The organism is Streptomyces sp. BR1, from assembly GCF_052373795.1.
Lineage (GTDB): Bacteria > Actinomycetota > Actinomycetes > Streptomycetales > Streptomycetaceae > Streptomyces.
In genome coordinates this window covers 7,349,307-7,430,162 of the sequence record NZ_CM126252.1, presented here as the reverse complement: position 1 = coordinate 7,430,162, position 80,856 = coordinate 7,349,307, and the positions used below count along the sequence as shown (strand labels likewise).

The window sequence follows — 80,856 nt, the reverse complement described above, 5'->3', positions numbered from 1 at the left end:
CAGCGACGGCGACACCGTGACCGTCGTCAAGGCACTCAAGGTGAAGGGCAGCCCGTCGGGGATCAAGGCCGGTACGAAGGTCCGCAACATCCGGCTGATCGACGGCGCCGACGGCCACGACATCGACTGCAAGATCGACGGCTTCGGCGCCATGCAGCTCAAGTCCAGCGTGGTCAAAAAGGCTTGATCCGAGTCGGCGCGAGGAGAGCTCCCGCGCCGCCCTTCAGGCTGCCAAGGCCCCACCCGTGCAGGCGGCGCGCCAACCTCGCACCGCCCGGACAGCGCCATTCCAGAGCGGGGTAGTCCAAGTCTCCGATGCCCCAGCAGGCGGGGGGCTGTGTTCTGCGCGAAGGCCCTGCCGCCCCGATTCATTGCCGAGCTCCGGGCGCCGCCGAGCTGCGCGGGGGAGACACGGCCCGCTACCCCTGGTCAAGACGTCACCCGAGCGGTCACCCGCGGACGTGAACTGGAGTTCACGGAACCAGACTCCGTCGGGGCCGGGTTAGTCCGCCTTCCCAACCCGTATAAGGGAGTTGGAGCAGAAGGCAGGCTGACGTCCGAGGGGGGGGACAGCGATGGGATCGGGAGCCGACAACGCCGGGGACGACATGGTCGTGGGGCGGACCAACGAGAGCGAGGAGCGCACCATCCTGGTTGCCAAGGGAGGGGACGGAGCGCTCGACGGCTATGGCGAGGACTTCGTGCTGCGGGTGGCGATCGAGAACGACAAGGTGCTGCGGGGCGTTTCCGAGGGGGTGGACGCCATCAATGCCAAGGGGACCATTGCCTTCCCCGGCCAGACTGCCGGCAACGGAATGGTCGCCACCGGGGCGAACGGTGTCGTCGGCTACGTACACGGCGCACTCCGCGACAGGGCGCAGGAACAGCAGGTGCAGGCGGGCGTGCTGGGCGCGGGCGGCACTACCCTGCCCGGCGTCTTCGGGCGCGGCACACCCGGCGTGCTCGGCTATGCACAGGGCGCGGCCAGGGACACCGCCTGGGAGGCTGCGGATCCATCGGCCGTGCTCGGCAGGGCCGACGGCATCGGTGTCCGGGGCAAGGGCGACGACGGCGGGGTACGCGGCGAGAGCGAGAACAGCTTCGGTGTGGAAGGCAAGAGCACCCTCGCCCCTGGCGTCCGCGGACAGAGCACGCTGGGCATCGGCGTCCACGGAGAAGGGTCTCCTGGCGTGTCCGGCGTCGGCCCGGGAAGCGCGAACGGCGGCCAGTTCGAGTCGGAGACAGGTGCTCAGCTCCGGTTGCTTCCCCGCCGCTCGGACGCGCTGAACCCTCCGCTGCCCATGACCCCCAGCGCGATCCCCGTCGAACGCGGCCGAGGTCCCGAACTCCCCAGGAACGGCCGGGCCGGCGAACTCACCACGCTCCAGGACCCGTCCGGCACCTGCACCCTCTGGTTCTGCGTCAGCGATCCCGGCGAGGGACCGGCTCGCTGGGCCCAGGTCCTGCTCGGGCCGACGTTCGACGGCCGCGCCTGAAGTTCGGCTAGCGCGACGCGCCGTGCTAGCGGCAAGGCTCGCCATCCGCAGGCACCCAGCATTGATACGCCCTGGCATCACATCTGACACTGAGTCAGAAAAGTCGGCATTGAGTCAGCATCCGGATTGCCGGACCCTGCCACAGAAGATCAAACCCTCGACGGCGGACCCCCTCCACCGAGTCGGTTGAGGGGGTCTTCCTTCGCCTCGGATCAGCCGCCTTCGGTGTCACGTTCCATGACTGCGGCCGTTTCGCGCTGGTCGGATATCAGGCCAGGTCAGCGCACTCGTCCCCGCGGTTTCAGCGGCACCGGCGGGAGTTCGGGGGCCGCGAGCGCCGTCGTACACCCTGACCACCCCGAAGCGGCTGCCGCTCATCCACTCCGAACGCGCCTGTGCGATATCCTCGGTTGACCGGCCGATGAAGGTCCACCACGTCCTCATCGAAACCAACACCCACCGGCTCACCCTGCTCTTCTCCGACCTGCGGGTCACCGAAGTTCCCGTCGGCTACGCCCCGTTCATCACGGACTGACTCAATGCTCCTGAGCGATCCCGAAAGCAGTGTCGACCTCCGTCCGGTGCGCTATCAGTTCGCCACGGTCCGGGGCGACTCGTACGACGACAACTGGCTCGTCGTCGATGGCACGGTGACGACTCCCGAGGGCTGCTGGTCCTTCACCGAGCCGTGTCTGCTCACCGACGAGGCTCGCCAGGTGGCCGCGTGGCTGCGCGCGGTGGCCGCGGGGACCGTGACCGTGACAGCACCTGATACCGACGGTGAGCTGTCCCCGGACACGTCGTTCATCGAGCCGCTCGTGGCCTTCAGCCTCGCCGACCGAAGCGAGGAGGGGACGGCGGTGATTCGCATCCATCTGTCCCTGGAGGCAGCACCCCCATGGCAACAGGAAGATGACCGGGATGACATCTACCAGTACGTCGTGGAGGTGAGGATGGACACCGCCGCGCTGCTCCACGCGGCTGACGAGTGGGATCTCGCCCTGAATCCCTTCCCGCCCCGCTGACCGCCCGCGTTGGTGCGCACCACGAGGCCCACGCGGCCTCCGCCAACTTGATCGTCCGCCTTCGCCAAACCACCGCTTCTGGCGCTGCCTGTTGTCGAGTTCCCTGCACACACCGCCGGTCACTACGACAAGTTCCCCTCCATCGCTGAGTTCGTCGGGGACCGTGCTTCCGCCTGGGCCGACGCACGGCCAGCTGGCCAGCTGGCCAGAAGAGGCGAGCGCGCATGTGCGGCGTGAGGTTGTCGAGGATCTCGCGCAGCCACGGGCTACGGACGGCCGACAGCCGGACCAAGGTGTGCTGGAACACCTCCGGGTCGACCCGGAACAGGTAGCGGGGGCGCGGCGCGGGTGGGTCGTCGCGCAGGACGTCCTCGGGCATCCTTCCCGATGCGGGGACGGGCAGATATGGCTCGGGGAAGGCCAGCCACAGCCACACGCCGAACGGCAGCGGCACCCGGTATGCCGAGGCGGACGGGTCGGCCGGGGTCCAGGCTTCGCCCGTCTGTGGATGAGTCGGTACGAGGAGGATGTCGGCGTCCGCGCCAGGGGCGGACAGTCCCGGTCCGGCCAGGACGGCATGCCGCGGCGGCGCACCCTTGGGCAACAGGGCGTCGAGCGCGCGTTGGAACACCTCCTCGGTCAGGCCGTCCGGGACGGTCACCGGCCGTCCTTGCGAGGCCGCCAGCAGGTGGGCGAGCGCCCGGCCGGCTACCGCCTCCCACTGCGGACTCCATGACCAGAAGTGGCTCGACCCCAACCGCCCTCCCCACGTGGCGATCGGCTCGAACGGGGGTGTGCCCTTCCCTTCCGCCGTCAGCTCCGCCCAGGAGAGCGGTGCGGAGTCGACGTTGCCTGCGGGGCTGCGGCGCACGGCGTTGGGGGCGAGCCATACCGCCTGCCAGAGCGAGCAGTCGTCGATCCGGCTCGCCGCGGGCAGGCCGCACGCCTCGCAGGCCATGTTGGGGCCGTCGGCCCCGGTAAGGCCGCAACAAGCGCCGCCGCGCATATCCGGGATGAGTACGGTGCCGCGCGTGTCTCCGGGTGCGATGACGACGGCACCGGGCGCACCGTCCGACACCGCACGGACCGGTGCGTAAACACCCCGCACCGCCACCTCATCCGGATCGATCTCCTCCCACCTCCGCCACGGTGGCCCCCAGGGCTCCGGATTCACGGCGTACGTGCCCGGATCCATGAGCACCGGGAGCCGAATCCCGTTCCCGTACTTCTGATGGGCGTGGGTTGGCAGGGCAACCTGCGACAACGGGGCGGTCAACTCGGCGCCGCACCCCACGCACACAAAAACGAACAAACGTCCTCCGCTTGGGCAACAGGGGCATCATCGCAGCTCAGTGGCGACCGGCCAAAGACTTTTCCGTCCCCCACGGCGGCTGCGACACCGTCAGCACGCCACTCCCCCGCAACACGGTCCGGTGACACCCAACCATCGAGGCCCTCACCAACCCCCGTCAGCACAGCGGCAGTCGGACCGGTGACAATGCCCGGGTGAAGGATCTCGGACAACCCGAGCCAGGGTTGAGGTCATACTCCCGGAGCGCTCACCACTCACGGGGACAGACTTCGGCCGACCGCGTCGACGGCGGGCGCGCCCCGTGCGACCACGACCGGGATGCCTCCGGTCGCCTTCTCCAGGGTGCGCCGGAACGCCGCCGAACCAGCCCCGGCGGCATTGGTGGTCACGCGGATGCCCGAGGCGTCCGTCGTCGCGCTGGCGGAGTAGAGGGGGAAGTCGAACTTCCGGCCGAAGACCTTGTCGACGGCCTTCTCCAGTACCCGGTGCGCGTACCGGCTCGTATACAGGTCCACGAGTTTCGGGTCCGCTCCCGGATCGGCCTTCGCCGCCGCGTTCACCAGGTCACGGCCGCGCGCGAGGTCGGTGACGCACAGCGCGACCCGGCCCACCGGGAAGTCGTTGGCGTGCGTCCCGTACACATCCCCATACGCCCCGTACCCCTGGTCGCCCACGGCCTGCGAGATACGGGTCGCCGCAGGCGTGTTCTCGCCCACCCCGTCGATGACCGTCGGCGGCGCCGACGGCTGTTTCAGCGCGTCATCCGTCATCGGACACGGCTTGGCCCCCTGATGAGAAGGGGTGCCCGATGCGTTGAGAGACGCGGGGGGAGCGGCACCCTCCGTCTCGGTGTGTCCGCAGCCGGACACACCGAGCAAAGCGGCCACGCCGCTGACACATACGAAGAACGGCACGACGATCTTCCGTCTCACAACACCCCCTGATTCCCTGCGCCGTCAGTCTGGTGCCACGATGGCGATACGACGGCCGCCCGGCAACGACGGTTCCCGCCGCCGACACGGCGGCATCCCGAATCCGCCACATCACGCAGCAGCAGTGGCCCCCCGGACCGGCCCAGGCCTCACTTTCGGTGCCCGTCGTGTCCTGGGCGGACGGCTCACGCCCAGGACACGCGGTGCCGGTCACCGAGTCCAGCAGCCGCCGGATTGTTCGGCACCCCGCTCCCGCCAGGCCGAACAACCCCTCCCCCGGCACGGATACGGCGTGCGGCAGGTGGCCGGGGGGTGCCTTGTCGGCCCGGGGCGGCCATCACCTAGCGTGGGTGCCCTTGATCACCCACGGGAACCGCTCAGTTGCACAGGGGGATGCGATGGCACGGCCCGAAAAGCCGCTGGACCCGGACGCGGGGCCGGTTGCGCGGTTCGCCGTTGCTCTGCGCGGGCTGCGTCACGGCGCGGGTTCGTCCTACCGGGCGATGGCGCAACAGAGCGGATACTCGCCCTCCGTGCTCTCCCAGGCAGCCGCAGGGCAGAAGCTGCCCTCCCTGGCCGTCGCTCTCGCCTACGTCGAGGCCTGCGGCGGGGGCGCGGACCGCGACGCGTGGGAGCAGCGCTGGCACCAGGCGGAACAGGCGGTCCGGCGCGAGACAGCAGCCGCCCGTGCCGAACAGGAGGCGGACGGTCCTGCTCCGTACCGGGGACTGGCCCGCTACGAACCGGCGGACAGTGCCCTGTTCTTCGGCCGCGACGCGATCACCGACCAGCTCGTCGACCTCGTCGCCCGCCAGCGGGTGAGCGTGGTCGTCGGCCCGTCCGGCAGCGGCAAGTCCTCCCTGCTGCGCGCCGGCCTCATCCCACGCCTCCAACACCCGGATCCCACCGGCGGGTTGCGCATCGTGGCCCTGCGGATCTGCACACCAGGTCCCCACCCCGCCGACGAGCACGAAAAACTCTTCACACCCCGCAACACCGAGCCAACCAGGGAGGGCGGAGAGGACACCTTCCTGATCATCGACCAGTTCGAGGAGGTATTCGCCCTCTGCACCGATGCAGACGAACGCGAGGCGTTCATCGATCTGGTCCTGGCCGCCCGGCATCCGGACAGCCGCCTACGTGTGGTGCTCGGGGTGCGCGCCGACTTCTACACCCACTGCCTCCAACACCCCGGCCTTGCCGAGGTCCTGCGCGAAGCGGGCCTGCCCGTCGGGCCGATGAGCCCGGACGAGCTGCGCGAAGCGATCGTCAAACCCGCCGCCGCCCACGGCCTGTTCGTCGAACGCACCCTGACTGCCCGCCTGATCGACGACGTCTCGGCCGAGCCGGGCGCCCTGCCCCTGATGTCGCACGCCCTGTTGGAGACCTGGCACCACCGCACCGCCCGCACCCTCACCCTCGACGCCTACGAAGCAGCGGGCGCGCTCGACCGCGCCGTCGCCCACACCGCCGAAACCCTCTACACCCGCCTCGACGACCACCAGGCCGTGTGCGCGCAGCGGATCCTGCTGCGCCTGATCACCCCCGGCGACAACACCCCCGACACCCGCCGCCCCGTCGCCCGCGCCGAACTTGACTTCGGCCACCCCGACGACACCACCACCGTCCTGGAACAGCTGGCCCGCGCCCGCATGATCACCCTCGACGACGACCAGGTCGACCTCGCCCACGAGGCCGTGATCACCGCCTGGCCTCGCCTGCGCGGCTGGATCGACGAGGACCGCGAACGGCTGCGTCTGCACCGCCGGCTCACCGACGCCGCCCAGGCATGGCGGGAACAGGACCGCGACCGCGGGGCGCTGCTGCGGGGCGGGCGGCTGGAAACGGCGTGGAAAGCGTTCGGCGCGGACGGCGGTGCATCGGAGCTGACCTTGCCGGAGCGGGAGTTCCTTACGGCGAGCCGGGCGGCGACGGCCCGGGAACACCGACTCCGGCAGGCGGCCGCGGCGGTACTGGCGGTGCTCGTCGTGCTGGCGCTGGTGGCGGCCGGGCTCGCCTGGGGGCAGCGCAAGGACGCCGTCGCCGCGAACCACCGTGCCCAGTCCCGGCAGTTGGCGGCTCAGTCGCAGACGCTGCTGGCGACCGACCCCGACCTGGCCTCCCTGCTGGCCGTCGCCGCCTACCGTACGAACCCCACCGCGGAGGCGTCGGCCAGTCTGTACGCGGCCGCCGCCCTCCCGCTCCAGCGCCGCCTCGCCTTCGGCGCCGCGGAGGGCAAGGCGAGCGTGGTGGCCTTCGCCCCCGACGGCCGAACCCTGGCGGCGGGCAGCAGCAACGGGGCAGTGCGGCTGTGGGACACCGCGACGGGCCGCTCCCGCACCCTGGCCAAGGTGAGCGCCCCGGCCAAGAGCGGTGGCGGGACGACGGTGTACGCCCTGGCGTACAGTCCCGACGGCCGCTCCCTCGCCGTCGGCACCGCGAACAACACGGTGCGCGTATGGGACACGGCCTCCGGTCGTACGTCGGCCCGGATCGCTTTCAAGGACCTGCCCTACGCGCCGGAGATCCTGGCGTTCGACCGTGACGGCCGGACCCTGACGGCCTCTCTCGGCCACGGCACCCTACGCCAGTGGGAGCCGTCGACCGGCCACGCGCGCACCCTGATCGTCGGGGCGGACGATGTGCCGACCATGACCGGGAACGAGCATGCCACCGCCCCGGACGACTACGACGCGACGGTACGGCTGAAGGATCCGGCCGACGGGCAGGTGCGCACCCTTCCGGTAGCCACCCACATCGGCTTCCCGCCGGCACTGAGCCCCGACGGGCGCACGGTCGCCCTGGGCCATTTCGACGGGACGGTGCGAGTGCGGGACACCACCACCGGCCGTACGACCGCGACACTGAAGGGGAACTCCGGCGTGATCGGGGTGCTGCGGTTCAGTCCGGACGGGCGCACGGTCGCGGCGGGATACGGCGGGACCGTGCGGCTGTGGAACCCCGCCGACGGCGACGTACGTACGCTGAGGGACGGCAAGGGGGGTTACGACCTGGCGTTCAGCGCCGACGGCCGCACCCTCGCCGCCGCCGGATCTTCCGGCCGCTTCGAAGACCAAGGGGCTTCCTCCGTCTGGGACGTGGCCACCGGACGGAGCGTGGCCGCCCTCAGCGGATACACCGACCGCCCGGGGGCGCTGGCGGTCGCTCCCGACGGACACGCCGTCGCCACCGTCAGCGGCGACGGCACGGTCCGCCTCAACGACCTCACCCGCAGCCGCCGCACCCGCACCCTGTTCACCAGCAACACCAAGGAGCTCAACGCCGTCGCCCTCAGCCCCGACGGCCACACCCTGGCCACCGGCGATGCCACCGCGCGTCTGTGGGACACCGCGACCGGAGATCTGCGCGCCACCCTGCCCGACCGCACCCGCATGGAAGCGGTCCAGGATCTGGCCTTCACACCGGACGGCCGCGCCCTCGCCCTCGCGGGCGGACTGGACACACGGCTGTGGGACCCCGCCTCGGGCCATGTCAGCACCGGCCGTACGGACGACCACACCGGAGTAGTGAACGCGGTGCTCAGCCCCGACGGACGCACCAGAGCCACCGTCTCCGCGCGCGACAGAACGCTGAACCTGTGGGACATCGCGACCGGACACCTCCGCGTCACCCTGCCCGGCAGCAAGGAATGGGACCAAACCGTGGCGTTCAGCGCCGACAGCCGCACCGTGGCCACCGGCAATGGCACAGCGCTACGTCTGTGGGATACGGCGACCGGACGCCTGCGCACCACACTCACCCCCGACCCCGGCCGGGCGAGCACGTCGCCATCCCCCAGGAGTCCAGTCGGGGACAGCCTGTGCGAGGAGATGCGGCAGATCGTGTTCAGCCCGGACAGCCGCACCCTGGCGGCCCGTGACGGTCAACGGGTGACGCTCTGGGATGTGGCCACGGGCCGTCTCCGCACCGCCTTCACCACCCCGTGCGACGGCAGCGGGACCAAGTCCTCCCTCACACCCCTCGTGTTCACCCCCGACGGCCGCACCCTGGCCATCGCGGAAGGCAAACAGGTACGGCTGTGGGACGTGGCCACGGGCCGTCGCCGCGCGGTCCTCACCGGCCACGCCGAAACGGTCCGGGACATCGCCTTCAGCCCCGACAGCCGCACCATGGCCACGGCGGGGACCGACCTCACCGTACGTCTGTGGGACGTGACGGAGCACCACAACTACGCGACGCTCGCCATACTCAGCGGGCACACCGGCCCCGTGACCAGGGTCCTCTTCGGCCACGACGGCCGCAGCCTCTTCACCACCGGCGAGGACAGCACCCTGCGTCAGTGGAGCGTGTCCCCCAGCGACCCGGCAGCGGCCATCCGCAAAATCTGCACCGCCTCCGGCCGCGACCTGACCTCGCCGGAGCGGAACACCTACTTCCCCGGACAGCACCCCCGATCTCCCTGTCCCACGGTGTCCGCAGCTGACTGACCTCGCGCCGGTCTCAAGCGTCAGGGACACATTCGCGATCTCCTGTTTCCCTCAAGTTTCCGTCCGACCCCCTGTACATACGGCTACCAATCAGTAGTGTTTGCGCCGCGCGTCGACGTCGTCCGCGTCTCAACGACCAGTACCACCAGGGGGATAGCCATGCGCGGAATGAGCCGCCGTCAGTTCGTGTCCAGAATGTCCGCTGCGGCCGCGGGTGCGGCCCTGTGGTCGACGGTGGCGCAGGACCGGGCCCTCGCGGCCACCGCCGCGCGGGCCGTACGCATCGGCGGAACCACGCTGGAACAGGCCGCGATGCCCGTCGGCAGCGGCCCGTACAAACGCCTCGTGGCAGGCCCCGGTTGGCCGCTCGTGGTGCGCGGGGAGCTGGCCGGCGCCGGTGCGGGCCGCGACGACCGCCGCACCGGGCTCGCCTCCTTCGTGCAGTTCACCGACCTGCACGTGGCGGACACCGAGTCGCCGGTACGGTTCGAGTACCTGGCCCAGTACAACGACAGCGCCTACCGCCCGCAGGAGGCGCTGACCGTGCGCGGCGCCTCCGCCCTGGTCGAGCGGGTCAACTCGGTGCGCCAAGGCCCTTACACCGGGCTGCCGTTCGGCATGGTGATGGCCACCGGCGACAACACCGACAACCACGAGCTCATCGAGCTCGACTGGTACCTGTCCCTCATGAGCGGTGGCCGGATCACCCCGAGCAGCGGCGACCCTTCGCGCTACGAGGGCGTGCAGAACTCCGGCAGCGCGTCCTACTGGAACCCGGAGTCCTCCTTCCAGGACTCCTACAAGGCCAAGGGGCTTCCGCAGATCCCCGGCTTCCTGGCGGGCGCGGGCCGTCCCTTCGACGCCCCGGGCCTGAGCGTCCCGTGGTACACGACCGTGGGCAACCACGACGACAGCATCGAGGGCAGCCTGCCGGACCTCGGCCTCCTCAACGACCTCTACACCGGTGACCGCAAGATCGAGGGCTGCGACGACGCCACCGCGGCGAAGCTCGCCTACGCGCTGAAGCACGACCCGGCCCAGGCGGTGCTCCTGCTGGGGCAGTTGCTCGGCGACGGCGGCGCGATCCGCAAGGTCACCCCGGACGAACGCCGGCGCCCCTTCACCCCGAAGGAGTTCGCCAAGGCGCACCTCGACCCCGCCTACACCGGCGCCGGCCCGGTCGGCCACGGCTTCACCTCGGACGCGGCGAGCAGCGGGCACCTGTACTACACCTTCCCGCTGGCGAGCGGTGTCCTCGGCATCAGCCTGGACACCACCAACCGGGCCGGATTCGCGGACGGTTCACTCGGCACCGCGCAGCTCAAGTGGCTGGAGTCGGTCCTCAAGTCGCACAGCAGCCGCTGGTACGACACCGACGGACACGTGGTGCGCGGTGGATCCTCCGACTCGCTCATCGTCCTGTTCAGCCACCACACCAGCACCACCATGGGCAACCTGCTGCCCGACCCGTACCACCCCTTCGAGGGGCGGCACGACGGCAACGCCCTGGTGTCGATGCTGCAGCGCTATCCGAACGTGGTGGCGTGGGTGAACGGGCACACCCACGAGAACCGGATCACCCCGCACGGCCACGCCGTGCCCGAGCGCGCCTTCTGGGAGATCAACACCGCGTCCCACATCGACTATCCGCAGCACGCCCGGATCATCGAGATCGCGGACAACGGCGACGGCTCCCTGTCGCTCTTCACCACCCTCATCGAGTCCTCGGCGCCCTACGCGACGGACTTCGCCGACACCTCCGACCGGGGGCTCGCGGCGCTCTACCGCGAGCTGTCGTACAACGACCCGTACGCCACCCCTGCCGTCAAGCTCGGCTCCTCCGCCGACCACAACACCGAGCTGCTGCTGGCCCACCCCGGCAGGTGACGCGGCCGGACGACCTGCACACCTGCTCGCTATAGTTCCATTAGTTGCGCAACCTCTAAAGTGTTGCGAGGGGAAGCGGCAGCCCGGCACCGCACCGGGCGCCAGGGACAGCGATGGGCCGAGGAGTAGCAGGGTGTTCACCGATGTGGGTCCGATGGAGCTCGTCACGATCGCGATCCTCGCGGTCCTCCTGTTCGGCCCGGACAAGCTGCCGGAGGTCATCCGGAACGTCACGGGCTTCCTGCGCAAGATCCGGGAGTTCTCCGACAACGCGAAGCAGGAGATCCGCTCCGAACTGGGCCCGGAGTTCAAGGACTTCGACTTCGAGGACCTGCACCCCAAGACGTTCGTACGCAAGCACGTCCTGAACGGCGAGGGCGACGTACTGGGTCTGGACGAGATCCGCAGCGCGCTCGATCCGCGTCCGGAGCTCACGGAGGTCGCCGACGCGGTGCGTGGCGCGGCCGACGGCGCCGCGGGGCGCACCTCCTCGGCAGGCCCTGATCAGGCCGGGTCGGCGCCGGCCCCCGTTCGGCTGACGAAGGACGGGGAGGCGGCGCCGCCCGCGCACCCCGCCTTCGACCCCGACGCGACCTAGCCGCCGGACCTGTCGGATGTCGTGCCTGCTCACCGCACCCCCGCGTGACGGACCTCACGACACTTTAACTATTGCGCAACCTTTAAAGTGTGGCCATGAACGCTAATGGCATGGCGGGTTGCGAGGATGCGGTGCTCGACGGCGGCCCGGCGCACGGCTTGCGGATGCGGGTCGCCGACCGGCCGGGGGTGATCCAGGTCACTTACCCCTGCGCGGTCGACGGCCCGACCGGGGGTGCCCAGGTGGAGGCGCTGTACGTCTACCGGCGCGACTCCCGCGTAATCCAGGAGCCCCTGCGCTACGGATTCGATGTGGCCAGCCCCTGACACGCGGTCGCCGGATCAGCGGGCGGTGCCGGGGTTCTCCGCGACCGGGCGGGCCGAGGCGCTGTCGCCAGGGGCCGCCCGGATGGTGCGCGGCGCCGCCTGCTCGGCCGGGGCGGGTTCCGGCGCGGCGGCCGGAGTGCCGTCCCGCTTCATCGCCTTGGCTTCACTCTTCAGGATGCGTAGCGACTTGCCCAACGCGCGGGCGGTGTCGGGGAGTTTCTTCGAGCCGAACAGCAGAATGATCACGATCGCCACGACCAGCAGATGCCAGGGCTCCAGTCCGTTGCGCAGCACGCGGTCCACCTTCCCTCACCGATAGGGGTGCCACCTCGGCGAGGCGGCACCCTCAAAAACACTTGCTATATTGCGCAACTGTACAACTATTGGGTGGGGCCGACCGTCTCTCCTCATGGGTTCAGTCACACGGACGAGGGGGCGCGCACATGGCAGGCAGGCGCGGGGGGTCGAACCGCCTTCAGGGCCAGGGCACCGGGACCGGGCGGCGCAAGAAGGTCAGCAAGGTGAAGATCGGTATCGCGATAGCGGTCGCGATGCTGGTCCTGCTCACCGCGGGCGCGGGCTGGATCTACGTCAAGCTCGACGGGAACATCGACACCTTCAGCGCGGACGGCGTCTCCGGCGACCGGCCTCCTGCCTCCACGCACGGCTCGAACGTGCTGGTCATCGGGACGGACGCGCGCACGGACGGCAACAGCGACCTGGGCGGCGGCGACAAGGACGACATCGGCCGCTCGGATACGGCGTTCCTGCTGCACACCTACGCCGACCAGAAGCACGCGGTCGCGGTCTCCATCCCCCGCGACACCCTGGTCGACATCCCGCCGTGCAGGCTGCCCGACGGAAGCTGGACCAAGGGACAGCACAACACCATGTTCAACGAGGCCTATTCGGTGGGCCAGAGCGCCAAGGGCAACCCCGCCTGCACGCAGAACACGGTGGAGAAGCTGACCGGGCTGCGCGTCGACCACACCGTGGTCGTCGACTTCAAGGGCTTCGCACAGATGACCAAGGCCGTCGGCGGTGTCCCGGTCTGCCTGCCCCAGGACGTCTACCAGAAGGACCTCAACCCCAACCGGGCCACCCGGGGGGACCAGATCTTCGCCAAGGGTCCGCAGACGGTGGCCGGCCAGAAGGCCCTGGACTACGTACGGATCCGGCACGGCATCGGCGACGGCTCCGACATAGGGCGGATCAAGCGCCAACAGGCGTTCGTCGCAGCCCTGTTGAAGAAGGTGAAGAGCGACGGTCTGAACCCCACCCGGCTGCTGCCGCTCGCGGATGCGGCGACGAAGTCGCTGACGGTGGATCCGGGGCTGGGCTCCGCGCGGAAGATGCTCTCGTTCGCGATGTCGCTGAAGAGCATCGACCTGCACAACACCAAGTTCGTCACCCTTCCCTGGCGTTACCAGGGCGCCCGGGTCGCGATCGTGCACCCGGACGCCGAGGCTTTGTGGGCCGTCCTGAAGGCCGACCGCACCCTGGACGGGAAGGACGCCAGCGGCCGCCCCGACAAGCAGGCCGCGGGCTCCCCTTCCCCTGGCGCCACCGAGCAGGTCTCCGGCAAGGGCATCTCGGTCGCCGTCTACAACGGGACCACCGAGACGGGTCTGGCCTCGCGCGCCGCCGACACCCTCACCGAGCACGGTTTCACCGTCACCGGCACCGCGACGGCCGCCAGCCAGAGCCACGAGAGCACGGTGATCAAGTACGAGTCCGGCCACAGGGACCAGGCCGACACCGTTGCCCGCCTCTTCCCCGGCGCGGACGTGCAGCAGTCCGCGACCGCCACCGGCATCAGCGTGATCCTCGGCACGGCATACGCCGCGAATCCCGCCGCCTCGCCCACACCGACCACGGTGCCCTCCGACGTGGCGAACGGCGCCCGCTCCGCCGACGACGACCCCTGCTCCAACCTCTCGTACGGATGATACGAACGTCCTGGACGAAGCAGTCCCGGGGAGGTGCGGGTGCCGGGGTCCGGGTCACCCGTCCTCGATGTCCGAGATGAGCTTGGTGCTCAGGTCGCTCTGCACCGCCAGCCGGGTGTGACCGGCGTCCGGGCCGGTACCCCAGGTGAGCGTGACGGTGGTGAACAGGTGCCCCGCACCGGAGTCGTGGTAGCGCACTTCCCAGTGGGTGGGCACGTCCTGGGCGCGCAGGACGCCGTCGGCGTGATTGGCCTCCTCCCAGGCGGCCAGACGCTGGCGGAGGTCCTCGGTGAGGAAGTGAGCGCGAAGCTCCGCGCCCAGGTCATCGGTTCCGTCGTCGACCGCATCGATGTAGGCGCCGTAGAAGTCGGCCACCCGATCGACTGCCGAGTCCGGGCTCCCCCCGCGCACTGCGGCGCCCGACTGATCTTCCGTCATGGATTCCCCCCTTTGGGAAACTGTTGCTTACCCACCCGCTTGGCCACACACTGCCCAAGTCCTTCCGGAATCAGTCCATTTAGTGGATATAAGGCTGAACGTGATGTTCTGGCCATTACCCGCGCACGCACGGGCCCCGGTATCCCGGGAAGAGGGGCCGAGTTATGGACTGGTCAACCCCACGCACTTTGGCCCTGTCCGCGGGACCATGGCCACGGCAGGGTGAGAGGACCTTGAACCTTTCGGAGGCCCCCTTGAGCAGTGCGTTCCTGCTGACCACCCTGGCGGTGGTCGCCACTCCCGGCACCGGTGTGCTGTACACCCTGTCCGCCGGTCTGTCCCACGGCCGCCGGGCGAGCGTCGTCGCCGCTCTGGCCTGCACCCTCGGGGTCCTACCGCATCTCCTGGCGACCGTCACGGGTCTCGCCGCTCTGCTGCGCACCAGCCCGGTCGCGTACGACGTGGTCAAGTACGCCGGTGTCGGCTACCTGTTGTACATGGCGTGGGCGACCCTGCGCGACAAGGACGCGCTCGCGGTGGAGACCGGGGACGAGCCCCGTCCGACGAGCCAAGTGATCGCCTCCGGGATCCTCGTCAACCTCCTCAACCCCAAGCTCACCATGTTCTTCGTCGCGTTCCTGCCGCAGTTCGTCCCCGCCGACGAGCCCGGCTCCCTCCAGGCGATGCTGCGGCTCAGCGCGGTGTTCATGGCGCTGACCTTCGCGGTCTTCGCCGCGTACGGCATGTGCGCGGCCTCCGTACGCGACCACGTGCTCGCCCGGCCGAAGGTGATGACCGGTCTGCGCCGGGTGTTCGCCGTCGGTTTCCTGGGCCTGGGCGCACGGCTGGCGGTGGCGTGAGCATGCGCTTCCGACACTCGGACGCGATCCGGTCCGACTATCCCGAACTCACGGCCGCGGTGCTCCACACCACCGGCATCCACCCCGCAGTCGACACCGGCCCCGCAGTCGCGGCGTACACGTCCCGGGCCACGGCCCGGCTGGCCGGATCCGCCGAGGGCGCGTTCCCCGAAGTCCTGGCCTGGCGGCGCACGTTCACGCGGATGGGGCTCAGGCCCACGCAGTACCGCTGCGCCTCGGAGTCGCTGCTGCGGCGGCTGCGCAAGGAGGGGGCACTGCCGCATATCCATCCGGTGGTCGACCTGTGCAACGCGATCTCGGTGGCGTACGCCGTGCCGATCGCGGTCCTCGACGCCGATCGCATCACCGGCCCGCTCCTGGAGGTGCGTTACGCCCGTGGCGACGAGCAGTACACGACCTTCGGCGGTGACATCGAGCATCCTGCCCCCGGCGAGGTGACCTTCGTCGACTCCGCCGGACACGCGCACGCCCGCCGCTGGACCAACCGGCAGAGCGGGCACTCCGCGGTCGGCCGGCACACCAGCCGGATCCTGGTGGTGGCAGAGGCCATGCACGACAGCGGCGCGCAGGTCGTGCCGGAGCTGTTGCGGGCGATCACCCGGGAGCTCGCCGCGCACTGGTCCGTCGAGCCCACGGCGGCGCTTCTCACCGCCTCCGCACCGGAGTTCGGCTTCGACGACCAGGCGTGCGCGCCGACGGACGGCCCGATACTCCCGTCGTACAGCAGGCCCGGCGGCGCATGACACCATGAGCCGGTGAACGAGGGGGAACGGGCGATGGGTGCGACGGCCGCCGCAGCCACTTCGGCGGCGCCGGACGGCGCATCACCCGCGTACGGCTCCGACTTCCTGCAACTCGACGCGGGCACCGCCCCCGTGGGCGGCAAGGCGGACTGGCTCGCCGGGCGGTTGCGGCAGGCGATAGCCGACGGGCGACTGGCAGTGGGCAGCAGGCTGCCGCCCACCCGTGTGCTCGCCGCCGAACTGCGTGTCTCCCGGGGCGTGGTCACCGAGGCGTACCGGCGGCTGACCGAGGACGGCCAGGTCGAGGGACGGCGGCGCGGCGGCACGGTGGTGGTCGCCGCACCGCAGGAGCCACCGCCGGTTCGCCCCGCGACCGCGCCCGCCCCGGCCGCCGCGTCGGGCGCGCTCTTCGCGGACGCGCCCGGCGCCGACGTCTTCGACGCGCTGCGCGCCGCTCCCGCCCGTATCGACTTCACGCCCGGCCGGCCCGACCTCGCCGCGTTCCCCCGGACCGCCTGGCTGCGCGCCGAACGGGCCGTGCTCGCCGAGCTCTCCGCCGACCAGCTCGGCTACGGCGACCCGCGCGGGGACCTGCGGCTGCGCCGGGCCGTCGCGGACTGGCTGGCGCGCGGCCGCGGGATCCGGGCCGAGCCCGACGAGGTGCTGATCGTGGCCGGGACCGCGCAGGCCCTCACCCTGCTCCATCCCGTACTGCGGGCCGACGGCATCGACAGCGTCGCGGTGGAGGACCCGGGTGCGCTCGGCGCCCGGCAGCACCTGAGCAACGGGGGTCTGGCCACGCCTGCGGTGCCGGTCGACGACGACGGCGTACGCGTCGACGCCCTGCGCGCGACCGGCGCCCGCGCGGTCCTGCTCACCCCCGCGCACCAGTTCCCCATGGGTGTGGTGACCAGCGGCGAGCGCCGCCGCGAGCTGCTGCGCTGGGCGGAGGACGGCGGGCTGATCATCGAGGACGACTACGACGCGGAGCACCGCTACGACCGGCCGCCGGTGCCCGCGCTGCGGTCCCTTCTGGCCGACCGGGTGTGCTACTCGGGCAGCGTCTCCAAGCTGCTCGCGCCCGCCCTGCGCATCGGCTGGGTGGTGCCTCCTCCCCGCTACCGCGACGCACTGACGGATGCCAAGCGCTTCGTCGACCTGGGCAACCCCGTGCTGCCTCAGCTGGTACTCGCCCAGCTGATGGAGTCCGGCGATCTCGAACGGCATCTGCGCCTGCTGCGCGGGCGCCACCGGCGCCGCCGCGACGCGATGATCGATGCCATCGCCGCGCACCTGCCGGGCGCGACCGTGCACGGCGCCGCCGCGGGCCTGCATCTGACGCTCACCTACACACCCGAGGTGCCCGACACCGTTCTCGCCGCCGTAGCACTTGCCCGGGGCGTCAAGTGCCAGCCGCTGTCGTGGCACACCCAACTCCCCGGCCGCCCCGGCCTCGTACTCGGTTACGCCGCGACCTCGCCGGGCGCGATCACCGAGGGGGTGGCGACGCTGGGCGAGGTGCTGCGCGAGCTGGGATGACGTCTGTTTGAGGCGCCGGGCGCCGCGTCGGCTACCTCGGGGTCTCCGACACCGGTACCGGCAGGTCCCGCAGGGTGCGCAGGGGTCCCTTCAACAGCAGCAGCGCGCACAGGGCGTTGCCCGCGTACAGGATCCACAGGGCGTCGCGGTCGCCGACGGCCATGCCGAGGGCGCCGCCCAGCAGGCTGCCGATCGGCACTGTTCCGTACATCACGAAGCGGATGCCGGAGCTGACGCGGCCGAGCATCTCGGGCGGGCAGTACGCCTGGCGGAAGCTGACGATGACGACGTTTCCGGCGACGATCCCGGCCATCAGGCAGAACTCGCCCACCAGGAAGGCCAGCAGCCCCGCGCCGCCCCCGGTCAGGGGGATCAACAGGCCGAACGGACCGGCGCCGAAGGCGCACAGCAGGACCGCGCGGGCCGTGCCGACCCGGCGGGCCAGGCGCGGCGCGAGCACCGCGCCCAGCACACCGCCGAGCCCGGCCAGGGCGATCAGCACACCGACGACGGTGCCGTCGGCGCCGACCGTACGACGCAGGAACACGATCGCCAGGGACTGGGCACCGGCGAGGAAGAGGTTCATCGCCGCGTCGCAGACGAGGATCGTCCGCAGGAACGGATCACCGGCGAGGAAGCCGACGCCGTCGCGGATCTCCCGCACCAACCCCTTCTCCCCGGGCGCGCGCTCCTCGCCGCCCGGCGGGCTCTCCGGGGTGCGGATCCTGGCCAGCAGTACGGCCGAGACCAGGAAGCTCAGCCCGTCGGCGAGGAAACCGACGGCCGCGCTCCCGGCCTGGGCCAGAGCGCCGCCCACGCCCGGGGCGACGACTTCGGCGGCGGACTCGCTGGTCTGCAACCGGGCGTTGCCGTCCGCGAGTTGCTCGGCGGGCAGCAGAGCCGGCAGATACGCGCTGTAAGCCGCCCGGAAGAACACATCGGCCGTGCCCAACAGCAGTGACACCAAGAGCAGCTGAGTGGTCGTCAGGGCGTCCAGCCAGGCCGCGACGGTCAGGGAGAGCATCAGGGCCGCCGAGACGGTGTTGCACACGATCATCACCGGCCGCCGGCGCATCCGGTCCGTCCAAGCGCCCACCGGCAGGCCGATGAGCAGCCAGGGCAGCCATGCGACGGCATTGAGCAGGCCCATGGTGAACGAGTCGGCGCCGAGCGCGTCCACCGCGATCAGCGGCAGCAGGACGCGGGTCGCCGCGCTGCCGAACTGGCTCACCGACTCCCCCGTCCACAGCAGCCGGAAGTCCCGGTGGCGCAGGGGGCCCGACGCCTTCTCCTGCCGGGCCGTCGTCGCCGCGCTCATCGGCCCACCAGCGCTTCGCCGACCAGTGCCTGACCGCCCAGCGCCTGGCGCAGCAGCGCCCCGATCTGAGAGGCCCGCTTCGGCGTCATCATCTCGCCGTGGGTGCAGGGCGCCTGATGGTGCGTGATCCGGCCGGTCAGGTAGGGCCGCCAGGTCTGCGGATCCGGTGCGTCGGACTCGTGCGCGGCCGATACAAGGGTGAGGTCCCCGTCGAACACGCCGGGGCGGTGGGCCACCGCGAGCGTGTCGTGGTGGACGAACGTCTCGCCCAGCGCGGCGACCGTCCGCTCGTCGAGCGCCGCCAGCGGGCCGTCCGCCGTACGGGCCGTGCGCAGGAAGTCCGGCGGGGACAGCGGCCCGGTGCCGGGGAGTGATCCGGTCATGTACCCGAGCGAGTCGAGCAGTTCCCGCAGCGGGTCCGCCATGGGCCCCGCCTCCGCGCCCGGGTAGCCGTCGAGCAGCACCGGCGGCGCCACCTCCTCCCCTGCCTCGCGCAGCCGCACCGCGACCGCGTGTGCGACCAGCGCACCGAAGGACCAGCCGAGGAGGTGGTACGGGCCGGTCGGCTGGACCGTGCGGATGAGGGCCGCGTAGTCGTCGGCCATCTCCGCCACGCTCGCGGGCCGCGCCCCCGGCTCGCTCAGCGTGCGGGCCTGCAGGGCGTGTACGGGCCGGTCGGGTCCGACGTGGTCCAGGAGTTCCCGGTAGACCCAGCCGATGCCGGCGCCCGGGTGGACGCAGAACAGCGGGGGCTCCGAGTCGGTGCCGGGCTGAAGGGTGATCAGCGGCGCCGACGGCTCGTCGTCGGTGCGGCCGCTCCCCGTGCGGGCGGCGAGGCCCGCGACGGTCGGGGCGGCGAACAGGTCCTGCACGCCCAGCTCTTCGCCCAGCGTCTCCCGGACGCGGGACATGAGCCGGGCCGCCAGCAGGGAGTGGCCGCCGAGCGCGAAGAAGCCGTCCTGTGCGCCGACGCCGCCCTCCGGCAGGCCAAGGACCTCGGCGAACAGGGCCGCGATGGCCTTCTCCCGAGGGGTCCGGGGAGCCACGCCCGCCGTCCGGGCGCCCTGCGGTGCGGGCAGCGCCGCCCGGTCGAGCTTGTCGTTGGGCGTACGCGGGAACGCGTCGAGGACGACGAACGCCGACGGCACCATGTGGTCGGGCAGCACGGCCGCCAAGTGGGCCCGCAGCGCGTCCGGTTCAGGAGCCGCGGATCCCTGTGCCGGGACGGCGTATCCGACCAGGCGGTCGTCGCCCGGCCCGTCACCTCGCACGGCGACCGCCGCCTGCGCGACGCCCGGGGCGCCGGCGAGAGCGGCCTCGATCTCACCGAGTTCGATACGGAAGCCGCGGATCTTGACCTGGTCGTCGGCCCGGCCGAGGTAGTCGAGGCGGCCCTGGCGGTCCCAGCGGACCAGGTCGCCGGTGCGGTACATCCGCGCGCCCGGCTCGAACGGGCAGGCCACGAACCGCTCCGCGGTCAGCCCCGGCCGGCCGAGGTAGCCGCGCGCGAGCCCGGCCCCGGCGAGATAGAGCTCGCCGCGCACACCCGGCGCCACCGGGCGCAGGGCGTGGTCCAGCACGTAGGCGCGCGTGTTGGAGACCGGCTCGCCGATCAGCGGGCGTTCGCTGCCGGAGGTCTGCCACCACAGGGCGTCGACGGTGCACTCGGTGGGCCCGTACAGGTTGAAGCCGATCAGTCCGTCGGTGCGGCGCAGTCGGCTCCACAGCTGCTCGTCCGCGGCCTCGCCACCGATGAGCAGCACGCTCGGCGGGGTGTCGAGCAGCCCCTCTTCGACGAGTTGCGCGGCGTGGGTGGGGGTGACGTCGACGACGTCGAGGGCGGCCGTGGCGATGTGGCGGACGAAGGCGGCCGCGTCGCGGCGGACGGCGTCGCCGATCAGATGGAGCTCGTGCCCGGCCACCAGCCACATCAGGCCGTCAAGGGACGCGTCGAAGGAGAGCGAGGCGGTGAGCGCCACCCGCAACTGCCGTTCTGGGGTGGCCTGTTCGGCGGCGGCCATGGTGTGGGCGCGGTGGAAGGCGTGGAGGTTGCGCAGGGCCGCGTGATCGACGACAACGCCCTTGGGGCGGCCGGTGGAGCCGGAAGTGTAGACGATGTACGCGGCGTCGCCGGGACGCGGCGCCCGGCCCGGCCCGTCGGCGGGGTGCGCGGCCATGGCCGCCTCGTCGTCGACGAGGATCCGGGGCGGACGGGCGGTGCCGTCCAGGGGCAACCCTGCGGCGGTCGCGGTGTCGGTCACCAGGAGCGCGGGGGCGGAGTCGGCCAGCATATGGGCGATCCGCTCGCTGGGGTACTCGGTGTCGAGGTGGACGAAGGCGGCGCCCGCCTTGAGGACGGCCAGCAGCGCGGCGACGGAGTCGGCCGAGCGGGGCAGCGCCAGCGCGACCACCCGTTCCGGCCCGGCGCCGGCGGCGATCAGGCGGTGGGCGAGGCGGTTGGAGCGGGCGTCGAGCTCGGCGAAGGTGAGCCGGGTGCCCTCGTGGACGAGCGCGGTGGCCTGCGGGGTGCGGGCCGCCTGCGCCGCGAACAGCTCGGGCACGGTGGCGGCGGGAACGGGCAGCGCGGTGTCGTTCCACTCCGTCAGCAGCCGGTGACGGTCCGCCGGTGTCAACGGGTCGGCGGCGGCGACGGGTTGGTGCGGCTCGGTCGCGAGTTGTCCCAGCACCCGGCTCAGCCCGGCGGCGACGCTCTCGACGGTGGCCCGGTCGAAGAGCTCGGCCGCGTACTCCACGTGTCCGGCGATGCCCGCCGGGGCGCCGTCGTCGGTGTATCGCTCCTGGACGTCCACGGTCAGGTCGAACTGGGCCACGTCGAAGCGGAACGGCTCGGGACGGACGTCCAGACCGGCCAGCTCCAGTGCGCCGTCGCTGCCGTCCTGGACCTGGAGCATCACCTGGAAGAGGGGGTGGCGGGCGAGGGAGCGCTCGGGGTTGATCGCCTCCACGACCCGCTCGAAGGGCACGTCCTGCCGCTCGTACGCCTCCAGATCCGCCTCCCGGACCCGGCCGAGGAGCTCGGCGAAGGTGGGATCGCCCGACACATCCGTACGCAGCACCAGCGTGTTGACGAAGAACCCGACCAGATCGTCCAGCGCCTCGTCCGAGCGCCCGGCCACCGGGGTGCCGATCGGGATGTCGCCGCCGGCGCCCAGCCGCGACAGCAGCACGGCGAGACCGGCCTGCACCACCATGAACGGGGTGCAGCCGTGCTCACGGGCCAGTCCCCGCAGACGGGCGTGGAGTTCCGCGTCCAGCTCCACCGGCACCGCCGCGCCGGTGAAGCCCGGCGCGGCCGGTCGCGGCCGGTCGAACGGGAGCTCCAGCTCCGCCGGAAGTCCGGTCAACTCCTCGCGCCAGAAGTCGAGTTGACGGGACATCGGCGCGGCCGGGTCGTCCTCCTCCCCCAGCAGCTCGCGCTGCCAGAGCGTGTAGTCCACGTACTGCACCGGCAGCGGCGCGAACTCGGGCGCACGCCCGTCGCGACGCGCTTCGTAGGCCTCGGCAAGATCGTTGAAGAGGGGGCCCCAGGACCAGCCGTCGAGGGCGATGTGGTGCACGACGAGCGCGAGGACGTGCTCGTCCTCGGCCGTTCGGTAGAGCGCCGCGCGGAGGGGCGGGCGGGCGGCCAGGTCGAAGGGCTCGGACAGCAGGGCGCCGAGGGCGGCGCCGGGCCCCTCGGGACCGCAGGGGACGACGTCCAGACGGACCGCGTTCTCGGCGGCGGGCAGCACCCGCTGGTACGGCTCGCCGTGCGTCTCGGGGAACACCGTGCGCAGCGCCTCATGACGGGCCGTCACATCCGTGAGGGCCAGGGCCAGGGCGTCGGCGTCGAGCGGGCCGCGCAGCCGCAGGGCGAACGGGCAGTGGTACGCGTCGCCCTGGCCGGCCCGGCTGAGGAACCACAGACGGCGCTGGGCGGGCGAGAGCGGCGGGGCGGCGGGGCGCTCCGGCACCGGGGCGAGCGCCGGACGCATCTGGGCCGGGCCGTCGGCGCTGCCGAGGCGGGTGGCGAGCCCGGCGACGGTGGGGTGCTGGAAGAGGTCACGGATGCCGAGTTCGGCGCCGAGCGCCGAACGGATGCGGGAGAGCAGCCGGGTGGCGAGCAGGGAGTGTCCGCCGAGGTCGAAGAAGCTGTCCTCGGCACCGACCGAGGACACGCCGAGCACCTGCGCGAACAGTCCCGCCAGGATCTCCTCGCGCGGGCCGCGCGGGGCCCGGGAGGCGCTCTCGGCGGTGAAGTCGGGCGCGGGCAGCGCGGCGCGGTCCAGCTTGCCGTTGCGGTTCATGGGGAAGCTCTCCACGGCCACGAACGCCGAGGGGATCATGTGGTCGGGCAGGTGCTCGGCGAGCTGCTTGCGCAAGGAGCCCGCCTGCACGCTGGCGTCCGCAGCCGGGACCACGTACGCCACCAGGCGCTTGCCGCCGGGGCCGCCGTCGCGGGCGATCACCGCGGCCTGGGCGACCTGCGGGCAGCGGCGCAGCGCGGCCTCCACCTCGCCGGGCTCGATGCGGAAACCACGGATCTTGACCTGGTCGTCGGCGCGCCCGAGGTAGTCGAGGCGGCCCTGGCGGTCCCAGCGGACCAGGTCGCCGGTGCGGTACATCCGCGCGCCCGGCTCGAACGGGCAGGCCACGAAGCGACCGGCGGTGAGGGCGGGGCGGTTGAGGTAGCCACGGGCCAGGCCCTGGCCCGCGAGGTAGAGCTCGCCCGCGACGCCCGGGCCGACCGGGCGCAGCCGCTCGTCGAGAACGTAGGCGCGGGTGTTGGCGAGCGGGAGGCCGACCAGCGGCTCCTCGCTCTCGGCGGCGTCCCACCACAGGGTGTCGACGCTGCACTCGGTCGGGCCGTAGAGGTTGTGGCAGAGCACGCCCTCGGCGGCGCGGACCCGGCTCCACAGGGCCCGGCCCGCCGCCTCGCCGCCGAGCAGCAGCACGCTCGGGCGGCCCGGACCGTCCAACAGCCCCTCCTCGACCAGCTGTTCGGCGTAGGTGGGCGTCACGTCGAGCGCGTCGATGCCGGTCGCGGCGATGTGCCGGACCAGGGCGGCGGCGTCGCGGCGGGTGTCGTCGTCGACGAGGTGCAGCTCATGGCCCGCGACCATCCAGAGCAGCCCCTCCCAGGAGGTGTCGAAGGAGAGTGCGGCGGTCAGCGCCATGCGCATCCGTCGGCCGCCGCCCAGCTCCTCGGCGCGGGCGATGACGCCAGCGCGGTGGAAGGCGTAGAGGTTGCGCAGTCCGGCGTGGTCGATCACCACGCCCTTGGGTTCGCCGGTGGATCCGGAGGTGTGGATGACGTACGCGGCGTGGTGCGGGTGGATCGCGCGGCCGAGGTCGCTCGCCGGGAAGCGGCTGGGGGCGTCGACGAGGACATGGCCGGCGGCCGTGGCCGGCAGGTCGGGCGCGGTGGCGCGGTCGGTGACGACCGCGGTCGCGGTGGCGAGCAGCTTGGCGATGCGCTCGGCCGGGTAGTCGGTGTCGACGGGGACGAACGCGGCTCCGGACTTGAGCACCGCCAGCAGCGCGACCACCGACTCCGCCGAGCGGGGCAGCGCCAGCGCGACCAGGTCCTCGGCGCCGACTCCGTGCGCGACCAGGCGGTGGGCGAGGGAGTTGGCCCGCGTGTTGAGCTCGGCGAAGCTGAGCGAGGTGTCCCGGAAGACCAGGGCGGTCGCGTCCGGGGTGCGGGCGGCCTGCGCCTCGAACAGCTCCGGCAGGGTCTGCTCGGGCACCGGGGCCGCGGTGTCGTTCCACCCGCTGAGGACCTGGTGGCGCTGCTCTTCGGAGAGCGGGTCGGCGAGCGTGGCCGAACGCGCGGGGTCTGCGGTCAGCTGCTCCAGTACGCGGGCGAGCGCGACGGCGACGCCGGTGGCGGTCTCCTGGTCGAAGAGGTCGGTGGCGTACTCCAGCGCTCCGGTGATTCCCGCCGGAGCGCCGTCCGCGTCCCGCCGCTCGTGGAAGTCCACGGTCAGGTCGAACTTGGCGACGTCCCAGCCGACCGGCTGCTCGGCGCAGACCACACCGGGCAGCGCGAACGCCGGGCCCTCACCGCTCTCCAGGGTCATCATGACCTGGAAGAGGGGGTGGCGGGCGAGGGAGCGCTCGGGGTTGAGCGCCTCCACGACCCGCTCGAACGGCACGTCCTGGTGCTCGTACGCCTCCAGGTCCGCCTCGCGGACGCGGTCGAGGAGTTCGGCGAAGGTGGGGTCGCCCGACACATCGGTGCGCAGCACCAGGGTGTTGACGAAGAACCCGACCAAGTCGTCCAGTGCCTCGTCATCGCGCCCCGCCACCACCGTGCCCAGCGGGATGTCCGTCCCCGCGCCCAGTCGTGAAAGGAGCACCGCGAGACCGGCCTGGAGTGCCATGAACAGGGTGCACCCCTGCTCCCGGGCCACCTCGGCCAGGCGGGCGTGGAGTGGGGCGTCCAGCTCCACCGGCACCGAACCGCCCGCGAAGCTCGCCACCGCCGGGCGCGGCCGGTCGTACGGCAGCGCCAGCTCCGCCGGAAGCCCGCCCAACTCCTCACGCCAGTAGCCGAGCTGACGGACAATCATGCTCTCCGGATCGTCCTCCTCGCCCAGCGTCTCGCGCTGCCATACGGCGTAGTCGGCGTACTGCACCGGCAGCGGCGCGAACTCCGGCTCGCGGCCACTGCTGCGTGCTTCGTACGCCTTGGCCAGGTCACCGAGGAGCGGGCCCCACGACCAGCCGTCGGTGGCGATGTGGTGGAGCACCAGGGACAGGACGTACTCGTCGCCCCCCAGGGTGAACAGGCAGGCCCGTACCGGCAGTTCAGCGGCCAGGTCGAAGACGTGACCCGCCTCGTCGGCGAGGGCGGACGCCAGGGCGTCCTCGGTGGTCTCGACGACCCGCAGGGCGGGCGTCCGGTCGAGGACCTTCTGTACGGGCTCGCCGTCGACCTCGGGGTAGACGGTCCGCAGCACCTCGTGCCGGGCGGCCACGTCGTCGAGGGCCGCCGCCAGCGCCGCCCGGTCGAGCCTGCCGGTCAGGCGGGTGGTGAGGGGGCAGTTGTAGGCCGGGCCGGTCTCGGGCATCCGGTTGAGGAACCACAGCCGTCGCTGGGCGAAGGAAACGGGGTACACGGGATTCTCCTGGGAAGTGCGCGGGGACGACGGGGTGGTTCAGCCGTTCAGGCGGCGCAGCGCGGGACGCGCCTTGGGGGCGGTGGCCAGCCGGGCGGCGGTCCTGGCCGGGGTGGGGTGCTGGAACAGGTCGCGGATCTTCAGCTCCAGACCCAGCTCCGCCCGGATGCGGCTGATCAGCCGGGTCATCAGCAGCGAGTGGCCGCCGAGGGCGAAGAAGTTGTCGTCGGCGCCGACCTCCTCGCGGTCGAGCACCTCGGCGTACAGTTCGCGTACGCGCCGCTCGACGCCGTCCGCCGCGCCGACCTGCTCGGCCGGGCCGCCCGTGGTCGCGGGCCCCTCGTCCGACGTGCGACGGGAGAGCCCTTCGAGCGCGCTCACCTTCCGCTCGGGGTGGTACGCGACCTGCTTCAGCGCCGTGAGCAGATCACCCGCCAGCCGCTCGGCGCCCGCCGGGTCGAACAGCTCGGTGGCGTAGGTCAGTTCACCGCTCATACCGAGCGGGCTGCCGTCCTGAGCGCGGCTCTCGACGACGTCGACGCCGAGGTCGAACTTCGACACGCGGGACTCGACGGGGAAGCCCTCGGCCGCGACGCCCGGCAGCACGGGCACGGCCGGAGCCTCGCTCTGCACCTGGAGCAGCACCTGGAACAGAGGGTGGCGGGCGAGGGAGCGCTCGGGGTTCAGCGCCTCCACGATCCGCTCGAAGGGCACGTCCTGGTGGGCGAAGGCCGCGAGGTCGGCCTCGCGGATCCGGAGCAGCAGCTCGGCGAAGGTGGGGTCGCCCGCGAGGTCGGTGCGCAGGACCAGGGTGTTGACGAAGAACCCGACCAGGTCGTCCAGCGCCTCGTCGCCGCGCCCCGCCACCACCGTGCCGATCGGGATGTCCGCACCCGCGCCCAGCCGCGACAGCAGCGCGCCGAGTGCCGCCTGCACGACCATGAACACGGTGCAGCCGTGCTCACGGGCCACGGCCGACAGCCGCGTGTGCAGCTCGGCGTCCACCTGCACAGGCACCGAACCGCCGGCGAAGCTCGCTATCTCCGGGCGGGTCCGGTCGTACGGCAGTGCCAGCTCCGCCGGGAGGGCGGTGAGCTCCTTGCGCCAGAAGTCGAGCTGACGGGAGATCAGGCTTCCCGGGTCGCTCTCCGCGCCCAGCGTCTCGCGCTGCCAGAGCGTGTAGTCCACGTACCGCACCGCCAGCGGCGCGAACCGCGGCGCGCGGCCGTCGCGGCGCGCCTCGTACGCGGTGGCCAGGTCGTCCAGGAGCGGGCCCCACGACCAGCCGTCGGTGGCGATGTGGTGGAGCACCAGGACCAGGACGAAGTCCTCGGCGCCGAGCTCGAAGAGATGGGCGCGCACGGGCAGTTCCTCGGCGAGGTCGAACTCGTGGCCCGCCGCCTTTCGTACGGCGTCGGACAGCGCGGCCTCGGTGATCCGCTCGGTCTCCAGCGGCACCGCCGCGTCGGCGCCGGTGAGCAGGTGGAGCCGGGGCTCGCCGTCGGACTCGGGGAAGAGGGTGCGCAGCACCTCGTGCCGGGCGGTCAGATCGCCGAGGGCCGCGGTCAGGGCCGCCGGGTCCAGGGGGCCGCGCAGCCGGTAGGCGAAGGGCACGTTGTAGCTCGCGGGGTGCTCCTCGGCCTGGTGGACGAACCACAGCCGCTGCTGGGCGAAGGAGAGCGGCGGCCGGGCGGGAAGCTCGTGGCGGCGCAGCGCCGGGCGGGCGTCCTCGGCGCGGGCGGCGAGCTCCGCCAGGGCCGCGACCGTCTGGGCCTGGAAGACGTCGCGCAGCGACAGTTCGACGCCCAGCGCCGTGCGGATGCGGCTGACCAGGCGGGTGGCGAGCAGCGAGTGGCCGCCCAGGTCGAAGAAGCCGGCGTCGGCGGGGACGGTGGCCAGGCCCAGCAGTTCCGCGAACAGGCCCGCCAGGATCTCCTCCTGGGGAGTACGCGGGGCGCGACCGGCTGCGGCCGTGAGCACGGGTGCGGGGAGCGCCTTGTAGTCGACCTTTCCGTTGGGGGTGAGCGGGAGTTCGTCCAGGACGACGAGGTGGGAGGGGACCATGAAGTCGGGCAGCAGGCCCGCGAGCCGGGTGCGCAGCTCGGCCTCGGCGGCCTCGCCGACCACATGGCCCACCAGGCGCTTGTCGCCGTCGTCGGCGGTGTGCACGGTGACCACGGCCTGGCGCACGCCCGGGCAGGCGGCGAGCACCGTCTCCACCTCGCCCGGCTCGACCCTGAAGCCCCGGATCTTCACCTGCTGGTCCGCACGGCCGAGGAACTCCAGCAGGCCGTCGGCGCTCCAGCGCGCCAGGTCACCGGTGCGGTACATCCGGGTCCCGGCGGCGCCATGCGGGTCGGCGACGAACCGCTCGGCGGTGAGCGCCGGCAGGCCCCGGTAGCCACGGGCGACTCCGGCACCGGCGAGGTAGAGCTCGCCGGGGGTGCCGGGCGGCACCGGGCGCAGCCGCTCGTCCAGAACGTAGGTGCGGGTGTTGTCGAGGGGACGGCCGATCGGCACCGGGCCGTGGACGTCGTCGGTGATCAGATGAGAGGTGACGCACAGGGTCGCCTCAGTCGGTCCGTACAGATGGCGGACGGCGATGCCGGGGCAGGCCGCGCGCACCGCCCGTACGGCTGCCGCGCCGACCGTGTCGCCGCCGGTCAGCACCTCCCGTACGGTCGCCAGGATCTCCGGGCGCTCCTCCGCGACCACGCGGAAGAGTCCGGCGGTGAGGTGGACGGCGGTGATCCGCTCTTCGTGGATGAGCGTGCCCAGTGCGGCGACGGTGAGTTCGCGTTCGGGGGCGACGACCACCTCCCAGCCCGACAGGAGAGCCACCCACAGTTCGTAGTCGGCGATGTCGAAGGCGTGCGGCGCGTGGAACAGGACGCGGTGGCCGTCGGTGGTGTGCCAGCCCTGGTCGTCGACGAGGTCGAGCAGGTTCCGGTGGGTGACCGCGACGCCCTTGGGCTCGCCGGTGGAGCCCGAGGTGTGCATGAGGTAGGCGAGCTGCCCCGGCAGGACCCGGGGGGCGGTGTGCGGGCCGGCCGGTTCGTCGGCGGCGGTGACGAGGACGGTACGGGCGTGGCCCGCCTCGAACTTCTCGAACTCCTCGTCCACGAGCAGCACCGGGCAGCCGGTGTCATCGAGGATGCGCCGCATGCGCGCGGCGGGGTAGCTGGTGTGCAGCGGCACATACGCGCCGCCCGCCTTCAGGACGGCCAGCATCGCCACGACGACTTCAGGGGAGCGGCGCATCAGGATGCCGACGGGGGTCTCGGCGTCGACGCCGAGCGCGGTGAGGCGGTGGGCGAGCGCGTCGGCGCGGGCGTCGAGCTCGCGGTAGGTGAGGTGAGTGGCACCGTACTTCAGGGCGGTGCCGTGCGGGGTGCGGGCCGCCTGAGCCTGGAACGCCTGGTGCACGGTGTCGGAGGTGTCCTGCGGACGGGGTGCGGTGGGCAGCCAGTCGCCGAGCAGACGGGCGCGCTCGGCCGGCAGCACGGTCTCCAGCTGGGAGATCCGGCCCCGGGGTGCGCGGGCCACGGATTCAAGGATCGTGCTCAGCCGTTCGCCGAGGGTCTCGACGGTGCGGGCGTCGAACAGTTCGGTGCGGTACTTCACCACGGTGCGCAGTCCGGCGGGCTGCTCGGTGACCTGGAACGCGAGGTCGAACTCGGCCTCAGCGACGTCGACTTCGGTGGTCTCCGTCTCCAGACCGGCCAGCTCCAGGGCGGCGGCCGTGCCGGCCCGCCGCATGGTCAGCGCGACCTGGAAGAGCGGGTGGCGGGCGAGCGAGCGGCGCGGGTTGACCGCCTCCACGACCTGTTCGAAGGGGACGTCCTGGTGGGCGAAGGCGGCGAGGTCCGCCTCGCGGACGCGGCCGAGGAGCTCGGCGAAGGTGGGATCACCCGACACGTCCGTACGCAGCACGAGAGTGTTGACGAAGAACCCGACCAGATCGTCCAGTGCCTCGTCCGAACGCCCCGCCACCACCGTGCCCAGCGGAATGTCCGTCCCCGCCCCCAGTCGGGACAGCAGCACGGCCAGCGCGGCCTGCACCACCATGAACACCGTGCAGCCGTGGGCGCGGGCCAGGGCGTCGAGCTCGCGGGTGAGGGCGGGGTCCAGGTCGAAGGCGTGGGCGGCACCGGCCGGGCTCGCCACGGCGGGCCGGGGGCGGTCGGTGGGCAGTGCCAGCTCCTCGGGGAGCTGGGCCAACGCCTCGCGCCAGTGGGCGAGTTGGTCCTCGCCCTGGTCCCGCAGCAGTTCCTGGTGCCAGAGGGTGTAGTCGGCGTACTGGACCGGCAGCGGCGCCCAGTCGGGCCGCTCGCCCCCGGTGCGGGCCCGGTAGGCGCGGGCGAGGTCGCCCAGGAGCGGGCCCCAGGACTCGCCGTCGGTGGCGATGTGGTGGAGCGCGAGGACCAGGGTGCTGCGGTCGGGTCCGGCGGTGAGCAGGGCGGCCCGTATCGGTGCCTCGGCGGCGAGGTCGAAGGGGCGGGCGGCGATCTCGGCGAGGTCGGCCCGGTCCGCGTCGAGGATCTCCAACTCGGGCGCCGCGTCCTGGAGGATCAGCTGGCGCGGCTCGCCGTCGCTCTCCGGGTAGGCCGTGCGCAGGGTCTCGTGGCGCTCGGCCAGGTCGGCGAGCGCGGCACGGAGCGCGTCGGTGTCGAGCGGGCCGGTGAGGCGGGCGGCGATCACGCTGTGGTAGGCGGGGTTCGGCCCGTCCAGGCGGTTCAGGAACCACAGGCGCCGCTGGGCGGCGGAGAGCGGCAGCGTGGCGGGGCGCTCGGCGGGACGCAGCGCGGGACGGGCGCGTCCGGCGCCGTCGAGGCGGGCGGCCAGCGCCGCGACCGTGGGCGCGCCGAAGATCTCGCGGATGCCCAGCTCCACGCCGAGCGCGCCGCGGATCTGCGCGACCAGGCGCATGGCGAGCAGGGAGTGGCCGCCCAGTTCGAAGAAGTCGTCGTCGACGCCGACTTCGGGCAGGCCGAGGACGGCGGCGAACAGGCCCGCCAGGATCTCCTCGTGGGCCGTGCGCCGGGCGCGGCCGCCCGCGCGGTGGCCGGGGGCGGGCAGGGCGCGCCGGTCGAGCTTGCCGTTGGGCGTCACCGGCAGGGCGTCGATGAGGACGACCGCCGGGACCATGTGCGCGGGCAGGGTCTCGGCGAGGGCGGCGCGCAGGGCGGCCGGGGTGGGCTCGGCGCCGGGAGCGGGCACGGCGTAGGCGACAAGGCGCGGGTCGCCGGGCCGGTCCTCGCGGACCACGACGGCCGCCTGGGCGATGCCGGGGCACGCGGCCACGGCGCTCTGCACCTCGCCGAGTTCGATACGGAAGCCGCGGATCTTGACCTGGTCGTCGGTGCGGCCGAGGTATTCGAGGACGCCGTCGGCCGTCCAGCGGACCAGGTCGCCGGTGCGGTACATGCGCTCGCCCGGTGCGAAGGGACAGGCCACGAACCGTTCGGCGGTCAGGGCGGGGCGGCCGAGGTAGCCGCGCGCGAGCTGCACACCGGCGAGGTAGAGCTCGCCGGCCACGCCGGGCGCGGTGGGCTCCAGACGGTTGTCGAGGACATACGTACGGGTGTTGGCGGCGGGACGGCCGATGGGCACGGTCGCGGCGCCAGGACGGCAGGCCCACAGGGTGACGTCGACGGCGGCCTCGGTGGGCCCGTACAGGTTGTGCAGTTCGGCCGTGGGCAGGGTGCGGAAGAACGCGTCCTGGGTGGACGGGGAGAGCGCCTCGCCACTGCTGATGACGCGGCGCAGCGAGTGGGCCTTCGCCGCGTCCGGCTCGCGCAGGAACACGTCCAGCATCGACGGCACGAAGTGGGCGGTGGTGACCGACTCGCGCGCGATGAGCTCGGCGAGGTAGGACGGGTCCTGGTGTCCCTCCGGCTTGGCGACCACCAGGGTGGCGCCGTTCAGGAGCGGCCAGAAGAACTCCCAGACGGATACGTCGAATCCGCACGGGGTCTTCTGCAGCACCCGGTCGTCGGAGGTCAGGCCGTATTCACGCTGCATCCAGGCAAGGCGGTTGACGATGGCGCGGTGGGAGATCAGCGCGCCCTTGGGGCGGCCGGTGGAGCCGGAGGTGAAGATCGCGTACGCGGGGTGGTCGGGGTCGAGGGCGGGTCGGGGAGCGTCGGGCGCAGCCGGAAGCGGGGCGTCCAGGCGCAGGGTAGGCACGCCGGGCGCCTGCCAGCCGGTGCCGATCAGCAGCGCGGGGCGGGCGTCGGCGAGGATGCCGTGGTTGCGGGCCTCCGGCTGGCCCAGGTCGACGGGTAGATAGGCGGCGCCCGCCTTGAGGACGCCGTAGAGCGCGACGACGAGGTCGAGCGAGCGGGGCAGCGCGACCGCGACCAGGCTCTCGGGGCCGATGCCCCGGGCGGCCAGGACGGACGCCAACTGACCGGCCCGCTCGTCGAGTTCGCGGTAGCTCAAGCTCTCGCCCTCGAAGACCACGGCGGTGGCGTGCGGGGTGCGGGCCGCCTGGGCCTCGAAGAGCTCGGGCAGGGTGGTGGCGGGCAGGTCGGCGGCGGTGTCGTTCCACTGCGTCAGGACGCGGTGGCGCTCGTCGTCGGTGAGGGTGGCGAGGTCCGCCAGGGGCGCTGCGGGGTCGGCGGTCCAGCGGTCGAGGAGCCGCACCAGGCGGGAGCCGAGGTCGGCGGCGCGGTCGCGGTCGAGGAGTTCGGGGTGGTGGCTGAGCCGCAGGCCCAGCGCGGCGCCCGGCTCCACCACCAGGGTGAGCGGGAAGTGGGTGGTGTCGCGGAAGGAGATCCGGGTGTCCAGGTCGAGGCCGGGCACATCCAGCCGGTAGTCGCCGAGGGGGAAGTTCTCGAAGACCAGGTTGGTGTCGAAGAGCGCGGCCGGGGAGCCCGCCAGGCGCTGGATCTCGGTGAGTGCGAGGTGGTCGTGGTCGAGCAGCTCGGTGCGCTGGTGCTGGAGGCGGCCGCACAGGTCGGCGAGGGAGGCGGTGGCCTCGACGCGGGCCCGGACCGGCACGGTGTTGATGAGCATGCCGATCATGTCGTCGGCGCCGGGCAGTTCGGCGGGGCGGCCGCTGACGGTGCAGCCGAAGACGATGTCGTCCTGGCCGGTGGTGCGGGCGAGCAGGAGCGCCCAGGCGCCCTGGACGACGGAGGTGAGCAGCAGGCCGTGCTCGCGGGCCCGCGCGGTCAGGGCCGCCGTCTGCTCCTCGGTCAGCCGGAAGGTGACGTCCTCGGGGGTGGCGCCGGGCGAGATCGCGCCGCCCGGGGCGAGCCGGGTGGGCTGGCCCAGGCCGTCAAGCGCGGTGCGCCAGGCCGTCTCGGCGGCCGCCCGGTCGCGTGAGGCGAGGTGGCTCAGATAGTCGCGGTAGGGCTGGACCGGGGGCAGCTCCCCGGTCCCGTACAGCGTGAACAGCTCCTTGAACAGCAGGGCGAACGACCAGCCGTCGAGCAGGATGTGATGGGCCGTCACCAGCAGCCGGTGGCGCTCGGGGCCCAGCCGCAGCAGGTTGAAGCGCAGCAGCGGGGGCTTGCGGCTGTCGACGCCCGTCTCCCAGTCCTGCTCGGTCAGTTCGGCGGCGCGCGCCTGCGCCGCCCCCTCGCCGAGGTGGCCGAGGTCGCTCTCCTGCCAGGCCAGCGGCATGTCGCGGCGGACCACCTGGACCGGGTCGCCGTTCTTGCGGTGGGTGAGGGAGACCCGCAGGTTGGCGTGGCGTCGGAGCAGGCTGTCCGCCGCCTCGCGCAGCCGGGCCGCGTCGAGCGCGCCCCGCAGGTCGACCGAGAACTGGGCGATGTAGAGGTGCCGGGAGTCCTGGTCGTACCCCGAGTGGAAGAGCATGCCCTCCTGGAGCGGGGACAGGGGCAGGATGTCCTCGACCGCCGACTGGCTGGTGTTCATCACTGGTTCACTTCCGGTAGTTCGTCAGAGGGCTTCGAGGGAGGCCGCGAGGTCGTCCAGTTCGTCCTGGTCGATCGCGGCGAGGGTGAGGTCGGCGGCCACGGTGCCGCCCGCGTCGGGCCGTTCGGCGTGGGCGACGAGCGCGGCGAGCATCCGGAACCAGGTCTCGGCGAGCGCGCGCACCTCCGGCTCGTCGAGCACCCCGGGTGCCCAGGCCCAGTCGGCGTGCAGGACCGGCCCGTCCGGCGTCTCCAGGACGATGGCGTTGACCTCGACGGCGTGCGCCATGGGCATGCCGGGGCCGGGGGCGTCCAGGCGGGCGCCGTACTCGGGCAGCATCTGCCAGTCCGCGTCGCTGGTCCCCGGGAAGCGGCCCAGGTAGTTGAAGCCGAGCCGCGGGCGCTCGGCGACGGCCAACGGCCCGCCGTCCGGGTGCAGATGGCGCAGCAATCCGTAGCCCAGGCCCTTGCCGGGGATCCGGCGCAGTTGCTCCTTCACCCGCCGCAGCGCGAGGCCCGCGGTGGGACCACCGGTCTCGGCGTCGGGGGCGGCGAGCCCGGCGAGGTCGAAGCGGGTGGGGAACAGAGTGGTGAACCAGCCGACGGTACGGGAGAGATCGGCCTCTTCGGTGATCTCCTCGCGGCCGTGGCCCTCCAGGTTCACCAGGACGTCGCCCGGCTGCTCCAGCCAGTGGGCGAGGGCCAGCGCCAGGCCGGTCAGCAGGGTCTCGTTGGCGTCGGCGCCCAGCCGCTCGGCCGTCCCGGTCAGCAGAGGCCGGGTGGTGGCGGCCGCCAGGGTCAAGGTGAGATGTCCGGCGACGTCCTCGTGGTCGCGGGCGGGGTCGAGCTCCCGGCGGCCGATCACCGCCGTACCGGGGCGCACCACCTCGTTCCAGTACGGGAGTTCGCCCAGGCGCCGGTCCGCCTCGGCGGCCTGCAGCTGGGACCAGCGGCGGAAGGAGGTGGGGACGGGGTCGAGGACAGGTGCCCGCCCGTCAGTGACGGCCTGCCACGCCCGGGCCAGGTCGTCCGTCATGACCCGCCAGGAGATGCCGTCGACCACCATGTGGTTGATGACCAGGGCGAGTCGGCCGGGTGCGGTGGGCCCGGCGTCGAACCAGACCGCCTGCACCACGTTGGCGTCCGCGACCCGGAGCCGGTCGCGGGCGGCGTGCACCTCCCGCTCGACGTCCCCGGCCGTTTCCGCGACCGCCCGGGTCAGGCAGTCCTCGGCCCGTACCGCGCCGGCCGGAAGCGTGTGCGGCCCGTCGTCGCTCACGCGCAGCCGCAGCATGTCGTGGCGGTCCAGGAGCGCCTGGAGCACGGTGTGGGCGCCGTCGAGGGTGAGCCCGGCCGGGGTGCGCACCACCATGAACTGGTAGTAGCGGTCGGCTGGTCCGCCGCGCTCACGCAGCCAGTGCATGATCGGCGTGGGCACGACGGCGCCGACGCCGTCCTCCTCGCGGGGGCGGGCGGGCCGGGTCACGGGGCGGGCGGTCGCGGCCAGTCGTGCCACGTCCGGCTGGGCGAGCACGTCGCGGACGCTCACGGCCCAGCCCGCGCGGCGCACGGCGCCGACCACCTGGACGGCGATGATGCTGTCCCCGCCCAGCCGGACGAAGCTGTCCTCGGGGCCGATGCCGGGCCTGGCGAACAGGTCGGCCAGCACGTCGCACAGGACCTGCTCCTGCGGTGTCACTCGATTGTCCCTTTCCTCAGGTGGTGGTGTCTTGGGGTCTCAGACGGTCAGGCCGGCGCCGAACAGCGTGCGCAGCCGGGCCCGGTCGACCTTTCCGTTGGCGGTCACCGGCAGTTCCTGAAGTGCCTGGAAGTGCTTGGGGACCATGTACGCGGGCAGATGGGCCGCGCAGGCCGCGGCGAGCGCCTCGGCGTCGGTTTCGCCGGTCCCGGTCAGGGTGTAGGCGGCGGCCAGCCGGGTGGAGCCCGCGACCGTCACCGCCACCACCACGGCCCGGCGCACGCCCGCCACGGCGTCGAGGACGGCTTCGACCTCGCCGGGCTCGACCCGGTAGCCGCTCACCTTCAGCTGGTCGTCGGCGCGGGCCACGAAGTGGAGGTCGGTGCCGTCGAAGCGGACCAGGTCGCCGGTGGCGTAGCAGCGGCGCTCGGTGCCGTCCTGGTGCGCCAGGGTGCGGAACTTGGCGTCGGTGAGCTCCTGGTCGCCCAGGTATCCCAGACCCACCGACCCCCCGGCGACGAACAGTTCGCCTTCCTCGCCGGGGGCGAACGGCCGCAGCACGCCGTCGGCGTGGGTGAGCAGCTCCGCTGCGGCGACGGCCCGGCCGATCGGCGGGCGGTCGGGCCAGTGGGCCGCGTCCTGGGGCGCCATCCGGTACTCGGTGACGACGTGGGTCTCGCTGGGCCCGTACTCGTTGACCAGCGTGACGCCGCCGGCCGCGCAGAACTCGCGTACTTCGGCGTTGACCACCAGCCGCTCGCCGGCCACCGCGATCTCCCGCAGGTCCGGCATCGGGCGGTCCTCGAAGACCGCGGCCATCGCCAGCGCGTGCAACCCCACCACCGGCAGGAACAGCCGGGCCACCCGGTGTTCGCGGACCATTTCCATCAGCGTGAAGGGGTCCTGGCGCTGCTCGTCGTCCACGACCACCAGGCGGGCCCCGGCGAGCCAGGTCGCGACCAGCTCCTCGTATCCGACGTCGAAGCCGATGGAGGCCGCCTGCAAGGTGTGCGGCGCGCGGTCGTGGGACCAGCGGGCGCGGTGCCACTCGCCGAGCGCGGCCAGGATGCCGGGCGGCACGGCCACCGACTTGGGCTCCCCCGTCGAGCCGGAGGTGGGGATGACATAGCCGACCGGTCCGTCCAGCGGCTCCTCCAGCGCGGTGCCGCGCACCTCGTCGATGGTGCACTCGGCCGGGCCGAGACCGGTCGGCGCGGTGTTGTCGGCGCGTACCACCAGGTCGCTGAAGCGGGCGATCTTCGCGGCGCGGGGGGCCGGCATGGCGGGGTCGACGCTGACCACGCCCGCCCCGGCCCGCCAGGCGCCGAGCACCGCGGCACAGCGCGCCCACGAGCGGTGCGCGTGGACGGCGACCACCGTGCCCGGCCCGAGGCCGCGGGCGGCGAGTCCGCCCGCGATCTCGGCCGAGAGCCGGTCGAGTTCGGCGTAGGTGTGGTGGACACCCTGGTCGACGACGGCGACCGAGGCGTGGTGGCGCCGTACGGCGCCGACCAGGAGGTGGCTCAGGCTCGCGTCGGTGGGCATGGGGGTCCCTTCGTGTCGGTCCCGGTACGGGCGGTCAGGCATCCGGGGCTCCCTGGGTGTGCTCGGCGATCAGAGCGGCCAGCCGGTCGAGCCCCGTCTCGATCTGATCAGTGGTCAGATAGCTGCACGAGAGGCGGAGTTGGCGGGCCGAGCGGGCGTCGTCGCCGAAGTGGCGCATCGGGGTGAAGAGCACGCCGTGCCGTACGGCCGCGTCTTCCAGGAGCGCGTCGGTGACGGGGAACGGCACGGTCACCACCACGAAGAACCCGCCCGCCGGGGTGTTCCAGGAGACGCCGGGCACCTCCGAGAGGCGGCGGTCGAGGCCCTTCAGGAGGCAGTCGAGGTTGCGGCGGTAGACGGCGATCGGCCGCTCGTTGGCGCGCAGCAGGCTGCCGCCGTGTTCCAGGAGCATGCCGCCGACCAGGGCCTGGCTCACCGGTGAGGTGTTGACGGTGACCATGCTCTTGGCCCGGGAGAGTTCGTCGGCGAGCAGGCCGCCGTCCGTCCCCGCGATCTTCTGGTCCGCCACGGCGAAGCCCACCCGGGCGCCGGGGAAGCAGGTTTTCGCCAGCGAGCCGAGGTAGACCACCCGCTGCTCGGTGTCGAGTGACTTGAGCGTCGGCGGCCGCTCGCCTTCGGCGGCCCGGAAGTAGCCGTAGGGGTTGTCCTCCAGGAGCAGGATGTCCTCCTCGGCGGCGATCTCCAGCAATCGGTGGCGGGTCGCCAGGTCCAGCGAGTGGCCGCTGGGGTTGGAGAAGTCGGGCACCAGGTACAGGGCCCGGGGCCGCTCCCCCGCGGCGCGCACGGCCCGGATCCTCTCGATCAGGTCCTCGGGCCGTACGCCGTGGGGGCTTTCGGGGACGGGCCGCACCGGGAGGTCGAGCAGCCGGGCCGCGCCGGTCAGCCCGACATACGTGGGTGTCACCGCGAGCACCACGTCGCGCTCGGCGGCCTTCAGGGCGCGCAGCACGAGCCACAGCGCCTCCTGGGCCCCGACGGTGACCACGACGGCTTCCGGGTCGACGGTGATGCCCTCGTCCACTTCGAGCTGACGGGCGATCAGCTCGTGGACGACGCCCTTGGTCCGCCCGTACTGGAACAGTTCGCGGCGCACCCGCACCTCGTCGTAGCCCTTGTGCTCGGCGAGATGGCGGGCGTAGGTGTCCAGATAGCGGTGGAGGTCGGCGAGGTCGAAGGTCTCCTCGGTGGGCCGGCCCGGTGCGAAGGAGATCGCGTCGGGGTAGCGGCCCGCCACCTCGTTGAGGAAGGTCATCGACAGCAGCGCGGGGTCGGCGAGCGAGGCGTGCAGATCCGCGCGGTCGAGGAGTACGGGTGAGGTCATCGGGCCGCTCCCCGCACGTCAAGGTGCCGGGCGTCGGTGGGTCCGGCGCAGCCCGAGAGCGCCAGCGCGGACCGCAGTTCGCTCTCCACCAGACGCAGCACCTCGCGTACGCCCTGCTCGCCGTCGACGGCGAGGCCCCACAGGACCGGTCGGCCGAGCAGCACCCCGTCCGCGCCCAGTGCCAGCGCCTTGAGGATGTCGGTGCCGCTGCGGATGCCGCTGTCGAGCAGCACCCGGCAGTCGTCGGGGACGGCTTCGCGGACGGCGGGCAGCAGCTCGATCGCGGCTGCCGCGCCGTCCAGTTGGCGGCCGCCGTGGTTGGAGACCACCACGGCGTCGGCGCCGAGGGCGGCGGCGCGGGCGGCGTCGCGCGGGTCCAGGACGCCCTTGACGATCAACGGCAGCCGGGTCTCCGCCCGCAGCCGGGCCAGGTCGTCCCAGTCGAGGTCGTCCGCGAACGCCTCGGCGGTGTGCTCGGCGACGGCGGAGCTGCCGGCGTGTCCCTGGTGGGTCCGGCCGGTCGCGGCCGGGTCGAGGTGGGCGGGCGCCACCTCGGGCGGCAGGGCGAAGCCATGGCGCAGGTCCCGCAGCCGGCGCCCCATCACGGGCACGTCCACGGTCACCATCAGCGCCGAGCAGCCGGCCCGTTCGGCCCGCCGGACCAGTTCGGTGGTGGCCGCGCGGTCCCGCAGGCAGTAGAGCTGGAACCAGGTGTCGGCGCCGAGAGCGGTGATCTCCTCGACGGGCACGCTGCTGAGTGTGCTGAGCACGAACGGCACCCCGGCCGCCTTGGCCGCGCGGGCCGTGGCCGCCTCGCCGTCGGGGTGCAGCAGCCGCTGGTACGCCATGGGAGCGACGGCGAGGGGCAGCGCCGCCGCTGTGCCGAGCAGGTCGGTCCCGGTGGTGCGGCCCGCGCCGCCGGTCAGCATCCGGGGCACCAGGGTGACGCGGTCGAGCGCGGCGCGGTTGGCGGCCAGTGTCAGCTCCTCGCCGCTGCCGCCCGCGAGGAAGTCCCAGATGTGCGCGGGCAGGCTCCGTTCGGCGAGGGCGGCGAAGTCCTCGGTGCGCACCGGTGCGTCGACGGTCACCGCAGTACGTCCTTGGTGCTCAGGCGCTCGGCCTCCACCGCCTCGTACAGGGCCTTGATGTTGCCGTTGCCGAAGGTGCGGGCGCCGAACCGCTCGATCACCTCGTGGAAGAGGGTGCGCCTGGGGTGGGTGGAGCGGGTGAAGATCTGGAAGAGCTGGCCGTCGTGGTCCTCGTCGACCAGGATGTGCAGACCGTGCAGTTCCCCGGTGCTGTGCCGGGTCAGCTCCAGGCGGTCGGCGAGCATGGCGTAGTAGGTGTCGGGCACGGAGAGGAACTCCACGCCGCGCTCGCGCAGGGTGCCCACCGCGCGGATCACATCACTGGCGGCGAACGCCAGGTGCTGGACGCCGGAGCCGCCGTGCTCCGCGAGGAAGCGGTCGATCTGCCCGGGCTGGGCGCTGGTGTCGGGCTGGATGAGGGTGAGGGTGACCTCGCCGGTGGCGCTCTGCACCACCTTGGAGTCCATCGCCTGCGCGCCGACCTTGATCAGCTCGCTGAAGATCATCTCGAAGCCGAGCACCTGGGTGTAGAAGTCGACCGTGTGCTCCAGCTCCCCGGCGCGCAGACAGACCGCGAAGTGGTCGAGCTCCTCAAGGAGTTCATCGGCGGGCGCCACGGCGGCGTCCGCCAGGGCGGTGAAGCCCGGCGGCAGCCCGGGGCCGGGCTCGACGAGGGTGTGGACCACGTCACCGAAGCCCGCGATGACCGCGCTGGTGCGGCCGTCCTCATGGCGTCTGGGCACGGCGAGCGGCACCGCTCCCCGCGAGACCGCCTCGGCGAAGACGGCCGGGACGTCGGCGACGGTGAGCGCGATGTCGGCGACTCCGTCGCCGTGGGCCAGGACGTACTCGGCGCCCCGGTGGTACGGCGAGCGGGCCTGGGTCAGTACGAGGGTGATACGGCCTTGGCGCAGCGCCAGGGACTCGGCTTCTTCGGAGGCCGCGCGGGCCACCGGGCGAAAGCCGTAGGCCTCGGTCAGTTCGGCGGCAGCCGTCGTCAGGTCGGCGACGTAGTGCTCGACATGGCTGATGCCGAACGCGGGTGCGTAGGTCATGGTGGTGCCGTTCATCAGTGGGTGGCGGTGGCGGAAGCGCCGAGCGCGGCGATCCGGGTGGGCAGGGCGTCCCAGACGGCGGGGGTGTAGAAGTGCCCGCCGGGCAGGACGTCATGGCGGAATCCGCCGGTGGTCAGGCCCGCCCAGCGCGGGCCGAGGTCGTCCCCGATCACCGGGTCGTCCGCCCCCGAGAGGACCTGCAACGGCACGTCGACACGGGTCCCGGGGGCGAAGGTGAAGGTGTCGCGGGCCGCGATGTCGGCACGCATCAACTCCACGGCCATCTCGGTGAGTTCGGGCTCGTCCAGGACATGCGCGGGCAGCAGGCCGTGGGTGCGCATCCAGTCGAGGAGTTCACCGTCGTGCTGGCCCTGGGCGGGGAACCGGTCCCGCTCGGTGAGCCCCTGGTCGGGCGCGTTGCAGGCGGAGACCACCAGCGACTGCGGCACCGGGACGCCGGCCGCCGCGAGGCGGGCGGCGACCTCGAAGGCCATCCAGCCGCCCATGCTGTGCCCGAACAGGACGTACGGGCCATCGGCCGCCACGGAGGCGACGGCGTGCGCGGCGTCCGCCGCGAGCTCGTCCCAGCTCTGCGCGTACTCCTCCAGGAAGCGGCCCTCGCGCCCCGGGTAGCAGACGGCCACCAGGTCGGTGTCGTCGGGCAGCGCCGGGATCCAGGGGTGGAAGGAGGCCGTGCCGCCGCCGCAGAAGCCCAGGCAGACCAGGGTGCGGCCGGGGTTGGGGCGTTGGGTGAGGCGGACCACGGTGGTGTCGGGGCTCATGCGGCACCGCCCGCCCGGACCGACTCCGCGTGCCGGGCCAGATCGCTCAGCCGGGGGAAGCGGTAGACGTCCTTGGTCGGCAGGACGATCCCGGTGGCACGCTTAAGACGGGAGACCACCCGCAGCGCCACCAGCGAATGGCCGCCGAGCGCGAAGAAGTTCTCGTCCGCGTGGACGCTGTCGCGGCCCAGCACCTCGGCCCACACCTCGGCGATGAGCTGCTCCAGCTCGCCCTCGGGTGCCCGCCCCGCAGCGGTGGCGACCGCTGTGACGTCGGGCAGTGCGGCGGTGTCGACCTTGCCGCCGGGGGTCAGCGGCAGCGCCTGGAGCCGGACGAACGCCGACGGCACCACATGGCCGGGCAGCGTGGCCGCGCAGTGCGTACGCAGCTCGTCGTCGCTCACCTCGGCGTCCGGCGCGATGACGCAGTACGCCGCCAGCAGGGTGTCCCCGTCCGGGCCGGTGCGCAGCGCGGCGACGGCAGTGGTGACCTCCGGGTGCTCGCGCAGCCGGTCCTCCACCTCGCCCGGCTCCACCCGGAAGCCGCGGACCTTGATCTGCCGGTCGGTACGGCCGAGGAACCCCAGTGTGCCGTCCGGGCGGTGGCGCACCTTGTCGCCGGTGCGGTACATCCGGCTGCCGTCGGCCGCGAAGGGGTCCGCGACGAACCGCTCGGCGGTCAGCCCCGGCCGTCCGGCATAGCCGACGGCCACCGCCGGGCCCGCCAGATACAGCTCACCGGTGCCGACCGGCGTAAGCGCCTCGTCGAGCACATAGGCGCGCACATGGGCCAGCGGCTCGCCGAGGTGCGGCGCGGGGCCGGCGACCGGGGTCGCGGTGGCGTCGACGGTGCACTCGGTGGGCCCGTACAGGTTCCAGGCGTCCTCGCCTTCGGCGAGCGACTGCCACATCCGCTGCGGTATGGGCTCGCCGCCGAGGAGCAGCCGCAGCCCGCGCCCGCGCAGCCGGGGGGCTACGAGCTCCCAGTGCGAGGGGGTGAAGTCCACTTCTGTGACGGCGTGTTCGTCGAGCAGCGCCACCAGACGGGCCGGGTCGGTGCGGTCGTCGTCGGAGAGGAGCACCAGGGTGTCGCCGCGGCACACGCGGATCCACTGCTGCACCGAGGCGTCGAAGGACAGACTGGCGTTCCAGCCGACCACGCGGTGCCCGGCCGGGTAGACGCCGCGCTCCTCAAGAGCCTCAGCCAGCGCGCTCACGGCGCCCCGGGTGACCTCGACGCCCTTGGGGCGGCCGGTGGATCCCGAGGTGTGGATGACGTACGCCGGGTCGAGCGCGCCCGGGACCACATCGTCGAACCCGTCCGCGCCGAGCTCGTCCGGCCCCAGCACCGGCAGGCCGTCGGCCCACGCCACGGCGTCGGTGTCCGAGACCACCGCGCGCAGCCGCGTGTCGGCAGCGACGAAGGCGAGCCGGTCGTCGGGGTAGGCCGGGTCGAGCGGCACATACGCGGCGCCCGCCCGCCACACGGCCAGCGGTGCCACCGCCCAGTGCACTCCCCGGCGCGCGCTGATACCCACCCGGTCGCCTCGGCCGACGCCCAGTGCGCGCAGCCGTCCGGCCAGTCGGGCCGTACGCTCGCTCAGCTCGGCGAAGGTGAGGGAGGCGTCCGGGGCGTGGATCGCGATCCGGTCCGGGACCTCGGCCGCGGTGGCCAGGAAGCGCGCCACCAAGTCCTGCGGCTCAGCCATGGGACACCGCCGGGGCGGGGCTGATGGTCGGGGCGCAGTCGCTCACCGCGACCGGGTCGCCCATGGCGACCAGGATGCGGCGATCGCCGCGGTAGGGGTCGCGGGCGTGCGCGGCCAGGACGTTGTCGACGAGCATGAGGTCGCCCGGCTGCCAGGTGCGGCGCACCGTGGCCTGCTCGTACGCGGCGTTGACGGCCGCCAGGTCCTCGGCGGTGAGGGGGATGCCGTCGCCGATGGCGGTGGAGAACGGCAGGCCGTCCGGGCCGAGTTCCTCAAGCAGGACCTCGCGGATGTCCTCGTCCAGCGAGAACTGGCTCCAGAACGCGAGGTGGTTGAACCACACCTCGTCGCCGGTGTGCGGGTGGCGGATGATGCCGGGCCGCAGCTGCTCGGTGCGCAGATGGCCGTCCTCGCGCCACTGGCAGGAGATCAGGTTCTCGGCGCAGTACCGCTCGACGTCCTCGGCACGGTCGGCGGCGAACGCGGCCTGCCAGGCGACCGACAGGGTCTCCGAGTAGTTCCGCGTCAGCACCCAGCCGTGCGCGCGCATCCGCTCGACCAGCTCGGGCGGGAGCTGGCGCAGCACCTCGCGGCAGTCGGCGACCGGGGTGGCTCCGCCTTCCTCGGGCGCTGTCAGGCAGCCGAAGAGCAGCAGCCCGGGGAAGGTCAGGGTGTAGCTGTTCTCGTTGTGCGGCCGGATCGCCTGGGCGGCCGGCAGGTCGGTGGAGGAGAAGACCCCGCCGCCGTAGTCGCTGCGCGGGGTGGCCTTCTCGCGGTACGGGGTCGCGGTCGGGATCAGCTCGTCGCGCACCAGCGCGAAGTCCTCCACGCTGTTCACCGGAAGGCCGCGCAGGTAGATGGCGCCGAACCGGTGGAGTGCGGCGCGCAGTTCCTCCCGGTGGGCGGTGAGCCAGTCGCGGGCGGCCGCCGCGTCGGCGAGCTCGGGCGCGTCGAGGGTGGCGGGGGTGCCCGGCTCGGTGTGCCAGTGCAGTGCGGTGGTCATCGCGTACCGCCCGAGGCGTGGCGCAGCTCCAGGGTGCAGCACTTGACGCTGCCGCCGCCCTTGAACAGCTCCGACAGGTCCACGCCGATCGGGGTGAAGCCGCGGTCGGCGAGCCGGTCCGCGAGGTTGCCCGCGGTCTCCGACAGCAGCACGTTGCGCCCGTCCGAGACGGCGTTGAGCCCGAACACCTCGGCGTCGGCCTCCTCGGCGAGCAGCGCGTCCGGGTACAGCTCGCGCAGCACCTCGCGGCTCTCGGGGGAGAACGCGCCCGGGTAGTACATGACTTCGTCGTCGTCGAGTACGGCGAGCGCGGTGTCGAGGTGGTAGAAGCGCGGGTCGACCAGGGTGAGGCTGACCACGGGTGCGCCGAGCACCTGCTCGGCCTCGGCGTGCGCGGCCAGGTCGGTGCGGAAGCCCGTTCCGGCGAGGACGCGGTCGCCGGCGACCAGGTAGTCGCCCTCGCCCTCGTTGGTGTGGCGGGCGGCGTGCACGACCTGGTAGCCGTGCTGCTCGAACCACGCCTGGTAGGCGGGGGCTTCGTCGGTGCGCTCGGCGTGGCGGAAGTTGGCGACGAGGACGCGGTCGTCCAGGACGGTGGCGCCGTTGGCCGAGTACACCATGTCGGGCAGGCCCGGCACCGGGTCGATCAGCTCGACGGTGTGGCCGAGCTCCTGGTAGAGCGCGTACAGCCGCTCCCACTGGAGTACCGCGAGCGCGGTGTCGGTCGGCTTGGCCGGGTCCATCCAGGGGTTGATCTGGTAGCTGACGGTGAAGTGGCTGGGGCGGCACATCAGGTAGTGCCGGGCCCGGGCGGTGCGCTGGGTCGTCATGGCTCAGATCTCCTTCGTCGCGGCGATCAGGCTTGCCGGGCGCAGATCGGTCCAGGTCGTCTCGATGTGGTCCAGGCACTCCTGGCGGGCGGCCGGGCCGTGGGTGGTGTGCCAGCCGGCGGGGATCGTGAGCGAGGCGGGCCACAGCGAGTGCTGGTTCTCCTCGTTCACCAGGACGAGGTAGACGGCCTCTTCGTCCTCGAAGGGGTTGGTCACGGGTGCTCCTCTTGTGTCATCGAAAGAAGGTCGGCGGAGAGAGGGGTGGGTCGAAGGGGTGGGGCGGCGGCGATGCGCCAGCCGCCGAGCAGGGGGTATGTCGCCATCGCACGGCGGCAGATGGCGAGCGCCGTGGACCGGGCGGTGCGTTCCCCGGTCGCCACGGTGAACATCCCGAGGTGGAGGCGGCCCGGACGGCCGGCCTGGACGCTGATGTGTTCCAGGCGTTCGCCGCGGGCCGCCGCCGTCCAGAGCAGGTCGACGATGCGGGCGCCGTCCGCGTTGCGGACCGCCGCGGCATCGACCGCGTCGAGGGTGATGACGGTCAGCTCCACGCCGGAGTACGTCAGTTCCGGGCCGGGCCGTCATCGGCCCCTGCGGAGGTCGTACGGACGGCGCGCAGGGAGGAAGAAGTCATGGAGGTGCCCTCGTCAGGAATGGGAGGAAGAAGATCCGGGAACCGCCCGGCGCTGCGCCGCGGCGATGCCTCAATCCTGACCGGCGTCCACCCCCGGGGGAACACGTTTTGGCTGGTCAGAAGCGGACAGGCCGCTTTGTGACACCGCGCCGCGCCCCTCGCGTATACGCGTAGACACGAGGTTTATGGGCTGTAGATGGCCGCGTTCCACACTGGGCGCGGATCCGCCGGAACAGCGGATCCGCTGGGGAATCGGCACACGATAGGGGTAGGGGATGTCCGCGACGCTCGGCATGGAGGCGCTGGACCGGACGGTGTACCAGCGGATGCTCGACCGGCCGGTCGAGGGCGTGGCCGAGCTCGCCGCCGAGTTGGCCGTCGCACCGGACGAGGTCCGCTCCTGTCTCGACCGGCTGTTCGCGCTGCGGCTTGTGCAGATGTCGTTCGAGGCGCCCGGCCGGTTCACCGTGGTCGATCCGGTGCTCGGGGTGAAGCGGCTGCTCGACCAGCAGCACGACGAACTGCTGCGGCGCCAGCAGGAGGTGGCCAGCAGCCATCAGGCGCTGGTCCGCATCCTCGCCGGCTCGGGCGGCCCCGCCCAGCGGGCGGACGGGGTCGAGCGGCTGGCCGGGCCCGACGCGGTACGACGGCGGCGGGAGCGGCTGACCCTGGAGGCCCGGCACGAGATCCTCACCTTCATGACGGACGCACCCCAGCCGGCGTCCGCGCTGGAGGCCGCCCGCCATGGCGACACGCTCGCCCTCCAGCGCGGGGTGGCGATCCGCACCGTCGCCCTGGACAGCGTCCGCGACGACACGGCGACCTTGGACCACGCCCGCGAACTGGTCGCACAGGGCGGCCAGTTCCGCACCGTCACCGCACTGCCGACATCGCTGGTCGTCGTCGACCGCTCGCACGCGCTGGTGCCGATGGACCCGGCCGACGACGCCAAGGGCGCGCTCTGCCTCTCCGCCCCCGGCATGATCGCTCCCCTGCTCGCCCTCTTCGAGCGGGTCTGGGGCGGGGCCGCTCCGCTCGGCGACGACGCGGCCGGGGCCCGTTACGTACCGAACGAGCAGGAGCGGGCCCTGCTCACCCTGCTCGCCCACGGCCACACCGATGAGTCCGCCGCGATCCAGCTCCACATCTCGGGGCGCACCGCCCGGCGGATCATGGCGTCGCTCAACGAGCGGCTGGGCGCCCGCAGCCGGTTCGAGGCGGGGCTGCGCGCGGCTCGGCTCGGCTGGATCTGACCGGCGGGCCGACATGAACGCCGCGGACCCACGGGCCAAGGCACCCGACACCCGGGGCCCGGCATAAACACCCCGTCAGGATGATTCACCACAGGGCGCCCTCTGACCGTAGGATGACGCTCCATTTACTTACCGGCCGCCGCCGTGACCAGCGGGAACCCCGGCCGATGAGAGCCATGCGGAACACCCCGGGGGGACCGTGGAATTCTTCGTGCTCGGAGCGGTGGGCATCCGCGTCGACGACACCGTCGTGCCAGGAGGCTCCCCCCAGCAGCAGGCGACACTGGCAGCGCTGGCGCTGCGCGCCGGACATGTCGTCCCGGTGCACGAGCTCATGAGCAACGTATGGGGCGAGGCGGCGCCGGGCTCCGCGGTGATGATCCTGCGGACCTACGTCTGGAAGCTGCGCAAGCTCCTGGAGAACGGCGGCAGCGCCCCCCAGGTGCTGGCCTCCGCGGGCGACGGCTACCGGCTCACCGCCGAGCCGCTCTCCGTCGACGCGCTGCGCGCCGAGCGGCTGGCCACCGAGACGGCGCGCGCCCGCCAGGCCGAGCGCTACGACGAGTGCGCCGAGCTGCTCTCCGAGGCCGTGGCGCTGTGGCGGGGCGAGCCGCTCGCCGGGGTGCCGGGGCCGTTCGCCGACCACCAGCGCTCCCGGCTGGCCGAACTGCGGCTGCACCTGCTGGAGGAGCGGTTCGACCTCGACATCCTCCTGGGCCGCCACGCCCAGGTGATCCCGGCGCTCACCGGGTTCATCAAGGAGCAGCCGCTGCGTGAGCGGCCGTACGGGTTCCTGATGCGTGCCCTGTTCGCCGCCGGACGCCAGGCCGACGCCCTCGCCCTGTTCGCCACCGCCCGCGATGTGCTGGCCGCCGAGCTCGGCCTCGACCCGGGCCCGGAGCTCCAGGCGCTGCACCAGCGCATCCTGGAGGGCGATGTCGCGCTGCTGACGACGGTACGGACCCAGGCCCCCGCCGTCCCGGCGGCCCGCCCGGCGGAACCCGACGGCGCCGGGCCCAGCACCACCCCTGCCTTCGTGCGCCCGGCCCAACTCCCTGCGGACATCGCCGACTTCAGCGGCCGCACGAGTGCCCTCGACGCGCTGCACCGGGCCCTCGCCGACGAGGACCGCACCGCGCTGGCGGTCGCCACGGTCAGCGGGATGGGCGGCATCGGCAAGAGCGCCCTGGCGCTGCGGGTCGCACACCGGGCCAAGGACGCCTACCCCGACGGCCAGCTCTACGCCGATCTGCGGGGCACCAGCGCGGACGCGGCCGCCCCCGCCACGGTCCTGGCCAGCTTCCTGTCCGCGCTGGGCGTGCCCCGCCAGGAGATACCCGGCTCGGTCGAGGACCGGGCCCGGCTGTTCCGTACCGTCCTCGACGGCCGACGCGTCCTGCTGCTGCTCGACGATGCCCGGGACGCCGCCCAGGTCAAGCCGCTGCTGCCGGGCGCCGTGCGCTGCGGGGTCGTGGTCACCAGCCGGGCCCGCCTCGCCGGTGTGCCGTCGGGCAGCCATGTCCAGCTGGCCGAGTTCACCCCCCGCGAGGCCCTCTCGCTGCTGCGGCACATCGCGGGTGCGGAGCGCATCGACCAGGAGGAGTCCGCCGCGGTGGCGCTCGTCGGCGCCTGCGCCCATCTGCCGCTTGCGGTACGCATCGTGGCGGCCCGGCTGGCCGCCCGGCCGGGGTGGACGGTGGCGCATCTCGTGGCCCGGCTGGCCGACGAGCGCCGCCGGCTCACCGAACTGCGGGCCGACGACCTGGCGGTGGCCGCCGTCTTCGAACTCGGCTACCACCAGCTCACCCCGGAGCAGGCCCGGGCGTTCCGCTCGCTCGCCCCGGTGACCTGGCCGAGCATCTCCCTGGAGGCGGCCGCGGCGGCGCTGGAGCTGAGCGAGGGCGACACCGAGGAGCTCCTGGAGGCCCTGGTGGACGCGGCGCTGCTGGAGTCCCCGGAACCGGGCCGCTACCGCTACCACGACCTCGGCCGGGACTTCGCCCTCCATCTGCCCCGACCGGAGGACGACCCCGACTCCGAATTCACCGTGGCACACCGCCTCCTGCACCATCTGCTGCGACGGGCGGCCTCGGCGTTCGAGCGGATGGTGCCCGGCGACCCGGTGCACAGCACCATCGCCGCCATGGCCGCCGAGCCCGGCGACGGATTCGCCGGCCTCGCCGAGGCCCGCACGTGGGTCGTCGCCGAGGCGGAGTGCGCCATCCGCACCGTCCAGCTATTGCTGAGAAGACCCGGCGGTCCCGATCCGGCCCTGCTGACGATGGCCGCCGACCTCCTGGTGGCGCTCAGCTCGTTCGGCCAGGACATCCCGTACGCCAAGATGGCCGCGACGTCCACCGCGCTCGCCGACATCGCGACCCGCGCCGGCGCCCATCGCGCGGCCGGGCGCGCCCACTTCATCTGCGGCAACGCCGCGCTCCAGGCGACCCGCCTCGGCCAGGCGCGCACCCACTCCGAACTCGCCGCCGAGGCCTGCCGCCGGGCCGGCGACCGGGCCATCCTCCAGCAGGCGTACAACGACCTCGGGGTCATCGCCCAGTTCGAGCAGCGTTACGACGACGCGGCCGCCCACTTCGACCAGGCGCTCGCCCTGGCGCGGGAACAGGGCCAGCGCACGGCCGAGCTGTTCACCACGCTCAACGCGGCCCTCGCCCGGATCCGCGGCGGGCGCGCCGCCGAGGCGCTGCCCTCCTGCGAGGAGGCGCTGGGCGCCCTGCGCGCCATGGCGGACCCGCACGGGGTGGCCCACGCACTGTGCGTACGCGGCCAGGCCCTGCACGAGCTGGACCGTCCGCACGAGGCGCTCGCCAGCTACGCCGAGTGCCTTGAGCTGTGCGAGGCCGAGCGGATTCCCGGCCAGCGGGCGCAGGCCCACTACCGGTCCGCCGAGACCCTGCGCGTCCTGGGCCGTATCGAGCCCGCGCTCGATGCGGCGGGGCGGGCGGTGGCGTACTTCCGGACCGTGCCGGACCGCGCCCGGGACCGCGGCTACGCCCTGCTGATCCACGCCCGTACCTCGTCCGACGCCGGACATCTGAAGGAGGCCGAGGCGCACGCCGCCGAGGCGCTGGAGGTCTTCACCAGGGCCGGTCTGCCGGAAGCCGCGCAGGCCGCAGCACAGTTGAAGTCCTGACCTGGCGGCGCCCGCACGCACTGTCCCCGGCCGCGTCACCGCGCGGCCGGGGACCTTCGCGTGCAGCGGGGGCCGCTACGCCCTGGTGTTGTACTCGTCGGTCCCCTTGTTGCCGTGGTCGCCGGGGCCGTTGGCGGAGGTGCTCCACGCGGTGGCACCGGCGGAGGACTCGGTGACGAGGGATCCGAAGGCACCCACGAGGAGGGCGAGGACCGCCGGAACGAGCACGGCCATACGGAGGTTCATGGACTTCTGGTTGCGCTGCACGATCGGACCTGCTCATTTCGTCTGGAAGGCCATCGGCTGAACCCGGCCTGCGTTCGGTGTGCTGCGCCGACTATGGCAACCGGGCATCTACGTTTCATATACGCGGTACGCGCGCCTGACTCAGGTGGTCCAGATCCCCGTGATGTCGGAGGAGTTGCCCGCCTCGCCCGCATGCGCGGTGCCGTACATGTCCTCGATCGTGCGCAGCAGGTTGTAGTGGTTGTACGTCGTCGAGGACGAGGAGCCCGGCGTGACCTGCTGGCCGTAGAACACGGTCGGGATCCTGTTGCCGCTGAGCCGGTTGTCCTCGTCGAAGGTGACCACCAGCAGGCTGTTGTGGCTCTGCGCCCAGTCCGCGTACGCGCCCAGGTTGTTCTGCAGCCAGGAGTCGCCGGTCGACACCGAGCAGTCGTGCATGTCGCTGCACAGGTTCGGCACGACGTACGACACCTGCGGCAACGTGCTGTAGTCGGTGGGGAACTGGTCGAAGGTGTACGCCGAGTCGGTGGGTACGTTGGAGAAGCCGAACCACGGGTTGTGCTTCTGCGCGTAGTCGCCGCTCCGGCAGTCGGTCGCTCCTTGGCTCGGCAGCGACTCGTTGTAGCTGGCCCAGGTCTTGCCGGCGTCGATCAGCTCGGAGGCGAGGTTGGGCGCGGAGGAGAAGCCGGGGGTGACGCAGCTGTCGTCCGTGATGCCCTGCGTGGAGCCGGAGAACATGGCGTAGTAGTTCGGCTGGCTCGGGTGCGTCTCGGCGTACGAGGCCGTCAGATTGCCACCGCCGGACGCCAGCGAGTTGATGTACGGCGCGCTGGAGTTGCCGATGACCTGGCCGTACCCATGGTTCTCGAAGACCACGACCACCACGTGGTCGGGGGTGGGAACCCCCACCGCGGCCTGCGAAGTACCACCGAGCCCGAGCCAGAGACCGGCCGACGCGGCGACCAGGCCCAGAGCGGTCAGGAACGCGGTGCGGGTGCGGCGTGGGGATTCGCCGAACACAACTACCTCCGGAGATGAGGGGGACTTGCGGCGGTGCACCAGGAGAGTAGAAGTGTTCATGCCAACCTGAAAGGCTTCGGCGGGTGAAGACCGGGCGAACGTCTCGGTGCCGGTTCCTCCCGCCGGGCCCGGAGGCCCCGAGGAAGGGCGGGGAACACTGGCGCCTCTTTTAGCACGCCACTACCCTTCCTTGACGATCAAATAGCACTCCGTACCAGCACTGTTCACCCACGGGCCAGGGGAAGTTGGGTTTGGAGTCGGGATGCGTGTCGGCTGTGGGTAGACAGTGCCTCGGGCGGCGGGGAACGTCTCCGCCGCGCGTTGCCTTCTGTTAGGAGCAACATGGCAGGGTTCATACGCGGGCGCAGAGGACAGTGGCGTCTTGCGGCGGGGACGGCCGCCGTTGGCGCGATCGCCGCGGTCACGCTGGCGCCGACCTCGGCATCGGCCCATGACGAGCACCACCCCACGGCCCACAAGATCGGCCATGTGTGGACGATCATCCTGGAGAACAAGTCGTACGAGGCCACCTTCACCGGCCTCAACCAGAACAGCTACCTGTGGAAGACGCTCCCGTCCTACGGCGAGCTGCTCACCCAGTACTACGGCACCGGCCACTACAGCCTGGACAACTACATCAGCCTGGTGTCCGGGCAGTCCCCGGCGCCGGACAACCAGGACGACTGTCCGCAGTACACGAACGTCTCCCCCGGCACCCCGGCCGCCGACGGCCAGGTCAACGCCGGCAAGGGCTGCGTGTACCCGTCCTCGGTGAAGACGCTCTTCAACCAGCTCGACGCGAAGAAGATGCCGTGGAAGGTGTACGCCCAGGACATGGGCAACACCCCCAGCCGGGAGAACGCCTACCAGTGCGGCATCCCCGGCAGCCCGGACGGCAAGGGTGTCCCCCTCCCCGGCGGCGCGACCCCGACCGACCAGTACGTGGCCAAGCACAACCCGGCGCCCTGGTTCCACTCGCTGATCGACAACCCCAAGGACTGCGCCAGGGTGGCCCCGTTGAACGGGCTCGCCGCCACGGCGGGGCACCCGGCGGTCTCCAGCCTGGCCCAGGACCTGAAGAGCGAGAAGAGCACGCCGCGCTTCTCGTGGATCAGCCCGAACAACTGCTCCGACGCGCACGACGCCACCTGCAAGGGTGACAACCTCTCCGGTGACCCGAACAACCACCAGGGCGGCCTGTACGCCTCGGACAAGTTCCTGGAGAAGGTCATCCCCCAGATCATGGCCTCCCCGGCGTACCAGCACGACGGCCTGATCCAGGTCATCTTCGACGAGGCGTTCCCGCCCTACAAGATGTACGGCAACTCTATCGCCGACTACACCGGCAACTCGGACAAGACGCTCAACACCCCGACCGACACCGCCCAGTCGGTCGTGGCGTGCTGCAACGAGCTGCCCGGCCCGAACACCACGCAGCCCGGTTTCCAGGCGTTCGGCCAGGACACCACCCCCGGCGGCGGCATCACCGGTGCCGTGTTCCTCTCCCGCTACATCAAGCCGGGATCGGTGAGCGAGCAGCCCTACAACCACTACTCGTGGCTGCGCAGCATGGAGGACCTGTTCGGCATCCGCAGCGGCGGCGCCGACGGTCACGGACACCTGGGCTACGCGGGCGCCGACGGCCTGCGCCCGTTCGGAGCGGACGTCTACAACAACCCCTCCGGCAAGGCTCTGGCCCCGGCACCCTCGGGCAGCACCGTCTACCCGGCCGTGGCCCGCGCCGACGACCCCGAGCACCCCGTCACCAAGAAGCCCTGACCCGGGCAGCAGACCAAAAAGGAATGACCTGCCGCTGATGACCGCTGCGCGTACTGCGGCACCCCGCCGGGCCGGCCTCCGCCGGCCCGGCGCGTGGCGCACCCACCCCAAGACCGCCCTGGCCGCCCTGGCCTGCACCGCCCTCGCCCTGACCGCCTGCGGCGGGCACTCCGCGTCGACGGCGACCGACGATGCGGCGAGCACCGTCAAGAGCCTGGGCGCTGTCCCCATCCCCAGCCCGCCGACCGCACAGGCCACCCCCACCGCCACCGACAAGCACCTGCAGCTGCTGGCCATGGGCTACTCGGTGAATGCCCAACTGCCCGGCGCCAGTGCGGTGGTGACCGCCGGCGGCCCGACGGAGGAGCCGATCGCCACACCCGGCGGGGTCCCCGACCACGCCACCGGCACGATCACCATCACCGTCCGCGAAGCCACCGGCGCCCTCACCCTCCACGCCGCCGACTTCACGTCCCGTGACGAGAACGGCACGGCCATCGCCCTGTCCACCCGCGGACCCGCGACCATCACCGCCCGTGCCGGACAGACGGCGACGCTGACCCTGACCGGCACCTACAAGGCCGGCGCCGCCGCACTCACCTGGCGCCACGACGGCAAGACCGTCGCGGTCTGGGACTTCAACATCGAACTCGACTGACGCGCGAACCGGGCAGCGCGAGCACTGGTCACGGTCGGCCGTGAGGCTGCCCGGGACCTGAGCGCCGCCGTCAGGAGGGACGGCTGCCCGGGACCTTCCACCACAGGAGCCAGGCACCGGTGCCCAGGAGCACCATGTTGGCCGCGATCTGGGACGGCGCTTCCCCGAAGCCCGTGTCGACCGCTCCATCCCCGAACAGTCGGGGCAGCACCAGTTCCTTGGTGGCGAAGTACAGCGCCAGGTCGAACACGACGATGATCGGCCAGGCCACCGCCGGGTGCCAGCGCGGCCGAGGCACGGCGTGGATGAGGGAGATCACGCCGGTGAGCGTCAGAACGGTCGGCATGACGCGCGACGGCACCGTGTCGAGGTAGTTCCACGGCAGTGTGCTGCCCACCACCCACAACAGCGCCATACAGCCGATGAACCGCCACGCCATCGCCCCGACGACCGAGGCCGTTCCCGCAGCCCTGGCCGGGGCGACGGCCGGGGCCGTCGGGGAGAAGTGGAGGCCGGGACCGCCGGGCGGCACGGGCTGCGGCGGGAGCCAGGCGCCGACCGTCGGCGCGTGTGACGGCGGTGGGGGGAGCTGGACCGCGGCAGGGTGACCCGGGTTCAGCGGCGTCGGCGCCGGATCCACTATCTCGGTCGGGGTCGGAACCGGCGCGGCCGCTCCCGTACGCGCCACCTCCTCCAGCGCGTTGAGCGCCTGCGCGGCCGAGGGGCGCCGTCCCGGATCCTTGGTCATCAGCGCGGCGAGGAGCGGCTCCAGAGCGCCCGCTCGGACCGCCGGCCGTGGTGACTTGGTGGCGACGGCGATGCAGAGCGCGCTGAACGTCTCCCCGCTGAAGGCCTGTTCGCCCTCGACGGCGCTGTAGAGCGTCGCACCCAGCGACCACAGGTCGTTGGCAGGAGTCGGCGCTCTGCCCTCCAGCTGCTCGGGAGCCATGTAGGCAGGGGTGCCGATGACCGCCCCGGTACGGGTGAGCGCCGTGGTCGCGTCGGCCATGTGCGCGATGCCGAAGTCCGTGATGATCACCCGGTCGCCCATCAACAGGACGTTGTCCGGCTTGAGATCACGGTGGATGACGCCGGCCGCGTGGGCCAGCTGGAGCGCCTTCAGTATCGCCGCACCCATCTCGGCCACCCGGCGGACCGGCAGCGCGCCTTCGTGCGCGATCAGCGCCGCCAAGGACGTACCCGTGACGAGCTCCATGACGATGACGGGTGTGCCCTCATGCTCGACCACGTCGTGCACCGTGATGATGCCGGGGTGGTTGAGCCGTGCGGCGGCACGCGCCTCGCGCGACACCCGCTGGAGGAAACCGTCGCGCTGCTCGCTGGTGAGGCCCTGCGGAAGCAGCACCTCCTTCACTGCCACGTCCCGGTCGAGGGCCAGGTCCCGCCCCCGCCACACCCGGCCCATACCGCCCTGGCCGATCAGCTCCACCAGCTGGTATCGCGCTCCGACCAGCGCCCCGTTCTCTGTCGTCACAGGATGCACCCTAACGTCACCTCCACCTGGGCGAAGGCCAGTTCGACACCGATCTGCGGTCGGCACCCCTCAGTCGCCCACTCTTCCGATCCTTCGACTATTCTCAGAATCGAACTAGTCGGCTTCTGGGGAGGGGTCATGTCGGACATCCAAGCCGCGTGGCTGCGCGCGTCGTTGCCGTTGTGTCTGCTCGGCGTGCTGGCCACCAAGGGCGAGAGCTACGGCTACGCCCTGATCCAGCAGCTGGGCGAGGCCGGGCTCGGGGGCCTCAAGGCGGCCACCCTCTACCCGGCCCTCGGCAGGCTGGAGGAAGAGGGCGCCGTCGAGGTGCGGTGGAGCGCGGGAGACGGCGGACCGGGGCGCAAGTACTACCGCCTCACCGCCGCCGGACACACCCGGCTCACACAGGAGTACCGGTCCTGGCGGGCCCTGGACGACGTGGTGAGCGCGCTGGCCGGGGGCCGCTCTCCCGAACGTACGACACCTGGGGAACATGGGGGCGAGGATCGATGACGCGCGGCACCGAGCAGCGGCCGGTCTGGACGCACGAGGACGACGAGCGGTGGGCGGCGCAGTTCGAACTCGCGCTGGTCTACCGCCACAACCCGCCGGACGGGCTCGCCGACGAGGTACTGGCCGAGGTCCACGAGATCGCGGCGGAGGCCGGGCGGCCCATACGGGAAGTGGTCGGCGAACCGAACGCCTACGCCGATACGGTCGCGGCGGAGCGCATCAGCGAGACGCGGCGCAGCGCCGACGGTCTGGACGGACTCGCGGCGGGCGACCGGTTCACCGGCGGGCTGGTACTGGCGGGCGGGCAGGCGGTGCTGTTCGGCATCGCGCTCTGGGTGGGCAAGGGGTTCTGGCTGACAGCCGGTTGGCCCGAGCTGACGGGCGGGGCGCTGCTGGCGGTGGTTTCCGTGGCGGTGTCCGGGGTGATGCCCGAACTACGGGCCGCCGCACGGCTGCGGGCCTGGCGCATCGCGCGGGCGGCGGTCTGCGCCCTCGTGGTGACAACCGCTGTCCTGTTCACCTCGGTGCCCTCCCGATCGCTGGTCGAGGTGCCCGCGCCCGCACTGTTCGGCGTCGGGGCGCTGCTGGCCTTCGCGGGGTTCCGGCTGCCCGGCGAGCGGGCCGGGCGCTGGTTCCTCGGGCGGCGGGCCGCGGCGGAGCCGGTCGGTGACGACGCCTGGCTGGCGCGCCTGGAAACGCTGCTCAGAGGGCGGCACGGCTACCGACCCGCCGCGGCGGCCCGCTGCCGGGAGGAGGCCCGGGACCATCTGCGGGCATCCGGCGGCGACGCGGCCGAGGAGTTCGGGCCGGTCGAGGTGTACGCGATGCGGTTGGCCGACAACCCGGGACGCACGAGCCGCTCGGCGCGCGCCAAGCTGATCCCGGTCGCGGCCATGTGCGCGCTCACCGTCTGGTGCGGGTACGGCCTGCTCACCGACCCCGAGCCCCGATCGGTGTGGTTCTGGGTCAAGGCCGTGGCGCTGCCCCTGGCCATCTGGACGTGGGGCTCGACGCTCCTGGAAATCCGCTCGGCGCTGCGCCACGGCACCCGCGAGGACACAGTTGAGCGCCACGGCTCCAAGTAGGAGCGGGGACCGGCACGGTGGCGTCCGCTCCGCTTCTGGTCCCCGGCGCTTCCCGGTGTGGTCGGTCACGCCAGGATCTCGATGTACCCGTCGCTTCCGTGCACGCGGATCCGCTGCCCGTCCTTGATCAGCCGGGTGGCCTGCTCCACGCCCACGACGGCCGGCAGGCCGTACTCCCGGGCGATCACCGCGCCATGGGTCATCAGGCCGCCCACCTCCGTCACCAGGCCCGCGATGCCGACGAACAGGGGCGACCAGCTGGGGTCCGTATAGGACGTGACCAGGATGTCGCCCGCTTCGAGTTCGGCCTGCGCCATGTCGAGGATGACGCGGGCCCTTCCTTCGACGGTCCCGGCGGAAACCGGCAGGCCGACCAGGGCACCGGCCGGCACGTCGTCGCGCCGGTACGCCCCGGTGACGGCCTCGCCGTCCGAGGTGAGCACCCGGGGCGGGGTGAGCGCCTGGTACGAGCGGAACGCGTCCTTGCGCTGCTGGATGCGCCGGTCATCCACCTGCTTGGAGCGCACGACGTCGTGGAACTCCTGGAACGTGAGATAGAAGACGTCCTCGATCTCGGCAAGCACGTCGGCCTCCACGAGGCGCTCGGCCTCCGCCAGCAGGGCCTGCTTGTAGACGAAGTAGCGGCTGATGATGCCGTACTTGGGGTACTCCCGATACCCGATGAAGGTGCGGACCCGGTCGATCATCCGCTTGGCCTCGTCGGCCCTCCGGTCCCCGTCCGGCAGGGCCCGCAGGCGTGACAGCACGTCCTGTTCCTTCTTCAGCGCCTTCTGCCGCCCTTGCTCGAAGCGCCGCTCGGCGGCGCCCGGCTCGAAGTTCCGGACGTTGTCGAGGATCACCGGTACGAGCGTGGCGGGGCGCTCGCGCCAACGCGGCCTCGTGATGTCGATCTCGCCGACGCAGCGCATCCCGTACCGGTCGAGGTAGGCCTCGATGGCGTCGCGCGCTTCGGTCCCGCCCGCGAGCTTCGCCAGCTCCTCCAGGAACCCCTCGTCCTCGACACCCTCCAGGAACGCCACCACCTCCGCCCGCGGGCGGATCACGTCCGCGACGTCGAGCAGCGCAAGACCCATCTCCGACGTGACGTTGCCCGGGGCGGACAGCGTCAGCGTGTCAGCCGCGTTCTTCTCGCCCAGCCACTCCCCCAGCTTGTCGTTGAGCCACCACGTGGCCTCCATCCCCGCCATGATCACCTGCATGCTCAACGGGTCCCGCAGGACCCGCTTGTGCTCCTCGAAGGCCTCCAACAGGAAGTCGAACAGCGCCGGTCCGGTCTTCGTGCGGATCTCGCGCTTGAGCGCGTCGATGGACGTCTGGCTGCGCTCGATCAGCCGGGTGACGATGGCCGGATCGGTCTCGATCGGGGCGGACGCACCGCCGGTCGGCGGCCCGCCGGGACCCGCGTCCGGGAGCGACGGGACGAAGTCGTCGCGGTCCAGTACGGTCTCCAGCGCGTCCCTCACCAGTGGATCGCCTCGCCCCATGAGGTCCAGGAGGGCGGCGCGGCTCGCGGGCGAGGCCAGGCGCTGGGTGACGTCGACGAACAGCCTCCCACCGGCCTCGTGCATCGGCGCCATGGCCGTCAGCTGCCAGACCGAAAGCCCCAGCGGCTTCATGGCGTCGGTCATCATCTGCTGATGACCGACGGAGACGTAGAGGTGATTCTCCTGGTCGCCGCTCTCGGGAATGGGGAACAGCGTCGTGATCGGCCGGCTCTGAACGATCTGGAAGCCGCCATCGGCCAGGCACCATTCGATGTCCTGAGGGCGCCCGAAGTGCGCTTCGATCCGCCGCCCGAGCTGCACGAGCCGTACGACCTGCGCATCCGTCAGCGCCGGCTGCTCCTGCCGCTGCGAGTCGATCGCCACTTCCCGCGTACCGCCGGCCGACAGGGCCTCAACAGCCCGCTGTTTGGCGGCGATTGTCTTCGCGACGACTTCGCCGTCTCGCACCGTGAAGACGTCCGGGTTCACCAGGCCGGAGACCAGGGCCTCGCCCAGGCCGAAACCGGCGTCCACGGTGGCGACCTTCCGGTTGCCCGTGACGGGGTCGGCCGTGAACAGAATGCCGGCCGCCTGCGGGAAGACCATCTGCTGCACGACCACGGCCATGTGGACCGTACGGTGGTCGATGCCGTTGCGCTGACGGTACGTCACGGCCCGCTCGGTGAACAGCGAGGCCCAGCACCGGCTGACGTGCTGGAGGACCGCCGTCGGCCCCATGACGTTCAGATACGTGTCCTGCTGCCCGGCGAAGGAAGCCGTCGGCAGATCCTCCGCCGTCGCGCTGGATCGGACGGCGTAGGCGACTTGCTCACCGAACCGGGCGAGCGCGCGGGTGATCGCCGCCTCGATCTCGCCCGGGATGGCGATCCCCTCGATCGCCCGGCGGATCTGTGCGCTGAGCGTGCGGATCTCCTCCCGGTCGTCCGGGTTCAAGCGCGCCAGCTGATCGAGCGGATCCCCGATCGACGGCGCTTCCGCCATGATCCGCCGGAAGGCGTCCGTCGTCACGCAGAAACCGCCCGGCACACGGATGCCCTCGATCCCCGACAGGCCGCCCAGATGCGCACCCTTGCCACCGACGACGGCGACCTGCGCCGCGTCGACCTCTTGAAGATCCAACACGTACTGCTCACTCATCGCGATACCTCCGAGGCGCCCGTGCTCCATTGCATTTCCGCAGGTTGTGGCTTCGGCCGACGATTCTGCGCCATGACCCGGGCCTTGCCGCAAGCCCCCTGGCGCGCTATAACTTGAGAGTGGCAAGGAGAGTTCTCTCCTTGCCTTTTCTTTTTGCGTACGACGCCACGTCGGCATGGCCAACCAGATGATCAAGTCTCATGTGTTCAGTGTTCGTACGCGATGAGCGAGCGCGTGACGGACGGTCAGCAGGGCGTCCGGTTCTCGGCCGACACACCATCTGGCACGGATGCGCGAGCGTCGACAGTAGTTACAGATGGCTACTCTCGACTACGCGGGGTAGTGACATGTCGTTCCCGCACCCGGATCTCCAGACAGGAACAGCATGAGACTCCACACCCGACGGCGCGCTGTGTCACGGTTCCTCGCCGGACTCGCCCTCTCCGGATCGTGCCTGCTCGGCGCGTTGCCCAACGCCGCACCCGCCGCAGCGTCCACCGGCACACCAAGGGAGGCATCCCGGGTCACACAGGCCAGGCCCACCGATCAGGTCCGCGAGCGAGCCGACTTCCTCATGGCGAGGACCTACCGCGAGTTCCCCGCCTACGCGCAGCAGCACGAGCAGCCCTTCGACTGGGAAACCGACGGCTGCTCACCCCCCACCCCCCGCCTGTGGGCGCAGGTCTTCCACGACGCATGCGTCATCCATGATTTCGGCTACCGCAACTACGGCGGACAGCGCCTGCGTCTGGACCCCACCGAAGCCCGGCGCAAGAGCATCGACGACCGCCTCCTTGAGGAAATGCTCCGGATCTGCCACGACCGGCCGGACGCTCTGGCGAACTGCTCTGGCACAGCGGGGACGATGTACCAGTTCGTACGCCAATTCGGAGGCCCCGCCTTCGACGGCGCGTAGGCATCGCGCGGGGCCCCACCGGGTTGCACGCCGACCCTGCATGGACGACAAGGGACCTCCCCTCCGGTACAGGGGCCCCGGCGATTCAGTCACGCTGAGCAGAACCAGTAGAGTCCCGCCAGCGTCGTACGGCGTGTGTGCCGACGGCCTGACCTGTGGGGGACCATGTGAGCGGCGAGATCTACTTCAGCAACAACTACCGGGATCTCTGTGAGCGCAACGGCACCGGAGCCGGTTTCCAGTTCGAGTTCTCGTGTACCCGCTGCTACGACACCTGGCGTTCGCCGTTCGAGCCGTACACCGGCGAGCGGGCCGCCACCTGGCTGAGCAAGGGGGTCGACGTGGCCTGGGGGCTGCTCGGCCGCACCGGCAGCGGGCTGAAGTCCGCAGCCGACGGGCTGGCGGGCGCCGGCTACGGACGCGCCCGCGACGTCGCCTTCGAGCGCGCGATCGGCAATGCGCAGGGCCACTTCAACCGCTGTGGCCGCTGCACCGACTACGTGTGCGGTCGTTGCTGGAACGCGGCCCAGGGCCTGTGTCTGCGCTGCGCTCCGGACACCGCGGCCGAGGCCATGGCAGCCCAGCAGCGCGGCCTCAACGACATGGCCGAACAGCGGGCGTACGCCGTGGGACAACAGGCCGGGCAGAGCTACGACCCGAACACGCCCCGGCAGCTGGTGTGTCCGCACTGCCGTACCGAGACCCGCGGCGCGCCCTACTGCCCCGGTTGCGGCTATCACTTGGCCCAGTCCGTCTCCTGCACATCCTGTTCCGCCGCCGTCCCGGAAGGTGCCGCCTTCTGCCCGGGGTGCGGTACCCGACGGTAGGAAGAACGTCCTACCGGGCGTCATCCACGAGCGGTAGGACCGCCTGCCGCGGTGAACAGGCCTGGGTCGCACGCACCCGCAACGCTGTTGGCTCCGGACCGGAGCCAACAGCACGTTACGACGTCGGCCGAGTGCCTCAGTCCTCGTAGTAGTTGTTCACGATGACGTCAGGCTCATCGTCACTGAACGCCTCGTTCAGGAGTGCACCACCCACCAAACCGGCCGCACCCGCGCCTATGAGCGCACCGGTGCCGAAGCGGCGCCCCTGGCCCTGGCCCTGCTGGCCGCCCGCCTGCTGCGGATAGCCCTGCTGCGCGGGCTGCGGGTAACCCTGCTGCGGATACCCGGCCTGGGGGTAACCGGCCTGGGCCTGGGGAGCCGAGTAGTACGGCGGGGGCGTTGTCTGCACCCGCTGGGCGCAAGCGCCGCACGCCTGGATCGGACGCGGCACGCCCCACTGCGGCGACCAGGTCACCGAGGTCGTGCCGGGTCCGTGGTTCGGGTCGAAGAAGCAGGTCATGGCAGGTCCCCCTGAGGGTGGTGGTGGCACGGCCGCAGCTGTCTGCTGCGACGCGGTGAACGTGGTCGGCTGATACGAGGGCGGCGCGGGCGCAACCGGTGCGGGGGCCGGAACGGGCGCCGCCGCAGGCACCGGAGCCGCCTGGGGCTGGGGAGTGCTCTCGCGCAGCACGTCGACCCCGTAGTCGGTCGCGATGCCGGCTAGCCCGGAAGCGTATCCCTGGCCCACCGCGCGGAACTTCCATTCCGCACCGTGCCGGTACAGCTCCCCGAACACCATCGCGGTCTCCGACGAAGCGTCGCCCTTCAGGTCGTAGCGGGCCAGCTCGCGCCCGCCGTCCCGGTCGAGGACGCGGATGTGCGCGGCGGCGAGGTGACCGAAACTCTGGCCGCGCTGCGCGGCCTCGTACAGGGAGACAGCAAAGACGATCTTGGCGACCTCGGCGGGGACCCTCGCCAGGTCCACCTGGATCAGCTCGTTGTCCCCGCCCCCAGCGCCGCCACCCTGGTGGGTGACCGAACCGTCCGGGCTCTGCACGTTGTTGAAGAAGACGAAGTGCCGGTCGGAGAGGACCTTGCCATTCCCACCGCACACCAGCGCGCTCGCGTCCAGCTCGTAAGCGTCCCCCGACGCCGCTCCCAGACGCCATCCCACACCGACGGTCACCGCGACAAGGCCGGGCGCTTCCTTGCTCAATGACACATTGCCGCCCTTGGCCAAGGGCACGCTCATAAGCTCCTCCAGTTCGACTTACTTCTCCCGCTCACCGCGATCAACGCACCACGCGGCTGCACGGTTCCTCACTTGCGCAATTTGAGAACTTACACGGGAGGCACGCAGCACCTTCGCCGACCCGGCGCCGTCCAGTTGTCCACCACCAAGGGACTCCGCCTGGCAGGCCCACCCGAAGCGAAGAAGCAGTCGGTCCGGCGCCAGAGGCCGGGTCCGCTGCCGCAGACGTACGTCTTGCGTCCCGGCATGATGAACCAGTGATCACATGGATGCGCTGTTACTGGGACGAGGAAGATATCTGGTTCTACGTCGAGGTCGACGCCGAAGGCTGGGTGACTCGGCAGATCGAGCTCGAAGGGCCTGAGTTGACGCCTATCGCCGCTGCCTCCCTGGCGGAATGGCAGCAGGCTCAGGACGCAGGCCGCCTTGACGAGTACGACAAGAGGTTCGGGATGACAGCAGAACAGCCCGTCTCCCAGTGGGAAGGCCACGATCCGGTACCGCTGACCTCCGAGGAGTTCGAGCAGGTCTGGGACAGCGCGCGTCGGCAGATCACAGCCCGGCCCTGCTGACCTCTCGACCACGCGGACGCCACTTCTTGGCATCATCTCGGCAAGGTCCCTGGCGTCGGCCCGGGCCGTACGGCACAGGCCCCGACCCCGGCGATCAACAATCATACCCTCCTCGCCGGCCAGCAGGCTCACGGCTCGGCCACGGAGAGCTCGAAGCCGGCTCCGGTGTGGGCAATGTGCGCCTGCTGGCCGCTACGGCACCGAGTCTCTATGGCCCGGCAGATCCCCTCAGCGTGTTGCGGGGGCGGGCACCCGGGCGGGCGGGGTGAGGCGGTCGGCTCCCAGGGGTACGGGGACGGCGGCGAAGAAGGCGTCCTGCTGGGCCTGGAGTTCCTGCTTGCGGGCCGGGGTGGTCGAGGGCAGGCGCTGTTCCTCGTACAGCAGGTGGGTCACTTCCTGGGCGTGCTTGCTGGCGGGGGTGTGGAACTGGACCTCGAAGAGCTGGCCTGAACGTGGGGCGCGCCAGCCGGTGTTGAGGCCCTTGTAGCCGCTGGTCCGGCCCCAGGTGTTGGTCCACTTGGTGGAGTCGTTGCCCCAGGCCGACAGGATGGCGGACGTACGGGTCACGCCGGTGGTGTACGTGTCGTCGGGCCACTGGAGGGTGTACCGGACGGCGTCGCCGATCCCGGCCAGGACGGTGTCCACGTTCTGCTCGGGGTGGTCCTTGAGGGATGTGGCGACCTTCCGTTTGAGCGAATCGGGGGTCTTGAGGCGCTGTTCGAAGCCGACCAGCTCCGCGCCCGTGGCGAGGGCGGCGGCACGCACGTCCGTGCTGATCGACTCCTCGGCATGTCGGGCCCGGTTGACGTAGGCGTCGACCTTGGCGTTGTCGGTGCTGTTCAGCGAGAGCCCGCCCGCTCCCTTCCAGCCGTGGTCGTCGTCTGCGGCGGCCGCCGTGGGCCCGGCCGACAATGCGACGGCTGTGGTGAGGGCGGCCGCGAGCAGGCCCTTGTTGATGGAGCAGATGGTGGTGACCGTCATATATACGTCCGCCTTCACGCTGGTGGGATGCCTTGCGACAGGCACAACCGCCGAGGCGGAGGCAGGGTTACTGGCGAAGACGCGGTGCCTACACGCCGCGGACAGTCTTGCCGCACCCCTCACTACTGCAGCGGTCCAGCCGAGGTGAGGGCAGCGGAATGGCCGGGAGCCTCCAGGGCCATCACCGGTCGCCATCACCTCGGCCTCACGTAATGAACAGGCCTGCGCCTTACGAAGCGCCCTGCCCGACCCGGGCGAAGTCTTCCACCGGATTCAGGTAGGGCAGGTCCTCCAGCGGCTGGTCGGTGAAGAATCGGGCCATCAAGTCGGCCAGGTCACCGTCCCGTTCGATCTGGACGAGGTGGTCGGCGTCCTTGATGGTGGTGAACCGCGCCCCGAGTGTGTCGGCGACACCGCGCCCCACCCGGGGCGGGGTGATGGTGTCGTGCTCGCCGGTGAAGACGAGCACCGACGCGGCGCCCGTCGGGCCGGGCAGGCTCCACGGATGGGTCAGGAGACGTTCGTGATGGGTGATGTCCATGGCCAGTTCACGCTCGGTGAGGCTCGCGAACCTCTGCCGCATCAGGCGCGCCACGGCGGCCCGGCGCCGCACGATCCCGTGGCCGGGTGGGGCCATGAACTGCTCGACCATGTCCTGGGCCATGGTGTCGAACAGTCCGTCGTCCACCATGCTGCGCCACCGTTTGGCCGCCAACGTGTACTCGGGGGAGATGTCGGTGGCGGTGCCTCCCAGCATCAGGCGTGCGATGTGGTCGGGGTGGCGTTGGGCGAAGCGGAGTGCGATGGCGGCCCCGAAGCAGGCGCCGAATACGTTGACGCGGCCAAGACGGAGGGCTTCGGTGGCGTGGCGGACGGTGTCGGCGAGGAAGTCCATGCCGTACTCGACGGGGAGGGTTGCGGCTTGGCCGTATCCGGGCAGTTCGAGGGTGACGACGGTGGTGTGCGGCAGGAGCCATCGCTCGTAGCGCAGCCAGGAGTGCCGGTCCTGTGAGGAGCCGCCGAGGACGAGCAGGGCTTCGGTCGCGGAGGATCCCGTGGCGGCGGTGCGGGCGATGTACTCGAAGCCGCGGAATTCGAGAGTCAGGTCGGTCACGTGAGGGTCGATGCTGTGAGACATCCCGCCTGCATACCGGCACCCCGGCGGGTGCGTGGCGGTTTCCCGTCCAGGTCACCCATGCGGGCGTCAAGCCGCCGCCCGCAGCCTGCTCTCCCGGGTGACGAAGGGCGTTCCGTGCCGTCATCGGCCGGGCGGCTGCGCATACTCGGGCGTATGCGGATCCTGCTGGTGACCTGGGGCTCGGCCGGCGACGTACTCCCCTACGCCGGCCTGGGCGCTCGCCTGAAAGCCTTCGGCCACGAGGTGGTGGCCGCCACCTCCGAGCGCAGCGCGCCCCGGTTTCGCGCCCACGGCATACCGGTCCACGTCCTTCCGCTGGCCCCCCAGGAGGAGTCCGCACTGGCCGCCGACCGCTTCGACCGGTGGCAGAGCCCGACCCGGATCAGACGCAGAACGCGCAATGGCCAGGACATCGCCCAGGTGATGGCCCGGGAAGTCCTCGACGCGGCCACCAACGGCAAGGGCGCCGACGTGATCCTCGCCCATCCGCTGCCCCATCCGGTGTGCGCACTCATCGCCCATGGCACCGGCCGCACCTGCCTCGGTATCTACACGGCGAGCCCGGCCATGCTCCTCCCCCGGCTCAGTGCCCACGACGCGGCCACCACCCGCAGGTCACACGGATACAGGTTCGCCGAAACGATGGCGTGGACGGCGATGCATCCTCTGTACGCACCCGCCCTCAGCTGGCTCCGGCGGGAACTGGGGATGCGGAGGAAGACGGCCGGCACGGCCCGCAACGTCCTGCGCGGCGCGCGCGTCATGCACGGCTACAGCACCGCCCTGCTGCCGGCCGGACTCACCCTCCCCGACGGCCACACCTGCGCGGGCTACTGGTGGCCGGCCCCCGAGGACACCTGGCAACCCGACCCCCGGCTAGCCGACTTCCTCCAATCCGGGCCCGCTCCCGTCTACTTCGGATTCGGAAGCGTGTCCCCGGGAGACGCCGACCAACTCAGCGGCACCATCAAAAACGTCGTGCGCCGGCTCGGTGTCCGCGCGGTGGTCCAGGCCGGCTGGCAGGGCCTCGACATCACCGGCGACGACACCCTCACCATCGGCGAGTGCCCCCACGAGTGGCTCTTCCCCCGCATGGCCGCTCTGGTCCACCACGCCGGCCCCGGAACCGTGGGCGCCGGGCTGAAGGCCGGAGTCCCTGCCGTGCCGGTCCCCCTCGCACTCGACCAGCCCTTCTGGGCCCGCCGCCTGACCGCCCTCAAACTCTCCCCCACCTACATCAACGCCCGCCGCCTCACCCCGGACGCACTGGCCGACGCACTGCACACGACGTTGCACGACACGCGATACCGCACCCGGTGCACCCAGATCTCAAAGGCCATCCAGAGCCAGAACGGAGCAACCACCGTGCTGAACGAACTGGACCGCGTCGCCAACCACTGAACGCGGGGGTCAAACCCCTTCGTGCAACCTTCGACGGCGAGCCCTGGACTTCAGCTTGCTGCGCCGAACCATGTGGTCAGCGCCTTGTGCAAGTGGTGGCGGGTGGACTGGCCTGACGTGTCGTCGTCTGTGGCCCATGCCAGGTATCCGTCGGGGCGGACGAGGATGGCGGAGGCCGGCAGTGAACGGTCTGCGGACGGGGCCGAGATCATGTCCACCCGGTCCGTCCAACCGTTGGCGGCCTCGGCCATCGTGGTGTTCGCGGTGAGGTCCACGAGCACGGGGCGCGCTGCTCGCAGCCGTTCGGCGATCTGCGTCCAACTACTGGTGAGGTGCGACCGGAGGTCGGGAAGCCACCGTCCCACCAGTGGATGCCCGTTGTCGTACCCCATGTCGTACTGGACGTCGGTTCCGGCCAGGAGCGCTGCGATACGCGCGCGGTTGTTCTTGTCGCCGAGCAGCTCCGCCAGCAGGTCTCGGGTCGCGGTGATGTCGCCTCCGGGACGCATCAATGCCATCTGGGCGCGGGTGTGCATGAGGACCCGCTGGCTGAGCGGCGCCCGCTCGCTCTCGTACGTGTCCAGCAGCCCGGAGGGCGCCCAGCCGTGGATCTGCGCGGCGAGTTTCCAGCCGAGGTTGATGGCGTCCTGCATACCCAGGTTCAACCCGGGCCCGCCGACGGCGGAGTGCACATGCGCGGCGTCTCCGAGCAGCAGGACGCGGTCGGCGCGATAGGCGTCGGCCTGCCGTGAGTTGATGCCGGTGAGACGGCGCAGCAGGTGCGGTCCCGGGGTGGTGGGTGGGCTCATCGGCAGGTCCGCGCCGAGAACCCGACGCACACTGGCACGGAGCTCGTCGAAGGTCATCGGTGTGCTGTCGTCGACCGGCAGTTGGTCCCACTCGAAGGTGGCGACGAGGTGGACGCCCGAACCGGGCGGCATCACCGCGAAGGTGAGCACGCCGTTCGGCAGGCGGTTGTGAGCGTACGGCCGAAGGCGCATGCCCAGTTCTGGCAGGGCCAGTTCCCCTGTGGCGGGATCCAGCGGAGTGTCGGGGATGACGGCGTGTCCCGCGCGGGAGGCGAAGCTGTCGTCGGTGGTGCCGGGGAACGCGATGCCCGCCTGTTTGCGGACCGTGCTGTGGCCGCCGTCCGCTCCGACCAGGTAGCGGGTGCGCATCCGGTGGGCGCCCTGTGGCCCTCGGGTGTCGAGGGCGACGCCGTCGTCGTCCTGGTGCAGGGCGATCAGTTCGTGCCCGCGGCGGATCTCGACGCCGAGTTCTCGGGCGCGCTCTTCGAGGACCTCCTCGATACGCGCTTGCGGGACCTGGAGGACGTGCAGCGGGTTCTCACGCAAGTCGCGCAAGTCCAGCGGAAGCCCGCTGAACTGGTAGAAGGGCAACGGCTGCGCAGGCCCGGCACGACCGGCGAGTCGCTCGTACAGGCCCCGCAACTCCAGCACCTGGACCACGCGGCCGACGAGCCCGTTGGCCCTAGGGGCTTCACTGCGGGCGTGCAGCCGTTCCAGGAGCACCGGACGTACGCCCGCGAGCTGTAACTCGCAGGCCAGCAGCAGCCCGTTGGGACCGCCGCCGACGATGGTCACGTCAGCAGTCATCAGAGGTCTCCTTCAGCTTGTCGGGCAGGAGGCGTTCCAGTCACGACCTCGTGTCAATCCAGACTGACAGCCCGAGTTGCCTGTCAGTCTGGATTGACGAGCAAGGGGTTGTCAATCCAGACTGACAGGCATGGAAACGGGAGATCTCTCAGAACACCTCAGGTCGCACGACCCCGCAGTGGGGCTGCGGGCCGTGGGCGCCCTGCACCGGCTGGCCGCGCAGGTCGAAGCGGCAGCGGTCGCGCGCGCCAGAGAGCAGGGATGGTCCTGGGAACAGATCGGAGACGCCCTCGGCGTTTCCCGGCAATCCGTCCACGCCAAGTACGGGAAGTGAGACAGCCATGTTCGAACAGTTCGCAGCAGGTGCCCGTGCCGCCGTGACTTCGGCGCTCGACGAAGCCGCCCTGCGCGGCGACCGCCGCCTCGGGACCGAGCACCTCCTCCTGGGACTGCTCCACGAACCCCGCCCGGCCCAGGTTCTCGGAACCGACCTGGAGACCGCACGCGCCGCTCTCGACGCCCTCGACCGGTCCGCACTGGCCGCAGTGGGCATCGACATCCAGGGGGTCGAACGGCCACCGATCCCCGCCTCGCGCAAGCGCACCCCTTTCACCTCCGGCGCCCGCGCGGTCCTCCCCCGCGCCGTGGCCGAGACGAGGAAGGCCGGCACCCGGCGGATCGCACCAGAGCACCTGCTGCTGGCCCTGCTCGACTGCGAGCGACCGGATCCGGTGGCGGAGCTCATGACCCACCTCGGCATCGACCGCGCGGCTGTCCGTGAACGCGTGCGGCGGGCGGCTGCCTGAGTGAGGAACCGACAAGGCCCGCCGGGCAGACCGACGGGCCGTCGGACCGGATGAAGCGGTAGGGGAAGCGGGTCGAGTCGTACTTGCTGTCGCGGATCAGCCGCGATCCGATTCGCCCATACTCCGCTCGCCGACGCCCCCGCGTTGATGGGTATCGGCTGCCTCGTCGAGTGCGGTTCGCAGGAGGGCGCGGGCGGCCCAGCGCTCGACGTCGCCGATGGCGTGGTGCTGAAGGCCGACGACGTCGCGGAGCACGAGCTGGGCTTCGATGCCGATGGTGAGGGACAGCGCGGCGACCAGGCGCTGCCAGGCGTGATCGGTGAGCTGGGGCCGCAGCGGGGTGAGCGCTTCCTCGATCCAGTGGACGCGCCGGTAGCCACGGCGGGGTCCGTCGCTGTCCGCGGGCCGGTCCAGTGTGAGTCGCATCAGGGCGCGCAGCAGCGGTTCGTTGTCGACCGTGGAGGTGTGGAGGGTACGGACCAGCTGATCGACACGCTCGTACGGATCGGTGCTGGTGATCGCCTCCAGCACGGTGGTGCGCGCGGCTTCCAGGGCGGCGTCGATCAGGAGTTGTTCGGCATGGGTGAAGTAGCGGTACGCGGTACGTCGGCTGACCAGGGCCTCGTCGGCGACCTCCGCGACCGTGGGCGTCTGCCCCCGGGCCATGAGCCGGGCGGCCGCCGCGAGCAGCGCGGCGTGGGTCCGTTGCCGCTGCCGGGCCCGGCCCGGCCCGGCGGCCGGGGATCCGCCGTTCTCCATCGGTCTCCTGTCGTGGCGCCAACTTGCCTTGACCACCCAGCAGTTGGGTTCTAACTTACCTGCCATGCGCCGTCATGTCACATGATGTGCCATGACGGCACCTTGGGTGACACAAGGGAGGCTCACGTCATGGCATACCTGGTGGTACAGCAGCGCGTCACCGACCCTCAGCTGTGGTCGAAAGAGTTCCATACGGCCGATCAGGCACGCCGAGCCGCAGGAGGCGGCACGGTCCTGCTGCTCGCCGACCCCGGCGATCCCGGTCTGGTCACCGCGGTCGTGTCCTTCGACTCGGCCGCCCAGGCCCACGCCTGGCGGGCCCGGCCCGGCATCGCGGAACAACTGGGCCTGTCCGGCGTCGACTTGGCGTCCATTCGCGTACGGGTCATGGAAGAGATCCCCGACGTTCAGCAGTGACTGCTTTCCCGGACCGGCGTGGGCCGGAGTCCGATATTCGGTGTCTGCAGTTTTCACCAGGAATCCTGATTACCCCTGGGTGATTTCTCCCTGTGTATTTCTACAGCGGGGAACGGCGGCCTCAACCGACGTGCCCCGGCCCCAGGATCGGCGATCCGCTGAGCTCCACATCTGCTAGCCCAGATCGAAAATTCCCCTGTAGATGACAGCCTGTGAGCCTGCTACAGTCCGCATGCGCGACTCGCGATGAGGGTGGCGATGCGGCGGATCCGAACCCCTGGTTCGCCACTTGCTGAGCAGCGGTACGGACGTCCACAACTCCACCTGCCACTGAACGCGGCGTACAGCCGTGAGACAGCCAGCCGTGGTGACGCCGCGATAAATCCGGCCACCGATGAACACCGGCGACCCATTACACAGAAGGCCGTCCGGAGAGCCGGAGCAGTCGACGGCACCGGCTCTCCTGTGCACTGCCGCTTCCGGGCAACGCCGCCGCGCCACTTTCATCGCCTTGGAATCAAAAGGGGAGAATGTCAATGAAAAAGGGACTTCTGCGGCGCCTCGTCGCAGGGAAGGCGCTGGCCATGGGCGCTCTCCTGACCGTCGCGGTGCCAGGAACCGCGTACGCCAACACCGTCAGCGTCACCGTGAAAACCCCTGGGGCCACTCTCGGACCCACAGCCATCGACTCTTCGATCTCCACCAGCGCCCACTGCGCCAGCGGTCTCGTCTCCGGCGGCGGGATCGACCAGGCCATCGGCACCGGCGCGGGGGTGAACGGTAACCATGTGCTGGGCACCGACCCCAGCCCCGACGGCACCACCGAATACACCGGCTCGACCGGGGTCGTCGGCACCGACGTGGCGTATTGGATAGCGAAGGGCGCAAGCGGAGGCCAGGTCAACTCCTCCTTCTCCACGACCCCTTACGCGATGTGCTTCACCAGCAACCTGATCAACCACACCCAAGTCGTCATGAACAAGGTCAACGCACCCACCACCGCAGCGACGACGGGCCTCGTGACGGCTACCTGCCCGGCCAACACGGTCCTGCTCGGTGGCGGCGCCCAGGTCACACCGGGCAACACGGGCAACTTCAAGCCGATCGCCGGCTTCCCCACCTTCAACAACGCCGCGCACGACTTCGGCAAGAAGGCCGCAGCCGACGGAGAGACCAACCCCGACTCCTGGACCGCCGTCGGCTGGGACAACAGCACCAACGCCAGCAACGAGACGTACGCCTACGCGATCTGCAGCGGAAACGGCATCGGCGTCAGCGGCGTCACCGTGAAGGTCCGCTACAGCGAGGTGAGCGGCCCCAACACCGGGAGCACCGGCCAGAACGCGACCGTCAGCTGCGGCAGCGGGGACGGGGATCTGATCAGCGGAGGCGCCGCCATCAGCGGGGGCAGCGTGACCACCACCGACTTCACCGGGCCGGGCGCGGGCGGCGACCACCTCAACGGCAGCTTCCCCAGCGACTCCAGCGGCAACCCCGTCGGCGACGGGACCACCACCGCGGCGTCCTGGACCGCCTTCGCCCACACCGGTGGGATGGCGTCGACGAACAACCACTCCGACGCCTGGGCGCTGTGCGCCAACGACGGCGTCTGAGCCACCGGCACCACTGATCTGCGGGCGGGCACGACACCGAGCGCAGCCCGCCCGCAGATCACCGTCCCCTTTTGACCAACCCTGTCACGCCACGTTCGCCGCGCTGACAGCAGAAAGGCACAACTCGATGAAGAAGACGTTTTCACGGCAGTCCGTCCTGGGAGCGGTGCTCGTCCCGGGCGCCCTGTTCGCCGTGGCGGTGCCGGAAATCGCGTACGCCGACACCGCGAGCGTCACCGTGACGACCCCCGGCCCCACCATGGGCCCCGCGACTCCCTTCACCGGCGTCTCGTCCCACGCGGACTGCGCCGACGGCCTCGTTTCCGGCGGCGGGATCTCCCAGTCCACCGGGGACGACCGGGCAGGGAACGGCAACCATGTGATGGGCATCGCGCCCAGCGCGGACGGTGTCACCGAATTCACCGGCTCACCCGGGGTCGTCGGCACCGACGCAACACACTGGCTCGCGTTCGGCGGAAGCGGGAGCAACTCCAGCCTCGCGTTCTCCACCACCCCGTACGCGGTGTGCCTCCACAGCAACCGGATCAGGCACACCCAGGTCGTCATGAACAAGGCCGCCGGGCCCAGCGTCGGACAGACGTCGAAGACCGTGACGGCGACCTGCCCGACCGGCACGCTCCTGATCGGTGGCGGCGCCCGCACCACCCCCGCCAGCGTCGGCAGCCTCAAGCCGATCGCCGGCTTCCCCACCTTCGACGACGCCGCGCACGACTTCGGCCAGAAGGCCGCAGCCGACGGAGAGACCAACCCCGACTCCTGGACGGCCGTCGGGGGAATCGGCGGCGGCCGCGACAGCGGCAACACGACGTATGCCTACGCGATCTGCAGTCGCGACGACGTCAACGTCAACAACATGACCACAACGGTCCACTTCCGCGAGCTGAGCGGCCCCGACACGGCAGGCACGAGCCAGACGGCGACGGTCGGCTGCGCCGACCCCGCCGAGGAGCGTCACAACGGGCGGGAGAACAACGTACTGGTCAGTGGGGGCGCAGCCGCCAGCGGCGGGAACGTGACGACGAACGACTTCACCAAGGCAGGGTCGGGCGGAACCCACCTCATCGGAAACTACCCCAGCGACTCCGACGGCAAGCCGGTCGGTGACGGGGCCACCACGGCCGAGAACTGGACGGCCGACATCCACGTCGGGGGCTCGCCCTCCCCCAATACCTACTCCGACGTCTGGGCCCTGTGCCTGAACCTCAACCACGGGCAGGCGATGCGATGACCGCGGCCGTGCAGTAGCACCAGGTGACGGTTGGTCAGCGTCGGCGGACGGCACTTCCATGCCGTCCGCCGACGACGAGCTGGGACTGATCAGCAGGGGCGCGGCGGCTCCCCGCCATGACGAAAAAACGAAAGGCAAGGAGGGATACCCACTCCTTGCCACTCTTAATTTATAGCGCACGGGGGGCCTTGCGGCAAGGCCCCGGTGGTGGGGCAGAATCGCGGGCCGAAGCCAGGACCTGCGGAAACAGGGGGATTTACGCGTGCGTGCGCTGTTGTCGGGTGAGGGATGGAGCGGTGACGTCGAGTTGGTGGGGGGACGGTCCGGGGTGCGCGAGTGCGCGTCGGCGGCGGTAACGGCGACTCCGGATCGGAGCGAGGACATGAACCCGGTGACCATCAGCGCGTTCGATCTTCCCGAGCGTCTCGCCGCCAAGGCCGACCCGGCGCTGATCGACGGCGACGAGCGGCATTTCGCGGCCATCGCCGAGAGCCTTGAGCAGGCGATCGCCGAGGTGTCGGACCGCCTTGAGGCCGAGCGCAGGGCGCCCGGCGGCATCGGCCGGGAGGCGATGGACCGGGACGCGGAGATCTACCGCCTGACCGGTCGTCTGCGTGCCCTGCGCCGCTTCGGCCTGGACCTGTGCCTGGGACACATGGTCCCCGCCGACGGCTCCGAGCCCGCGTACATCGGACGCCTCGGCCTCACCGACCGTACGGGCCGTCGGCTGCTGCTCGACTGGCGCTCACCGGCGGCCGAGCCGTTCTTCGCGGCCACCCACGCCGACCCGATGGGTCTGGCGAGCCGCCGCAGGTACCGCTGGACCCGCGGCCGGGTCAGCGACTACTGGGACGAGGTGTTCACCGCCGACGGGCTTGAGGGGCGCGCCGCGCTCGACGACCAGTCCGCGTTCATCGCCAGCCTGGGCGGCAACCGCTCGTCCCGGATGCGCGATGTGCTGGCCACCATCCAGGCCGACCAGGACGCCGTCATCCGTGCGGGATCCCGTGGCGCCCTCGTCGTCGACGGCGGCCCGGGTACGGGCAAGACCGTCGTCGCCCTGCACCGCGCCGCCCACCTCCTCTACTCCGACCCGCGACTCGGTCACCGTCGCGGCGGTGTGCTGTTCGTCGGCCCGCACCAGCCCTACCTCGCGTACGTCGCCGACGTCCTGCCCAGCCTCGGCGAGGAGGGTGTGCAGACCTGCACCGTGCGCGACCTGGTGGCCGAGGGAGCGGGAGCGGCGGTCGAGGCCGACCCGGAGGTGGCCCTGCTGAAGGCGTCGGCGGACATGGTGAAGGCGATCGAACCGGCCGTCGCCCTGTACGAGGAGCCGCCGGCCAAGGGGATGACGGTCTCGACCCACTGGTCCGACATCTGGCTGAGCGCCGACGACTGGGCGGCGGCGTTCGACGCGGTGGAACCGGGTACGCCGCACAACGAGGCGCGCGAGCAGATCTGGGAGGAGCTGATCGCGATCCTGCTGGACAAGCACGACGGCGACGAGGTCTCCCCCGAGCTGTTCCGGCGGTCGGTGCAGCAGGACCGGGCGCTGGTCACGACCCTCAACCGTGCCTGGCCGATGCTCGAAGCGACGGACCTGGTCGGGGACTTGTGGTCGGTGCCCGCGTATCTGCGCAAGTGCGCGCCCTGGCTCGGCCCCGACGAGGTGCGCAAGCTGCAACGCACCGAGGCCCAATCGTGGACGGTCTCCGACCTGCCCCTGCTCGACGCGGCCCGGCAGCGGCTCGGCGACGCGGAGGCGTCCGTACGCAAGCGGCGCCACGACGCCGCGGTCGCCGCCGAACGTACGCGCAGGGCCGAGGCCATCGACAGCCTGCTGCAGAACGTCGTGATCGACGAGAGCGAAGGCGCGATGGGGATGCTGCGCGGACAGGACCTGCGCGAGAGCCTCATCGACGAGAGCGCGCTGCCCGGCACCGAACCCGACCTGCTCGCGGGTCCGTTCGCCCACATCGTCGTGGACGAGGCCCAGGAACTGACCGACGCCGAGTGGCAGATGCTGCTGCAGCGCTGCCCGTCCCGCAGTTTCACCATCGTCGGCGACCGCGCCCAGGCCAGGCACGGGTTCACGGAGTCGTGGCAGGAGCGGCTGGAGCGGGTCGGGCTCGACCGGATCACGGTGGCCTCCCTCAGCATCAACTACCGCACGCCGGAAGAGGTCATGGCGCAGGCCGAGCCCGCCATCCGCGCCGTCCTCCCGGACGCCAACGTGCCGACGTCCATCCGCAGCAGCGGCATCCCCGTCGTCCACGGATCCGCCGCGGATCTGCACTCGGTCCTCGACGGCTGGCTCGCCACCCACGACGAGGGGATCGCCTGCGTCATCGGCGATCCCGCATTCCGGGCGACATCCCGCGTCCAGTCGCTGACGCCGCAGCTGTCGAAGGGGCTTGAGTTCGACCTGGTCGTCCTCGTCGATCCGGACACGTACGGCGAAGGTATCGAAGGAGCCGTCGACCGCTATGTCGCGATGACCCGCGCGACCCGGCAACTCGTGATCCTCACGAGCCCCTGACGTCGCCCGGGTCAGGTCGCGCCGCTGAACTTCCAGGCGTCGAGGTCGCGGTAGTGGATCGGCCCGGGGCCCCGGCCGATGTTGCTGCCGACCAGGTGCAGCCGCTCTGCGGGCCACGAACGGCCGGTGAACGCGGCGAGCGCGGCGGCCGACTCCGACACGCCGACGAGGTCGTTGCGGCGGGCCCGGGCGAGGGTGAGATGCGGGCGCAACGGGCGGTCGGCGAAGTCGACACCGCACTCCTTGACCACGGCACGGACCTCGGCGGCGAGCAGATGCAGCCCGTCGAGGTCCCCGTCGATCCCGCTCCAGAGCACGCGCTCGTCGAAGTGCCCGCCGCCGCGCAGCGCCAGTCGTACGGGCCGGTGCGCGGCGGCGAGAGCCGCGAGCGGCGGCCGCAGGAGGGGAACGGTGGCGCCCGGGAGCTCGCCGAGGAAAGCCAGCGTGATGTGCCAGTCCTCGATACGGTTCCACCGCATACGCGGGTACGCGTCGTAGGCCGGGCGCAGTGCCCGTGCCAGCTCCTCCTTCGCGTCGTCGGGCGGGGCGAGGGCGATGAATATCCGGATGGTCTCGGCCGGCACCTGGTTGTTCACGAAGGACTTCGTACCGTTCTTCGGGTACTCCTGTCACCTTCTGTCGTGGGCCGTGGCTCTGTGACGGCAGCCACGGCCCACCCGCGGTCAGCGGCCGGTGCGGAACAGCTCCCCGGTCCGGTCGGTCAGCTTGTGGCGGATCTCCGGGGCCCTCCCGGCGGGCCAGACCAGGATCAGATACCGCTCGGAGAGGTTGTCGCCCTCCGAGGCAGTGTCCCGTCCCCGGGCGTGGATCCGCAGGCGCCACCACCGGGGCTCGCCCTCCGGGCCGGGCAGGTCGATGCCGTACTCCGCGTCCTCGGGATCGAGTCCGCCACCGTCCCCGTCCCCCTCAGGCGAGGTGATGCCCGCACCGGGGGGCTCGAAGACGGCGCTGATGTCGACCACTTCGTCCCAGGAGCCGGTTGCCGGCGGCGGCTCACCCTCCAGCACGTCGTAGTCGACGCGAACGTATCCGTTCTGGACGCCGGTGCACACGGTGACGAAGTCGCCGTCGGCGTTGACCCGGACCAGCCCGTTCCCGGCCCTCGGATCACCGTCGTCGAGGTCGTCCTCGGCGTCGGTCTCGAACAGGTTGAACTGGTGGTAGGAGGCGTAGACGCGGAGTGCGGTGGTCATGGATCAGACCTGTACCCAGAATCCGTCGCGGTCAAGGACTCGCTGCTGCAGCTGGAACTTGTTGAGGATGCCGCCCTGCCGGTTGTTCTCCCTGATCGGCACCCAGGTGATGCCCCGGCTGGCCGCAGGCAGTGCGGTGCCGCCCTCGTAGGAGGCGGCGAAGGGGTACTCGTCGCAGGACGGCCCGGCCGCGCCGGCCGGCGGCCTCTGACCCCGGCACACGGCCCTGCGGTTGTCGCCCTGCTTCGTCTCGTCCACCAGGAAGTGCAGCGGGTGCCCGGAGCCGGGCTTGCCGTAGTGCCCGCCGCGCGACTGGATCGCACGGATGCCGGGGCCTATGTTCGGCAACGCCGCCATGCCCGTCAACGTGGGGGTGACCTGCGGGAAGACACAGCCCGGCGACTGCCGGGGCTTCTTGTTGCCCGGCTTCTTGGCGAACATGTCGTCGCACCGGTAGCTCGCGGAGGAGTACGAGTTCGAACCCTGGATGTAGCCGGGCTTGAAGAACGTGTACTCGTACTTCGTGGCGGTGCCATGGCTCTTGAACGCGCCGATGTTGTCGGTGTAGTCGACCTTCCCGGAGAAGGGCGCGCCCAGTATGCGGCCCTGCGGTATGTGGTTGGAGGCGGAGCAGGGACCGCCGCAGGAGACCCTGATTCCCACGCTTATCCCGGCGGCGTTCCCGGTGATGGTGGCCTTGCCGACGCTGACGTTCTCCGACCACTTGCGGGACTTGATCTGCAACGTCATCTCGTGCGTGACGATGAACCGGACCACGCCCACGGGTTTGCCGTTCACCAGCACGACGGCCCCGGTGCTGATCATCTGACACTCATGGGTCCGGGTGATGCCGGGCGTGCAGGAACCATTCGGCACGGCGGCGGCGTCGGCGCGGGTGATGGGAGTCTGGGTGACGCGCAGCGTCAGCTGGTCCGAGGGGGCCGCGTGCGCGGTGCCGGCGAGCGTCGTACCCGCCAGTGCCAGTCCTGTCGCGGCCACGGCCATAGTTCTCAACTTCACGTGAATTCCTCCCCGTTGAGGAAATCGACGAACTCGTCCACCGGTCGGCGGACCCGGCAAGCCTGGCACCGGGCGCCCCACACGCCGTTCCTTCGCACGGGAGTGGCTGATTCACGCCCCCGGCGTGTCTGATTCCGGCCACACTCCCTACGGAGACGGGTGCAGCAACTCACGGTGTGGACTTGACGGTGACGTCACAGTCGGGCGAGATGGTGCCTGCGCACTGGGCGCGCTGGCGAGTCGGGGGCACGTAGTGGCAGATGGCGGCGTTTCGGACCACGTCGAGATACTGGAGCGTTGGAGCCGGGGCCTACAGATGCTCCACGTGGCTCACAACATCGCCTCGGAGCGGTTCAATCGCTGGAATCGCGTCACCGGAATCACCACAGCCATGCTGTCCGCGGTCGTCGGTACAACGATCTTCTCGTCGCTCTCGGACTCCGGTCTCACCAGTCTTCGAGTGGCAGCCGGCGTGGCCAGCCTGCTGACGGCCGCGCTCAGCGCCGGGCAACTGGTCTGGGACTACCCCGAACTCGCTTCGCGCCACCGAGCGGCTGCCGTGCGCTACGCGACACTCCGTCGGCAGGTGGAATTGCGGTTGGCGAACCGGGACCAGGTGACCGGGACGGACGTCGACGTCACGTCGTCCGAGTGGGAAGAGATCGAGCAGTCGGCCCCACAGCTGCCGATCGGTGTCCGCCGTCATGCCAGGAGAGAGATCGCCGGCGTCCCACCACGTGCCTGAACACCACACTTGACTACACCGCACTGTCCGGTTTGAGTCAGTTGCGATGGGAGAAACATGGAGAACGCACCGACTTCGTCCCCACCCGCTGCTTTACTCCTCGCCGCTGCCGGGGTGGCGTTCACCGCGCACCAGCACGTGGAGATCCGCACGGGCGCGGACATCCGGAACCGCACCGGGTTCACCGAGGAGAACATCCAGAACTCGCTGAAGACGGTGGCCTTCTCCGTCGGCCCCGACCGCCTTGTGCTGGCGACCGTTCCGGGCCCAGCGCGGATCCGTTACGGCCGGCTCACGGCAGTCCTGGGAGTGCCGCGTTCGGCTCTCAGATCCGCCGACGAGGCGGTGCTGCGAAAGCTGGATATGGAACGTGGCGGGGTCGGCCCCATCTGCGATGTCCCGGACGTCACCGTGGTGTTCGACGCCTCGGTGCCTCAGATGGGCAAAGTGCTGTGCGGGAGCGGCCGGCCGGACTACACCGTGGAGGCGGAGGCGGCGGACATCGTACGGATCCCACGGAACGCCGTGGTCGCCGACATCACCTCTGTGTGAGGGGGCACTTGAATGGCCACCGCTATCGAGGACAGGCCAGGGCCTGTCCTCGATAGCGGCATCACGGCCTACGCCGCTCAGCGTCGACTGTCGGCCTGACGGCCCGGCGTCACTTCAGGTGCCGGCCGAAGAACCGGTCCCCGTCCTCCCTCTCGAACGACGGGGTGCCGAGGTGTCCGCCCAGATTGGCGTGCAGGGTCTTCTCCTTGCTGCCGAAGGCGTCGAACAGGTCCAGGGCCCGTTGCCGGGGGTTCCCCTCGTCGTCCCACTGCAGCAGGATCAGCAGCGGAATGGTGACCTGCCGGGCCTCCTCGCGCTGGGCGAGGGGCACGTAGCCTCCGGCGAAGAAGCCGGCAGCCGCGATGCGCGGCTCGACCGCCGCAAGGCGGATGCCGAGCGCGGTCCACCCCGAGTACCCGACCGGGCCGCCGATCTCGGGCAGTTCAAGGAGGGCGTCCAGGGCGGTCTGCCATTCCGGGACCGCGTTTTCGACCAGCGGGCCGACGAGGGATTCGAAGATCTCGTCGACCGGCTCGCCGGCCTGCATCGCCCGGCGCAGATCGGCGCGGGCCTGTTCGGCGGCGGCGGAACGCGGCCGCTCACCGCACCCGGCGGCGTCGATGGTGGCCACCGCGAAGCCGTACGCCGCAGTCAGTCGGGCCCGGGCCACCAGCCGGGGTTCCGCCTTGGGCAGGCCGTTGTTGTGGGCCATCAGGATCAGCGGGGCCGGTACGGCGGACTCAGGCGTCCACAGAGTGCCGGGGATCTCGCCGAGGGTGAATTCGCGTTCGAGGACGCCGTCGTCGAGGCGCTGCTCGGAAGTGAAGTGCATGGTCATGCCTTTCGGGAGTGCTCATGAAACGGCGCTCCCGGACGACCTGTCGCCCGACCGTGACCCCGGAGGGGAGCACCCATGTCGATACTGCGTTCACGGGTACCACCTCCTCGTTCTCTCGCACGGCCTCCGGAAAGGTAACAGTGGTCGCGCTGGTCCACCAACGGGTTGTTACGAAGGCTCCGTGGCCGGATGCCGCGGGACGGCTCACGCCATCAACTTGTGGATTGCGGCGCAGATACGCGTAACCATGTGAGGAATCCAGCACTATTCTGCGGTTATGCGTCCGATGACCCACGAGGAACGCGAGGCCTTCCTCGCCGAACCGCATGTTGGAGTCCTGAGCGTCACGGCTGAAGCGGAACGTGCCCCGCTGACCACCCCCATCTGGTACGAGTACCAGCCAGGCGGGCTCGTCAAGGTGATCACGGCCCCCGGCCTGCGCAAGGTCCGGCTCATCGAAGAGGCCGGCCGGTTCGCGTTGTGCGCGCAGGTGGCCGTCGTCGACGACTACCGGTACGTGTCAGTGGAGGGACCGGTGACCGAGACGAGGCCGACCTCGAAGCAGGAGCGCTTCGACATGGCCGCGCGTTACATGGGCCCGGACCGCGCCACCGGCTATATCGACGCGACGGAGGAGACCTCGGCCGACAACATCGCGATCTATATGCGGCCGGAACAGTGGAACACCTTCGACTTCAGAGTGACACTCGACGGCCAGTAGGTCACGGCGAAACCGGGTCCTGCCGTGCTTCGGGCGTTCGGCCCCCTCAAGCAGGCCGTACGGCACCATCGCACGCAAGCGCGCGGGTGTACCCAGAACAATCGTCAACTGCTGATTGACGATTGATGGAGCGTCAACTTAAGGTTGACGCATGAGCCCACTCGACATCAGCCTCGCCGACCTGATCGCCCGGCTCGACGAGGAACTCCCCGACGCCAACGAACT

Annotated in this window: 61 protein-coding genes and 3 pseudogenes (1 of these 64 cut by a window edge); 32 read left to right on the top strand and 32 right to left on the bottom strand. The window is 71.4% G+C overall.

Annotated elements, in window-relative coordinates:
• Positions 1 to 4: 4 nt before the first annotated feature.
• Both ACT1U9_RS32810 and ACT1U9_RS32805 read left to right on the top strand, forming a co-directional pair.
• Positions 5 to 187 (top strand): annotated as a pseudogene (locus ACT1U9_RS32810) (alkylphosphonate utilization protein); the annotation flags it as partial.
• Positions 188 to 575: 388 nt separating this feature from the next.
• The gene (locus ACT1U9_RS32805) at positions 576 to 1,496 is read left to right on the top strand and encodes a hypothetical protein (protein WP_444536265.1); all 921 of its coding nucleotides are present in this window, start codon (positions 576 to 578) and stop codon (positions 1,494 to 1,496) included.
• Between the two features lie 278 nt (positions 1,497 to 1,774).
• On the opposite strand, the pseudogene ACT1U9_RS32800 reads toward ACT1U9_RS32805, so the two are convergent.
• A pseudogene (locus ACT1U9_RS32800) lies at positions 1,775 to 1,931 on the bottom strand (pirin family protein); the annotation flags it as partial.
• On the opposite strand from ACT1U9_RS32800, the gene ACT1U9_RS32795 reads away from it, so the two are divergent.
• Together ACT1U9_RS32795 and ACT1U9_RS32790 are read left to right on the top strand one after the other, a co-directional pair.
• Positions 1,918 to 2,031 carry a YxiG-like protein gene (locus ACT1U9_RS32795; protein ID WP_444536264.1) on the top strand — a complete coding sequence of 38 codons (114 nt, stop codon included), beginning with the start codon at positions 1,918 to 1,920 and terminating at the stop codon, positions 2,029 to 2,031. The pseudogene ACT1U9_RS32800 and the gene ACT1U9_RS32795 sit on opposite strands and share 14 nt — an antisense overlap.
• A gap of 4 nt (positions 2,032 to 2,035) precedes the next feature.
• The gene (locus ACT1U9_RS32790) at positions 2,036 to 2,521 is read left to right on the top strand and encodes a WapI family immunity protein (protein ID WP_444536263.1); all 486 of its coding nucleotides are present in this window, start codon (positions 2,036 to 2,038) and stop codon (positions 2,519 to 2,521) included.
• A 208-nt stretch (positions 2,522 to 2,729) separates the two neighbouring features.
• Here the strand turns inward: ACT1U9_RS32790 and ACT1U9_RS32785 are convergent.
• Together ACT1U9_RS32785 and ACT1U9_RS32780 are read right to left on the bottom strand one after the other, a co-directional pair.
• Positions 2,730 to 3,833, bottom strand: a pseudogene (locus ACT1U9_RS32785) (hypothetical protein); the annotation flags it as partial.
• A gap of 254 nt (positions 3,834 to 4,087) precedes the next feature.
• Positions 4,088 to 4,603, bottom strand: coding sequence for a hypothetical protein (locus ACT1U9_RS32780; protein ID WP_444536262.1), 516 nt, complete (start codon positions 4,601 to 4,603; stop codon positions 4,088 to 4,090).
• A 560-nt stretch (positions 4,604 to 5,163) separates the two neighbouring features.
• On the opposite strand from ACT1U9_RS32780, the gene ACT1U9_RS32775 reads away from it, so the two are divergent.
• From ACT1U9_RS32775 to ACT1U9_RS32760, 4 genes are all read left to right on the top strand, one after another.
• Positions 5,164 to 9,213 carry an nSTAND1 domain-containing NTPase gene (locus ACT1U9_RS32775; RefSeq protein ID WP_444536261.1) on the top strand — a complete coding sequence of 1,350 codons (4,050 nt, stop codon included), beginning with the start codon at positions 5,164 to 5,166 and terminating at the stop codon, positions 9,211 to 9,213.
• A 159-nt stretch (positions 9,214 to 9,372) separates the two neighbouring features.
• Positions 9,373 to 11,100 carry a TIGR03767 family metallophosphoesterase gene (locus tag ACT1U9_RS32770; RefSeq protein WP_444536260.1) on the top strand — a complete coding sequence of 576 codons (1,728 nt, stop codon included), beginning with the start codon at positions 9,373 to 9,375 and terminating at the stop codon, positions 11,098 to 11,100.
• 133 nt (positions 11,101 to 11,233) lie between these two features.
• Positions 11,234 to 11,698: a sec-independent translocase gene (locus ACT1U9_RS32765; RefSeq protein ID WP_444536259.1), complete on the top strand. Its 465-nt coding sequence runs from the start codon at positions 11,234 to 11,236 to the stop codon at positions 11,696 to 11,698.
• Between the two features lie 95 nt (positions 11,699 to 11,793).
• Positions 11,794 to 12,024, top strand: coding sequence for a hypothetical protein (locus ACT1U9_RS32760; protein ID WP_444536258.1), 231 nt, complete (start codon positions 11,794 to 11,796; stop codon positions 12,022 to 12,024).
• A 15-nt stretch (positions 12,025 to 12,039) separates the two neighbouring features.
• Here the strand turns inward: ACT1U9_RS32760 and tatA are convergent, their stop codons facing one another.
• Entirely contained in the window at positions 12,040 to 12,318 is a 279-nt protein-coding gene (gene tatA / locus ACT1U9_RS32755) for a Sec-independent protein translocase subunit TatA (protein WP_444536257.1), read from the bottom strand.
• A 149-nt stretch (positions 12,319 to 12,467) separates the two neighbouring features.
• Between tatA and ACT1U9_RS32750 the strand changes: the two genes are divergently transcribed.
• The gene (locus tag ACT1U9_RS32750) at positions 12,468 to 13,973 is read left to right on the top strand and encodes an LCP family protein (RefSeq protein WP_444536256.1); all 1,506 of its coding nucleotides are present in this window, start codon (positions 12,468 to 12,470) and stop codon (positions 13,971 to 13,973) included.
• A gap of 54 nt (positions 13,974 to 14,027) precedes the next feature.
• Here the strand turns inward: ACT1U9_RS32750 and ACT1U9_RS32745 are convergent, their stop codons facing one another.
• Positions 14,028 to 14,411, bottom strand: a complete 384-nt coding sequence (locus tag ACT1U9_RS32745) for a hypothetical protein (RefSeq protein ID WP_444536255.1) — start codon at positions 14,409 to 14,411, stop codon at positions 14,028 to 14,030.
• Between the two features lie 254 nt (positions 14,412 to 14,665).
• Here ACT1U9_RS32745 and ACT1U9_RS32740 point away from each other — a divergent pair, with 254 nt between their 5' ends.
• From ACT1U9_RS32740 to pdxR, 3 genes are read left to right on the top strand one after another with little or no spacing between them, the layout of a single operon-like run.
• A complete protein-coding gene (locus ACT1U9_RS32740; RefSeq protein WP_444536254.1) occupies positions 14,666 to 15,271 on the top strand; it encodes a LysE family translocator in 606 nt (201 codons plus the stop codon).
• A gap of 2 nt (positions 15,272 to 15,273) precedes the next feature.
• Entirely contained in the window at positions 15,274 to 16,035 is a 762-nt protein-coding gene (locus tag ACT1U9_RS32735; protein ID WP_444536253.1) for a B3/B4 domain-containing protein, read from the top strand.
• Between the two features lie 33 nt (positions 16,036 to 16,068).
• Positions 16,069 to 17,574 carry a MocR-like pyridoxine biosynthesis transcription factor PdxR gene (gene pdxR, locus ACT1U9_RS32730; RefSeq protein WP_444539313.1) on the top strand — a complete coding sequence of 502 codons (1,506 nt, stop codon included), beginning with the start codon at positions 16,069 to 16,071 and terminating at the stop codon, positions 17,572 to 17,574.
• A 31-nt stretch (positions 17,575 to 17,605) separates the two neighbouring features.
• Here the strand turns inward: pdxR and ACT1U9_RS32725 are convergent, their stop codons facing one another.
• Genes ACT1U9_RS32725 through ACT1U9_RS32660 form a run of 14 tightly spaced genes read right to left on the bottom strand, consistent with a single transcriptional unit; the run spans position 17,606 to position 45,506 of the window.
• Positions 17,606 to 18,892, bottom strand: coding sequence for an MFS transporter (locus ACT1U9_RS32725; protein WP_444536252.1), 1,287 nt, complete (start codon positions 18,890 to 18,892; stop codon positions 17,606 to 17,608).
• Positions 18,889 to 26,016: an amino acid adenylation domain-containing protein gene (locus ACT1U9_RS32720; RefSeq protein WP_444536251.1), complete on the bottom strand. Its 7,128-nt coding sequence runs from the start codon at positions 26,014 to 26,016 to the stop codon at positions 18,889 to 18,891. The genes ACT1U9_RS32725 and ACT1U9_RS32720 overlap by 4 nt, the downstream gene beginning before the upstream one ends.
• A gap of 39 nt (positions 26,017 to 26,055) precedes the next feature.
• On the bottom strand, positions 26,056 to 33,903 hold the full coding sequence (locus tag ACT1U9_RS32715) for an amino acid adenylation domain-containing protein (protein WP_444536250.1): 7,848 nt from the start codon (positions 33,901 to 33,903) through the stop codon (positions 26,056 to 26,058).
• 24 nt (positions 33,904 to 33,927) lie between these two features.
• Positions 33,928 to 35,601, bottom strand: a complete 1,674-nt coding sequence (locus ACT1U9_RS32710; RefSeq protein ID WP_444536249.1) for a condensation domain-containing protein — start codon at positions 35,599 to 35,601, stop codon at positions 33,928 to 33,930.
• Between the two features lie 39 nt (positions 35,602 to 35,640).
• Complete coding sequence (locus ACT1U9_RS32705; protein ID WP_444536248.1) at positions 35,641 to 37,146, bottom strand: AMP-binding protein; 1,506 nt, start codon at positions 37,144 to 37,146, stop codon at positions 35,641 to 35,643.
• Positions 37,147 to 37,180: 34 nt separating this feature from the next.
• Positions 37,181 to 38,488 (bottom strand): aminotransferase-like domain-containing protein, encoded by a 1,308-nt coding sequence (locus ACT1U9_RS32700; protein WP_444536247.1) that lies wholly within the window; start codon positions 38,486 to 38,488, stop codon positions 37,181 to 37,183.
• Positions 38,485 to 39,576 (bottom strand): alpha-hydroxy acid oxidase, encoded by a 1,092-nt coding sequence (locus ACT1U9_RS32695; protein ID WP_444536246.1) that lies wholly within the window; start codon positions 39,574 to 39,576, stop codon positions 38,485 to 38,487. The genes ACT1U9_RS32700 and ACT1U9_RS32695 overlap by 4 nt, the downstream gene beginning before the upstream one ends.
• Entirely contained in the window at positions 39,573 to 40,631 is a 1,059-nt protein-coding gene (gene hppD, locus ACT1U9_RS32690) for a 4-hydroxyphenylpyruvate dioxygenase (protein ID WP_444536245.1), read from the bottom strand. Before hppD ends, ACT1U9_RS32695 begins: the two co-directional genes overlap by 4 nt.
• A gap of 14 nt (positions 40,632 to 40,645) precedes the next feature.
• On the bottom strand, positions 40,646 to 41,413 hold the full coding sequence (locus ACT1U9_RS32685; RefSeq protein ID WP_444536244.1) for a thioesterase II family protein: 768 nt from the start codon (positions 41,411 to 41,413) through the stop codon (positions 40,646 to 40,648).
• Entirely contained in the window at positions 41,410 to 43,122 is a 1,713-nt protein-coding gene (locus ACT1U9_RS32680) for a non-ribosomal peptide synthetase (protein WP_444536243.1), read from the bottom strand. The genes ACT1U9_RS32685 and ACT1U9_RS32680 overlap by 4 nt, the downstream gene beginning before the upstream one ends.
• Positions 43,115 to 44,125: a TauD/TfdA family dioxygenase gene (locus ACT1U9_RS32675; RefSeq protein WP_444536242.1), complete on the bottom strand. Its 1,011-nt coding sequence runs from the start codon at positions 44,123 to 44,125 to the stop codon at positions 43,115 to 43,117. The genes ACT1U9_RS32680 and ACT1U9_RS32675 overlap by 8 nt, the downstream gene beginning before the upstream one ends.
• The gene (gene ddaH, locus ACT1U9_RS32670; RefSeq protein ID WP_444536241.1) at positions 44,122 to 44,955 is read right to left on the bottom strand and encodes a dimethylargininase; all 834 of its coding nucleotides are present in this window, start codon (positions 44,953 to 44,955) and stop codon (positions 44,122 to 44,124) included. The genes ACT1U9_RS32675 and ddaH overlap by 4 nt, the downstream gene beginning before the upstream one ends.
• A 3-nt stretch (positions 44,956 to 44,958) precedes the next feature.
• Complete coding sequence (locus ACT1U9_RS32665) at positions 44,959 to 45,171, bottom strand: MbtH family protein (RefSeq protein WP_444536240.1); 213 nt, start codon at positions 45,169 to 45,171, stop codon at positions 44,959 to 44,961.
• Positions 45,168 to 45,506 (bottom strand): hypothetical protein, encoded by a 339-nt coding sequence (locus tag ACT1U9_RS32660; protein ID WP_444536239.1) that lies wholly within the window; start codon positions 45,504 to 45,506, stop codon positions 45,168 to 45,170. Before ACT1U9_RS32660 ends, ACT1U9_RS32665 begins: the two co-directional genes overlap by 4 nt.
• Positions 45,507 to 45,864: 358 nt before the next feature.
• Here ACT1U9_RS32660 and ACT1U9_RS32655 point away from each other — a divergent pair, with 358 nt between their 5' ends.
• Positions 45,865 to 46,842: a helix-turn-helix transcriptional regulator gene (locus ACT1U9_RS32655; protein ID WP_444536238.1), complete on the top strand. Its 978-nt coding sequence runs from the start codon at positions 45,865 to 45,867 to the stop codon at positions 46,840 to 46,842.
• Between the two features lie 211 nt (positions 46,843 to 47,053).
• Positions 47,054 to 49,996 carry an AfsR/SARP family transcriptional regulator gene (locus ACT1U9_RS32650; protein WP_444536237.1) on the top strand — a complete coding sequence of 981 codons (2,943 nt, stop codon included), beginning with the start codon at positions 47,054 to 47,056 and terminating at the stop codon, positions 49,994 to 49,996.
• Positions 49,997 to 50,071: 75 nt separating this feature from the next.
• On the opposite strand, the gene ACT1U9_RS32645 is transcribed toward ACT1U9_RS32650, so the two are convergent.
• Together ACT1U9_RS32645 and ACT1U9_RS32640 are read right to left on the bottom strand one after the other, a co-directional pair.
• On the bottom strand, positions 50,072 to 50,263 hold the full coding sequence (locus tag ACT1U9_RS32645) for a hypothetical protein (RefSeq protein ID WP_444536236.1): 192 nt from the start codon (positions 50,261 to 50,263) through the stop codon (positions 50,072 to 50,074).
• 120 nt (positions 50,264 to 50,383) lie between these two features.
• Complete coding sequence (locus ACT1U9_RS32640; RefSeq protein WP_444536235.1) at positions 50,384 to 51,322, bottom strand: alkaline phosphatase family protein; 939 nt, start codon at positions 51,320 to 51,322, stop codon at positions 50,384 to 50,386.
• Positions 51,323 to 51,604: 282 nt separating this feature from the next.
• Here ACT1U9_RS32640 and ACT1U9_RS32635 point away from each other — a divergent pair, with 282 nt between their 5' ends.
• Together ACT1U9_RS32635 and ACT1U9_RS32630 are read left to right on the top strand one after the other, a co-directional pair.
• Positions 51,605 to 53,041 carry an alkaline phosphatase family protein gene (locus tag ACT1U9_RS32635; RefSeq protein WP_444536234.1) on the top strand — a complete coding sequence of 479 codons (1,437 nt, stop codon included), beginning with the start codon at positions 51,605 to 51,607 and terminating at the stop codon, positions 53,039 to 53,041.
• Positions 53,042 to 53,078: 37 nt separating this feature from the next.
• The gene (locus tag ACT1U9_RS32630; RefSeq protein ID WP_444536233.1) at positions 53,079 to 53,699 is read left to right on the top strand and encodes a hypothetical protein; all 621 of its coding nucleotides are present in this window, start codon (positions 53,079 to 53,081) and stop codon (positions 53,697 to 53,699) included.
• Between the two features lie 70 nt (positions 53,700 to 53,769).
• On the opposite strand, the gene ACT1U9_RS32625 is transcribed toward ACT1U9_RS32630, so the two are convergent.
• Entirely contained in the window at positions 53,770 to 55,194 is a 1,425-nt protein-coding gene (locus ACT1U9_RS32625) for a serine/threonine-protein kinase (protein ID WP_444536232.1), read from the bottom strand.
• Positions 55,195 to 55,332: 138 nt separating this feature from the next.
• Here ACT1U9_RS32625 and ACT1U9_RS32620 point away from each other — a divergent pair, with 138 nt between their 5' ends.
• A complete protein-coding gene (locus tag ACT1U9_RS32620; RefSeq protein WP_444536231.1) occupies positions 55,333 to 55,707 on the top strand; it encodes a PadR family transcriptional regulator in 375 nt (124 codons plus the stop codon).
• The gene (locus ACT1U9_RS32615; RefSeq protein ID WP_444536230.1) at positions 55,704 to 56,792 is read left to right on the top strand and encodes a hypothetical protein; all 1,089 of its coding nucleotides are present in this window, start codon (positions 55,704 to 55,706) and stop codon (positions 56,790 to 56,792) included. The genes ACT1U9_RS32620 and ACT1U9_RS32615 overlap by 4 nt, the downstream gene beginning before the upstream one ends.
• Positions 56,793 to 56,857: 65 nt before the next feature.
• Here the strand turns inward: ACT1U9_RS32615 and rph are convergent, their stop codons facing one another.
• Positions 56,858 to 59,455: a rifamycin-inactivating phosphotransferase gene (gene rph / locus ACT1U9_RS32610; RefSeq protein ID WP_444536229.1), complete on the bottom strand. Its 2,598-nt coding sequence runs from the start codon at positions 59,453 to 59,455 to the stop codon at positions 56,858 to 56,860.
• Positions 59,456 to 59,840: 385 nt separating this feature from the next.
• Between rph and ACT1U9_RS32605 the strand changes: the two genes are divergently transcribed.
• Both ACT1U9_RS32605 and ACT1U9_RS32600 read left to right on the top strand, forming a co-directional pair.
• Positions 59,841 to 60,371 carry a phospholipase A2 gene (locus ACT1U9_RS32605; RefSeq protein WP_444536228.1) on the top strand — a complete coding sequence of 177 codons (531 nt, stop codon included), beginning with the start codon at positions 59,841 to 59,843 and terminating at the stop codon, positions 60,369 to 60,371.
• Between the two features lie 167 nt (positions 60,372 to 60,538).
• The gene (locus ACT1U9_RS32600; RefSeq protein ID WP_444536227.1) at positions 60,539 to 61,198 is read left to right on the top strand and encodes a zinc ribbon domain-containing protein; all 660 of its coding nucleotides are present in this window, start codon (positions 60,539 to 60,541) and stop codon (positions 61,196 to 61,198) included.
• A 136-nt stretch (positions 61,199 to 61,334) separates the two neighbouring features.
• Here the strand turns inward: ACT1U9_RS32600 and ACT1U9_RS32595 are convergent, their stop codons facing one another.
• The gene (locus tag ACT1U9_RS32595; protein ID WP_444536226.1) at positions 61,335 to 62,450 is read right to left on the bottom strand and encodes a TerD family protein; all 1,116 of its coding nucleotides are present in this window, start codon (positions 62,448 to 62,450) and stop codon (positions 61,335 to 61,337) included.
• Positions 62,451 to 62,719: 269 nt separating this feature from the next.
• On the opposite strand from ACT1U9_RS32595, the gene ACT1U9_RS32590 reads away from it, so the two are divergent.
• Positions 62,720 to 63,022, top strand: coding sequence for a hypothetical protein (locus ACT1U9_RS32590; protein ID WP_444539312.1), 303 nt, complete (start codon positions 62,720 to 62,722; stop codon positions 63,020 to 63,022).
• Between the two features lie 228 nt (positions 63,023 to 63,250).
• Here ACT1U9_RS32590 and ACT1U9_RS32585 read toward each other — a convergent pair whose 3' ends face one another.
• Together ACT1U9_RS32585 and ACT1U9_RS32580 are read right to left on the bottom strand one after the other, a co-directional pair.
• The gene (locus ACT1U9_RS32585) at positions 63,251 to 64,003 is read right to left on the bottom strand and encodes an ATP nucleotide 3'-pyrophosphokinase (RefSeq protein ID WP_444536225.1); all 753 of its coding nucleotides are present in this window, start codon (positions 64,001 to 64,003) and stop codon (positions 63,251 to 63,253) included.
• Positions 64,004 to 64,232: 229 nt separating this feature from the next.
• Positions 64,233 to 65,117, bottom strand: coding sequence for an alpha/beta fold hydrolase (locus ACT1U9_RS32580; RefSeq protein ID WP_444536224.1), 885 nt, complete (start codon positions 65,115 to 65,117; stop codon positions 64,233 to 64,235).
• A 177-nt stretch (positions 65,118 to 65,294) separates the two neighbouring features.
• Here ACT1U9_RS32580 and ACT1U9_RS32575 point away from each other — a divergent pair, with 177 nt between their 5' ends.
• The gene (locus tag ACT1U9_RS32575) at positions 65,295 to 66,542 is read left to right on the top strand and encodes a glycosyltransferase (RefSeq protein WP_444536223.1); all 1,248 of its coding nucleotides are present in this window, start codon (positions 65,295 to 65,297) and stop codon (positions 66,540 to 66,542) included.
• Between the two features lie 50 nt (positions 66,543 to 66,592).
• On the opposite strand, the gene ACT1U9_RS32570 is transcribed toward ACT1U9_RS32575, so the two are convergent.
• Positions 66,593 to 68,158, bottom strand: coding sequence for an FAD-dependent monooxygenase (locus ACT1U9_RS32570; protein WP_444536222.1), 1,566 nt, complete (start codon positions 68,156 to 68,158; stop codon positions 66,593 to 66,595).
• A gap of 130 nt (positions 68,159 to 68,288) precedes the next feature.
• Here ACT1U9_RS32570 and ACT1U9_RS32565 point away from each other — a divergent pair, with 130 nt between their 5' ends.
• A complete protein-coding gene (locus tag ACT1U9_RS32565) occupies positions 68,289 to 68,492 on the top strand; it encodes a helix-turn-helix domain-containing protein (protein ID WP_444536221.1) in 204 nt (67 codons plus the stop codon).
• A 7-nt stretch (positions 68,493 to 68,499) separates the two neighbouring features.
• Entirely contained in the window at positions 68,500 to 68,964 is a 465-nt protein-coding gene (locus ACT1U9_RS32560; RefSeq protein WP_444536220.1) for a Clp protease N-terminal domain-containing protein, read from the top strand.
• A 96-nt stretch (positions 68,965 to 69,060) separates the two neighbouring features.
• Here ACT1U9_RS32560 and ACT1U9_RS32555 read toward each other — a convergent pair whose 3' ends face one another.
• The gene (locus tag ACT1U9_RS32555) at positions 69,061 to 69,723 is read right to left on the bottom strand and encodes a TetR/AcrR family transcriptional regulator (protein WP_444536219.1); all 663 of its coding nucleotides are present in this window, start codon (positions 69,721 to 69,723) and stop codon (positions 69,061 to 69,063) included.
• A 129-nt stretch (positions 69,724 to 69,852) separates the two neighbouring features.
• On the opposite strand from ACT1U9_RS32555, the gene ACT1U9_RS32550 reads away from it, so the two are divergent.
• From ACT1U9_RS32550 to helR, 4 genes are all read left to right on the top strand, one after another.
• Positions 69,853 to 70,140, top strand: coding sequence for a hypothetical protein (locus ACT1U9_RS32550; protein ID WP_444536218.1), 288 nt, complete (start codon positions 69,853 to 69,855; stop codon positions 70,138 to 70,140).
• A gap of 536 nt (positions 70,141 to 70,676) precedes the next feature.
• The gene (locus ACT1U9_RS32545; protein WP_444536217.1) at positions 70,677 to 71,753 is read left to right on the top strand and encodes a hypothetical protein; all 1,077 of its coding nucleotides are present in this window, start codon (positions 70,677 to 70,679) and stop codon (positions 71,751 to 71,753) included.
• Positions 71,754 to 71,880: 127 nt separating this feature from the next.
• Positions 71,881 to 73,002 (top strand): hypothetical protein, encoded by a 1,122-nt coding sequence (locus ACT1U9_RS32540; protein ID WP_444536216.1) that lies wholly within the window; start codon positions 71,881 to 71,883, stop codon positions 73,000 to 73,002.
• 382 nt (positions 73,003 to 73,384) lie between these two features.
• A complete protein-coding gene (helR, locus tag ACT1U9_RS32535) occupies positions 73,385 to 75,541 on the top strand; it encodes an RNA polymerase recycling motor ATPase HelR (RefSeq protein WP_444539311.1) in 2,157 nt (718 codons plus the stop codon).
• An 11-nt stretch (positions 75,542 to 75,552) separates the two neighbouring features.
• Here helR and thpR read toward each other — a convergent pair whose 3' ends face one another.
• The 3 genes from thpR to ACT1U9_RS32520 all read right to left on the bottom strand — a co-directional run bounded on the left by thpR (position 75,553) and on the right by ACT1U9_RS32520 (position 77,775).
• Complete coding sequence (gene thpR / locus ACT1U9_RS32530; RefSeq protein ID WP_444536215.1) at positions 75,553 to 76,137, bottom strand: RNA 2',3'-cyclic phosphodiesterase; 585 nt, start codon at positions 76,135 to 76,137, stop codon at positions 75,553 to 75,555.
• An 87-nt stretch (positions 76,138 to 76,224) separates the two neighbouring features.
• Positions 76,225 to 76,755: a hypothetical protein gene (locus ACT1U9_RS32525; RefSeq protein WP_444536214.1), complete on the bottom strand. Its 531-nt coding sequence runs from the start codon at positions 76,753 to 76,755 to the stop codon at positions 76,225 to 76,227.
• A 3-nt stretch (positions 76,756 to 76,758) separates the two neighbouring features.
• Complete coding sequence (locus ACT1U9_RS32520) at positions 76,759 to 77,775, bottom strand: NucA/NucB deoxyribonuclease domain-containing protein (protein ID WP_444536213.1); 1,017 nt, start codon at positions 77,773 to 77,775, stop codon at positions 76,759 to 76,761.
• Positions 77,776 to 78,028: 253 nt separating this feature from the next.
• Here ACT1U9_RS32520 and ACT1U9_RS32515 point away from each other — a divergent pair, with 253 nt between their 5' ends.
• On the top strand, positions 78,029 to 78,520 hold the full coding sequence (locus ACT1U9_RS32515; protein ID WP_444536212.1) for an SLATT domain-containing protein: 492 nt from the start codon (positions 78,029 to 78,031) through the stop codon (positions 78,518 to 78,520).
• Between the two features lie 57 nt (positions 78,521 to 78,577).
• The gene (locus tag ACT1U9_RS32510) at positions 78,578 to 79,072 is read left to right on the top strand and encodes a YbaK/EbsC family protein (protein ID WP_444536211.1); all 495 of its coding nucleotides are present in this window, start codon (positions 78,578 to 78,580) and stop codon (positions 79,070 to 79,072) included.
• 109 nt (positions 79,073 to 79,181) lie between these two features.
• On the opposite strand, the gene ACT1U9_RS32505 is transcribed toward ACT1U9_RS32510, so the two are convergent.
• Entirely contained in the window at positions 79,182 to 79,904 is a 723-nt protein-coding gene (locus ACT1U9_RS32505) for a dienelactone hydrolase family protein (protein WP_444536210.1), read from the bottom strand.
• Between the two features lie 283 nt (positions 79,905 to 80,187).
• Between ACT1U9_RS32505 and ACT1U9_RS32500 the strand changes: the two genes are divergently transcribed.
• Together ACT1U9_RS32500 and ACT1U9_RS32495 are read left to right on the top strand one after the other, a co-directional pair.
• Positions 80,188 to 80,631 (top strand): pyridoxamine 5'-phosphate oxidase family protein, encoded by a 444-nt coding sequence (locus ACT1U9_RS32500; RefSeq protein ID WP_444536209.1) that lies wholly within the window; start codon positions 80,188 to 80,190, stop codon positions 80,629 to 80,631.
• Positions 80,632 to 80,782: 151 nt separating this feature from the next.
• Positions 80,783 to 80,856: the 5' portion of a Clp protease N-terminal domain-containing protein gene (locus tag ACT1U9_RS32495; RefSeq protein WP_444536208.1), read on the top strand. Its footprint extends 628 nt past the window's final position; 74 of the gene's 702 nt are visible here — the first part of the coding sequence; it begins with the start codon at positions 80,783 to 80,785; the stop codon falls past the right edge of the window.

Bases quoted from the DNA above. Each gene is read 5' to 3' on its own strand.
- ACT1U9_RS32805 (WP_444536265.1), top strand. From the start codon at position 576: ATGGGATCGGGAGCCGACAACGCCGGGGACGACATGGTCGTGGGGCGG.
- ACT1U9_RS32795 (WP_444536264.1), top strand. From the start codon at position 1,918: ATGAAGGTCCACCACGTCCTCATCGAAACCAACACCCACCGGCTCACC.
- ACT1U9_RS32790 (WP_444536263.1), top strand. From the start codon at position 2,036: ATGCTCCTGAGCGATCCCGAAAGCAGTGTCGACCTCCGTCCGGTGCGC.
- ACT1U9_RS32780 (WP_444536262.1), bottom strand. From the start codon at position 4,603: ATGACGGATGACGCGCTGAAACAGCCGTCGGCGCCGCCGACGGTCATC.
- ACT1U9_RS32775 (WP_444536261.1), top strand. From the start codon at position 5,164: ATGGCACGGCCCGAAAAGCCGCTGGACCCGGACGCGGGGCCGGTTGCG.
- ACT1U9_RS32770 (WP_444536260.1), top strand. From the start codon at position 9,373: ATGCGCGGAATGAGCCGCCGTCAGTTCGTGTCCAGAATGTCCGCTGCG.
- ACT1U9_RS32760 (WP_444536258.1), top strand. From the start codon at position 11,794: ATGAACGCTAATGGCATGGCGGGTTGCGAGGATGCGGTGCTCGACGGC.
- ACT1U9_RS32750 (WP_444536256.1), top strand. From the start codon at position 12,468: ATGGCAGGCAGGCGCGGGGGGTCGAACCGCCTTCAGGGCCAGGGCACC.
- ACT1U9_RS32745 (WP_444536255.1), bottom strand. From the start codon at position 14,411: ATGACGGAAGATCAGTCGGGCGCCGCAGTGCGCGGGGGGAGCCCGGAC.
- ACT1U9_RS32735 (WP_444536253.1), top strand. From the start codon at position 15,274: ATGCGCTTCCGACACTCGGACGCGATCCGGTCCGACTATCCCGAACTC.
- pdxR (WP_444539313.1), top strand. From the start codon at position 16,069: ATGGGTGCGACGGCCGCCGCAGCCACTTCGGCGGCGCCGGACGGCGCA.
- ACT1U9_RS32725 (WP_444536252.1), bottom strand. From the start codon at position 18,892: ATGAGCGCGGCGACGACGGCCCGGCAGGAGAAGGCGTCGGGCCCCCTG.
- ACT1U9_RS32715 (WP_444536250.1), bottom strand. From the start codon at position 33,903: ATGAACACCAGCCAGTCGGCGGTCGAGGACATCCTGCCCCTGTCCCCG.
- ACT1U9_RS32705 (WP_444536248.1), bottom strand. From the start codon at position 37,146: ATGCCCACCGACGCGAGCCTGAGCCACCTCCTGGTCGGCGCCGTACGG.
- ACT1U9_RS32700 (WP_444536247.1), bottom strand. From the start codon at position 38,488: ATGACCTCACCCGTACTCCTCGACCGCGCGGATCTGCACGCCTCGCTC.
- hppD (WP_444536245.1), bottom strand. From the start codon at position 40,631: ATGACCTACGCACCCGCGTTCGGCATCAGCCATGTCGAGCACTACGTC.
- ACT1U9_RS32685 (WP_444536244.1), bottom strand. From the start codon at position 41,413: ATGAGCCCCGACACCACCGTGGTCCGCCTCACCCAACGCCCCAACCCC.
- ACT1U9_RS32680 (WP_444536243.1), bottom strand. From the start codon at position 43,122: ATGGCTGAGCCGCAGGACTTGGTGGCGCGCTTCCTGGCCACCGCGGCC.
- ACT1U9_RS32675 (WP_444536242.1), bottom strand. From the start codon at position 44,125: ATGACCACCGCACTGCACTGGCACACCGAGCCGGGCACCCCCGCCACC.
- ddaH (WP_444536241.1), bottom strand. From the start codon at position 44,955: ATGACGACCCAGCGCACCGCCCGGGCCCGGCACTACCTGATGTGCCGC.
- ACT1U9_RS32655 (WP_444536238.1), top strand. From the start codon at position 45,865: ATGTCCGCGACGCTCGGCATGGAGGCGCTGGACCGGACGGTGTACCAG.
- ACT1U9_RS32640 (WP_444536235.1), bottom strand. From the start codon at position 51,322: ATGAACACTTCTACTCTCCTGGTGCACCGCCGCAAGTCCCCCTCATCT.
- ACT1U9_RS32635 (WP_444536234.1), top strand. From the start codon at position 51,605: ATGGCAGGGTTCATACGCGGGCGCAGAGGACAGTGGCGTCTTGCGGCG.
- ACT1U9_RS32630 (WP_444536233.1), top strand. From the start codon at position 53,079: ATGACCGCTGCGCGTACTGCGGCACCCCGCCGGGCCGGCCTCCGCCGG.
- ACT1U9_RS32620 (WP_444536231.1), top strand. From the start codon at position 55,333: ATGTCGGACATCCAAGCCGCGTGGCTGCGCGCGTCGTTGCCGTTGTGT.
- ACT1U9_RS32615 (WP_444536230.1), top strand. From the start codon at position 55,704: ATGACGCGCGGCACCGAGCAGCGGCCGGTCTGGACGCACGAGGACGAC.
- rph (WP_444536229.1), bottom strand. From the start codon at position 59,455: ATGAGTGAGCAGTACGTGTTGGATCTTCAAGAGGTCGACGCGGCGCAG.
- ACT1U9_RS32605 (WP_444536228.1), top strand. From the start codon at position 59,841: ATGAGACTCCACACCCGACGGCGCGCTGTGTCACGGTTCCTCGCCGGA.
- ACT1U9_RS32595 (WP_444536226.1), bottom strand. From the start codon at position 62,450: ATGAGCGTGCCCTTGGCCAAGGGCGGCAATGTGTCATTGAGCAAGGAA.
- ACT1U9_RS32590 (WP_444539312.1), top strand. From the start codon at position 62,720: ATGCGCTGTTACTGGGACGAGGAAGATATCTGGTTCTACGTCGAGGTC.
- ACT1U9_RS32585 (WP_444536225.1), bottom strand. From the start codon at position 64,003: ATGACGGTCACCACCATCTGCTCCATCAACAAGGGCCTGCTCGCGGCC.
- ACT1U9_RS32575 (WP_444536223.1), top strand. From the start codon at position 65,295: ATGCGGATCCTGCTGGTGACCTGGGGCTCGGCCGGCGACGTACTCCCC.
- ACT1U9_RS32570 (WP_444536222.1), bottom strand. From the start codon at position 68,158: ATGACTGCTGACGTGACCATCGTCGGCGGCGGTCCCAACGGGCTGCTG.
- ACT1U9_RS32565 (WP_444536221.1), top strand. From the start codon at position 68,289: ATGGAAACGGGAGATCTCTCAGAACACCTCAGGTCGCACGACCCCGCA.
- ACT1U9_RS32560 (WP_444536220.1), top strand. From the start codon at position 68,500: ATGTTCGAACAGTTCGCAGCAGGTGCCCGTGCCGCCGTGACTTCGGCG.
- ACT1U9_RS32555 (WP_444536219.1), bottom strand. From the start codon at position 69,723: ATGGAGAACGGCGGATCCCCGGCCGCCGGGCCGGGCCGGGCCCGGCAG.
- ACT1U9_RS32550 (WP_444536218.1), top strand. From the start codon at position 69,853: ATGGCATACCTGGTGGTACAGCAGCGCGTCACCGACCCTCAGCTGTGG.
- ACT1U9_RS32545 (WP_444536217.1), top strand. From the start codon at position 70,677: ATGAAAAAGGGACTTCTGCGGCGCCTCGTCGCAGGGAAGGCGCTGGCC.
- ACT1U9_RS32540 (WP_444536216.1), top strand. From the start codon at position 71,881: ATGAAGAAGACGTTTTCACGGCAGTCCGTCCTGGGAGCGGTGCTCGTC.
- helR (WP_444539311.1), top strand. From the start codon at position 73,385: ATGAACCCGGTGACCATCAGCGCGTTCGATCTTCCCGAGCGTCTCGCC.
- ACT1U9_RS32525 (WP_444536214.1), bottom strand. From the start codon at position 76,755: ATGACCACCGCACTCCGCGTCTACGCCTCCTACCACCAGTTCAACCTG.
- ACT1U9_RS32510 (WP_444536211.1), top strand. From the start codon at position 78,578: ATGGAGAACGCACCGACTTCGTCCCCACCCGCTGCTTTACTCCTCGCC.
- ACT1U9_RS32505 (WP_444536210.1), bottom strand. From the start codon at position 79,904: ATGCACTTCACTTCCGAGCAGCGCCTCGACGACGGCGTCCTCGAACGC.
- ACT1U9_RS32500 (WP_444536209.1), top strand. From the start codon at position 80,188: ATGCGTCCGATGACCCACGAGGAACGCGAGGCCTTCCTCGCCGAACCG.